Source organism: Pyrococcus yayanosii CH1, assembly GCF_000215995.1.
Taxonomy (GTDB): domain Archaea; phylum Methanobacteriota_B; class Thermococci; order Thermococcales; family Thermococcaceae; genus Pyrococcus; species Pyrococcus yayanosii.
The window spans coordinates 214,353-322,902 of record NC_015680.1 but is presented as its reverse complement, the minus strand read 5'-3'; the positions used below and the strand labels follow the sequence as shown (position 1 = coordinate 322,902).

General features: G+C 53.4%; 119 protein-coding genes, 9 tRNA genes, 2 other RNA genes and 3 pseudogenes (2 of these 133 only partly in view). 69 read left to right on the top strand and 64 right to left on the bottom strand.

All coding sequences use genetic code 11. The features are described from left to right. The 12 genes from PYCH_RS01905 to psmA form a co-directional block, all read right to left on the bottom strand. Nucleotides 1-681, bottom strand: partial view of a DNA-directed RNA polymerase subunit A' gene (locus PYCH_RS01905; RefSeq protein ID WP_013905137.1) — the 5' portion only. Its footprint begins 2,043 nt before the window's first position; only the first 681 of its 2,724 coding nucleotides appear in the window; it begins with the start codon at nucleotides 679-681; the stop codon falls past the left edge of the window. Nucleotides 682-686: 5 nt separating this feature from the next. Then, on the bottom strand, nucleotides 687-4,043 hold the full coding sequence (locus PYCH_RS01900) for a DNA-directed RNA polymerase subunit B (protein ID WP_013905136.1): 3,357 nt from the start codon (nucleotides 4,041-4,043) through the stop codon (nucleotides 687-689). A gap of 18 nt (nucleotides 4,044-4,061) precedes the next feature. Beyond that, nucleotides 4,062-4,310, bottom strand: a complete 249-nt coding sequence (locus PYCH_RS01895; protein WP_048058156.1) for a DNA-directed RNA polymerase subunit H — start codon at nucleotides 4,308-4,310, stop codon at nucleotides 4,062-4,064. Nucleotides 4,311-4,440: 130 nt separating this feature from the next. Continuing rightward, nucleotides 4,441-4,517: transfer RNA gene (locus tag PYCH_RS01890), tRNA-Thr, on the bottom strand. 42 nt (nucleotides 4,518-4,559) lie between these two features. Further along, entirely contained in the window at nucleotides 4,560-5,180 is a 621-nt protein-coding gene (locus tag PYCH_RS01885; RefSeq protein ID WP_013905135.1) for a hypothetical protein, read from the bottom strand. Nucleotides 5,181-5,199: 19 nt separating this feature from the next. Next, a tRNA-Pro gene (locus PYCH_RS01880) sits at nucleotides 5,200-5,277 on the bottom strand. Between the two features lies 1 nt (nucleotide 5,278). Beyond that, nucleotides 5,279-5,355 (bottom strand) — tRNA-Thr (locus PYCH_RS01875). A gap of 39 nt (nucleotides 5,356-5,394) precedes the next feature. After that, nucleotides 5,395-6,201 (bottom strand): exosome complex protein Rrp42, encoded by an 807-nt coding sequence (rrp42, locus tag PYCH_RS01870; protein ID WP_013905134.1) that lies wholly within the window; start codon nucleotides 6,199-6,201, stop codon nucleotides 5,395-5,397. A 1-nt stretch (nucleotide 6,202) separates the two neighbouring features. Continuing rightward, complete coding sequence (gene rrp41 / locus PYCH_RS01865) at nucleotides 6,203-6,952, bottom strand: exosome complex exonuclease Rrp41 (RefSeq protein WP_013905133.1); 750 nt, start codon at nucleotides 6,950-6,952, stop codon at nucleotides 6,203-6,205. Then, entirely contained in the window at nucleotides 6,949-7,722 is a 774-nt protein-coding gene (gene rrp4, locus PYCH_RS01860) for an exosome complex RNA-binding protein Rrp4 (protein WP_013905132.1), read from the bottom strand. Before rrp4 ends, rrp41 begins: the two co-directional genes overlap by 4 nt. Next, nucleotides 7,719-8,429, bottom strand: a complete 711-nt coding sequence (locus tag PYCH_RS01855) for a ribosome assembly factor SBDS (protein WP_013905131.1) — start codon at nucleotides 8,427-8,429, stop codon at nucleotides 7,719-7,721. The genes rrp4 and PYCH_RS01855 overlap by 4 nt, the downstream gene beginning before the upstream one ends. Before the next feature lie 10 nt (nucleotides 8,430-8,439). Next, nucleotides 8,440-9,222, bottom strand: coding sequence for an archaeal proteasome endopeptidase complex subunit alpha (gene psmA / locus PYCH_RS01850; RefSeq protein WP_048058154.1), 783 nt, complete (start codon nucleotides 9,220-9,222; stop codon nucleotides 8,440-8,442). A 167-nt stretch (nucleotides 9,223-9,389) separates the two neighbouring features. On the opposite strand from psmA, the gene PYCH_RS01845 reads away from it, so the two are divergent. Further along, nucleotides 9,390-9,890, top strand: a complete 501-nt coding sequence (locus PYCH_RS01845) for an ACT domain-containing protein (protein WP_013905129.1) — start codon at nucleotides 9,390-9,392, stop codon at nucleotides 9,888-9,890. 17 nt (nucleotides 9,891-9,907) lie between these two features. Here PYCH_RS01845 and PYCH_RS01840 read toward each other — a convergent pair whose 3' ends face one another. From PYCH_RS01840 to PYCH_RS01830, 3 genes are read right to left on the bottom strand one after another with little or no spacing between them, the layout of a single operon-like run. After that, a complete protein-coding gene (locus PYCH_RS01840) occupies nucleotides 9,908-10,255 on the bottom strand; it encodes a cupin domain-containing protein (RefSeq protein WP_013905128.1) in 348 nt (115 codons plus the stop codon). A gap of 25 nt (nucleotides 10,256-10,280) precedes the next feature. Continuing rightward, on the bottom strand, nucleotides 10,281-10,691 hold the full coding sequence (locus PYCH_RS01835; RefSeq protein ID WP_013905127.1) for a hypothetical protein: 411 nt from the start codon (nucleotides 10,689-10,691) through the stop codon (nucleotides 10,281-10,283). Nucleotides 10,692-10,701: 10 nt separating this feature from the next. Then, nucleotides 10,702-11,433, bottom strand: a complete 732-nt coding sequence (locus tag PYCH_RS01830; RefSeq protein ID WP_013905126.1) for a hypothetical protein — start codon at nucleotides 11,431-11,433, stop codon at nucleotides 10,702-10,704. Between the two features lie 272 nt (nucleotides 11,434-11,705). On the opposite strand from PYCH_RS01830, the gene PYCH_RS01825 reads away from it, so the two are divergent. Beyond that, the gene (locus tag PYCH_RS01825) at nucleotides 11,706-13,073 is read left to right on the top strand and encodes a TldD/PmbA family protein (protein WP_013905125.1); all 1,368 of its coding nucleotides are present in this window, start codon (nucleotides 11,706-11,708) and stop codon (nucleotides 13,071-13,073) included. Between the two features lie 10 nt (nucleotides 13,074-13,083). Continuing rightward, nucleotides 13,084-14,409, top strand: coding sequence for a TldD/PmbA family protein (locus PYCH_RS01820; protein ID WP_013905124.1), 1,326 nt, complete (start codon nucleotides 13,084-13,086; stop codon nucleotides 14,407-14,409). 44 nt (nucleotides 14,410-14,453) lie between these two features. Here PYCH_RS01820 and PYCH_RS01815 read toward each other — a convergent pair whose 3' ends face one another. The 3 genes from PYCH_RS01815 to PYCH_RS01805 are packed head-to-tail and all read right to left on the bottom strand — an operon-like array spanning nucleotide 14,454 to nucleotide 16,087. Continuing rightward, a complete protein-coding gene (locus PYCH_RS01815; RefSeq protein WP_013905123.1) occupies nucleotides 14,454-14,702 on the bottom strand; it encodes a hypothetical protein in 249 nt (82 codons plus the stop codon). Between the two features lie 5 nt (nucleotides 14,703-14,707). Beyond that, the gene (locus PYCH_RS01810) at nucleotides 14,708-15,649 is read right to left on the bottom strand and encodes a tRNA (cytosine(49)-C(5))-methyltransferase (RefSeq protein ID WP_013905122.1); all 942 of its coding nucleotides are present in this window, start codon (nucleotides 15,647-15,649) and stop codon (nucleotides 14,708-14,710) included. Nucleotides 15,650-15,658: 9 nt separating this feature from the next. Next, complete coding sequence (locus PYCH_RS01805; RefSeq protein WP_013905121.1) at nucleotides 15,659-16,087, bottom strand: archease; 429 nt, start codon at nucleotides 16,085-16,087, stop codon at nucleotides 15,659-15,661. Nucleotides 16,088-16,229: 142 nt separating this feature from the next. Here PYCH_RS01805 and panB point away from each other — a divergent pair, with 142 nt between their 5' ends. Further along, entirely contained in the window at nucleotides 16,230-17,087 is an 858-nt protein-coding gene (gene panB / locus PYCH_RS01800) for a 3-methyl-2-oxobutanoate hydroxymethyltransferase (RefSeq protein WP_013905120.1), read from the top strand. Here panB and PYCH_RS01795 read toward each other — a convergent pair. From PYCH_RS01795 to PYCH_RS01785, 3 genes are all read right to left on the bottom strand, one after another. Continuing rightward, nucleotides 17,071-17,880 carry a DMT family transporter gene (locus PYCH_RS01795; protein ID WP_013905119.1) on the bottom strand — a complete coding sequence of 270 codons (810 nt, stop codon included), beginning with the start codon at nucleotides 17,878-17,880 and terminating at the stop codon, nucleotides 17,071-17,073. The two genes, panB and PYCH_RS01795, sit on opposite strands and share 17 nt — an antisense overlap. Next, nucleotides 17,864-18,745 carry an Mrp/NBP35 family ATP-binding protein gene (locus tag PYCH_RS01790; RefSeq protein WP_013905118.1) on the bottom strand — a complete coding sequence of 294 codons (882 nt, stop codon included), beginning with the start codon at nucleotides 18,743-18,745 and terminating at the stop codon, nucleotides 17,864-17,866. Before PYCH_RS01790 ends, PYCH_RS01795 begins: the two co-directional genes overlap by 17 nt. A gap of 85 nt (nucleotides 18,746-18,830) precedes the next feature. Continuing rightward, nucleotides 18,831-19,358 (bottom strand): ASCH domain-containing protein, encoded by a 528-nt coding sequence (locus tag PYCH_RS01785; protein WP_048058341.1) that lies wholly within the window; start codon nucleotides 19,356-19,358, stop codon nucleotides 18,831-18,833. A gap of 79 nt (nucleotides 19,359-19,437) precedes the next feature. Here PYCH_RS01785 and PYCH_RS01780 point away from each other — a divergent pair, with 79 nt between their 5' ends. Next, on the top strand, nucleotides 19,438-21,123 hold the full coding sequence (locus tag PYCH_RS01780; protein ID WP_048058153.1) for an ATP-dependent DNA ligase: 1,686 nt from the start codon (nucleotides 19,438-19,440) through the stop codon (nucleotides 21,121-21,123). A 39-nt stretch (nucleotides 21,124-21,162) separates the two neighbouring features. On the opposite strand, the gene PYCH_RS01775 is transcribed toward PYCH_RS01780, so the two are convergent. Together PYCH_RS01775 and PYCH_RS01770 are read right to left on the bottom strand one after the other, a co-directional pair. Then, nucleotides 21,163-21,501: a DUF7132 family protein gene (locus PYCH_RS01775; protein WP_013905115.1), complete on the bottom strand. Its 339-nt coding sequence runs from the start codon at nucleotides 21,499-21,501 to the stop codon at nucleotides 21,163-21,165. Nucleotides 21,502-21,590: 89 nt separating this feature from the next. Then, a complete protein-coding gene (locus PYCH_RS01770; protein WP_013905114.1) occupies nucleotides 21,591-22,022 on the bottom strand; it encodes an OsmC family protein in 432 nt (143 codons plus the stop codon). A gap of 107 nt (nucleotides 22,023-22,129) precedes the next feature. On the opposite strand from PYCH_RS01770, the gene PYCH_RS01765 reads away from it, so the two are divergent. Continuing rightward, nucleotides 22,130-22,414, top strand: a complete 285-nt coding sequence (locus PYCH_RS01765) for a lipoate protein ligase C-terminal domain-containing protein (RefSeq protein WP_048058152.1) — start codon at nucleotides 22,130-22,132, stop codon at nucleotides 22,412-22,414. Next, the gene (locus PYCH_RS01760) at nucleotides 22,407-22,967 is read left to right on the top strand and encodes a stage II sporulation protein M (protein WP_048058151.1); all 561 of its coding nucleotides are present in this window, start codon (nucleotides 22,407-22,409) and stop codon (nucleotides 22,965-22,967) included. The genes PYCH_RS01765 and PYCH_RS01760 overlap by 8 nt, the downstream gene beginning before the upstream one ends. Here the strand turns inward: PYCH_RS01760 and PYCH_RS01755 are convergent. After that, nucleotides 22,896-23,990, bottom strand: a complete 1,095-nt coding sequence (locus PYCH_RS01755; RefSeq protein ID WP_013905113.1) for a DUF354 domain-containing protein — start codon at nucleotides 23,988-23,990, stop codon at nucleotides 22,896-22,898. The two genes, PYCH_RS01760 and PYCH_RS01755, sit on opposite strands and share 72 nt — an antisense overlap. Before the next feature lie 273 nt (nucleotides 23,991-24,263). On the opposite strand from PYCH_RS01755, the gene PYCH_RS01745 reads away from it, so the two are divergent. Both PYCH_RS01745 and wecB read left to right on the top strand, forming a co-directional pair. Continuing rightward, entirely contained in the window at nucleotides 24,264-25,520 is a 1,257-nt protein-coding gene (locus tag PYCH_RS01745) for a UDP-N-acetyl-D-mannosamine dehydrogenase (RefSeq protein WP_013905112.1), read from the top strand. Next, entirely contained in the window at nucleotides 25,517-26,650 is a 1,134-nt protein-coding gene (gene wecB / locus PYCH_RS01740) for a non-hydrolyzing UDP-N-acetylglucosamine 2-epimerase (RefSeq protein ID WP_013905111.1), read from the top strand. Before PYCH_RS01745 ends, wecB begins: the two co-directional genes overlap by 4 nt. Nucleotides 26,651-26,660: 10 nt before the next feature. On the opposite strand, the gene PYCH_RS01735 is transcribed toward wecB, so the two are convergent. Beyond that, nucleotides 26,661-27,353 (bottom strand): metallophosphoesterase family protein, encoded by a 693-nt coding sequence (locus PYCH_RS01735; RefSeq protein ID WP_013905110.1) that lies wholly within the window; start codon nucleotides 27,351-27,353, stop codon nucleotides 26,661-26,663. 166 nt (nucleotides 27,354-27,519) lie between these two features. After that, on the bottom strand, nucleotides 27,520-28,779 hold the full coding sequence (locus PYCH_RS01730; RefSeq protein ID WP_013905109.1) for a radical SAM protein: 1,260 nt from the start codon (nucleotides 28,777-28,779) through the stop codon (nucleotides 27,520-27,522). 81 nt (nucleotides 28,780-28,860) lie between these two features. Here PYCH_RS01730 and glyS point away from each other — a divergent pair, with 81 nt between their 5' ends. After that, a complete protein-coding gene (gene glyS, locus PYCH_RS01725; RefSeq protein WP_148236179.1) occupies nucleotides 28,861-30,570 on the top strand; it encodes a glycine--tRNA ligase in 1,710 nt (569 codons plus the stop codon). On the opposite strand, the pseudogene PYCH_RS01720 reads toward glyS, so the two are convergent. After that, nucleotides 30,557-31,185: pseudogene (locus PYCH_RS01720) on the bottom strand (damage-control phosphatase ARMT1 family protein). The gene glyS and the pseudogene PYCH_RS01720 overlap by 14 nt on opposite strands. A gap of 229 nt (nucleotides 31,186-31,414) precedes the next feature. Here PYCH_RS01720 and PYCH_RS01715 point away from each other — a divergent pair. After that, on the top strand, nucleotides 31,415-32,392 hold the full coding sequence (locus PYCH_RS01715; RefSeq protein WP_013905107.1) for an AIR synthase family protein: 978 nt from the start codon (nucleotides 31,415-31,417) through the stop codon (nucleotides 32,390-32,392). Here the strand turns inward: PYCH_RS01715 and PYCH_RS01710 are convergent. Genes PYCH_RS01710 through sppA form a run of 3 tightly spaced genes read right to left on the bottom strand, consistent with a single transcriptional unit; the run spans nucleotide 32,352 to nucleotide 34,886 of the window. Continuing rightward, complete coding sequence (locus tag PYCH_RS01710) at nucleotides 32,352-33,371, bottom strand: AI-2E family transporter (protein WP_013905106.1); 1,020 nt, start codon at nucleotides 33,369-33,371, stop codon at nucleotides 32,352-32,354. The two genes, PYCH_RS01715 and PYCH_RS01710, sit on opposite strands and share 41 nt — an antisense overlap. Before the next feature lies 1 nt (nucleotide 33,372). Continuing rightward, nucleotides 33,373-33,843: a PH1570 family protein gene (locus tag PYCH_RS01705; protein ID WP_013905105.1), complete on the bottom strand. Its 471-nt coding sequence runs from the start codon at nucleotides 33,841-33,843 to the stop codon at nucleotides 33,373-33,375. A 5-nt stretch (nucleotides 33,844-33,848) separates the two neighbouring features. Next, the gene (sppA, locus tag PYCH_RS01700; protein ID WP_013905104.1) at nucleotides 33,849-34,886 is read right to left on the bottom strand and encodes a signal peptide peptidase SppA; all 1,038 of its coding nucleotides are present in this window, start codon (nucleotides 34,884-34,886) and stop codon (nucleotides 33,849-33,851) included. Between the two features lie 93 nt (nucleotides 34,887-34,979). Between sppA and eif1A the strand changes: the two genes are divergently transcribed. The 8 genes from eif1A (at nucleotide 34,980) to PYCH_RS01660 (ending at nucleotide 42,006) form a co-directional block, all read left to right on the top strand. Beyond that, the gene (eif1A, locus tag PYCH_RS01695) at nucleotides 34,980-35,321 is read left to right on the top strand and encodes a translation initiation factor eIF-1A (protein ID WP_013905103.1); all 342 of its coding nucleotides are present in this window, start codon (nucleotides 34,980-34,982) and stop codon (nucleotides 35,319-35,321) included. Between the two features lie 6 nt (nucleotides 35,322-35,327). Further along, complete coding sequence (locus tag PYCH_RS01690; protein WP_013905102.1) at nucleotides 35,328-36,116, top strand: serine protein kinase RIO; 789 nt, start codon at nucleotides 35,328-35,330, stop codon at nucleotides 36,114-36,116. After that, a complete protein-coding gene (locus tag PYCH_RS01685) occupies nucleotides 36,100-36,762 on the top strand; it encodes a KH domain-containing protein (protein ID WP_013905101.1) in 663 nt (220 codons plus the stop codon). Before PYCH_RS01690 ends, PYCH_RS01685 begins: the two co-directional genes overlap by 17 nt. 10 nt (nucleotides 36,763-36,772) lie before the next feature. After that, on the top strand, nucleotides 36,773-38,464 hold the full coding sequence (top6B, locus tag PYCH_RS01680; RefSeq protein ID WP_013905100.1) for a DNA topoisomerase VI subunit B: 1,692 nt from the start codon (nucleotides 36,773-36,775) through the stop codon (nucleotides 38,462-38,464). Next, complete coding sequence (locus PYCH_RS01675; RefSeq protein ID WP_013905099.1) at nucleotides 38,454-39,602, top strand: DNA topoisomerase IV subunit A; 1,149 nt, start codon at nucleotides 38,454-38,456, stop codon at nucleotides 39,600-39,602. Before top6B ends, PYCH_RS01675 begins: the two co-directional genes overlap by 11 nt. A gap of 6 nt (nucleotides 39,603-39,608) precedes the next feature. Further along, nucleotides 39,609-40,856, top strand: coding sequence for a DUF530 family protein (locus tag PYCH_RS01670; RefSeq protein ID WP_013905098.1), 1,248 nt, complete (start codon nucleotides 39,609-39,611; stop codon nucleotides 40,854-40,856). Nucleotides 40,857-40,861: 5 nt separating this feature from the next. Beyond that, complete coding sequence (locus PYCH_RS01665; protein WP_013905097.1) at nucleotides 40,862-41,251, top strand: DUF1699 family protein; 390 nt, start codon at nucleotides 40,862-40,864, stop codon at nucleotides 41,249-41,251. Nucleotides 41,252-41,361: 110 nt separating this feature from the next. Then, nucleotides 41,362-42,006 carry a hypothetical protein gene (locus PYCH_RS01660; protein ID WP_013905096.1) on the top strand — a complete coding sequence of 215 codons (645 nt, stop codon included), beginning with the start codon at nucleotides 41,362-41,364 and terminating at the stop codon, nucleotides 42,004-42,006. On the opposite strand, the gene PYCH_RS01655 is transcribed toward PYCH_RS01660, so the two are convergent. From PYCH_RS01655 to PYCH_RS01645, 3 genes are all read right to left on the bottom strand, one after another. Next, entirely contained in the window at nucleotides 41,957-42,208 is a 252-nt protein-coding gene (locus tag PYCH_RS01655) for a transcriptional regulator (protein WP_013905095.1), read from the bottom strand. The two genes, PYCH_RS01660 and PYCH_RS01655, sit on opposite strands and share 50 nt — an antisense overlap. Nucleotides 42,209-42,212: 4 nt before the next feature. Continuing rightward, a complete protein-coding gene (locus tag PYCH_RS01650; RefSeq protein WP_013905094.1) occupies nucleotides 42,213-42,827 on the bottom strand; it encodes a hypothetical protein in 615 nt (204 codons plus the stop codon). 68 nt (nucleotides 42,828-42,895) lie between these two features. Continuing rightward, on the bottom strand, nucleotides 42,896-43,084 hold the full coding sequence (locus PYCH_RS01645) for a TIGR04140 family protein (protein ID WP_013905093.1): 189 nt from the start codon (nucleotides 43,082-43,084) through the stop codon (nucleotides 42,896-42,898). Between the two features lie 62 nt (nucleotides 43,085-43,146). Between PYCH_RS01645 and infB the strand changes: the two genes are divergently transcribed. Further along, complete coding sequence (gene infB / locus PYCH_RS09560; RefSeq protein WP_013905092.1) at nucleotides 43,147-46,308, top strand: intein-containing translation initiation factor aIF-2; 3,162 nt, start codon at nucleotides 43,147-43,149, stop codon at nucleotides 46,306-46,308. 59 nt (nucleotides 46,309-46,367) lie between these two features. Here infB and PYCH_RS01635 read toward each other — a convergent pair whose 3' ends face one another. The 4 genes from PYCH_RS01635 to PYCH_RS01620 form a co-directional block, all read right to left on the bottom strand. Then, a complete protein-coding gene (locus PYCH_RS01635; RefSeq protein ID WP_013905091.1) occupies nucleotides 46,368-47,135 on the bottom strand; it encodes an ABC transporter permease in 768 nt (255 codons plus the stop codon). 5 nt (nucleotides 47,136-47,140) lie between these two features. Then, nucleotides 47,141-48,127, bottom strand: a complete 987-nt coding sequence (locus PYCH_RS01630) for an ATP-binding cassette domain-containing protein (protein ID WP_013905090.1) — start codon at nucleotides 48,125-48,127, stop codon at nucleotides 47,141-47,143. Next, on the bottom strand, nucleotides 48,128-48,583 hold the full coding sequence (locus PYCH_RS01625) for a PadR family transcriptional regulator (RefSeq protein ID WP_013905089.1): 456 nt from the start codon (nucleotides 48,581-48,583) through the stop codon (nucleotides 48,128-48,130). 151 nt (nucleotides 48,584-48,734) lie between these two features. After that, complete coding sequence (locus tag PYCH_RS01620; protein WP_013905088.1) at nucleotides 48,735-50,066, bottom strand: leucine/methionine racemase; 1,332 nt, start codon at nucleotides 50,064-50,066, stop codon at nucleotides 48,735-48,737. A gap of 118 nt (nucleotides 50,067-50,184) precedes the next feature. On the opposite strand from PYCH_RS01620, the gene PYCH_RS01615 reads away from it, so the two are divergent. The 3 genes from PYCH_RS01615 to PYCH_RS01605 are packed head-to-tail and all read left to right on the top strand — an operon-like array spanning nucleotide 50,185 to nucleotide 51,733. After that, entirely contained in the window at nucleotides 50,185-50,631 is a 447-nt protein-coding gene (locus PYCH_RS01615; protein ID WP_013905087.1) for an Lrp/AsnC family transcriptional regulator, read from the top strand. Next, nucleotides 50,632-51,063, top strand: a complete 432-nt coding sequence (locus PYCH_RS01610) for a DUF6849 domain-containing protein (RefSeq protein ID WP_013905086.1) — start codon at nucleotides 50,632-50,634, stop codon at nucleotides 51,061-51,063. Then, complete coding sequence (locus PYCH_RS01605) at nucleotides 51,029-51,733, top strand: endonuclease III domain-containing protein (RefSeq protein WP_013905085.1); 705 nt, start codon at nucleotides 51,029-51,031, stop codon at nucleotides 51,731-51,733. The genes PYCH_RS01610 and PYCH_RS01605 overlap by 35 nt, the downstream gene beginning before the upstream one ends. On the opposite strand, the gene PYCH_RS01600 is transcribed toward PYCH_RS01605, so the two are convergent. After that, the gene (locus PYCH_RS01600) at nucleotides 51,734-52,330 is read right to left on the bottom strand and encodes a rhomboid family intramembrane serine protease (protein WP_013905084.1); all 597 of its coding nucleotides are present in this window, start codon (nucleotides 52,328-52,330) and stop codon (nucleotides 51,734-51,736) included. Between the two features lie 108 nt (nucleotides 52,331-52,438). Between PYCH_RS01600 and rpl7ae the strand changes: the two genes are divergently transcribed. The 4 genes from rpl7ae to PYCH_RS01580 all read left to right on the top strand — a co-directional run bounded on the left by rpl7ae (nucleotide 52,439) and on the right by PYCH_RS01580 (nucleotide 54,234). After that, a complete protein-coding gene (gene rpl7ae / locus PYCH_RS01595) occupies nucleotides 52,439-52,810 on the top strand; it encodes a 50S ribosomal protein L7Ae (RefSeq protein ID WP_013905083.1) in 372 nt (123 codons plus the stop codon). Between the two features lie 42 nt (nucleotides 52,811-52,852). Then, nucleotides 52,853-53,068 carry a 30S ribosomal protein S28e gene (locus PYCH_RS01590; protein WP_010867791.1) on the top strand — a complete coding sequence of 72 codons (216 nt, stop codon included), beginning with the start codon at nucleotides 52,853-52,855 and terminating at the stop codon, nucleotides 53,066-53,068. 5 nt (nucleotides 53,069-53,073) lie between these two features. Further along, complete coding sequence (locus PYCH_RS01585) at nucleotides 53,074-53,274, top strand: 50S ribosomal protein L24e (protein ID WP_013905082.1); 201 nt, start codon at nucleotides 53,074-53,076, stop codon at nucleotides 53,272-53,274. A 117-nt stretch (nucleotides 53,275-53,391) separates the two neighbouring features. Continuing rightward, nucleotides 53,392-54,234: a DMT family transporter gene (locus tag PYCH_RS01580; RefSeq protein ID WP_048058147.1), complete on the top strand. Its 843-nt coding sequence runs from the start codon at nucleotides 53,392-53,394 to the stop codon at nucleotides 54,232-54,234. Here PYCH_RS01580 and PYCH_RS01575 read toward each other — a convergent pair. Beyond that, a tRNA-Ile gene (locus PYCH_RS01575) sits at nucleotides 54,235-54,312 on the bottom strand. A 4-nt stretch (nucleotides 54,313-54,316) separates the two neighbouring features. Beyond that, a tRNA-Asn gene (locus tag PYCH_RS01570) sits at nucleotides 54,317-54,392 on the bottom strand. Between the two features lie 115 nt (nucleotides 54,393-54,507). Here PYCH_RS01570 and PYCH_RS01565 point away from each other — a divergent pair. After that, nucleotides 54,508-54,747, top strand: a complete 240-nt coding sequence (locus PYCH_RS01565; protein WP_013905079.1) for a hypothetical protein — start codon at nucleotides 54,508-54,510, stop codon at nucleotides 54,745-54,747. Here the strand turns inward: PYCH_RS01565 and PYCH_RS10305 are convergent. Next, entirely contained in the window at nucleotides 54,713-55,138 is a 426-nt protein-coding gene (locus PYCH_RS10305; RefSeq protein ID WP_013905078.1) for a M67 family metallopeptidase, read from the bottom strand. The two genes, PYCH_RS01565 and PYCH_RS10305, sit on opposite strands and share 35 nt — an antisense overlap. 125 nt (nucleotides 55,139-55,263) lie before the next feature. Between PYCH_RS10305 and PYCH_RS10300 the strand changes: the two genes are divergently transcribed. The 4 genes from PYCH_RS10300 (at nucleotide 55,264) to PYCH_RS01550 (ending at nucleotide 56,784) form a co-directional block, all read left to right on the top strand. Beyond that, a complete protein-coding gene (locus PYCH_RS10300) occupies nucleotides 55,264-55,389 on the top strand; it encodes a hypothetical protein (RefSeq protein WP_308700747.1) in 126 nt (41 codons plus the stop codon). A 16-nt stretch (nucleotides 55,390-55,405) separates the two neighbouring features. Next, nucleotides 55,406-55,777, top strand: coding sequence for a DNA/RNA nuclease SfsA (locus tag PYCH_RS10295; RefSeq protein WP_052296523.1), 372 nt, complete (start codon nucleotides 55,406-55,408; stop codon nucleotides 55,775-55,777). Nucleotides 55,778-55,857: 80 nt separating this feature from the next. After that, an RNA gene (locus PYCH_RS09550) (C/D box small nucleolar RNA) lies at nucleotides 55,858-55,913 on the top strand. A gap of 10 nt (nucleotides 55,914-55,923) precedes the next feature. Beyond that, entirely contained in the window at nucleotides 55,924-56,784 is an 861-nt protein-coding gene (locus tag PYCH_RS01550) for a cation diffusion facilitator family transporter (protein ID WP_013905077.1), read from the top strand. On the opposite strand, the gene PYCH_RS01545 is transcribed toward PYCH_RS01550, so the two are convergent. Further along, nucleotides 56,777-57,526 (bottom strand): lipoate--protein ligase family protein, encoded by a 750-nt coding sequence (locus PYCH_RS01545; protein ID WP_013905076.1) that lies wholly within the window; start codon nucleotides 57,524-57,526, stop codon nucleotides 56,777-56,779. The genes PYCH_RS01550 and PYCH_RS01545 overlap by 8 nt on opposite strands. A 274-nt stretch (nucleotides 57,527-57,800) precedes the next feature. Between PYCH_RS01545 and tuf the strand changes: the two genes are divergently transcribed. The 12 genes and pseudogenes from tuf to fen all read left to right on the top strand — a co-directional run bounded on the left by tuf (nucleotide 57,801) and on the right by fen (nucleotide 68,348). Then, nucleotides 57,801-59,087 carry a translation elongation factor EF-1 subunit alpha gene (tuf, locus tag PYCH_RS01540; RefSeq protein WP_013905075.1) on the top strand — a complete coding sequence of 429 codons (1,287 nt, stop codon included), beginning with the start codon at nucleotides 57,801-57,803 and terminating at the stop codon, nucleotides 59,085-59,087. 36 nt (nucleotides 59,088-59,123) lie between these two features. Next, nucleotides 59,124-59,432, top strand: a complete 309-nt coding sequence (gene rpsJ, locus PYCH_RS01535) for a 30S ribosomal protein S10 (protein ID WP_013905074.1) — start codon at nucleotides 59,124-59,126, stop codon at nucleotides 59,430-59,432. Nucleotides 59,433-59,444: 12 nt separating this feature from the next. Then, nucleotides 59,445-59,531, top strand: a tRNA-Ser gene (locus PYCH_RS01530). A 46-nt stretch (nucleotides 59,532-59,577) separates the two neighbouring features. Further along, nucleotides 59,578-60,288, top strand: a complete 711-nt coding sequence (gene pyrH, locus PYCH_RS01525) for a UMP kinase (protein WP_013905073.1) — start codon at nucleotides 59,578-59,580, stop codon at nucleotides 60,286-60,288. 222 nt (nucleotides 60,289-60,510) lie between these two features. Then, nucleotides 60,511-62,631 carry an ABC transporter substrate-binding protein gene (locus PYCH_RS01520; RefSeq protein WP_013905072.1) on the top strand — a complete coding sequence of 707 codons (2,121 nt, stop codon included), beginning with the start codon at nucleotides 60,511-60,513 and terminating at the stop codon, nucleotides 62,629-62,631. 75 nt (nucleotides 62,632-62,706) lie between these two features. Further along, nucleotides 62,707-63,708: an ABC transporter permease gene (locus PYCH_RS01515; RefSeq protein WP_013905071.1), complete on the top strand. Its 1,002-nt coding sequence runs from the start codon at nucleotides 62,707-62,709 to the stop codon at nucleotides 63,706-63,708. A gap of 10 nt (nucleotides 63,709-63,718) precedes the next feature. Further along, nucleotides 63,719-64,870, top strand: coding sequence for an ABC transporter permease (locus PYCH_RS01510; RefSeq protein WP_013905070.1), 1,152 nt, complete (start codon nucleotides 63,719-63,721; stop codon nucleotides 64,868-64,870). Further along, nucleotides 64,863-65,843 (top strand): ABC transporter ATP-binding protein, encoded by a 981-nt coding sequence (locus tag PYCH_RS01505; protein ID WP_048058146.1) that lies wholly within the window; start codon nucleotides 64,863-64,865, stop codon nucleotides 65,841-65,843. Before PYCH_RS01510 ends, PYCH_RS01505 begins: the two co-directional genes overlap by 8 nt. Before the next feature lie 11 nt (nucleotides 65,844-65,854). Continuing rightward, the gene (locus tag PYCH_RS01500; protein WP_013905068.1) at nucleotides 65,855-66,835 is read left to right on the top strand and encodes an ABC transporter ATP-binding protein; all 981 of its coding nucleotides are present in this window, start codon (nucleotides 65,855-65,857) and stop codon (nucleotides 66,833-66,835) included. A 50-nt stretch (nucleotides 66,836-66,885) separates the two neighbouring features. Continuing rightward, nucleotides 66,886-67,188, top strand: a pseudogene (locus tag PYCH_RS10290) (phosphate-starvation-inducible PsiE family protein); the annotation flags it as partial. Nucleotides 67,189-67,257: 69 nt separating this feature from the next. Next, an RNA gene (locus PYCH_RS09545) (C/D box small nucleolar RNA) lies at nucleotides 67,258-67,315 on the top strand. Nucleotides 67,316-67,322: 7 nt separating this feature from the next. Further along, entirely contained in the window at nucleotides 67,323-68,348 is a 1,026-nt protein-coding gene (fen, locus tag PYCH_RS01490) for a flap endonuclease-1 (RefSeq protein WP_013905066.1), read from the top strand. 4 nt (nucleotides 68,349-68,352) lie between these two features. Here the strand turns inward: fen and PYCH_RS01485 are convergent, their stop codons facing one another. After that, entirely contained in the window at nucleotides 68,353-69,255 is a 903-nt protein-coding gene (locus PYCH_RS01485; RefSeq protein WP_013905065.1) for a transcription initiation factor IIB, read from the bottom strand. 132 nt (nucleotides 69,256-69,387) lie between these two features. On the opposite strand from PYCH_RS01485, the gene PYCH_RS01480 reads away from it, so the two are divergent. The 3 genes from PYCH_RS01480 to PYCH_RS01470 are packed head-to-tail and all read left to right on the top strand — an operon-like array spanning nucleotide 69,388 to nucleotide 72,725. Beyond that, complete coding sequence (locus PYCH_RS01480) at nucleotides 69,388-69,750, top strand: ribonuclease P protein component 2 (RefSeq protein WP_013905064.1); 363 nt, start codon at nucleotides 69,388-69,390, stop codon at nucleotides 69,748-69,750. A gap of 4 nt (nucleotides 69,751-69,754) precedes the next feature. Further along, nucleotides 69,755-70,825: an mRNA surveillance protein pelota gene (locus PYCH_RS01475; RefSeq protein ID WP_013905063.1), complete on the top strand. Its 1,071-nt coding sequence runs from the start codon at nucleotides 69,755-69,757 to the stop codon at nucleotides 70,823-70,825. A 10-nt stretch (nucleotides 70,826-70,835) separates the two neighbouring features. Further along, nucleotides 70,836-72,725, top strand: coding sequence for an arginine--tRNA ligase (locus tag PYCH_RS01470; RefSeq protein ID WP_013905062.1), 1,890 nt, complete (start codon nucleotides 70,836-70,838; stop codon nucleotides 72,723-72,725). A gap of 1 nt (nucleotide 72,726) precedes the next feature. On the opposite strand, the gene PYCH_RS01465 is transcribed toward PYCH_RS01470, so the two are convergent. The 3 genes from PYCH_RS01465 to PYCH_RS01455 form a co-directional block, all read right to left on the bottom strand. Next, the gene (locus PYCH_RS01465) at nucleotides 72,727-73,152 is read right to left on the bottom strand and encodes a UPF0179 family protein (protein ID WP_013905061.1); all 426 of its coding nucleotides are present in this window, start codon (nucleotides 73,150-73,152) and stop codon (nucleotides 72,727-72,729) included. A 16-nt stretch (nucleotides 73,153-73,168) separates the two neighbouring features. Next, nucleotides 73,169-74,209, bottom strand: a complete 1,041-nt coding sequence (locus PYCH_RS01460; RefSeq protein WP_013905060.1) for an NAD(P)-dependent glycerol-1-phosphate dehydrogenase — start codon at nucleotides 74,207-74,209, stop codon at nucleotides 73,169-73,171. Between the two features lie 56 nt (nucleotides 74,210-74,265). Next, nucleotides 74,266-74,375: transfer RNA gene (locus PYCH_RS01455), tRNA-Met, on the bottom strand. Nucleotides 74,376-74,458: 83 nt separating this feature from the next. Between PYCH_RS01455 and PYCH_RS01450 the strand changes: the two genes are divergently transcribed. The 5 genes from PYCH_RS01450 (at nucleotide 74,459) to PYCH_RS01430 (ending at nucleotide 77,584) form a co-directional block, all read left to right on the top strand. Then, nucleotides 74,459-75,262, top strand: coding sequence for a sugar phosphate isomerase/epimerase family protein (locus PYCH_RS01450; protein ID WP_013905059.1), 804 nt, complete (start codon nucleotides 74,459-74,461; stop codon nucleotides 75,260-75,262). Nucleotides 75,263-75,272: 10 nt separating this feature from the next. After that, nucleotides 75,273-75,632 carry a hypothetical protein gene (locus PYCH_RS01445; protein ID WP_013905058.1) on the top strand — a complete coding sequence of 120 codons (360 nt, stop codon included), beginning with the start codon at nucleotides 75,273-75,275 and terminating at the stop codon, nucleotides 75,630-75,632. Nucleotides 75,633-75,658: 26 nt separating this feature from the next. Then, a complete protein-coding gene (gene udg, locus PYCH_RS01440; RefSeq protein ID WP_048058338.1) occupies nucleotides 75,659-76,225 on the top strand; it encodes a type-4 uracil-DNA glycosylase in 567 nt (188 codons plus the stop codon). 106 nt (nucleotides 76,226-76,331) lie between these two features. Continuing rightward, nucleotides 76,332-76,799, top strand: coding sequence for a hypothetical protein (locus tag PYCH_RS01435; RefSeq protein WP_013905056.1), 468 nt, complete (start codon nucleotides 76,332-76,334; stop codon nucleotides 76,797-76,799). Then, on the top strand, nucleotides 76,799-77,584 hold the full coding sequence (locus PYCH_RS01430) for a 4-phosphopantoate--beta-alanine ligase (RefSeq protein WP_013905055.1): 786 nt from the start codon (nucleotides 76,799-76,801) through the stop codon (nucleotides 77,582-77,584). Before PYCH_RS01435 ends, PYCH_RS01430 begins: the two co-directional genes overlap by 1 nt. Here the strand turns inward: PYCH_RS01430 and PYCH_RS01425 are convergent. Both PYCH_RS01425 and bpsA read right to left on the bottom strand, forming a co-directional pair. Next, nucleotides 77,577-78,314, bottom strand: a complete 738-nt coding sequence (locus PYCH_RS01425; protein WP_013905054.1) for a helix-turn-helix domain-containing protein — start codon at nucleotides 78,312-78,314, stop codon at nucleotides 77,577-77,579. The genes PYCH_RS01430 and PYCH_RS01425 overlap by 8 nt on opposite strands. Nucleotides 78,315-78,369: 55 nt before the next feature. Next, nucleotides 78,370-79,422 carry a N(4)-bis(aminopropyl)spermidine synthase gene (gene bpsA, locus PYCH_RS01420; protein ID WP_013905053.1) on the bottom strand — a complete coding sequence of 351 codons (1,053 nt, stop codon included), beginning with the start codon at nucleotides 79,420-79,422 and terminating at the stop codon, nucleotides 78,370-78,372. A 118-nt stretch (nucleotides 79,423-79,540) separates the two neighbouring features. Here bpsA and PYCH_RS01415 point away from each other — a divergent pair, with 118 nt between their 5' ends. The 4 genes from PYCH_RS01415 to PYCH_RS01400 are packed head-to-tail and all read left to right on the top strand — an operon-like array spanning nucleotide 79,541 to nucleotide 81,703. After that, the gene (locus tag PYCH_RS01415) at nucleotides 79,541-80,143 is read left to right on the top strand and encodes a DUF4443 domain-containing protein (RefSeq protein ID WP_013905052.1); all 603 of its coding nucleotides are present in this window, start codon (nucleotides 79,541-79,543) and stop codon (nucleotides 80,141-80,143) included. Beyond that, entirely contained in the window at nucleotides 80,140-80,775 is a 636-nt protein-coding gene (gene pyrF / locus PYCH_RS01410; protein WP_013905051.1) for an orotidine-5'-phosphate decarboxylase, read from the top strand. The genes PYCH_RS01415 and pyrF overlap by 4 nt, the downstream gene beginning before the upstream one ends. Further along, nucleotides 80,760-81,278 carry an RNA-binding protein gene (locus PYCH_RS01405; protein ID WP_013905050.1) on the top strand — a complete coding sequence of 173 codons (519 nt, stop codon included), beginning with the start codon at nucleotides 80,760-80,762 and terminating at the stop codon, nucleotides 81,276-81,278. The genes pyrF and PYCH_RS01405 overlap by 16 nt, the downstream gene beginning before the upstream one ends. After that, nucleotides 81,257-81,703, top strand: coding sequence for an adenylyltransferase/cytidyltransferase family protein (locus tag PYCH_RS01400; protein WP_048058145.1), 447 nt, complete (start codon nucleotides 81,257-81,259; stop codon nucleotides 81,701-81,703). The genes PYCH_RS01405 and PYCH_RS01400 overlap by 22 nt, the downstream gene beginning before the upstream one ends. Here the strand turns inward: PYCH_RS01400 and PYCH_RS01395 are convergent, their stop codons facing one another. From PYCH_RS01395 to PYCH_RS01380, 4 genes are read right to left on the bottom strand one after another with little or no spacing between them, the layout of a single operon-like run. Further along, on the bottom strand, nucleotides 81,704-82,036 hold the full coding sequence (locus tag PYCH_RS01395) for a hypothetical protein (protein WP_013905048.1): 333 nt from the start codon (nucleotides 82,034-82,036) through the stop codon (nucleotides 81,704-81,706). Then, entirely contained in the window at nucleotides 82,020-82,793 is a 774-nt protein-coding gene (locus PYCH_RS01390; RefSeq protein ID WP_013905047.1) for a ParA family protein, read from the bottom strand. Before PYCH_RS01390 ends, PYCH_RS01395 begins: the two co-directional genes overlap by 17 nt. A gap of 49 nt (nucleotides 82,794-82,842) precedes the next feature. After that, nucleotides 82,843-84,072 carry a cell division protein FtsZ gene (ftsZ, locus tag PYCH_RS01385; protein WP_048058144.1) on the bottom strand — a complete coding sequence of 410 codons (1,230 nt, stop codon included), beginning with the start codon at nucleotides 84,070-84,072 and terminating at the stop codon, nucleotides 82,843-82,845. 18 nt (nucleotides 84,073-84,090) lie between these two features. Then, entirely contained in the window at nucleotides 84,091-84,282 is a 192-nt protein-coding gene (locus PYCH_RS01380) for a ribbon-helix-helix domain-containing protein (protein WP_013905045.1), read from the bottom strand. Between the two features lie 186 nt (nucleotides 84,283-84,468). Between PYCH_RS01380 and cgi121 the strand changes: the two genes are divergently transcribed. From cgi121 to PYCH_RS01360, 4 genes are all read left to right on the top strand, one after another. Beyond that, a complete protein-coding gene (cgi121, locus tag PYCH_RS01375; protein WP_013905044.1) occupies nucleotides 84,469-84,897 on the top strand; it encodes a KEOPS complex subunit Cgi121 in 429 nt (142 codons plus the stop codon). A 71-nt stretch (nucleotides 84,898-84,968) separates the two neighbouring features. Further along, the gene (locus PYCH_RS01370) at nucleotides 84,969-86,141 is read left to right on the top strand and encodes an aminotransferase class I/II-fold pyridoxal phosphate-dependent enzyme (protein WP_013905043.1); all 1,173 of its coding nucleotides are present in this window, start codon (nucleotides 84,969-84,971) and stop codon (nucleotides 86,139-86,141) included. An 11-nt stretch (nucleotides 86,142-86,152) separates the two neighbouring features. Continuing rightward, nucleotides 86,153-86,416 carry a TMEM165/GDT1 family protein gene (locus tag PYCH_RS01365; protein WP_013905042.1) on the top strand — a complete coding sequence of 88 codons (264 nt, stop codon included), beginning with the start codon at nucleotides 86,153-86,155 and terminating at the stop codon, nucleotides 86,414-86,416. A gap of 12 nt (nucleotides 86,417-86,428) precedes the next feature. Then, complete coding sequence (locus tag PYCH_RS01360) at nucleotides 86,429-87,625, top strand: MFS transporter (RefSeq protein ID WP_013905041.1); 1,197 nt, start codon at nucleotides 86,429-86,431, stop codon at nucleotides 87,623-87,625. Between the two features lie 13 nt (nucleotides 87,626-87,638). Here the strand turns inward: PYCH_RS01360 and PYCH_RS01355 are convergent, their stop codons facing one another. The 5 genes from PYCH_RS01355 to PYCH_RS01335 are packed head-to-tail and all read right to left on the bottom strand — an operon-like array spanning nucleotide 87,639 to nucleotide 91,454. Then, complete coding sequence (locus tag PYCH_RS01355; protein WP_013905040.1) at nucleotides 87,639-88,052, bottom strand: hypothetical protein; 414 nt, start codon at nucleotides 88,050-88,052, stop codon at nucleotides 87,639-87,641. Continuing rightward, nucleotides 88,049-89,272 (bottom strand): DUF58 domain-containing protein, encoded by a 1,224-nt coding sequence (locus PYCH_RS01350; protein WP_013905039.1) that lies wholly within the window; start codon nucleotides 89,270-89,272, stop codon nucleotides 88,049-88,051. Before PYCH_RS01350 ends, PYCH_RS01355 begins: the two co-directional genes overlap by 4 nt. 5 nt (nucleotides 89,273-89,277) lie before the next feature. Continuing rightward, nucleotides 89,278-90,231 carry an AAA family ATPase gene (locus PYCH_RS01345; protein WP_013905038.1) on the bottom strand — a complete coding sequence of 318 codons (954 nt, stop codon included), beginning with the start codon at nucleotides 90,229-90,231 and terminating at the stop codon, nucleotides 89,278-89,280. Next, nucleotides 90,221-90,631, bottom strand: coding sequence for a hypothetical protein (locus PYCH_RS01340; RefSeq protein WP_013905037.1), 411 nt, complete (start codon nucleotides 90,629-90,631; stop codon nucleotides 90,221-90,223). The genes PYCH_RS01345 and PYCH_RS01340 overlap by 11 nt, the downstream gene beginning before the upstream one ends. Continuing rightward, nucleotides 90,618-91,454: a DUF4129 domain-containing protein gene (locus PYCH_RS01335; RefSeq protein ID WP_013905036.1), complete on the bottom strand. Its 837-nt coding sequence runs from the start codon at nucleotides 91,452-91,454 to the stop codon at nucleotides 90,618-90,620. The genes PYCH_RS01340 and PYCH_RS01335 overlap by 14 nt, the downstream gene beginning before the upstream one ends. Before the next feature lie 149 nt (nucleotides 91,455-91,603). On the opposite strand from PYCH_RS01335, the gene PYCH_RS01330 reads away from it, so the two are divergent. Continuing rightward, the gene (locus tag PYCH_RS01330; RefSeq protein WP_013905035.1) at nucleotides 91,604-93,157 is read left to right on the top strand and encodes an alanine/glycine:cation symporter family protein; all 1,554 of its coding nucleotides are present in this window, start codon (nucleotides 91,604-91,606) and stop codon (nucleotides 93,155-93,157) included. Nucleotides 93,158-93,204: 47 nt separating this feature from the next. Beyond that, entirely contained in the window at nucleotides 93,205-94,575 is a 1,371-nt protein-coding gene (locus tag PYCH_RS01325; RefSeq protein WP_013905034.1) for an acetyl ornithine aminotransferase family protein, read from the top strand. A gap of 33 nt (nucleotides 94,576-94,608) precedes the next feature. On the opposite strand, the gene PYCH_RS01320 is transcribed toward PYCH_RS01325, so the two are convergent. Both PYCH_RS01320 and PYCH_RS01315 read right to left on the bottom strand, forming a co-directional pair. Beyond that, a tRNA-Val gene (locus PYCH_RS01320) sits at nucleotides 94,609-94,686 on the bottom strand. A 14-nt stretch (nucleotides 94,687-94,700) separates the two neighbouring features. After that, a tRNA-Ala gene (locus PYCH_RS01315) sits at nucleotides 94,701-94,778 on the bottom strand. Between the two features lie 106 nt (nucleotides 94,779-94,884). Between PYCH_RS01315 and PYCH_RS01310 the strand changes: the two genes are divergently transcribed. From PYCH_RS01310 to ndk, 3 genes are read left to right on the top strand one after another with little or no spacing between them, the layout of a single operon-like run. After that, on the top strand, nucleotides 94,885-96,810 hold the full coding sequence (locus PYCH_RS01310) for a helicase C-terminal domain-containing protein (protein ID WP_013905033.1): 1,926 nt from the start codon (nucleotides 94,885-94,887) through the stop codon (nucleotides 96,808-96,810). After that, on the top strand, nucleotides 96,794-97,165 hold the full coding sequence (locus PYCH_RS10075; RefSeq protein WP_237698680.1) for a chloride channel protein: 372 nt from the start codon (nucleotides 96,794-96,796) through the stop codon (nucleotides 97,163-97,165). The genes PYCH_RS01310 and PYCH_RS10075 overlap by 17 nt, the downstream gene beginning before the upstream one ends. Next, on the top strand, nucleotides 97,056-97,529 hold the full coding sequence (ndk, locus tag PYCH_RS01305; RefSeq protein ID WP_237698699.1) for a nucleoside-diphosphate kinase: 474 nt from the start codon (nucleotides 97,056-97,058) through the stop codon (nucleotides 97,527-97,529). The genes PYCH_RS10075 and ndk overlap by 110 nt, the downstream gene beginning before the upstream one ends. Here the strand turns inward: ndk and PYCH_RS01300 are convergent, their stop codons facing one another. The 3 genes and pseudogenes from PYCH_RS01300 to PYCH_RS01290 all read right to left on the bottom strand — a co-directional run bounded on the left by PYCH_RS01300 (nucleotide 97,530) and on the right by PYCH_RS01290 (nucleotide 100,364). Then, nucleotides 97,530-98,114 (bottom strand): 50S ribosomal protein L15e, encoded by a 585-nt coding sequence (locus PYCH_RS01300; RefSeq protein WP_048058143.1) that lies wholly within the window; start codon nucleotides 98,112-98,114, stop codon nucleotides 97,530-97,532. It abuts the gene before it with no gap. Nucleotides 98,115-98,402: 288 nt separating this feature from the next. Further along, nucleotides 98,403-99,023: pseudogene (locus tag PYCH_RS01295) on the bottom strand (ATP-binding cassette domain-containing protein). Between the two features lie 321 nt (nucleotides 99,024-99,344). Further along, nucleotides 99,345-100,364, bottom strand: coding sequence for a DUF835 domain-containing protein (locus PYCH_RS01290; RefSeq protein WP_013905029.1), 1,020 nt, complete (start codon nucleotides 100,362-100,364; stop codon nucleotides 99,345-99,347). A 184-nt stretch (nucleotides 100,365-100,548) separates the two neighbouring features. Here PYCH_RS01290 and leuS point away from each other — a divergent pair, with 184 nt between their 5' ends. The 3 genes from leuS (at nucleotide 100,549) to PYCH_RS01275 (ending at nucleotide 106,171) form a co-directional block, all read left to right on the top strand. Continuing rightward, nucleotides 100,549-103,446 carry a leucine--tRNA ligase gene (gene leuS, locus PYCH_RS01285; RefSeq protein WP_013905028.1) on the top strand — a complete coding sequence of 966 codons (2,898 nt, stop codon included), beginning with the start codon at nucleotides 100,549-100,551 and terminating at the stop codon, nucleotides 103,444-103,446. A gap of 911 nt (nucleotides 103,447-104,357) precedes the next feature. Beyond that, nucleotides 104,358-105,611 (top strand): ATP-binding protein, encoded by a 1,254-nt coding sequence (locus PYCH_RS01280; RefSeq protein ID WP_048058142.1) that lies wholly within the window; start codon nucleotides 104,358-104,360, stop codon nucleotides 105,609-105,611. A 191-nt stretch (nucleotides 105,612-105,802) separates the two neighbouring features. Continuing rightward, complete coding sequence (locus tag PYCH_RS01275; protein ID WP_148236178.1) at nucleotides 105,803-106,171, top strand: hypothetical protein; 369 nt, start codon at nucleotides 105,803-105,805, stop codon at nucleotides 106,169-106,171. A gap of 49 nt (nucleotides 106,172-106,220) precedes the next feature. Here PYCH_RS01275 and PYCH_RS01270 read toward each other — a convergent pair whose 3' ends face one another. Continuing rightward, complete coding sequence (locus tag PYCH_RS01270; RefSeq protein ID WP_013905025.1) at nucleotides 106,221-106,772, bottom strand: DUF3267 domain-containing protein; 552 nt, start codon at nucleotides 106,770-106,772, stop codon at nucleotides 106,221-106,223. A gap of 53 nt (nucleotides 106,773-106,825) precedes the next feature. Between PYCH_RS01270 and PYCH_RS01265 the strand changes: the two genes are divergently transcribed. Next, nucleotides 106,826-107,788 (top strand): homoserine dehydrogenase, encoded by a 963-nt coding sequence (locus tag PYCH_RS01265; RefSeq protein ID WP_013905024.1) that lies wholly within the window; start codon nucleotides 106,826-106,828, stop codon nucleotides 107,786-107,788. On the opposite strand, the gene PYCH_RS01260 is transcribed toward PYCH_RS01265, so the two are convergent. Then, nucleotides 107,785-108,550, bottom strand: the 3' portion of a protein-coding gene (locus tag PYCH_RS01260; RefSeq protein WP_013905023.1) for an NAD(+) kinase. Its footprint extends 68 nt past the window's final position; 766 of the gene's 834 nt are visible here — the last part of the coding sequence; its start codon lies beyond the right edge, outside the window; the stop codon is at nucleotides 107,785-107,787. The genes PYCH_RS01265 and PYCH_RS01260 overlap by 4 nt on opposite strands.

Genomic DNA, 108,550 nt, shown 5'->3' with positions numbered 1-108,550 from the left:
GGGTCTTACGGTGACCGGGGGAACGGGCAGGACGGTGAGAACCATCCACTCAGGCCTAGACTTTTCGGGGTGGAGGCCTAGGAGCGGCAGGTCCTTGTCGGGTATCTTCTCAAGCCTGTCCCTGACCTCTGTGGGCATCATCCTGTGCCTATACTCGTTGCCCTGCTCGTCCTTCCTTATCTCCCAGTATATGGTGGGCTTCTCAAACTTGATGGGAAACTGCGGGGCACCACAGTGCGGACAGACCATTCTCTCCCTCGCCTTCTTATGTATCTCCTTGAGTATCTTGTTGACCTCGCTCCTCCTGTTGCCTGCGAGCTCTAACTTCTTCATATATTCCTCTATCTCCTCATCCGTGAGCTTTATCCTGCCGCACTCGCGACAAGTGCTCTCAAGGATACGGTGGATGGTTTTGGCGAAACCCACGTGAATTACCGGACGGGCCAGCTCTATGTGGCCAAAGTGACCCGGACATTCTCCGGCCCTTGCACCGCAAGTCTCGCACCTAAGGCCGGGATCTATGACGCCCATTCTTTTGTCCATCACGCCGCCCTCGATAGGATAGCCATCGTCATCGTAAGTGTCGGGAACTGTTACTTCGACAGCACTCATCTTCCTGATTTCTTGAGGGGAAAGAATACCAAACTCGATACTCCCGATAACCTTCTTAACCGACTGCATGGCCATCACACCCTCTCCGTAAGGTTGAGCTTAGGCCTAATAATCATAGCCTTGAGTTCGTCAAGGAGCAGCTTGAAGGCATAGCTCATCTCGACCTTGCTAATTCTCTCCTCCTCGCCACAGACGGGGCAGTATACCTTGCCACGCCGCTTGTCTTCGAGTGCTATATGACCGCAGTTCTCGCAGACCCAGACTTCTGTCTTATCGCTCTCCTCCAGGAGACGCTCGATGAGCAACATGGCCGCTCCATGTCCGACCAAGACGTCACGCTCCATCTCACCGAACCTGAGGCCGCCTTCCCTAGCCCTTCCCTCAGTGGGCTGCTTGGTTAGGACCTGGACAGGGCCGCGGGAGCGGGCGTGTATCTTATCTGCAACCATGTGGTGAAGCCTCTGGTAGTAGATGACACCGATGAAGATGTCGGCCACAAGCCTCTTTCCGGTTATGCCGTCGTACATGACTTCCCTACCGTTGTGCTTGAATCCAAGCTCCTCCAGCTCCTTCCTAAGCCTCTCCTCGGGCTCACCTATGAAGGCCGTGCCATCAACTCTTCTTCCCTTCAGCGAGGCGACCTTTCCACCTATTGCCTCTATGAGCTGTCCAACGGTCATTCTCGATGGTATACCGTGCGGGTTGACTATGAGATCCGGCACGATTCCGCTCTCGGTCCAAGGCATATCCTCCTGCGGGACGATCAGACCAATAACACCCTTCTGACCGTGCCTTGACGCGAACTTGTCTCCAAGCTCGGGAATCCTGAGGTCCCTGACGGTGACCTTGACGAGCTTGGTTCCGTCGCCGGTCTCGGTGATTATGACTTTATCAACGATACCCTTCTCGCTCGGCCTGACGGCGACGCTGGTTTCTCTCCTTTCTTGAAGTATCATGCCACCGAGGCCACCTCTCTCCTCGAGGAACCTGGGCGGAGATGTTCTACCAATGAGAACGTCCTTGCCATCGACCTTCGACTCTGGAAAGATAAGACCATCCTCATCGAGGTTGCGGTAATACTTCTCGCCCCTGTAACCCCTAACTGTCGGGTCAGGTATTTCGAAGCGGTCTGTCTGACCTCCGAGGTACTTCTTCTCCTCGGCCTCATAGGTTCTGAAGAACGTCGAGCGAGCAAGGCCACGCTCTATGGAGGCCTTGTTTATTATAATGGCGTCTTCCATGTTGTAACCCTGGTAGGCAAGGATGGCAACGACGAAGTTCTGGCCGGCGGGCCTGTCCTCGTAACCAACGGCCTTCATTATCCTCGAGTTAACGAGCGGAACCTGCGGGTAGTGGAGGAGATGACCCCTCGTGTCCACCCTTATGCGGAAGTTGGCCCACCCAAGCCCAAGGCTCTGCTTGGCCATGCCCGCACCGTAAGTGTTTCTTGGAGCCGCATTGTGCTCCGGATACGGAACGAGCGAAGCAGGAAGACCAAGTATGGCTGCCGGCATGAGCTCGAGATGGGTGTGCTCCTCAGTTACTTCCCACGGCCACATAGCGACGTAAGCGTTCTCCTCCTCTTCAGCGTCTAGGTACTCAATGATGCCCATCTTTATCAGGTCGCTCCACTTGAGCCTGCCCTGTTTCACGGCCTCCACGTGCTCCCTCGTGAGCTTTGGCTTCCCGTTCTCCACTATTATAAGCGGCCTCCTGACACGACCGTCATCGCTGTTCACGTAAACCTCTTTGATGTCCTCATAGTATGCAACATTGATGACGTCACTTATCTTTCCGCTCCTCCTATCCTTCTTTATCCTCTCGACAAGGGCTTTTCCATCCTCAATGGTTCCTATAAGGACGCCGTTGAGGTAGACACGCCAGAGCTCGGGGCTGGGCCTCCTGACCTCTATTGGGATAATGCCAAGCTTCATCAAGTATTCCCTGACCTCCTTCTCAGGAACCGCCGTCGTTATCTGAGCCATAAGGGCAAGGTTCTTGACGAGACCACAGTTCGGACCCTCTGGAGTCTCCGTTGGGCATATGCGGCCCCAATGAGTCCCGTGCAGGTCACGGGCCTCGAAGTGGGGCTGCTCCCTGTCGAGTGGAGAGGTCACGCGCCTTAGGTGGGAGAGCGTGGACATGTAGTTGGTCCTGTCAAGGAGTTGGCTGACACCCGTCCTCCCGCCGGGCCAAGCCCCAGTTGCCAGGGAATGTTCAATCCTCTCCGTCAGAACGTCAGGCCTTATGGAGTTCCTTATGAAGCGGTGAATGTTACCAAAGGTGTACTTCTCCCCCTTCCTCTGGTAGGTCTTGGTCATCTGGTACTGGATGTCCTTCACAAGCTGAGCAAAGGCAACGCGGAACAGGTCCTTGAGGAGATCTCCGGCGAGACGGAGCCTCTTATTGGCGTAGTGATCCTTGTCGTCCTCATCTCTTCTGCCGAGGGATAGCTCGATGACCTTGAGGGCCATCATACCGAGGTAGTAGGCCTTTCTTATTCTGTCCTCGGGGTTCACACCCATGTGCGGAAGGAGGTTGTTGTCTATGACGTATTCTGCTCTTTTCAGCCTGTACTCTCTCGCCTGTCCCGGCGCCACGAGCCTCCCTATGAGTTCAAGGGCCTCCATCTGCGTTTGTATGTCGCTGGCATCTTCAAGATTGTCAAAGAGAACCTGCTGAACCTCCGGGTCGTTGCCAACGGCATCGACGATGTCCTTATCCTTCTCAAGGCCTAGGGCTCTCATAACGTAGACGAACTTGACAGGCTTGGGAACGTTGGGTATGCTGACGTATAGTATGCCGTCCTTCCTCCTCTCCACCGTGATAAGGGCACGGTAACCATGCCTGTAGGAGAAGCACTTAGCTAGGTAGCGCTCCTGCCTCTCGTCCTTCTCGACCAGCGTCCTGTTAGGGGCTATGTCCTCGATAGAAACGATGACCCTCTCAGAGCCGTTTATGATGAAGTAACCTCCCGGATCCTTGGGGTCTTCACCGAGCTTGATGAGCTCCTCATCGCTAAGGCCGTAGAGGCGGCAGACCTTGGATTTGAGCATTATTGGGAGTTCACCAATGCGAACCTCAACGGGCTCCTGCTCGATACCCTTAACCACGGGTATCATTTCGAGGTACAGGGGTGCGGAATACGTAAGGTTCCTTATCCTCGCGTCCATAGGGTAGAGTGGCTTCCTCTGACCGTGGGCCTCCTGGAACTCGGGCTCACCGACCCTTATACGGCCGAACTTGACCTCAAAGTCAGGGATGTCGGGCTTGACGCCTCCGAACTCGTTAACGACCTCCTGAAGGCCGCGTTCGATGAAGGCGTTGTAAGAATCAAGGTGCTGCCTCACAAGGCCCTTCTCCTGCCAATAACTCTCCATAACAACCCAAAGATCGTCGGGAGTAACCTCTACAACCGTAGGTCCCCTCATGCTCTCACCCCAGAAGCTTTAATCCTCAACAACAACCCTGTAATAATAGTAAACACCCGCTGTTGGGCTCTTGCGCTTTATTTCTATTATATCCCCAGGCTTGGCACCTAAGGCCTTAACGGCCGGGTCGCTCGCCTTTATCTGCGGAAGCTGGGAGAGGCTTATACGGTACTTCTCAAGCAGAGCCTTCTTCTCCTCTTCACTGAGCACCCTGTGTTCGGGTACTAATACATGATCAAATATGTTAAACTCCTTCTTCCCCGCCACGGAGAATTGCCCCCCAGAAGTTTTTTCTACCGGGTTTCATCCACATCCCCGCTTCAGGTTCTGGTATATAAGCTTTACTGAGGACTCGGCCCCAGAAATATATATCGGTTGCGAAAAGCTTTAGAAGGGGTGGAGCCCCGGCCGGGGTTTGAACCCGGGACCTGCCGCTTACCAAGCGGCCGCTCCACCAGGCTGAGCCACCGGGGCACCGACGGGATGTCCTGAAAAGATAGTATATAAGGTTTTCGGTCAGCCGGGAGCTCCACCGATGTCCCACAGAAACATAGTGAACTCGAAGTCGTAGAATCTCGATAGCAGTGTTCCGGGGTTGTAAGGGTAGTAAACATAGAACTTCTTCAGACCCGTTATCTTATGGCTGTCCTTAGGGTCCACCTCATAGCTCCAGACCTCTGTAATCGGGAGAGGAAACATGCTCCTCGTTATCACAACGGCGTTCACTTGCTCATACCCGAACTTCATCTTATTGAACTTCTTGTCAACGAGCCTAAAGGCCCTCATGAGACCGAAGCGGGGCATTCCGAGCTTCTGAATGGCTGTCACGTTGAATTTGTAATATTCGTTTCTTTCCATCTCAGAAACTAGGCATGAGGCCGTTAGGCAGGTGTCCGTCCTCGTCAGGGAGTAAACGTAGAGGTAATCGTTGGTAAGCTTGAACTGGAGGAGTGATGTCAGGGAGCTCGCCAATAGCAGGCAAATTATGAAAGGCCTCATGACTTTTTTCCACATCTTCTTACCTATATAGTCCCACTCAGCCCTGAGGACGACGAGGAAAACAAGTGGAATTAGAGCGAAGTAGAGTATCATGCCGAAGATGTAGCCGCCGAAGGTGGGAAAGTGGTCATAATACATGGACACCACCAAATCTTTTTGGTGGGGCCGCCGGGATTTGAACCCGGGTCACGGGCTCCCAAAGCCCGCAGGATGGACCAAGCTACCCTACGGCCCCGTGGAGCCCCGGGCGGGATTTGAACCCGCGACCTGGGGATTACAAGTCCCCCGCCCCACCAGGCTAGGCTACCGGGGCCCGAAGCCGAAGAGAGGAAGGGGGAAGGGCTTATAAATATTACCCTTGGACAGCCTCAAGGATTAGTTTCCTTATTTCCTCAGCCTTCTTAAAGGCAACCTCAACGGCGTACATCACCTCTTCGAGCTTGAATGCACCTCCCTCACTCTTCTGAACCGCGGAGATGTGCCCCGTTTCGTCCGTCGTTATCGTCAGCTTGCCATCCATGACCTGCTCTTCCTCAAGGTTCGGATCAACGACGAGCGTCCCTCCTATCTTGGCGAAGGTCACGGGTATTGGTATTTTCTGAACCGGTAGGGGCTCCCACTCGTCCAGTATCGTTACTTCACCCTTCTCCTCGTCGTACTCGACCTTAGGCATCTTGGCGTTAAGGAGAGCGGCAATGGCAGCTATGCCTATGGCATCCATAAGGTTCCCATCGTGGTCTAGGACGTGAACGTCTATGAAGACCACGCGGACAAGTTTACCCGGAACTATTACAAGTTTTTCGAGGTCAAGGGCCTTGCTCTCCCTTATCCCCCTATCAACGACACGAGCCAGCTCTATGGCCCTTTCATCCGGCGGTCCGGGCTCGAAAGTAGGCGATGCGAGAGGAACAAGTTCAACGTTTGTCGTCATCACGCCCATATTGGGCGTGTCCGGAAAGGGTTCGCCAAGGTCAAGCTTTATGCCCACAAGCACTTGGGTATTGCCGAGCTTCACGAGGGCCGAACCCTCAGCCTTCTCTATTACGCCCACCTGAATCTCTATTGGCCTGTAGTCTTCAAAGCCCCTATCATCTATTCTCTTGCCTTCCTTGAGGATGCTGAGTATGTGATCTCTCATTATGCCGGCCATTACTTCCATTTCACTCACCCGCCTCTACCTCCTGGGCTATCTTGATGTATTTCTCTTTCAGAGCCTCGCGCTGCTTCTGATAAACAGCCTTGGCCCCCTTAATAGCCAGCTTGACAGCCTCTATGAACTCTTCCCTCGTGAGGTAGCCGTCCATCTGAAGGAGGGTTATGTCGTTCTTCATGGGCATTATGGCGACTGGAACGTCTGCCTCACCGTAGTTGTCCTCCTCCTTGTTGAGGTCGAGGACAATTTGTCCCTCTATCTTCCCGGCGGCACATGCAGCCACAAGATCCTTCATCGGTATCCCAGCGTCTGCCAATGCCAGCGAGGCGGCCGTGATCCCGGCCACCCTTGTCCCAGCATCGGCCTGAAGAACCTCTATGAAAATGTCTATGGCGGTTCTCGGGAAGAGCTCCAAAAGGAGAGCCGGCTCAAGGGCGCCCTTTATGACCTTGCTTATCTCTATGCTCCTCCTGTCAGGGCCGGGCTTCTTCCTTTCCTCGACGCTGAAGGGGGCCATGTTGTAGCGAACACGAAGTATTGCTCTATCGGGCCTCTGGAGGTGCTTAGGATGGATCTCCCTAGGACCATAAACCGCGGCCAAAATCTTATTTTTACCCCACTCCACGTAGGCAGAGCCGTCGGCGTTCTTGAGAACACCGACCTCCATCTTTATTGGTCTGAGCTCGTACTTCTTCCTGCCATCTATCCTTCGCCCGTTCTCATCAATAAGCTTCAATCCCTCGGGCTTGTCCATCATGCCTCTTCACCTTCTTCCCCATTTTGCTCCTCCTCAAGCTGGGGGATTTCTTCAATAACGCCCCGTTCCTTGAGCTCCTGGAGCCTATCCAGGAGAAGCTCTTTTATCCTGTCAGTGAGGCCCTTCGTGTGGCTCTCCCTGTCAACCTTCAGTATCGCTTCGATGGCGAGCTTCTCAAGCTCCTCCTTCTTTCCGCTGATCCATACCCAGCCGTTCTGGCCGACGATAATTCGCGTCATCGTGAGCCTCTTTATCATGTTTATCATTGAGCCTCCTTTGCCTATTAGCCTAGGGACCTTTGACGGGGTTATCTTGACTATCTGACCTCCCCTGAGCGGGCCACCGTTGAAAGGCATGCCCTTGGTCGTGAGGTCTATGTTATTCACCTCGTTAATTGCCTTAACCTTAGCGTATATTATGTCCCCTATGTCGAAGAACTTTTTTAGATCTGTCTTGATGAGGTCAATCTTCTCGTCCGTGTGGTCCTGAATCCTAAGGGTAGCCTGGTATGGGGCCCCTATGTCCACGGTCCAGCTCGAGAACTTGACATCTACAACTTTTCCGATGACGTTGTCCCCCACCTCGGGTATGTAGGGCCCCTCGAGAGGTATCACTCTTATGAGGTTCCCCTTTATGTCAACGAGCCCTATCACGGTCGAGTATATTCTGCTACCCTCCCTGAAAGTTCCCCTTCCGTTCTTGAAGGGTCCCTGAGCCAGCAGCGTCCCAGGAACAACAAGCTCCCTATTCTGAACGAAAACTCTCTTCATAGGCCCTTCCTCTCTACAAGCTTAGTCTGAACGTTGCCCTTCGTGAGGGCGTTAAGCTTCTCATAAAACTCCTCCTCGACACCGCCTGGAATCTCGATGAGGAACATCCAAGAGCCATCGCTTCCCCATTCCTCCCTCTTTATCTTTCCGAACTTTCTGACCTCACCGTAAGCCCTGCCAACGTACTCACTAGGTATCTTGACGGCTATTATCTTGACCTCTATCTTCAGCGGAAGAACTCGCCTGAGAGCCTTTATGACGTCCTGAACCTGTGCCTCGGCGTCCTTGAAAATGTCAACCCTTACCCCAACTTCTTCCATGGCCTTGAGTATTCTGTCAACAGGATGAGGATAGCCCGTCCTTGGGTCAACGGCGTGCCTGTGGATTATGGTTGCTATCTGCCTCTTCTTCTCCTCCATCATTTCCCTTCTCTGCTGCGCCGTGAGCTGAACCTCTCCCTTTCGCAGGATTATCTTGGCAACCTCGTAGGGATCGCTGGTTCCAAAGAGCTTTTCCATCTCGTGTTCGCTTGCCTTGTCACCCTTGTGAGCATCCTTAAAAACATAAGGGGTGGCGAGGATCTCCTCTATGGGAACGTCCTTACCCTCTTTAAAGTCCCTGGCGAGATATGGATCAACGAGTATCTCGAAGGTCTCCCCATGAATCTTTAACCTCGCTATTACGGCTTTGTCAACGCTAATCGGCATAGAAATCACCTCAGTAATTGCTGTCAAGCTCAGAGTAATCCTCCTCCTTTTCCTCCACCTGCTCCTGCTCTATCTCCTTCATAACCTCCTCGAGAAACTTGGATATCTCTTCCTTAGTGAGCTTTCTGAATCTTCTGTCCTTGACCGTTATCACGGCAACCTCTATGCTCTCGGCACTCGGGTTCTCCATAGTCTTTGCCAAGGCGAATATCGCCAACTTTATGGCATCTTCGAGCCTCATGTCGTCCCGGTACTTCTCCTCGAATATCGCCATTGCCGTGTTCCTGCCACTGCCTATAGCAACGGCCTTCCATGCGAAATAAGCTCCACTCGGGTCCGTCTCGTAGAGCTCAGGCTTTTCATTAACACCTGCGAGGAGCAGGGCAGCACCAAAAGGCCTGACACCGCCATACTGGGTGTGCATCTGCTTGAGGTCACATATTTTCTTCACGAGAACCGGAAGAGGAGCCGGCTCCCCATAGGTTAGCCTGTAAATTTGAGCCTCAAGACGGGCCCTATCTACGAGGACCCTCGCGTCGGCGATTATACCACTTGAAGCAGCCGCTATGTGGTCGTCTATCTGGAATATCTTCTCGTAACTTTCGGGTTCTATAAGCCTGCTCGTTATCCTCTTCTCGACCGCCAGAACAACACCCTCCTCGCACTTAACACCGGCGGCGGTGGCACCCCTCTTAACGGCCTCCCTGGCATAGTTGACCTGGAAAAGCCTACCATCGGGGCTGAAGACCGTTATTGCCCTGTCGTAACCTGCCTGAGGTGGCACGAACGCCATCTCCCATCCCCCCATCAGCTTATCCTGGGTTAGACTTATATATCTTCCCATCAAGCGTTCTAACTGGGGCTGGAATCGCTTCTGATGATATCATTGTTAGCATGGAAACATTTTAATACTGGTGATCCCTATAGTGGAATGCTGAACATTAATGGGGGGAGGGTTCCATGTGGGGTCGAATAGAGCATTATTTCGAAGAATATCCAGTTAGGAAGCTTATAGCAAAGACGCTCCTGAGGTACGGTCTCAAGGTCTCGGAAGACATGAAAATAAAGGCAGGCAACGTAGAGGTCCCATACACCAAGATAGCTAAGGCCCTCGACGTTGACAGGAGGGTCGTAAAGGAGACCGTCGCGATGATCCTCAAGACCCCCGAGCTCCGCGAAATATACATGAACCTCGAGCCTACGGTTCACATGAAGTACGTTGGAAGGCACGTGGGCTACGGGGTAATCGAGATAGAGCCCGAACCCAGGGCCGTTGGAATTCTTGCCAAGATAGCCCAGAAGATAGCCGATAGAGGGATAAACATAGTTCAAGTTGTTGCTGAGGATCCAGAACTATACCCCGAGGCCACATTGACGATAATAACGGAGAAGCCAGTGCCCGGGGATCTCATTAACGAGCTTTCGAAGCTCGAGGGTGTAAAGCGGATATCAATATATTAATAACTTTTTTCATTAACTTATTCAAGTTCAAGCCACACAGTGTCATCGCCGTAGTAGTCCAGCTTAACAATAAAGAGCCTGAAGGGCTCGTCGCTCTCGTTGATTACCCAGTGAACTGTTCTTGGCTTGACGAGGAAGATGTCTCCCGGCTTCGCGAGGTATTCAGTATCACCGATGCCAAGTCTCGCCTCGCCACCTATTATGTAGAACAGCTCGTACTGCCTTTCGTGATAGTGCTTTTTGACGGTCTGCCTTGGCTTGACCTCGACTATCTGGGCGTAGCTTCCTTCAGGGAGATCTCCTTCGAAGAGAGGGAGCTTCTGGTAGGTGCCCCTGTCGATAAGGTTCTTGATTTCGGCCTTCATGGTTTAATGGTGGAGATGCTTTATTTTAAGCTTCTCGGTTGATAATGGTCTCACTCTCCTTTTGTTTGGTTATTTTTGAATCTCCCCTTTCCTGGGCGACAACCCATGCCATCAGCAGACCAGCAGGAAGTCCGATCACCGTTGCCTCCACGAAAACTCTTGCGTATCCTGTGTATCCACTTAAAGCAAGGATTCCTGAAAGCAACAGTTCAGTTCCGGCGGCTATCACAACGGCCACATAGAGGGACGTCCGATTCATCAGGGTTAGGACAACGATTAAGGGAGGTAGCAATAAACCCAAACCTATGCCGAGACCAGTTAGTGTACCTCTCAGTGGATTCTCCCAAAAAGTTCCCCTCGATATGCCACTGTACGAGATGAAAAGCATAAGAAAAAGAATGAAAAGCATTCCAAATGAGAGTTTTCTATTCTCCATGGCCTGTCACCTAAGAGCCATGATATTCGCACCCAGTACCCCACTCCAGGCAACTTTCTTCAATGCAGAAATAACAGTTAGCAACCACACATGCTGTGCATATCACGCAACCTATTGGATTTATCAGACAGATCGTAGCCCCTATCCCACATACTGCACCACAGCGCCCCGCATTAAGGCAACAGTCAATTGCAGCACCTCTATCATATGAACAGCAATATTCAGTGCAATATTCTCTTGGTCCCGGGCAGTCAGCATTACTACTACACTCATGTCTACAACTGCCGAGTGTAGTAGTCTTTCCTCCATTTACACTTATTAACTCTGGCTTTAGTTTCCCTTCAGAGACATCGATACGGTACCCTCTAACTTTCACTCCCTGCACGGGCTTTGAAAACTCGTACAGCGCTATCACGTGCTTGCCGTCCTTCAGCGGGATTCCCATGGCGAGCATTGTTATTTTTTCGCCGTTGTACTCGATCGTGTGCTTCACAATCTTAACGTGCGAGTAGTCAACGTCCCAAGGTTTTGCCAGCTTCCAGAAGTCCCTGCTCGTTGCCAGCTTTAGGAAAACGTGAGCCTTCGACCAGTTTTCCTGAACCCTGCTTACGGGTGTTGTAACCCTGAAAGGATTCACGCAGCCGTTGACCTCCGGATACTTGGGGTAGCTCACCACGTACGCCCCATAAGCCCCAATCAACAGCAAAACCACAAACATGGCCAGCAGTGCACGCCTCAGCATCGATCCCCCCAACGGGGTTTTGCATACATATTATACTGCCAATGATATATAAGGGTTATTTCAACCAAAGGTTTAAAACTAAACTCGCGAAAGTATACTTATGCTTGCAAAATGTACACTATCGTTCGAAACCTCCTAACTGAGGAATGTCTGAAACTCCAGACTTAAGTCCATTCCGTTTAGATATTCCTTTCGACCTCCATCGAAAGGCTCAAAAGACTTTTATACCCAGCCAGCGATTCATCAGTGAACAGATAGAAACGGTGGTAACCATGGAAGCGCTGGAGAAAGCCCTCCGCTGGGCGGAGGATAACTTGAAGGCCGAATACATAGAACTCCGCTACGAGAACCTGAAGAAGACGGCCCTCAGCCTGAAGGACGGTGTCTTCGTGGGCTTCACGACGAAGTTCCAGAGGGGCGTCGCTATTAGAGTCCTTGCCGATGGTGCATGGGGCTTCTCTTCAACCAGCAGGTTGGAGAATCTTGAGAAGGCCATAGAAGAGGCATACAAGCTAGCTAAGGCAGCTGCTCAGACGAAGAAGGAGAAGATAACCTTAGCAGAGATTAAGCCGGTCGAGGACTTCGTGAAGAGCAAGATGAGAGTTAAGCCTGTGGAGGTTGACATAGAGGAGAAGGTTGCCCACCTCAGAGAACTCGAGAAGCTTCTGAAGGAAGACAAGGCTGTCAAGAGCGTCCAAATCCGCTACGAGGACGGGAGCGGCGAGAAAATACTCCTAACCAACGAAGGCACCAGAATAGAGTGGGACTACAACTACCTATGGCAGGGAACTTACATCACCGGCAAGAAGGAGGGGAGGCTCGCGATGGCAAGGGACAGCATTGGAGCGGTGGACTACGGCTGGGAGCTCATGACAGATATAGAACCAAACGAAAAGGTTACCGAAAGACTGCTCAGAAAGATGCACTCCCAGCTAAACGGCGTGGCGCCAAAGAGGGGCGAATGGCCCATCGTAGCGGGCCCCATAGTTGTTGGCCTAATCGCCCATGAGGCTCTTGGCCACTTGGCGGAGGCTGACCTAACGATAAACTCGCCCTTCAAGGACCTCATTGGAAAGCAGATAGCACCAGAGTTCGTCACCATGAGCGAGCGCTACGTTGAGGGCGGCTTTGGAAATGATAAGTACGACGACGAGGGCGTTCCGGTTAAGGATATCCACATCATCGAGAATGGCATTCTTAAGGAAATAATGCTCAACCGCGAGTACGCTGCCAAGTGGGGCATGGAACCCAACGGCCACGCTAGGGCCCAGGACTACACCTATCCACCGATAATCAGGATGAGGAACACGATTTTTGAACCCGGCGATTACTCCTTCGAGGAGCTCATCGAGGACATTAAGTTCGGCTATTACGTGGTCGATTTCAGGGGGGGCCAGGCCCAGCTCAACTCGGCATTCCAGGTTGGAATTCAGGAGGGCTACGTGATTAGAAACGGTGAAATTGCCGAGCCGATAAGGGACACCTCAATCACCGGCGTGGCAATAGAGGCTCTCAAGAAGATAAGTGCTGTAGGCAAGGACTTCGGCCTTGAAGTAGGATTCTGCGGGAAGGGACAGACTGCTTTCGTCAGCTCAGGCGGACCGCACATGAGGTTCGACGGAGGAATACTGATTGGCTGAGGTGGTGAGGATGGAGAATCTAATCCGCTTCGGGGAGAAGTTCTTCGACGAGCTTGAGATTGCCACCTACAGGGAAAGGGAGGTCGGCGTTGGAGTCGAGCTTAATGAGGTCTCTATAGCGGGCGTCAAGAGCAGGGCCATAACGATAATCCGCGGAGTAAAAGACAAGCGCTTAGGTTTGGCTGTGATAGACGGCGAGGAGCCTGCCAAGATAAGGGAGGCCATTGAGACAGCCGCCAAGATGGCCAAACTCAACAGCCCAGACGAGAAGTGGGTTTCGCTTCCGGAGCCGGGCAAGTACCGTGAGAGACCAAAGCCCAACGAGGAGCTGAAGGAAGTTTCCCCAGACATCCTCGTTGAGATGACCGTCAGGAGCATAAAGCTCGCCCGCGAAAAGGACCCGCATATCACGGTGGCGGGCGGTTCCACTACCGTCTCGTGGCTTGAGAGCTCCATAATCAATTCGCACGGAATAGACGTCCACCAGGCCTTCGGAAACGCCTTCATGTTCCTTGAACTGGTCGGACGGAAGGAGGGCGTAGTAACACCTGGAATCTTCGAGTTCGACGCCCGCACGGACCTTAACCTCGACGTCGAGGGGGTAGTTGAAAGAGCCTTGAAGAAGGTCAAGTGGGCCTACAACGTCAAGGCCAGCAAAAACGAAGAAGTTCCGATAATCCTCAGCCCGTGGGCTATTGCTGGCCTCTTCAGCTTCGCTCTCTTCCCAGCATTCAGCGGTGAGCGCCTCGTAAAGGGGACGACCCCCCTCGCGGAGAAGATCGGGGAGCAGGTGGCAAACGACGTCCTAACGATGTACGACGATCCCTTCCACGAGCTCAGCCTTGCCAAGATGGTGGCGGACGGCGAGGGCGTCCCGACGAGGAGGAACGTCCTCATCGAGAAAGGAATCTTCAAGGGCTTCGTCTGGGACAACTACTGGGCCAAGGTTTACGGAACCGAGAGCACTGGAAACGGAAAGAGGGATTTGAGAAGTGGTGGGATAAGCATTGGACTCAACACCGTTGTCATAGAGCCCGGAAAGAGGAGCCTCGAGGACATGATTTCCGAAATTGAGCGCGGGTACCTCGTGGATGGCCTCCAAGGCGCCCACTCCAGCAACCCGGACAACGGAAACTTCGCCGTCACCGCGAACCCAGCCTATCTCATCGAGGACGGAGAAGTCAAGGGAGCGAGCGTATTCCTGATAGCCGGCAACGTTTACGAGCTCCTCAAGCAGGCTAGAGAGGTTAGCAAGGAACTCACAGTCATGCCAGCCATGTACACCGTCATAACGCCCCACATCCTCTTCGAGAACGTCAAGATTGCCGGAAAGTGAAATTTTTCATTTCACGTTTCGCTCCCCTTTTTGCCATGTAAAAACTAGAGCTCTATCCCTTTCACCCTGTCACTGACATAGCCCTCAAGGATCTCAACGCGAACGCTTCTCTCTTCCCCAATCAGGTCGGCCATCAGCATGACGCCCTTCTGGTAGTCCCAGAGGCGCCTCTTCGCTTCCTCCGTAACTTTCTCTGCCATCACGATGATTTCCGAGGCGTTTTCCCTACTCGCAATCTCTATGACCTTGAGGGCATCTTCAACCGTGAAGACGCCCTTCTTTTTGAACAACACCTCCCTCACCTCGGCTTCCTTATCTTCGCCACGAAGAAGGCTTCCGTATCGTTGTCCTGCGGGTGTATGCGGAGGGTCTTCTTGACCTCGGGGGAAAACTCCCTACCCTCCCACTCAAGGATGGGCTCCCTTCCCTTGACGGGGAGCTTAATCTTCTCAAGCTTGGCGTCCGTCCTCTGCAGGAGGAAATCCACTACAGCCTCGTTCTCGAGGGGGTCAACGGTACACGTGGAATAAACAAGAACTCCCCCTGGCTTAAGAGCCCTGTAGGCGGCCAGTATGAGCTTTCTCTGGATGCGGGTATGATAAAGAACCTTGTGAATGCTCCAGGTATAGGCGAACTTGAAGTTCTTCCTCACCATTCCAACGCTAGAGCAAGGGGCATCGAGGAGGACGCGGTCAAATGTGTTCTCGTAGCGGCCGAAGTAAGCGCCATCCCTCACAGTGACCTTCGCTATCAGAACGCCGGCCCTGTTGAGGTTCGCTATGAGGATATTGGCCCTGTCCCTCTTGGCGTCGTTCGCTATTATGCACCCTTCGTTCTCCATGTACTGTGCTATCTGGGTCGTCTTGCTGCCGGGGGCGGCGGCCATGTCGAGGATAAGCTCGCCGGGCTTCGGCTCGAGGACCACCGGCGGAATCATCGAGCTCGCCTCCTGGGGAATGACGAGGCCCAGCGAATACTCGGGCATCTCTCCAAAGTTCACGGTGCCGCCGCCGGGCGGCCTTATAAAGAACCCCTCCCTCACCCAAGGGACTGGTTCGAGCTCATACCTCTCACTTAACCTCTCAAGGACGAGCTCAAGGGGCGCCTTGAGGGTGTTTATCCTGATGCTCTGCCTTACCGGCTTGAAGAGATAGGCCCAGAAGTCGTCGCTGTCATCCAGCCTCGAATATCGCTCGTAGAAGGCCCTGTTCATCTTCTTGAACTCCTCCTTGGCGTTCATGGGACCACCTCATATGTCGGGCACGAGCTGAGCCATCCAGCGACCGTCCGGGAGCCTCTCAATCTTCATATCATGGTAAGTTATCGCCTTAACCTCCTCCTTCGGCTCGTGTTTCTCCGGGTCGAGGAGCTCCCCATAAGCTTCTGCCATGAGCTTATAACCGTTCTCGGTCTTCTCTATTTTCACCCTGAAGTCGCCGAAGACAAGGCCCTCCATGTCGTGAAGGACGAGGAGTTCCTCGAGGAAGGAGTACAGCAGGGCCTCTAAATCTTCACCCTCAACTTCAACTTCCCTCACTTCCTTTGACTCCACCTTCCTCACGTCGACCATGACGTCGAAGAGGGCCAAGGCAACCGCCTCAAAGGCCTCCTCCAAAGTGTCACCATAGCCACGAATCCCTATGTCGGCCGTATGCTCGTAATGCTCCCATGTCCTCATAGGCTCACCCCCAAATGGTTTCCCGCCCGCGTTCATGTATTTGACCGTTACTATCTGGAACGCGTCAGCCTGATAAATGTGATGCCTCCCGAGGGGCATCGTTTATTAAGTTCAGCGCTTAGCGTTAGGAGGGTGCGAAGGTATGCGTGAGGTAACGCCTCGAAGAATCATCGAGATGAAGGGGAAGGAGAAGATAACGATGATAACCGCCTACGATTATCCCTCAGCCCTAATAGCTGACAAGGCGGGCATTGACATAATCTTCGTCGGTGACTCCCTCGGAATGGTGGTATATGGGGAGAAAAACACCCTCAACGTCTCTATGGAGCAAATGGTCCTCCACACGGGGGCCGTTGCTAAGGCCGTCAAGAGGGCCCTCGTTTTAGCCGACATGCCCTTCGCCAGCTATGAGATAGATGTAGAGGAAGGCGTCAGAAACGCCGTGAGGCTCATCCGAGCTGGGGCAGATGCCGTCAAAATCGAAGGTGGCTACGACCATAGAAAGCTCGTGAGAAAGCTCGTCCGCATGGGAATTCCTGTTATGGGTCACACTGGCTTAACACCCCAGCGCTACCTCCAGCTCGGTGGCTACCGCCTGATGGGCGAGACGGAGGAAGAGATTGAAGAAATCCTGCGCGATGCCAAGTCCTTAGAAAAGTCTGGAGCCTTTGCCATCGTCATAGAGTTCACGCTCGCCGACGTCGCCCGTCTGGTAACGGAAGAAGTCTCGATACCGACCATAGGGATTGGAGCAGGTCCCTATGTAGATGGGCAAGTCCTGGTGTGGCACGACGTCCTTGGCCTTTACGAAAACCAGCCCCCCTTCGCCAAGCGCTACGCCAACCTTAGAGAGGTTATCCTTGAGGCCCTCGTCAAATTCAGGGAGGACGTCAAGGCGGGCAGGTTCCCGGGAAGGGATCACTACTGGGAGTTCCTCGACAAGGAGGACTTCGAGGGCAAAAAGAGGAGGGTCCTGGAAAGGCTTAAGAACTACGAATGAGCCCGAGGGTTCCGAGGGTTATGAGAACGAAGCCTGCCAAGTGCCAAAATGTAACTGACTCCCCTAAGAGCAAGGACATTCCTATGGCAACCACCGGGGCCGGCGTTATAATTGCGGTCGCTAGGGAGAGCTCTATCCTCCTTATGGAGGCGTACCAGACTACTTGGCCGAGCGCTATTATGAGGCCCTCAAGGACGGCATAGGGCGTGAACTCAAGACCCGTGAGAAGGGCGGCTGGGAATAGGAGGAGTGCTCCAAAGGAGTTCCTCAAGAGTGCTATCGACTGCGGGGAGATATCCATGGTCTTCGCGATTACATGGCCGAGCTGCCAGAACAGGGGAACGAGAAGGAGCAGAACGTCTCCCACCCCGGGTTTCACGGCCGCACCATGGGTTAGGACGAGTACCACTCCCGTCAGGACTATTAGGGCATTGATGAGCCTGGCTCCAGTAATCCTCTCGCGGAGGAGCATACCTGCCAGGAGAAAGGAGAAAAGCACCTCTGCCCTTGTTATCAGGGCGGCGTTGGTCGCCGTTGAGAGCTTGGCCCCATAGGAATAGCTTATATATGCTAGAGCCGTTCCGAAGAGGCCAACGAAAAACCCCTTTCTGATACCATTCGCCGCCTCCCGAACTGCTCCCGGGTAGAATGCCAAGAAAATTGCCGCGAAGAGGGCGGAGAAAAAGGCGAAGCTAACTGGGTTGGAGGGATTGGCCTTTATGACGATGGGCTCTAATCCGTAGATGAACATACCAAAGAGGGCAAGAGCAACGCCCTTATTCCTCTCCTCCATCCTTCAGCCCCTTGAGCTTCTCCACGAGCTTTTCCGCTATTGTCATGAAGGCCTTTGCGGCGGGGGTGTCCCCGTAAAGAACTATGGGTATGCCGAGGTCACTCGCCTCCCTCGCCTTCAGGTCTATAGGCACCTTTCCAAGGAACTCGACACCCTCCTTCTGAGCGAGCCTCTCGCCACCGCCCTCCCCGAAGATATCTATCTTGTTGCCGCAGTGAGGGCAGATAAGGTAGCTCATGTTCTCGATTACAGCTATGTAGGGAACCTCCATCTGCTTCATCATGTTTACAGCCTTACCCGTGTCGAGAAGGGCTACCTCCTGCGGCGTGGTTACAATTATTGCGGCGTCGAGGCTTATGTTCTGGATGACTGTGAGTATCTCGTCACCCGTGCCGGGCGGGAAGTCTATTATCATGAAGTCCAGCTCGCCCCACTTCACATCGCCAAGAAGCTGCTTTATGGCCTTCGTCACTAGGGGACCACGCCAGATTATGGGCTGATCCTCTCCCACAAGCATGCCCATGCTCATGACCTTTATGGGCGTGACCTGTCCCATGAAGTCTGCCGTGGGGGGTATCATCTCAAACCTCTCGTCCACCTTCTCAGCGAGGACCTCAGTCTTCTCAACCCCCAACATCTTGGCAATGTTGGGACCATGTACATCAGCATCGAGCACCCCAACGAAGTAGCCCATCTTGGCGAGGGCCGCCGCGAGATTAACAGCCACAGTGCTCTTTCCAACGCCGCCCTTTCCGCTTAGAACGGCCACCTTATACTTCCATTTCTTCTCCTTCTCCTTTATCCTCTGGACGAGCGGATCAACGCCGAGCCCGGGGACGTTTATCGTCGGAGCCTTAATCGTCATACCGATCACCGACAGTTAGGTGGACCGAAGGAGCTTAAAAGTTTTGTCTTAAAATGTAGCATTCCGTAACAGATTTGGGTAATTCTTACAGGTACATGACCTCCCTGCACATGAGGTCCTCAAGCAGGCTCTTGACCCAAGGTCTCCTCGTCCTAGTTGAGATGTGGATTATCCCCTCGACGTGCACACCGTACCTGGCCTTTAGCTCCACCCTCGTAACAGGCTCCTTGAAGAGGAACGGCCTCTCTATGACGAAGGCATAGCCGTAGTCGTTTATGTAGCTCTTCAGCCACCTCCTACCCTCGCTCTCTCCGTGAACGAACGTCAGGCCACTAGTGTCCTTTGTGAGTTCCCAGAGTGTTTCGAAGTCCGCCTTTATCACCTCGCCAACCTCAAAGCCCCCAGCTATCGTGCCCCTCCGGGTTAGGGTTTGCTCCTCCGTTAGTCCAAGTCGCCTCATGGTCCTCTTCAGCGTGTAGAGATCTCCTCTCGCTATGTAAAGAAAGACCATGTCCCCTTCATCGAACACGCGACTCCTCCGAATCTCGTGCCACTTGAGCCCCCTGAATATCAACTCCCCGTAGACCTGGTGCAAGGCGATGACGTGCTGCATGGAGGGAGATGGTTGGAGGGATATAAAAGTTGTGCGCAACCCTTATTTCTCTCTCCGAATAGTTCCTACGGTGGTGCCCATGAGGTATCTTGAACTCGCTCAACTCTACCAGAGGCTCGAGAAAACCACGCTCAAAACTCTCAAAACGAGGCTCGTCGCGGATTTCCTGAAGAAGGTGCCCAATGACCTGCTTGAGATAATTCCCTATCTCATCCTCGGCGATGTCTTCCCTGAGTGGGACGAGAGGGAGCTCGGGGTCGGTGAGAAGCTCCTTATAAGGGCTGTTTCCATGGCCACCGGGGTCGATGCTAAGGAAATTGAGAATTCCGTGAAAGAGACGGGCGATCTTGGTGAGAGCGTCGCCCTCGCCATCAAGAAGAGGAAACAGAGGAGCTTCTTCTCCCAGCCGCTCACGATAAAGCGGGTTTACGACACGCTCGTAAAGGTAGCCGAGATTTCCGGTGAGGGTAGCCAAGATAAGAAGCTGAAGTACCTAGCTAATCTTTTCATGGACGCGGAGCCAATTGAGGCCAAATACTTAGCCCGCACGATCCTTGGGATTATGAGAACAGGTGTAGCGGAGGGAATCCTCAGGGATGCCATAGCGGAGGCCTTCCACGTCAAGGTGGAGCTCGTGGAGAGGGCCTACATGCTCACAAGCGATTTTGGGTTCGTTACGAAGGTTGCAAAGCTCGAGGGCAACGAGGGCCTGGCGAAGGTGACCATTCAGGTTGGGAAGCCCATAAAGCCGATGCTTGCCCAGCAGGCCGCGAGCATCAAGGATGCCCTACTCGAGATGGGCGGCGAGGCGGAGTTCGAGATAAAGTACGACGGAGCCAGAGTTCAGGTGCACAAGGATGGGGACAGGATAATAGTCTATTCCCGCAGGCTGGAGAACGTCACCCGTTCCATCCCGGAGGTCGTCGAGAGGCTTAAGAGAGCTATAAAGGCTGAGAAGGCCATAGTTGAGGGAGAGCTCGTGGCAGTGGGTGAGGACGGCAGACCGCTACCCTTCCAGTACGTCCTCAGGCGCTTTAGAAGGAAGTACAACATCGAGGAGATGATTGAAAAGATTCCACTGGAGCTCAACCTCTTCGACGTCCTATACGTGGGCGGAAAGGCCCTAATAGACGAGCCCTTCATAGAGAGGAGAAAGACGCTGGAGGGGATAATTGAGGCCGATGGATGGATAAAGGTCGCCGAGAATTTGATAACGAAGAGCGTCGAGGAGGCGGAGAGCTTTTACAGAAAGGCCCTCGGCATGGGCCATGAGGGCCTGATGGCCAAGCGTCTTGACTCCGTCTACGAGCCCGGCAACAGGGGCAAGAAATGGCTTAAGATAAAGCCGACAATGGAGAACCTCGATTTGGTCATCATTGGCGCGGAATGGGGCGAGGGAAGGAGGGCCCACGTCTTCGGCTCCTTCATCCTCGGTGCCTATGACCCGCATACGGGAGAGTTCGTGGAGGTCGGCAAGGTTGGGAGCGGCTTTACCGATGAAGACCTCATCGAGTTCACCAAGATGCTGAAGCGCCTAATAACTAAGGAGGAGGGCAAGAGGGTATGGTTCGAGCCAAAGGTCGTCATTGAGGTTACCTACCAGGAGATACAGAAGAGCCCCAAGTACAGAAGTGGCTTCGCCCTTCGTTTCCCTCGCTACGTAGCTCTCAGAGACGACAAGGGGCCGGAGGATGCCGACACGATAGAGCGCATCGCCCAGCTCTACGAGCTCCAGGAGAGGATGAAGGGGAAGAAGATCGCCTAAGCCTATTCCAGATGAACGGACAAGAGCCAAAGGGTAGCCTCACTCTCCCACTTCTTCGATTTCTTCGAGAATTTCCTCGAACTTCTTGAAGTCCTCGGTCTTGGCTAAAAGCGTGATGAACTCGTCAATCTCAGGCTTCTCGAGGAAGGCCCCGGCAAGGAGCTTGCCCGTGTAACGGTTGTCCTTTATCTCCCAGAACATATAGAACTCGGGGAAGTTTTCCTTAATCTTCCTGTAGGCCACCCCATACTTGGAGTCCTTCAGAGGGTTCTGCTCGAGGTAGAAGTGCCCCGGTTCAAGCTCTATCATGTGAAGAATCGCCCCACGCTTTGTTTTGACCAACTTAACTTTGATGTTCCATTCCTTCAGAACCTTCACGGGCGTCACCAAAAAGAGTAAGAATCTTGGAAATACTTAAAGCTGTCGATGGCCGCTCGTAGTCAACAAGCCTTCCTTCGGGCCGATGTTCAAATTTTCTCGACGACTACCTCCGTCGGCGTCGGATTGACGAGATTGTCGCTGACAGGGCAGCGCTCCTCCACTCTCTTAAGCCACTCCCCCAAAGTTTCTTCGTCAACATCTGCCCTGACCTTCACGACGACCTTCACATCCTTATAGCCAGCCCTATCCCCGTTCTTCCCCATGAACTTGGCCGGGTTAAACGTTCCTTCAACTTCAATCTCTAAGCCCTCTATCTCGAAACCCATATCCTTCGCAACCATGTGGCCCACTATGTTTATGCATCCCGCCAGAGCAGCGAGGATATACTCTATTGGAGACGGTGCCTCTCCACCAAGCTTATCGGTAATCACCTCATAATCACCGCAGCGAACGAGAGTCTTAGTAGGGCTCAAAGCCTTGGCTGAAACCTTTATAGGTAGGTCCTTGAACTCGACCATCGGAATCACCGAAAGTATATTTGACCTCGAACCTTAAAAACGGTTCCGAAACTTTTCCTAGCAAAACACTAATAAGGCCCATCAGAATACCACGAGTGGGGATAAGGATGAGGTACCTTGGAGAGCACAAGGCAAGAAAGGGCCTCATAAGGGTGGAGATAGAGGAAAGAGATGGTATAGTCGAGGACGTCAAGATAACGGGTGATTTCTTCATATATCCGGAGAGCGTCGTGGACGAGCTTGAGAATGCTCTAAAGGGCCGAAAGTTGAAGGAGCTCGAAGCAGTTGTAGATGACTTCTTCTCGATGAGGCACGACATTGAAATGCCTTATCTAAACGTGGAAGATTTCAAGCTGGCCATAAAGAAGGCGCTGGGGGAATGGAATGAGTAGAAGTGCGAAGCTCTTACTGGCCCTCCTTGGAACATTCATGGTTGGCGCAGTAGTTGGTGTCATGGTAGCACGGGCCAACCCCGAATTCGCCGATAGTGTTGTAGAAGGAATAAGAAGGTTGCTCGGGGGAGGTAGTAAGCTACCCGATGGCTTCGAGCTGTTCCTGATGATATTTCTCAACAACGCTAGGGTAGCAGCCATAATGGCCTTTGGAGGCATAGCCTTTGGAATAGTGCCATTTGCGGTGCTCCTCTTCAACGGCATGATCGTCGGGATAGTGGTTCAACACGTTATCGGAACGGGAGAGCCCCTTGGGAAGGTTCTCCTCACGATAGTTCCCCACGGAGTCATTGAGATACCCGCTTTCGCTATCGCGGGCCTCGGCGGGCTGGAATGGTTTCTGGAGGTAGTAGAAGGGAAAGGAAAGATGGAAAAAAGGATGAAAAGGGGTCTAAAGAAGATGCTCAGGCGCCTAGCCCTATCAATAGCCCTCCTGTTTGTGGCGGCCCTCGTAGAGGCCTTCGTAACTCCTGAGCTGGCCGGTGTAGGATAGGGCCTCAACTTCTTCTACAATGGCATCAACGGGATTCTCCATGGAGCTCGTAACTTCTCTTATCTGCCTTCTATAGGCGCCGTTCTTCCTGAGAATCTCCCAGGCCTTTGCCGCAACCTCTATCGGATTCGTGGAGTGGAAGTTAACGCCGAGCTCTATGAGCCACCTCGTTACGGCCAGTAACTTTCCTGGATACGTCGAGATGGCCGGTGTTCCGAGGACAAGAGCCTCCCTGTTCATCGTGCCCCCCGCACCTATCATCAGCTTGGCGTAGTAAAGAAGGCTAAGGCTGTCAAGGGGCCTCTCCGGTATTATAACGTTCTCAAACCTGCTGAAGATTCTTGCCTGCTCTTCTGTCCTCGGAAAGAGAACTATTGGGAGGTCAGGGAGGAGGGGTATAACGTCCTCAAGGACACTCCTCTCAGGGTCTCCGGTGAAGTAGTTGGCCTTCACCGGCTCAGGCCTCATGACTATGTAGGAGTACCTCTTCAACCCGAGCTCCTTCAAGGGCTCCTCGCTTGGCATGAACCCGTAAACGTTCGCTATTTCGGCTATTCCATTGATGGGCCTCAGGGAATTGGGATCAGCCCCACACTTCAAGAGCTCGTAGGCATCTATTGCCCGGGGATAGATGAGACGGGAGGTAAAGGGAAACATCAGCTTGTTCTGGGGAATCGCCGTTTCGTTGTCAACGAACCCTATAGAGGGTATCTTGAGGCCAAAGGCTATCCTCGGAGCCTCAGGATTGTTCTTGTAGAGGGCGACGTTGGGCCTTTCCTTTACTATGAGCCTGGCGAGGAGGTGAACTCTCTCCGTGCTCGCAAGGAGCTTACCCTCAAGGCTAGCCCCGCCGTGCTTCCCCACAACCACGTACTCTATCCCAAGCATATCAAGGATTCCCGTGAGCCCGTCAAACTCCCTCGTGGTAACAAGAACCTCATGACCCCTCTTCTCAAGTTCCCTTATTACCCCCTTGAAGAAATGAGCGTGAGGTGAGTTGGTAATATCGACCCAGACCTTCATGGGATCACCGCCTACTATGACCGACTTTGTCCATTATAAGGGTTTTTCCAGCATCGCTTTCTTCCGTGTGTTCTTAAGCTTTCCCATCCTTTCTCTCGCGGTCCCTGACGTCGACACTCTTTAGCCATCCAAAAGACCTATCCCCATTCGCCATTTTAGACATAGAACGTTTATCGCTACTCCCCACTTTTAAGCTCGATTTCCTAGCCTCTGAAATCGAGCCGTCCAGGAAATCCTTAAAACCGGCTAGCTGCACTCCACCTGGGGGTCGTCATGAGGATAGCAGTAATAGGCCTTGGATACATTGGCCTTCCAACCGCGATAATGTTCGCGAGCGCAGGCCACGAGGTAGTGGGGCTGGAGATAAGGGAGGACATCGTCAAGAAGCTCAATTCGGGAAGGGCTCACATAGCGGAGCCCGAAGTGGAAGAGAGGCTTAGGAGGGCCGTTGAGGAGGGTAAGCTCAGGGCCACCACGAATCCCGAGGACATCAAGGGGGCCGACGCCTTCATAATATGCGTGCAGACCCCCCTAAAGGATGGAAAGGTCGACCTCAGCTACTTGGAGAACGCCGTGAGAACGGTGGCAGGGGTAATCGAAAGGGGAGCCCTCGTCATAATAGAAAGCACAGTTCCACCGGGCACAACCCTCAGGATGGCCCGGCTTATAGAGGAGCTGACCGGCTTGAAGGTCGGGCAGGATTTCCACATGGCCCACGCGCCCGAGAGGGTTATGCCAGGCAGAATATTCCACGAGCTTGTTTACAACTCAAGAATAATCGGCGGCGTAACCCCCGAGTCGGCCAAGAGGGCCGAGATTCTATACCACTCATTTGTCAGGGGTGAAATCCTCCTAACGGATGCTACAACCGCGGAGATGGTCAAGCTTATGGAGAACACCTTCCGAGATGTGAACATAGCCCTCGCGAACGAGTTCGCCCTTCTGGCACACCAATACGGCGTGAACGTAATCGAGGCCATAAGACTCGCCAACACACATCCCCGCGTGAGCATACATTGGCCCGGCATTGGCGTCGGTGGCCACTGTCTGCCAAAGGATCCTTACCTCCTGCTTAGCGGCGCGAGGGAGGACTTCGGGCTCATCAGGAAGGCGAGAGAGATAAACGAGGACATGCCCCTCTTCGCAAAGGATCTTCTCTTTGACGCCTTCAAAGAGGCGGGTGTACCTCGGGAGGATGCGATAGTGGTGGTTCTCGGCTTGGCCTACAAGGGGGACAGCGACGACACGAGAAACTCTCCGGCCCTTGCATTCATCGAGGCCATAGAGGGAGATGTAGCCGATGTTAGAACCTACGATCCCTTCGTCGGAGGAACGCACGAGAGCGTTGAGAAGGCCGTGAAGGGAGCTGACGCAATCGTCATTGCAACTGACCACTCAATCTTCAGGTCGTTGAACTGGGAACAGCTTGGAAGGCTCATGAGAACCCGCATCCTTGTGGACGGAAGGCACGTCGTGAAGGATCCCCCAAAGGGTTTCGTCTTCAGGGGGATAGGGAGGGGAGACGTTTGAGGCCCGCAATAATCTTCGGCACGAGGCCCGAGATAATAAAGCTCTCCCCCGTCGTCCGTGCCTTACTCGAGAGAAGCGTTGAACCCCTCATAGTCCACACCGGCCAGCACTACGATTATGAGATGAGCGAGGTCTTTCTGGAGGAGCTTGAGCTCCCCCCAATAGATTATCACCTCGAGGTTGGCTCAGGGACCCAGGGGGAGCAGACCGGAAAGGCCATGATTGAAATCGAGAATGTTCTAATGAAGGAAAAGCCGGACGTAACCATCGTGCAAGGCGACACGAACACCGTCCTTGCTGGTGCGCTCGCGAGCGTCAAGCTTCTCATCCCGGTGGCCCACGTTGAGGCAGGTTTAAGAAGCTTCGACAGAACGATGCCCGAAGAGATAAACAGGATCCTCACGGACCACGCCAGTGAGGTTCTGTTCGCCCCGACTGAGGAAGCAAAGAGGAACCTCGAGCGAGAGGGCATAACGGAGAACGTCTACGTCGTCGGCAACACGATAGTGGATGCTGTCCTCCAGAACTCCGAAATAGCGGAAAAAAAGAGCAACATACTTGAGAGACTTGGCTTGAAGGAGAAGGAGTACATCCTCGTAACGGCCCACAGGAAGGAGAACGTTGACAACCCGAACATGCTGAAAAAGCTCGTCGAGATACTCGAGGCCCTCCCCATTACCCTAGTCTATCCCGTCCACCCAAGGACCGAGAAGAGGCTTAAGGCCTTCGGGCTCTGGGAGAGGCTGGAAAAGGCGGAACACGTAATCCTGACGAAGCCTCTTGCCTACCTTGATTTTCTGAAGCTGGAGAGAAACGCGAAGATAATCATGACGGACTCCGGTGGCATCCAAGAGGAGGCAATAATCCTCAACGTCCCATGCCTGACGCTCCGCTACAACACGGAGAGGCCGGAGACCTTGAAGGCCGGGGGAAACGTTCTCGTGGGCCTCGAGAAGGAGAGGGCCCTTGCTTACGTGGAGCGGCTACTAAGCGATTCAGAGTTCTACGAGAAGATGGCGAGCGCCTCCAACCCCTTCGGCGACGGGAAGGCAGGAGAAAGAATAGCTGAAATCCTCCTCGACCTGTACACAAAAGGGGCCCTCAAAGTGAAGAGTTCTCGGTTTATTTGAGCGATGCCATTTAAAAGCCCTCAAACAGCCTCTCCGCAAGGAACCTGGGAAGACCTGCCTCCAATATCTTCCTCGCCGCCTCTTCAACGTCATACTCGACCCTATAAAAGCTCACCTCCCCAGTCTCCTCATCTAGAAGGGCATAGCTCGCCCTCCAGTCGCCATCCCTCGGCTGACCGACGGAGCCTGGGTTTATTATCCTCCTATCCCCTACCTTTACGAGCATTGGCACGTGGGTGTGACCGACGAGAAGGTCATCTTCCCTTATGAAGCCCAGCACCGCCCTAAACTCACTATCTGGAAGCCAGGGAAACAGATACTCATCAAGGGGGGCCCTAGGAGATCCGTGAATGACGTAATAGACCCTGTTTCCGGCAGTGAAGGAGGCCCTCACGGGAAGCCCTCTCAGGAACTCGAGGTTCTCAACGCTCATCACGCGCTGATGCCATCTGACGGCCTGGCGGGCGTATGGATTGAAGCCCCAGTCTGTGCCAAAGGCTACCGCGTTGTCGTGATTGCCACGAACGCATATGACATTTTTTCTCTCCCTCAGCCTTCTGAAAAACTCCACGACCTCGTTGGGGCTCGCGCCGTAGCCTACGAGGTCGCCAAGGCAGACTATCATGTCGGCATCTCTTATCTCCTTCCACACGGCCCTGAGGGCCTCCCAGTTGGAGTGGATGTCAGAGATTAGGGCTATCATGGGACATCACCTAGCTCGCCAATCGCCTCGATGGATAGAATAGAAGGAGAAGGTCCGCCTCATGGTCATCAGCCCTGGCTGTACTCCTCATTGCACGTGCTCGGGCCGTAGGGAAAGCTCATCACGAGCCCGCCAGAAAATTATTGAATGGGAAGATTTAAAGGCGTTACGCCCTCGTCCCAACGTATATCCCGTGCCTTGTCCTCACTATCTTGACCTTAATTTTCTCGCCCACCCGGGCGTTCGCATCTATGACCTGAATGAGCCTGTTCCTTGCCTTGGCAATCATCTCACCCTCCATCCTGCCCGGAAGGACGACCTCAGCCTTGACTACCTCCCCCCTCTGGAACGCGAGGGGAATGAAGGGCCTTCTGTGCATGCCGAAGTGCTCCGGTCTGAGCACGAGAGGTTTCATGCCCGTCTTCTCTTCAAGCCTCCTGAGCCACGCATAGAATTCCTTGAATGGGATAGGCCTCGCTATGGCAGGGTTTCTCCCAAACTTGTAGGGTATGTAGTTCTGGAAGCCAATTGCCGGCCAGCGTTTTCCTGCCCCAATCCTACGGGCGAACTCTATGAAGGCCTCAGCCTCGTCGTCGTTCACCCCGAATATTATGACGGGGGCTATCAGGACGTCTATCCCCGCGTTAACCAACGCCTCCGCCATCTCGAGGACATGCTCAAGGTCGTAGTCCTTCCGGCCCATGAGTATCTTAGCCTTTTCTGGATTGAGGGAGTGAATGGAGAGGTTCACCCTGTCCAGGCCAGCCTCAGCGAGCTCTTCAACTAACCTATCATCCAAGAGGGTGCCGTTGCTCTGCATAGATATTACTGAGACGTGAGGATGATCCCTAAGGGCCTGAACGAGCTCCACAATAAAGGGGTAAAGGAGCGGCTCTCCTTGGGCGTCCAGATGAGCTTCAAGGCCCTTCCCCTTCTCTCTTGCTACCCAGTCGAACCATTTCATGAGGTATTCGACGTCAACAACGAAGTCTAACGCCCTCGTCCTCGAATATGGCCCCTCATCCACGGAGCAAAAGATGCAGCTCATGTTACAGCCGCTCACACCCCTTACCTGTATGAGATTCGTCCCCCTGTCTATGAGGCCAAAGGCGTTGTAGCCGAGAAGGGGAACGTCCATGCCCTCGTGAATGTAGATGACCCTCCGCCCGGTGTACCTGTTCCGCAACATTGCCCCGAGATTGCTCTGGATGTAGAAGGCTATGAATCTCTCGACATCTGGATTGTCCGTTGTTACCGTGAGGGCCCCATCCTCGGCACCCACGCTAACCTCGACTCTGAACTTCCTTCGGACGGCCCTTTCTAGCTCCCCCTTCTTAAAGTCGGCTATGAGGGTTTTCCTCCACACGAGCCGGACGAAATCTCCGAGGTCCTCGAAGCGGGAGTTCGGTAGCCTAAGCCTTATCATCGAAGGGGCCCACCTCCGTGGGGTTATAAAGGTTTACACCGGGTAAAGCTTTTTAGACCTTTGGCATTCAGGGGTAGGGGGTTGCCCATGGACAAGTACGAGTACCTCCAAGATCTCATGAGGAGGAGAGGCTTCGCCTGGGGGAGCTTTGAAATCTACGGGGGCGCGAGGGGCTTTTACGATTATGGGCCGCTGGGCGCGACGATAAAGAGGAAGATAGAGGAGAAGATAAGAAGGGCCTTCATAAGGGAGGGCTTCTTTGAAATCGAGACGCCGGACATAACGCCCGAAAGGGTTTTCATCGCGAGCGGCCACGTCGAGAAGTTCGTCGACCCGTTGGTAGAGTGCAAGAAGTGCGGTGCCCGCTTCAGGGCTGACCATCTAATAGAGGAGGCCCTTAACATTGAGACGGAAGGTCTTTCGGCCGAGGAGCTTACGAGGATAATAAGGGAGCATGAGCTGAAGTGTCCCGAGTGTGGCGGCGAGCTCTCCGACGTCTGGTACTTCAACCTTATGTTCGAGACCTACATAGGGCCCTATAAGGATAAGAAGGCCTATCTGAGGCCCGAGACGGCCCAGGGTATCTTTGTGAACTTCAAACGCTTGAACGCCTTTGCCCGCAACAGGCTTCCCTTTGGCGTTTTTCAGATAGGTAAAGCCTACAGAAACGAGATCTCGCCAAGGCAGGGGATGATAAGGCTGAGAGAGTTCACGCAGGCGGAGGCCGAGATATTCTTCGACCCGAGGAACCCAGAGCACCCGCACTTCGATGAGGTCAAGGACGAGGTTCTAAGGCTCTACCCCACAGAGCACCAACTCAAGGGGCTCGGCGAGATAGAGATTACGGCCGAGGAGGCGGTCAAGAAGGGCTACGTCCTCAACACCCTCTTTGCCTACTACATGGTCATGGTCAAGCGCATCCTTCTTGACATCGGCATCCCCGAGAAGGCCATAAGGTTCAGACAACAACTTCCTGAAGAGAGAGCCCACTACTCCACCGACACTTGGGACGCGGAGATACACAGCGAGCGCTTCGGCTGGGTTGAATGCGTGGGTATAGCTTACAGGACCGACTACGACCTGAAGAGGCACATAAAGGAGAGCGGAGCCGACTTGACGGTTATGATACACTACGATGAGCCCAAGGTTGTCAAGAGACTCCAAGTGAGCCTAAACATGAAGCGTGTCGGCCCGAGGCTCAAGGGGGACGCAAAGAAGGTGAACGAGAGGCTCAAGGCGATGTCTCAGGAGGAGCTCGAGAGGCTCGTCAAGGAGGTTGAAGAGAAGGGCAAAGTTACGGTAGAGGGCTACGAGCTCGAAAAGGAGGACTTCGTGATCAAGGAAATTGAGGAGAAGGTGACTGGGGAGAAAATAATCCCGCACGTGCTCGAGCCGAGCTTTGGCATAGACAGGCCCTTCTATCTGCTCCTCGAGAACTCCCTCGTCGAAGAGGACGGCAGAATTTACCTGAAGATAAAGAAGGACATGGCCCCGATTGAGGTTGCCGTCCTCCCGCTGGTGGCCAAAGAGCCCCTTACAAGCATAGCCTACGAAATATTCAGGACGCTCCAGAAGGAAGGCTTTATAGTAGTCTACGACGAGAAAGACAGCATAGGAAAGCGATACCTACGCTACGATGAGATAGGGACGCCCTACTGCATCACCATCGATAATCAAACGCCCGAGGACGGCACCGTCACGATAAGGGACCGCGACACGAGAGAGCAGGAGAGGGTTAAGATAGAGGAGCTCCCGAAGAGGTTGAGGGAGCTCCTCTTCAGCTCTTCTTAATCATTCTGTTCCTCATGCACACGAGCGATCCCCTAGGAACTCTTAGCTCCCTTGCCATCGGCGGACATTTGGCCTTAAGGAGGAAGAACAACCTGCTGTCCTTTATCTCGCTCAGAGTCTCAAAGTTGCCCTGTCCCTTCGCTATTATCACGTCGGCCGCCTCAAAGACCCTTCTGACTCCTCGCTGACTTCCCCAAGTGGAACTCCCACTATGCGTGTCCCTGTGGAGATTATCATGCCTAGCTCACCGAGACCCGCCCTTCTGAGGTCCTCAACGGTGGCGTCGTTTATTATGGGCCCTTCTTTGCCAGCGATATATATTTCAACGGCGAACTCCTCCCTTACCCTCCTCAGGAATATGGCGTCGAAGTGAATTTCACCAACATTGTCCGTTAAGTAAAGGAGGGTCTTCGCCTTCTTGAGCTCTTGGAAGAGCTCTTCGCTCTCGTCGATGTAAAGGGGAAGCTTCAGCATTTCCTCGACGTCCCTCTCAAGTCTCGCTGGATCATAGCCAACGGAGAAGTCAATGACGTTCCCAATTATGGCGAGCTTCAGGGTCGTCTTCAGATCTGGCCTTAACTTCTCTTCAACGAGCTTGACAATCCTTCGAGCCATTTCATCTGAAACCCTTTTGTATTCCTCGAATGGGCCATCCTTACGAAGGAACCCTAGAGGTCGAGGAAAATCTTACTTCCAGTTATGGCCGGAAGTGGCCATTTCGGTTATCCTCTGGCACTGAGAGACCAGGCAAGGGAGACATTCGTAGTGAACCTTCACGTCATCACCCCTTTGAAAGCCTTAACAATATTTATAGCCTTTGCTCGACACATCATCGGGTGATGAAATGCTCCCTGGAAAAGTTCCACCGGAAGTTCTTGAAAGCATAGTCTTCAAGGGCTTGAAGAAGAACGGCAGGGTTCTGGTGGGGCCTGGCGTTGGCATAGATGCGGCCGCCTTAGACTTCGGAGAAACGATCCTTGTGGCCTCGACTGACCCCATAACCGGGGCCGAAGAGAGGATAGGTTTCTACGCGGTCCATGTGAACGCCAACGATGTTGCAACTTTGGGCGCCAAACCAAAGTGGTTCCTCGTCACGATACTCTTGCCCGAGGGGGCTGATGAAATCATGCTCGCCAAGATAATGGAGGAAATCAGAGAGAACGCCGAAAGGCTCGGTGTAACTATAGTAGGGGGCCACACGGAGGTAACGCTTGGCCTAAAGAAGCCGATAGTAATCGGGACGATGCTTGGGGAGGTTGAGAGGGAGAAGCTAGTAATCCCGAGACCAAGGGCAGGCGATGCCATAGTCCTAACCAAGGGGGTAGGGATTGAGGGAACGGCCATAATAGCCTATGAAAGGGAGGAGGAACTCGCCGGAGTCTTCGGGAGAAGCTTCGTAGAGAGAGCGAAGGCATTCATCGAGGAGATAAGCGTCGTCGAGGAGGCCATGATAGCCAGGGAGTGGGCGACGGCAATGCACGACCCGACTGAAGGCGGCGTCGCTAACGGTCTTCACGAGATGGCAGACGTTGCCAACTTGGGCTTCCGGGTGTTCGCCGAGAAGATTCCAATCAGGAATGAGACAAGAAAGATATGTCGCTTCTACGACCTCGACCCCTTGGCCCTCATAAGCTCGGGAACGCTTTTGATATCCGTTCCGAGAGACCACGCGAGGATTCTCGTCGAGAAGCTTGAGGCGAGGGGAATAAGGGCTGGCATAATAGGAGAGTTCCTGGCGGAGAAAAAGAGGGTCATAATAGAGGGGGGCGTCGAAAGGCCACTCAGGCGGCCCGAGAGCGATGAGCTCTGGAAGGTTGTTTAGCCGTCTCCTTTTCCTTCCATGCATCGAGAAGTGCCGAGAGAAGGCCAAGAGCTATCGGGCCAATTACAATCCCCACGGCTCCGAAGGCGATTATGCCCCCAAATATTCCCACCAGGGCAACCACAGAGCTCACCCTTGCCCTCCTGGCAACGAGCTTGGGCTTGACGATTATGTCTGGAACTGGAGATATGAATATCGCCCCGTAGAGGGCAAAGAGTATTGCGAGGAGCAGGGAGCGGTGGACGAGGAGAAATGCCCCAACGGCCCACATAATCCATCCTCCAACCACCGGAAGGAGCTCGAGCACAACACACAGTATTCCTGCCGCTATAGACCCTGTGATGTTACTTATACCAAAGATATAAAAGCCGAGCGCCAGAAGAAACCCCTTGGTGACGCTGAGGAATAGCCAGGTCTTCAGGATGGCATCAAGGGTTTCTTTTGCCTTTTCTATCAGCTTCTCACCGAGCTCCCTGTTTGTGGAGGGAAGGAGCCTGTATACTTCGGTGGAGAGGAAGTCTGCGTTCAAAAGAGCTCCATAGAAGACCGCCAAGAAGACCACTATCTGGAGGACGAGCTTGGGAAGGGATAATGTGTATCCGAGGAGAATATGGCTTAGCCTTTCCGGAAAGCTCTCCGATAGGGCGTCAAAAACGGCGTTAAGGGCGGGCGGAACGTTCAGACCCTTGAGCCATATGAAGAACTTATCGAGATAAACGTAAATGTTTCGGAGGACATCGGTAACCCAGAGGGCAGCTCCTATTAGAAAGCCGATGGAGGCCACGAGCATCAAGCTGGTTATGATAAGAGAGGATGCCCTATTTCCAACCTTTTCCGAGAGCCTGACGTGAAAGGGGTGCAGGATATAGGCGGCCGCAAACCCAAAGACTATGGGGGTGAATAGAGGCGCTATGGTCTTCCACACGAGGAAGATGACTATAAGGGCAACGGCCGTCCAGACTATCGTCTCCCTCTCCATCTTACCATCTCCCGATGTACTTCAGGAGCATCTCGGCCACGCTCGGCTTGTTGAAGATGAAGAGCCTGTCCCTGTGATCGAGGAGGAAGTTCTTGCCGACGGCCAGGTAGCCCTCCTTGACCTTGTATATCTTCGCTCTCTCAAGGTCGACAAGAGCTTTGACTTCCTGGGGGGCGTCTAACCCCTTCAAGACCTTATCAAGCTTATCAATCACGCTCCTCGAAACGAACTTCGGCTCGCTGAGCTTCATTTCCTCCGGCTCGACCTCGCTTCCGTCCATGTATATTCCCCAGAACTCTTTGGCGCACTCGAAGGGATAGATGTAGTCGGAGCCATAGTCGGGCAAGTAAAGCTCGTAGATCAGGGCGAGGAGCACCTTCCTAGCATCCCCGCCGTAAACCTCCACCCTTATATTGAACTTACCATCCTCAAAGCCGTTCTCAAAGACCTCAAGTTTCTCTTCGCACTGCACGGCCCTCACCTCCCGATGTAGGAGTAAACATAGCGGGCCGGCATGTAAAGGGCGGAGCTTTGTGCTATGCCAAAGTCAGACGTTGGGGAATCATAAACGATTACCCTAGCTCCCTCAACCCCCATCATATCCACCAGCACCTTTAAGGCGTAGTCCATGTCTCCCGTGTCGTCCACGAGCGTGCCTTTGACTTGATAGGCGAACCAAACCCTCCCGTCAGCGAACTCTTTAGTCTTGTTGAGCGTCATGTTGCGGCTCTCACTGACAACTCTGAGGAACTCCTGAAAGTAGGCGTCTATCTGTTCCGTTATAATTTTCTTCTCCTCCTCTGTTAGTCCCCTCCAGTCGGCTCCCATGTCCTTGTGGGGGCCCGTCTTGAAGACATCCACCTTTATGCCGTTCATGGCATAATATTGCTCCGCGTTGAAGTGGACGTAAATGACGCCTATGCTTCCAACTTCAGCGAGGGGGTCGGCTATTATCTTTTCGGCGGCACAGGCTATGTAATAGGCTCCAGAATCCGCGTAACCGGCCGTGTAGGCTACCACCGGCTTCTCGTAGGCAAGTTTTTTGACCTCCTCGTATATCGCCCTCACGGGCCCTATATATCCCCCCGGGCTCTCTATCCAAAGAAGCACTCCCCCAACGCTCGAGTTGTCCCTAAGTTCCCTGAGAATCCTAACAACGTGAAGGGCGAGGTAATCGTCTATTGGGCCAAATATCGGGACCACGGCAATTGTGGCGTTTCCAAAAGTTCCTCTGGATGCCCTCAACTGAGCCCTCAAGTACTCGATTTCCCTCCGCATCTCCTCGATTTGAACCTTTAGAAGACTAACGTTCTCGAAGGTTGAGCTGGTCGCGTTCTCCCTAATCACTATGGTTCTCGTGACATTGTCGAAGGATGTCTTTTGAAGGGTTCCGACCTGAACGTAAAGGAGCACATTGGCAACGAGGGAGAAGCCGAGGATGAGGGCGAGGATGAACGTGAGATACTTCCATACCCCTCTCTCCACGTTGTCCACCAGCCCTCTCTCGCTCCTCATCCTTTAGAGATTTGCGGTGGTGCAAAAATTTTTAAAGGTTAAGAGGAAGGTAGGGGTAGAAAAATTTTGCAAAAATCAAGAGGGGTGATGCTCATGCCGAAGAAGGAGAGAAAGGTAGAGGGAGAAGAGGTAATTAGGGTGCCCCTCCCAGAGGGAAACCAGCTCTTCGGGGTAGTGGAACAGGCACTCGGGGCGGGCTGGATGGACGTTCGTTGCGAGGACGGCAAGGTGAGGCGATGCAGAATACCGGGCAAGCTCAGAAGGAGGGTATGGATCAGGGTCGGCGACCTCGTCATAGTCCAGCCATGGCCAGTTCAGAGCGACAAGAGGGGAGACATAGTCTACCGCTACACCCAGACCCAGGTCGACTGGCTCCTGAGGAAGGGCAAGATAAGCCAAGAGTTCCTCACAGGCGGTGGCCTCACTTTCGAGTGATGAACTATGGAGAGACTTGACAGGGAGATAGCGGAAGTCCTTGGTCTGAGGGAGAGGAGAGAGAAAGACAGCGAGCTGTTCAAGGTCTTCAGCGAGGTTTTCGACCGGACCACCGTTGAGACGATAAGCTACTTTTACAGGCGTGGGAAGATAGATCTACTCTATGGTGTCCTCAGCACGGGCAAAGAAGCCAATGTCTTCGCGGGCTTCGACGCACAGGGCAACAGGATAGCCGTAAAGATATACCGCACCTACACCACGGAGTTCCGCAGGATATGGGAGTACCTCGCGGCCGACCCTCGTGTGGGATATCTGCCAAAGGACATAAGGAAGCTCGTCTTCGTATGGACGAGGAGAGAGTTCAAGAACCTCCAGAGGGCCATGAAATATGCAGTTAGAGCCCCAGAACCTATAGCCTTCCGCAACAACGTCCTGATAATGGAGTTCATAGGAGACGAGACCCCAGCTCCAAGGCTAAAGGACGTGGAGAAGTCCCTAGAGAAGAAGGACTTCGAGGAGCTCTACGACTTCGCAATGGGCTCGATAGAGAGGCTCTGGAAGAGGGGCGACATGGTTCATGGGGATTTGAGCGAGTACAACATCCTCATCTGGGAGGAGCCCGTCATAATCGACTGGTCCCAGGCGACGGTAAAGAGGAACAGGATGAGCCTGACCTTGCTCTATCGTGACATAAAGAACATAACGAGCTACTTCGCGAGAAAGGGCGTGAGCGTTGACGACCCGGAAGAGAAGTTCCGGGAGCTCGCGGGTGATGAGTATGGAGGAAGAATTTGAGAAGCTCCTGAAGAAGTTTGAGAAGGTAAGTAAGGACGGCGAGCCTATTGAGGAAGAAGAGGATGAGTGGGAAGAGGAGTTCAGGCAAGAGGAGTACGTTAAGATTCCAAAGGAGAGAATAGCCGTCCTCATAGGGAAGAAGGGCAGCACGAAGAGAGAGATAGAGAGAAGGACGAAGACGAGAATTGAAGTTGACAGCGAGACTGGGGAGGTCTGGATAACATCGACAAAGGAAACTAACGACCCGCTGGCCGTCTGGAAGGCCAGGGATATAGTCCTCGCGATAGGGCGCGGTTTCTCGCCCGAGAGAGCCTTTAGACTACTTAACGAGGGCGAATACCTCGAGATAATAAACTTAACCGATATGATCATCGGAAACGAGAAGAACGCCCTCCCCCGTGTCAGGGGCAGGATAATCGGGAGGAAGGGAAGGACAAGGGAGATAATCGAGGAGATGAGCGGAGCTAGTGTGAGCGTCTACGGAAAGACCGTCGCAATAATAGGGAACCCCATCCAGATTGAGATAGCCAAGACCGCCATCGAGAAGCTCGCGAGAGGGGCCCCCCACGGAACCGTTTACAGATACTTAGAGAGGCGCAAGAAGGACCTCGAGCTCGAGGGGGCCATGTATTATGAGAACCTGTGAGGTGTGGTGAATGGCCGAGGCAAAGGACATCTTCAAGGAGTTTAAGGTTCAGAGCGTCAGTGAGTTCTTTAGGAGAAACGCCGCAATGCTTGGCTATACCGGTAAAGTTCGCTCCCTGACGACGATAGTGCACGAGGCAGTTACGAACTCCCTGGATGCATGCGAAGAAGCGGGTATACTCCCATACATTAGGGTTGAGATCGAGGAGCTCGGGAAGGAGCACTACAAGATCATCGTCGAGGACAACGGGCCCGGAATACCAGAGAAGTTCATCCCCCACGTCTTCGGTAAGATGCTCGCGGGAACAAAGGCCCACAGGAACATCCAGAGCAGGGGGCAGCAGGGCATAGGAATTTCCGGTGCAGTAATGTTCGCCCAGATAACGAGCGGCAAAGCGACGCGTGTCATTACATCCACGGGCGGGGACATAGTCGAAGCTTGGGTGAAGATAGACGTTCAGAAGAATGAGGGCAAGATAGTGAAGAAGGTCAGGCACCCCAACCCGAAAGGCTGGAGAGGAACGAGGATAGAGCTTGAGGTTAAGGACGTGAGGTACGTTCGCTCCAAGCAGGGTGTTTACTGGTATCTCAAGCTCACCGCCATAGCGAACCCACACGCCCACATCGAGCTCATAGAGCCCGACGGGAAGCTCATTATCTTCCCGAGGTCGAGCGAAGAAATTCCAAAACCACCGGTCGAGATGAAACCGCATCCCAAGGGGGTCATGACCGACGACGTCTATACGATGGCCCACAAAACGGGTAGGAGCACCGTAAGGAGGTTCCTCGTTAGTGAGTTCTCAAGGATAAGCGACAAGAAGGTCGATGAGCTCGTCAAATACATAGCCGCCCTCAGGCTCATAAAGGAAGAGGATGACAAGGCGGTTAGAGATCAGATCTACGAGAGGCTCGCCAATGGCGATGTCGATGGAGTCCTCAAGTCCTTCGGGAGAAAGTGGAGGAAGGTTGTTAGGGAAGTTGAGAAGATAATGGAGAAGCCCCCCGAGAAGCTCACGTGGCATGAGGCCGAAGAAATCGTCGAGGCGTTCAAACTCATGAAATTCCTGGCACCGCCGACGCACGGCTTGAGACCGATAGGGGAGGAGAACATAGAAAAGGGCCTAATGGGTATCCTGAAGCCCGAGTTCGTCACGGCCGTTACGAGGGCACCAAGGGTCTACGCGGGCGGAATCCCCTTTCAGGTCGAGGTTGGCTTAGCCTACGGAGGACAGATAACCGGTCCAGAGATCCTCCGCTACGCCAACCGCGTTCCCTTGCTCTTCGACGCTGGGAGCTGTGTGATAACTTCCGCGGTAAGAAGCATCGACTGGAAGCGCTACCGGATAGATAGCTTCGAGAACGCTCCCCTCGTCGTCATGGTAAACGTCGTTAGCGTTCACGTTCCATACACGAGCACGGGCAAGCAGAGCATAGCCGACGTCGAGGAGATATACAACGAGATCCGTCTTGCGATAATGGACGCCGCCAGGAAGCTTGCCACCTACTTGGGTGGTAAGTACAGAAGGCTCTACCAAGTCAAGAGGAGGAAGACCTTCGAAAAATACCTGCCAGAGATAACGAGGTCCCTACACATCATAACGGGCGAGCCCGAGGAGAAGATCAAGGAGTACTTCTTGAACCTGATAGAGAGCAGGTTCCAGAGCATTGAGGGAATCGAGGAGGTGGCAGAGAATGAGGCTTAAACGGGGGAAGCCCAAGGAGAAGTTCAGCTACGATCCCCAGAAAGTTCTGAGAAAGATAGAGGAGCTCGGCCGGAGAATCCTCGAGGACGTGAAGGCCGGAAAGAACCCCTACTTCGACGTTCCGACGAGGGGTCTGACCAACGTTTACTTTGACGAGGAGGCCAAGCTCATCAGGATGGGAGACAAGCTCTCCCGCAGATATTTCCTCAACGTGGCCCATGCAAGAAAGTTCATGCAGACCCTGCTGCTGATGGCATATATCAAGAGGCTCGTGAGCGAGGGCAAGCACGCGAGCTTGAGAGAAGCATATTACGCCAACAAGCACACGATACCGGGGACTAGAGAGAACACTTTCGAGGATCAGAGTGAAAGCGACCCGATTATCGAGGACCTCGAGAGGATGCTCGGTATCCTCAGGGAGGAGATGCACATAACCGCCGACAGGAGAGGATACGTCTACGGAGACATCGTAATCAAGGACGGAGAGGACGAGTTCAACGCCAGCAAGCTCGGTATGGGGGGTTGGGCCGTTCCCGGAACCGTTGAGCACATCCAGTTCCCAGAGATAAACGTGGACTACGTCCTTGTCGTCGAGACCGCCGCCATGGCCGACCGTCTAATAGAGGAGAAGTATCCGAAGAGGGAGAGAGCCCTCATAATAGCCACGCAGGGGCAGGCGTCGAGAGGTGTTCGGCGTCTAATCCACAGGCTCCACTACGAGGAGGGCCTTCCAATAATTGTCTTCACTGATGGCGACCCCTACGGTTGGTACATCTACTCCACCATAAAGCAGGGCTCCATAAACCTCGCATACCTTAGCGAAAAGTTGGCAACGCCGGGGGCCAAGTTCGTGGGCATGACGATGGACGATATAAAGGAGTACGGCCTCGAGAACGTTACCGAGAAGCTCAAGGGGATACCGCCCGACAAGAAGGGAGGGCCTACCGGAGATTACAAGAGGCTCATAGAGGAGCTTAACTACCCCTGGTTCCAGAACAAGGAGTGGCAGAGGCAACTAAAATTGGCCCTCAAGTGGGGCGTCAGGATCGAGCAGCAGGCCCTGGCAAACAAGTCACTGGAGTTCGTGGCGAAGGAGTATTTGCCCGAGAAGATTAGAGAAGGCAAGCTGTTGCCGTGATGACCCATGCCGACGACGGAAGAACTAGTGGCAAGAATAAACAAAATCCTTGACGACATCGCTATCGACACGCCCGGGTTATTTGAGGATCCCGACGTCCCTCACATCTTCTTCACCCTCAGATCAAGACTCGAAGTTCTGAAGGAGCTGGAAGAAGAGCTTGAGAGAAGGGTGGGAGATTTCGGACCAATCCCAGTGTTTAAGGACAAGAAGTCAAAGGACCCGCACCTCTCATGGCTCTACAGGAAGAGGCATTATCGCGTCCTGACCCTTGAGAGGCTGAGATCTGCAATTACAGCCCACAAGATAGCCCTAGCAATCCTCGAGACTTCCTATTCCTTTAGGAAGGGAAGGTCGGAGGTAGAGCCGGAGTCCCTCAAAGGGAAAGATCTCGGCAAGATAAAGGTAGTGGAGAAGAGCCCAAGGCTCGCCCGCGTTGACATCCTACCATATCTCGCCTATTCGGGCGACGTCCTAAAGCTACTCGGCCAGAGAGGACTGGATGTTAGGGAGCACTTCAAATTCATAAAAGGGAAACTAAGGGAGGAGGGCACCCTTAGGAAGGAGAGCTTCCGCATAGAGGTCGAGTACTGGGAAGGAGGAAAGCTCAAGAAAGAGAGAGTGGAGCTGCCAGTTGATGCGGACATAGAGGGAGAGCTTAGGAAAAGGTTCGGAAAGAGGTTCAGGTGGCGCGTGCTCAGCTATGTGAAGACCGTGGGCGTGTTGATAAACAACCACTACACCGTCGATAACCTCGCCCTCGCCTACTCCTCGCTTGACCCCTCCCGGGGAGCCGAGCTCCTGGCGATGGATCTCTTCCGCTACTACTTCCTGACGTCGGAGAAGGAGAGGGAAACCTTGACGATCTACCCCGGGATAAGAGGGTGCGTTGACTGTCACTACTCCCTTTTCGACCTTCCATTCAGGGGGAGAAAGGACTTCAAGGTCGGCTTTGGGAGCATGCTCCTCATAAGGAAGTGTGAGATTGAAAGGCTTCTGACGAGGAGGAGGAGCGAGATAGCGGGCATCCCTAACTATCTGCTTGGAGGGGTGATACTCTACGCCATCTCTCCCTTCAACGAGACCGAGGTCTCCGAGCTACTCGGGATTGAGGAAGGAGAGCTAAAGGAAGCTATAAGGAAGTTCGTGGTTTCCGGCCTCCACGAATCCCTGTTTACGAACATTGAAAAGTTTGAGAAGTTCATGCCAAAGAGTGAGCGGGCCAAGAAGTTCTTGGAGCTGCTTCAGGGGTGAGGCGTGTGAGGGTGGTGGTAACTGCGAGAAACACGCGCGAGCTCCTGAGAAAGCTCGATGAGATGCTGGGAGAGGACGTTACCGAGGTTTACATAAACATGAGGCCAACGAAGGAGATAATCGTCCGAATACTGGAAAACGCCCCCAACGTTCGGCTGATAGGGTGCCCTCCCAGCCTCTATCCTAAGGTTTCGAAGAAAGTTATAAGGGCCCTTGAGCAGATGGGCATCAAGCTCGTGCCCGTCGAGAGGCGCAGGGGGAGGCCGAGAAAGTACGATGAGGAAACCGTGCGCAGGATTCAGGAGCTCATAAGGAGCGGTAAGACTGCCCGGGAAATTAGCGAGACCCTAGGAATACCCCTCAGAACCCTCTACTACATGATAAGCGGAAGGTGAGCGTCTCGGCCAGCCATCCTCTCATCACCGCTCGGCTAACAGCTTACTCCTCATCGACCTCTTAAAGTCTTAGGCGAAGCCCTTTTAATATCTTTTCCCTACCCTATGCGGTGGTTGAGACGAGAGAAGAGACAGTTATCAAGGCCTCAATTTTCGTCGTCCTTCTCGGCCTAATCACGGGTATCGTTTATGGCCGAACGGACCATATCTACAGGAGCACAACAGCTTTAATCGGCCTTTCCCTCCCGCTTCTCCTTCCGAGGTTCTGGAAGCCACCCGAGAAGCTTGAGCCGTTCGTTAGGCCCCTCTATAACAGAGGAACCATAGCCGTTCTCGCGGTCTTCATAGCGGTCCATGTTTCTCTCGTGAACGTTCCCTTCACCACGATAGACCTCTTCCACAAGGAATGGCGCGATGCCGACATGATAAGCCACTTCCTAGGTGGCTTGACTACGTGGCTAATAACTGCCGAAATCCTCACTGGGCTGAACGACACATGGTTCCGCCTAGAGAGGAAGAAGCTTATCCTTTACTCCTTCATCGTATTCTTCGCTCTCTCAGTGGCATGGGAGGTTGCGGAAAAGCTCAGCGAGAGCCAGATAAGCTTCATTCGGGAGACTCCCGCCAACAAGGGAAGGGACCTCGTGATGAACACGCTTGGCGCTTTGTTCGGCCTCTGGATGGTTGAGAAGAGGGAATATCCCTTCAGCCTTCGAGCCTTTCAACTACGCTCCTCAGAACCCTCAGATACCTGAGGGTCTCCTCCGTTCCCTTCCCCGTTATTCTCACTGCCGTTCTTGGTCTATCGGCGAAGACCTTGTAGAGCTTCACGTAGCCGGCTCTTTCGAGAGCCTTTAAATGGGAGTCAAGGTTACCCGGCGTCACCTCTAAGACATCGAGGAGCTCCTTGAAGAGGGCCTTCTCCCTTAGAAGGAGGTAGAGCATTAGAGCCTCCATGCTATCACCGCTCTATTGCTCTGAAGGCCGAGTAGAGGTACAAAAGCACCGTTGCAGTAAAGCCCACCGTAACGACGAACCCAGCCCAGACTATGGCACCGTTCTCCATCTTCCACGCTATGGGCACCGCAAGGAGCGGCAGGAGGAACGACGGTATCATCTCCCTCTCCCTCCAGTGGCCCCCAGTGAGCACCAGCCACTGCCCGAGCAGGGAAATTCCGATGAAGGTCAGAAAACCAACTGCGAGCCTTGCCGTCTCATTTACCGCCATGGAGGTCCTTGGAATTATTCCCCAGCCGATTACCGAACCGATCATCCACGAGGCAACTATCGGGAGTATCCAGGCCCTTCCAATTTCGCCACCTTTTTCAACCGCACGGTAAAGCTTCACGAACCTCCCCCAGACCTTCCCTATGAAGAAAATCGCCACAACTACCGCACTTCCCCAGTACAGCCCATTTGCCCACCCCGGAAGCTCAGTGAGCCCAATGACCACGTAGTAGATGGCCATTACCAGCAGCCAGAAGGCGAAGTTTATAGCTGCATATATCTTCCCAGCGGCGATGAGCTTACCCTCGACCCGCTCAAGAACCTCCTTGAGCTCCCTAACTTCTTCCATAGCCCACACCTCGATTAAAATTCAGCTTCCAGAATATTTATAACCCGGCGAAACTCTGAAGCTCAGAATCAGCCGCCAGCTCTTGCGAGCCTGAGCTTCTCCATGAACTTCTGAAGCTCACCGGAGCTCCCGAGCACTTCCACGACCCAGAGGCGTCCGTCCTTCCCCAAGACCCTCAGCTCAACATTGGCCCCGGCCCTCTTCTTTATCTCCCCCAGCTCCTCCGGAGGAACAGCCGTCTGAAGCTTCAAGGCCATATTCAATGGATAATCGGAACCCTTTAAAAGCGTGCCCCCAAGCTAAGCCCAAGGTGGTTGTGATGAAGAGGATAAGGCAGCCCATAATAGCGGTGCTCGGTCACGTGGATCACGGCAAGTGTCTCCTTCCGGAGGAGCGTGTCGTTGTTCCCGGGCTCGGAAGCCTAACTCTTGAGGAGCTCTTCGAGATCGCCGATGAAATCGTTGAGAGAGACGATGAGAAGGAGATTAGGAAGCTCAGAATCCCCCTGACGGCAGTAGACGGGAATGGGGCAATAGCTATGGTAGAAGGCTCCTACGTCTGGAGGCTCAGGCACAGGGGCAAGATAGTGAGGGTAAAGTTGAAGAACTGGCACTCGGTAAGCGTGACTCCGGAACACCCGTTCTTGACGACGAGAGGCTGGAAGAGGGCCGACCAGCTTAAGCCGGGCGACTACGTTGCCGTCCCCAGGTACATCCATGGCAACGAGAGCAGGGAGCGCTTCATGGCCTTCGTTTACTCGAAGCTTTCAAAGAGGGATGGGAGGTATGCAAGACTTCCGAGGAGTGATGACGAGTGGAGGGCTTTCTTCTACTTTGCCGGAGTCATGTTCGGCGACGGTAGCCAGAAGGTAACCAACGATTATGCCGAGGTCTTCGAAAGGCTGGAGAGTATTGAAAAGCTAGGCGTGGAGCTCAAGCTCCTCAGGGTTCTCTTTGACTATTCCGATGGGATTCCCGACGTGTTATTCTTGGCACCGAAGGATTACGTTGCGGAATTCCTTAGGGGCTACTTTGATGTCCATGGAAGCCTCGAAGACGATAGGGTAGAGGTCACGGGCGCGTCCAGAGAGTTCATTGAAGGGCTCTCGCTCGTTCTACTTCGCTTCGGCATAGTGTCTAAGATATACCGCTCCGGCTACACCACGCTGGTGATCTCAGGAAGGCGGAACCTCGACGCCTTCAGGAGGCACATAGGTTTTACGGTGAGGGAGAAGGCCGAGATGCTCAAGAGGGCTATTGATAAAAGCAGGGGGAGCGAGGCCTACCCAATCTTCGAGGAGCTCAAGAGGCTCAGGCTTCTCTTCGGATTCACGAGAGCCGAACTGGACTCCGAGGTTCCATTCTACAGCAAATATGAGGAGAGCGAGGCGCCCAGTTATGAGACCCTGATGCAGATTCTCGATGCGATTGAGAGAGGCTCTCCAACGCTGGCAAAGAAGATAGCCGTCCTCGAGGGCAGAGCTAAAGACGTCAATTACCTGAAGGCCCTTGAGCGCGATGGTCTAATCAAAGATGGCCACCTGACCGAGCTAGGCAGGGAACTGCTGGAGGTGTGGCGCAACAGGGAGTTCGACAGTCGTGACGTTGAGTACGTGAGGAACATCGCTGAAAGCCTCGTCTTCATTCCCGTTGAGGCCGTTGAGGAGCTCGACTACGACGGCTACGTCTACGACCTCACCACTGAGACCCACAACTTCATAGCCAACGGCGTGCTTGTCCACAATACAACCCTGCTTGACCGCATCCGCAAAACCAACGTAGCGGCGAAGGAAGCCGGCGGGATAACTCAGCACATAGGCGCGACCGAGGTTCCGATTGAGGTTGTGAAGAAAATCGCCGGCCCGCTCATCAAGCTTTGGAAGGCTGAGATAAAGCTTCCCGGCCTTCTGTTCATAGACACACCCGGCCACGAGGCCTTCACGAGCCTGCGCGCCAGAGGCGGTAGCCTCGCCGATCTTGCCGTCCTCGTCGTGGATATAAACGAGGGCTTCCAACCCCAGACAATAGAGAGCATAGAAATACTTAGGAGGTACAAGACTCCCTTTGTCGTTGCGGCAAACAAGATTGACCGTATAAGGGGCTGGGTCATCGAGGAGGACGAGCCCTTCCTCGTGAACATCAAGAAGCAGGATCAGAGGGTCGTCCAAGAGCTGGAGACTAAGCTCTGGGAGCTGATAGGAAAGTTCTACGAGATGGGCTTCCAGGCCAACCGCTTCGACCGCGTCCAGAACTTCACCCGCGAGCTGGCCATAGTTCCCATCTCGGCCAAGTACGGCATAGGCATACCTGAACTCCTAGTCCTCATCGCGGGCCTCAGCCAGAAGTACCTGGAGGAGAAGCTCAGGATTGAGGTTGAGGGGCCAGGTAGAGGCACGATACTGGAGGTCAGGGAGGAGCCAGGCCTCGGGACAACGATAGACGTCATAATCTACGACGGAACGCTCAGAAAGGACGACATCATAGTCGTCGGTGGTAAAGACAAGGCGATAGTGACAAAAATCCGTGCCCTGCTCAAGCCGAAACCCCTCGACGAGATTAGAGACCCACGCTTCCGCTTCGACCAAGTGGAGGAAGTCACAGCCGCCGCAGGTGTCAAGATAGCGGCGCCCGACCTCGAGGAGGCCCTTGCAGGCTCGCCGGTAATAGCGGCTCGCACTGAGGAGGAGATTGAGAGGGCCAAACAGGAGATACTCAGCCAGATTCAGAGCGTGGTCATCAGCACGGGAAAGGTTGGCGTGATAGTTAAGGCCGACACCCTCGGCAGTTTGGAGGCCCTCAGCAAGGAGCTACAAGAGAAGAACATCCCGATAAGGAAGGCCGACGTTGGGAACATCAGCAAGACCGACGTCATGGAGGCCTTGAGCGTTAAGGAAGAGGAAGAGAAGTACGGCGTTGTCCTCGGCTTCAACGTCAAGGTCAATGAGGATGCGGAAGAAGTTGCAAAGGCTAAAGGCGTGCCAATATTCGTTGGCAACGTCATCTACAAGCTCATCGAGGATTACGAGGCGTGGATGAAGGCAGAGGAAGAGAAAAAGAAGCGTGAATTGCTGAGCAGGGTGACGTTCCCCGGCGTCATCAGGCTATACCCTGACGAGCGCTACGTCTTCAGAAGGAGTAATCCGGCCATAGTGGGCATAGAGGTGCTGGAGGGCAGGATAAAGCCCGGAGTCACGCTCATCAAGCAGAACGGACAGAAGGTCGGCGTTATAAAGTCGATAAAGAGCAGAGACGAGTTCCTGCAGGAGGCTAGGAAGGGTCAGGCCGTCGCGATAGCCATCGAAGGGGCCATAGTGGGCAGGCACATACATCCAGGCGAAATCTTATACGTGGACATAGGCAGGGACGACGCGATAATCCTCCTAAAACAGCTAAGGTCCGAGCTTGAAGATACGGACATAAAGGCGCTAAAGATGACGGCTGAGGTAAAAGCAAAGGAGGACCCGTTCTGGAGGGCCATCTAACGATACCGGCCGCCTTCAACTTCCCATTATTCCCCACAAAACAAAAATTAAAAAAACTCTCAGTCTATCGTTGCCTTCCTGAACTCGAGGGCCGCTATTCCCACGAAGACCACCGCAAGCGTACTCAAGACCGCCCAGTCGGTTGCTATACCGAAGGTCGGCTCAATCCCAGCTAAGTAATAACGGGCACCGTCAACGGCGTAGGTGAGCGGGTTGAGCTTAGCCAAGAACTGCATCCAGTCGGGCATGGTACTTACCGGATAGAAGGCCCCGCTGAGGAAGGTCATCGGGAGCATCAGCATGGTGATAATTATCTGGAAGCCCTCCATGGTGGTCATTCTCATTCCTATCGCCATGCCAAGGCCCGAAACGGCCACACCGACAAGGAATGCTAGAGCCAACGTTGGGAACACCCCAGAGAGCTTGAGTCCGTCGACGATGAGGAAGCTCAGGGCTAGGATTATCGTGCCCTGAATTATCGCCATCAGGGCCCCGCCAACGCTCCTCCCTATTATAGCCTCTACCCTCGAGGCAGGGGCAACTAAAAGCTCCTTGAGGAAGCCGAACTGCCTGTCCCAGATGAGTGTTATCCCCTGCATGAAGCCCATGTTGAAGACGGTCATCGCCACTATACCGGGCACCATGAACGTCATGTAGTCAACGCCACCGAAGAGCATATTTGCCCCAGGGAATTTGAATGCCCCTGCCCAGCCCTTTCCGAAGAATATCAGCCAGATGAGTGGGTTGAGAAGGGAACCTACTACCCTCGCCCTCGAATGGAGGAAGCGCTTCAGCTCCCTATATATCATCGTTGTAAGCACCCTCACCGCTCTCACCTCCTCATCCTCGCGCGCATTATCATCCTCGCCACGTTACCATCGCTGCCTTCGTCGCGGATTTCCCTTCCAGTTAAGTGCAGGAAGACGTCGTTTAGGGTGGGTCTGTGGTAGGTGACCTCGAGTATCTTGACCCCGCTCCGCTGGGCGAGCTCGAAGAGCTTCGGCAGGGCCTCAGCCGCGTTCTCGACGTCGAGTCTCACCCTGCCGTCGGGCAGGAGCTTGCAACCTCTTATGAACTCCGCCTTTAGGCGCTTCAGCTCCTCCTCTGGGCTTTCAAGCCTTAGATATATTATGTCGTTGCCCACGAGCTTCTTCAGTTCCTCGGCGGCCCCCTCGGCTATGATTTTGCCATGGTCCATTATAGCTATCCTATCGGCCAGCTGCTCTGCTTCATCCATGTAGTGCGTGGTAAGGAAAATCGTCATGTCATGCTCCTCCTTCATGGTTCTGATGTACTCCCATATCTTTGCCCTCGTCTGGGGATCTAGGCCTATGGTCGGCTCGTCGAGGAAGAGAACTTCCGGCTCATGGAGGAGTGCCCTTGCTATTTCAAGTCTTCTCTGCATCCCTCCCGAGAAGAACTTTACAGGTCTGTCCCTGAATTCCCATAGCTCGACGAACTTCAGAAGCCTCTCGATTCTCTCCCTGAGCTCCCTTCCACCGAGACCGTAAATCCTTCCGTGTATGTACATGTTTTCCCACGCCGTGAGCTCCCTGTCAACGCTCGGGTCCTGAAAAACTATGCCTATCTTCCTCCTCACTTCCATAGGCTCCTCAACGACATCATGACCAGCGACTATCGCCCTGCCTGAAGTCGGCCTCAGAAGGGTAGTGAGGACGTGGACGGTTGTTGTCTTTCCGGCACCGTTCGGTCCTAAAAAGGCGAATATCTCCCCGCGCTTGATTTTGAAGGAAATTCCCCTCACGGCTTCGAAGTCGCCGTACTTCTTGACGAGGTTCTCAACTTCAATCGCGTACATTCAATCACCTCCCAAAAGGATGAGCCTGATCTTCCTCGTGAACTCCAGGATTTCCTCTCTAATCTTCTCCTTCTCTTCCTCGCTCATCTCAGGAAGCTTCTCAAGGAGTTCCTTCATGGTTTTCGCTAACTCCCTCCCGCCCAGCTTCGAAAATTCCTTGTAAGCCTCAACCTTCCTTAGAATTTCCTCTAACTTCCCCTTATTTTCCTCAAGAAACTCAAAGCCTTCCTGGGTTATACTGTAAACTTTCTTCTCCCTCTTTCCCTGCCCTGTAACTTCGATGAGGCCTAGTCTTTTAAGCTCAGACAAGACCGGATAAACTGCCCCAGCGCTCGGCCCTGGGATTCCATACCTTTTCTCCAACTCACTCATTATCGCGTAGCCGTGCATTGGGTTTTCCCTTAGCATGTGCAGGATCAGCAACTTGAGGTAGCCCCTTAGTCTTGGCCTCTCCATATAACCACCGACATATCGTTCGATATATCGTTTAAAAACCTTGTGCACAAAACGTGCCCGACTCCAAGTATGGCCCCCCAAGAAAAAGAAAGGAGTGCACAGGCCCGCTCTTTCGGCTCTTCCAGGCCTGCCCTCCCTCAGACGCAGGGGATTACCATCCTCTGACTTTTTTCACCACATCATCCGGAACCTTTCCGGCCTCAACGTCTTCTATCGCCTCCTCCAGCCTTTCAAGACCCTCTTCCAGAAGCTCCTCCTCTATAGTTAGGGGAGGCTGTATCCTCAGGACGTTTCCCTGGAGAAAGGCAACGATTAGACCCAGCTCGAATGCCCTCCAGACGACCTTCTTCGTTTCATCGAGAGCCCTCTCCTTGGTCTCTCTATCTTTCACGAGCTCCACTCCCAGCATGAGGCCCAGACCACGAACGTCCCCTATCAGCTCGTGCCTTGCCTTCATACGTTCAAGCCGCCTTTTAGCTTTCTCTCCCAGCCTCTCAGCCCGCTTCACTAGGTCTTTTTCCTCAATCTCCTCTATCACGGCGAGAGCCGCCCTCGCGGCCGTCGGGTTGCCCGACAGGGTGAAGGCGTGGCTGAGGGGTGGTAGGGCATCCATTATCTCGGCCCTTCCAATAGTGGCACTTATGGGAAGGCCACCGCCGAGAGGCTTGGCCACGGTTATTATGTCAGGCTCGACCCCGAAGTGTTCTATGGCAAACCATTTTCCTGTCCTTCCGAGGCCACTTTGGATTTCATCCACCACGAGAAGTATGCCGTGCTCATCCAGAATCCGCTCAATCCTCTTAAAGTAATTCTCGGGCGGCACAACCATTCCAGCGTCGCCCTGGATGGCCTCCGCGAAGAGCGCGGCCACGCCCTCGGCGTACACCTCTCCCTCGAACTTTTCCTTGAGGTACTCCACACACTCAAACCTGCACTTCCCGGACTCCTTTCCGAAGGGGCAACGATAACAGTTGGGGAAGGGTATATAGTGGACCCCGCTTAGCTCCCCGACGAGGGCCCTCACGTGGAAATCGAGACCCGTTATGCTCATGGCCCCATACGTGGAACCGTAGAAGCTTCTCATGTAGCTAAGGATTGTCAAACGGCCCGTATAAGCACGGGCGAACTTTATGGCGCCGTCGTTGGCGTCGGCTCCGCTCAGCCCGAAGGAGACCTTGGCATTCCTGATTGGAACGAGCTGAACGAGCTTCTCGGCGAGAAGGAGGGGCTCTATGGGGAAGGCATAGATAAAGCTCGCGTGAAGGAGCCTCTCGGCTTGCTCCTTGATTGCCATGACGATGCGAGGGTTATTGTGGCCGACGTTCTGGACGGCGGCGTCGCTAAGGAAGTCTATGTATTCCCTTCCCTTTACATCCCAGATTCTCGCGTTCTCAGCTCTTACAGGAACGAGGGGAAAGTACGTCGTCCTGTTGGCCGGGGCTATGACCCTCTCATACCCAGCCACAACCTCTTCAGGATCCACAGCCCTCACCCCTAAGATCATTGCTCTTGGAACCGATAACTTTTTCGCTTAAATTCTGATGAATTAGCAAAAGACTTAATAAGTAATCTGCCGAAAAAGGAAATTGGTGATGGCCAAAATGCTCGATGAGCTAGACAGAGGGATACTCCAAATCCTTCAAGAGGACGGGAGGGTGAGCTATGCCGAGATAGCGAGGAAGCTGGGGGTGCCCGAGTCGACCGTCCGCCTCCGCGTGAGGAAGCTCGTCGAGAGAGGTGTCATTAGAAAGTTCGCGGCTTTGATAAACCCCTTCAAGGCAGGTTACGAGGTTGTAGCGGTGATAGCCGTTGACACCGAGCCCAGCAAAGTCAAAAAGGTAGCCGAGGAACTGGCAAAGCTACCGGAGGTAGATGTCCTTGGGATAGCTACCGGGGCCCATGACATATTCATGCAGGTCACCGTCAGAAGTCTGAGAGAGCTCGAAGAGTTCCTAATTGAGAAGCTCGGAAAAATAGATGGCGTCAAGAGCACGGAGACATCGATACTGACGAGCGTCAAGAAGTGGGGGTACGCGAGGGTGTTCTAAATGAGGCTCGTCCTGAAGCCCCTTTTCGATGTAGAGCTTCCGGTCGGCTTCGAGGACATCCTTAGGGCAAAGCTAAAGGGAAGAGTAGTCAAGACCGGGCAAGAAATCGAAGTCGACCTCCTCGGAAAGCCCCTACGATTCCAAGTTCTCTATGCGGAGCCAGAGCCTCTTATCGTAAACGATAGAACGAGAGTAGAGATTACCGGGGGAGATACCTTCATCCTTGACATTGAGTTCGACGAACCCGTCAAGGGTGTGATTCCGTTCGAAAAAGGCTTTGTCATAGTGTTTCCCAAGAAGGTTCTAATTTTAAACCAAAATGGGCAAAAGATTTATAGTGATGAGTTTGAGGAGCTCAACGAAGTGAGCGTTTCGGGTGACGTGGTGGTGATAGTGCATGGGGAAAAGAGGGTCAGGCTCATTAAGCCCTGAGGGCTTCGCCTTCGAGGAAAGCTGGGCCGAAAAGAAGAGGCGAGCCGAGGAAATAGTTAGAATCCTCAAGGAAGTATACCCAAGGGAGAGGCACGTTTCGGGAGAACCTTACAGGACACTGATCAAGTGCATAATCTCTCAGAGAAACAGGGATGAAGTTACCGACAGGGTAGCTGAAGAGCTGTTTAGGAAGTACCCTACCATAAATGACATAGCCAATGCGAGCGTGGAGAAGATGCAAGAATTCCTTAGGAGCCTCAAGGTTGGACTCTGGAGGAGCAAGGGAAGGTGGATAGTTGAGGTGTCTCGGATCATACTTGAGAGGTACGATGGCCGCGTCCCTGACACACTCGAAGAGCTCATGAAATTGCCTGGAATCGGGAGAAAGTGCGCCAATATAGTCCTAGCCTACGGCTTTGGAAAGCCGGCCATACCCGTCGATACCCACGTAAACCGGGTAAGCAAGCGCCTCGGTCTCGCTCCTCTAGAGGCCTCACCCGAAAAGGTCGAGGAATATCTGAAGGTCCTTATACCAAAGGAGGAGTGGCTGTACGTCAACCACGCCATGGTGGATCACGGGAAGAAGGTGTGCAGGCCGATTAAGCCGAAATGCAATGAGTGTCCCGTAAGGAACCTCTGCCCAAAGGTTGGTATCAAATTCGGGACCTAGCTACTCAAACCAGTAGCTCATGTCCATCAGCTTTCTCCTCAACCATCTGCCGTATATATAACCCAACGCCAAACCCGCGGCCAACCCACCGAAGTGTGCAACTATGTTCACTCCCGGGAATATGCTATTAATCAAAAACAGGATTATTGCGTTCATTAAGGCCTTCTGCATGTTCCTCTTCAAAACCCCCTCTATGGCGAGAGAAGCCCCAACTATTCCAAACAAACCCCCGCTCGCCCCTCCTGAGGCCACATCTAAAGGCAGGGTAAACAGGCTTAGTACATTGCCAACTATCGCGGATAGAAAGAAAACGAGCAGAAACCTTTTACTCCCAACGATCCCCTCGAGATCCATTCCTAAGTAGAAGAGCCAGAACGTGTTCAAGGCAAAGTGTATGAAGCCCATGTGCACGAATATTGCCGTTACTAATCTCCACCACTGGCCAGCGTAAAAAACGAGGAGGTTTATCTGGGCGAGCTGGACTATCGCAGTGTCAAATCCCACGATCAGCTCGTAGATAAAAACTAGGGCTATTATAGTGAGCAACCCTGCCGTTGCAGGAAAGTATTTAACTAGATTCCTCAAGTTAGCCCCCATCGCCTGAGTGCCTTCAACTTTAAAAACGTTTCCAGGACCACAAGCCTTTTAAATTCACATCCTCAACCAAGCTCGACAGATGAACGATGACGTAAGGAGGGATAGAAGATGGCGAAGCCGAGCTATGTGAAGTTTGAGGTTCCCAAGGAGCTCGCCGAGAAGGCCCTCGAGGCTGTCGAGATTGCCAGGGACACCGGAAGGATAAGGAAGGGTACCAACGAGACCACCAAGGCCGTCGAGAGGGGCCAGGCCAAGCTCGTTATAATAGCTGAAGACGTTGACCCTGAGGAGATAGTCGCCCACCTCCCGCCGCTCTGTGAGGAGAAGGAGATACCCTACATCTACGTTCCGAGCAAGAAGGAGCTCGGTGCCGCGGCCGGTATCGAGGTCGCGGCCGCGAGCGTGGCTATAATCGAGCCCGGCAAGGCTAAGGAGCTCGTTGAGGAAATCGCCATGAAGGTTAGGGAGCTCATGAAGTGAGCTCCCTCCCTTTCCCTTTACGCTCACCGCGGGGTGTGAGGTATGGCTGAGGATGAGGGGTACCCAGCAGAGGTTATCGAGATAATAGGGAGAACTGGAACCACGGGAGATGTTACGCAGGTCAAGGTTAGGATACTCGAGGGAAGGGATAAAGGAAGGGTCATAAGGAGGAACGTCAGGGGTCCCGTCCGCGTCGGCGACATACTCATACTCAGGGAAACGGAGAGGGAAGCCAGGGAGATTAAGAGCAGGAGGTGAAGGAGTTGGCCAGGTGGAACATCTGCTCCTACTGCGGCAAGCCCTTTGAGCCCGGAACAGGCAAGATGTTCGTGAGGAACGACGGCAGGGTGTTCTTCTTCTGCTCAAGGAAGTGTGAGAGGTACTTCTTCATGGGCAGGAACCCGAGGAAGCTCAAGTGGACTAAAGCTTACCAGGAAGCAAGGCTCCAGAGAGGCAAGAAGTAGTCTCCCTTCTTTCCTCTTAACGTGCACTTGCCATTTGTTTAGCATGAAAGCCTCACTTCTCGGGAGTTGTTGCTTCCCGGAAGAAACCGTTAAAAGCTCCTCTCCCTATTCTCCCCCATGAACCACAATGCCCTACTCGCGATTCTCCTCTGGTCTACTGTCGCCTCCGCGTTCAAGCTCACCCTTTCAAGAATGAGCCCGGCCAGCATGCTTCTCTACGCTTCCCTAACTTCCTTGACAGTTTTCACGTTCGCGGTGCTTGTGAAAAAGCCAAAAGGCTGGAACTCCCTTAGGAAAAATCTCCAGTCCGCCATCCTCGGCTTCCTGAACCCTTTCCTGTACTACCTAGTCTTATTCAACGCATACTCCATACTTCCGGCCCAAGAAGCTCAGGCCTTGAACTACACCTGGCCCCTCATTCTGACGGTCTTCGCGTGGCTTTTTCTGAGCCAGCCTCTGAGAGTAAGGGGAATTTTCGGCGTCTTCATGGGGTTCCTTGGAGCACTGATTGTATCTTCAAAAGGTAGCATAGGTTCTTTAAGCTTATCAAACATCCTCGGAGATCTGCTGGCCCTTTCCAGCGCCCTTATCTGGGCCTCATACTGGGTTTTGAACCTGAGAGACGGGAGAAAGGCAGAAGTTAAGATGTTCTGGAACTTCCTTTTCGGCTCCCTTTACATCCTCACATACGTCGCGTGGAGAGGTAAGCTAGTCCTTGACGCCCTGGGGATCATTGGATCCGTGTACGTGGGCCTCTTCGAGATGGGTGTTACATTCCTCCTTTGGTTAAGAGCCCTTGAGAAGGAGGAAGCCTCAAAGGTCGCGGGCCTTGTTTACCTGACGCCCGTTCTCTCCCTTTTCTTCATAACCACAATCGTCAGGGAGCCGCTTAGAGCATCCACAATTGTGGGGCTTGCCCTGATTCTCATGGGTGCAAGAATAGCTAGGGGTAGGGGATGATGGTGGGCCCGCGGGGATTTGAACCCCGGACCACGCGGTTATGAGCCGCGCGCTCTGACCAGGCTGAGCTACGGGCCCCCTCTGGCGCCGCCGCCCGGATTCGAACCGGGGACCGCCGGATTAACAGTCCGGCGCTCCACCAGCTAAGCTACGGCGGCTCGCCCAACAGAATGGGTGGGAGAGGAGTTTATAAAAGTTACGGTTGGGGGCTCTTTAACAGCCACCTGGAAAAGTTTATTAGCAGAGGTAGCTAAATTTTACATGGTGAATGCCATGACAGAGATCCGTCACTACAAGATAGGGGAGGACAGGTTCAAGATAAGCGAAGATGAAGTTGCCAGGAGAGAACTTAAGGTTACCAAGGTTGCCGATGACGTCATTCAGATCCAGGAGGAAATTCACGGGATAATCGCGCTCGTTGGGGCTACCAGTACCGTCAACATTAAGAAGGATGAGCTCAAGGAGCTCATCAAGATCGTCAGGGAAGAGTTCGGCTGGACTGACATCTGCTGATTATCTTCAATTCTATTTCCTTTGGCTTTCCTTTCTCCAACATAAAGGCAGCCACTTTATGGCCTGTGACGATGAGCCAAGGCACCGGCCAGAGTGTCATACCTTTGACGTCTTTTGAGCTTGGTCTCGGCGGACAGCTAACGTGGGAATGAAAGATTCCAACGACTTCAAGGTTTTCTTTTTCAGCATCATCCAGCGCCTTCACCATATCCTCAGGTTCCATCTCGAAGGCCGTGGGAGAGTTCAGCCTGTTTTTGACGAACGTAACCTTCCTAACGACCCACTCATCACCTCTCCTTTCGCCGAATAGGAAGCCGCAGACCTCGACATTACTCTCTGAGGCCGCACTGACAATTTCCTCTAAGAGCTCCGCTGGTATCCGCAGGCGCATGGAGGATGTTGGGCGGGAGATTTATTAACTCTCGCTTGAAGGCACAAGCATGAAGCTCCTTGAACTTCCCCTTGTTGAGTGCCGCTTCCTCGAAAGGGTGAACCGCTTCGTGGCCCTTGTAGAGTTTGAAGGAGGCCCCTCTGGCCAACGCCGGCAGGTTGGAAGGGCTCCTCATTCCGGGAAGGAAAGCCCTCTGCATTCCAAAGAAGGGAGGTAAGACTGACTTCGTTTTGGTAGCCTTTAGCAGATGAAGGAGGATACGCAATAGTGGACACGAGAACACAGGCAAGGGCCTTCGAGAAGGCCCTCGAGCTGGGCCTCGTCTTTAGGGGACGCTCCCTGGTAAGGAGAGAGGTGAGTGCCGTGTTGAGGCTTGACGGCTACGCCTCTTACCCGGACCGCCCTTCCGCGAGAGGGAGGAAGCACGTAAAGGAGTTGATAGCTCTCAAGAGAGCTGGAAAGAACGCCGCCATAGTCTTCATCGCGGCCCTGCCCAACGTTAGAGCTTTCAAGCCCAACTCCTCCGCCGACCCTGAGATGGCGAGACTTTTAAAGGATGCCTCCGAAGCGGGCGTTGAGATTATGGCATTCGGCATGCACATCGATCGATGGCGAGCTCGAAATGATATTGGGCGATGATGAATGATGGGCGACCCGATTGATGAGGACAGAGGTGATCTCTGAGCCAAAACCTTTTAATGGGTACGGGGCAGGAAGAACGGGATGATGAGTTCAGCCTTAACTGAGGTGTGATGAGGGAGTGACGGACTGACCGGGGTGATAGGATGGAGGAAGCCTACAAGCCAATTGCCGTGAGCATAGTTGGTAACCTCCTGCTCGCGGCCCTGAAAATAGCCGTTGGCATTATAAGCTCGAGCATAGCCCTCATATCCGATGGAATCCACTCCCTCAGCGATCTTGTTACCAGCGTTATAGGGTTCGTCGGCATAAGGATATCGAAGAAGCCCCCCGACAGCACCCATCCCTTTGGCCATTCTAGGTTTGAACCACTCTTCGCTTTCTTTATGGGAGAACTGCTCCTCCTCGCGGCCTACGAGATAGGCAGAGACTCTCTTGAAAGGATTATAAGAGGCGTCCCCATAGAGGTTACGCCCGTGATGATAGGAGTGGCCCTGATATCAATACTCCTCAAGGAGGCCATGACCCAGTACACTCTGGCCGTTGGCAAAAGGCTCAACAACAGCATCCTCATAGCCGATGCCTACCACCACAGGAGCGACGTCCTGAGCACCGTGGCAGTTCTCATTGGCCTTATCCTCGAAAAGGGTGGTATGGCATGGGGTGACGGAGTTGCAGGTGTAATAGTTAGTCTTTTCATAGCCAAGGTCGCCATCGAGATCATCCTTGAAAACGTCCACTACCTGACCGGAAAGGCTCCTCCCTTAGAAGTGTGCAAGAAGATTGAGGAGGCAGCACTCAGCGTTCCCAACGTTCTCGGCGTCCACGATTTGAGAGCCCACTACGTGGGAAGCAGACTTCATGTCGAGCTCCACATAGAGGTTCCGCCCATGATGACCCTCAAGGAAGCCCACGACATAAGCGAAGAGGTTAAAAAGAAAATTGAGAGGCTGCCCGAGGTTGAAGTTGCATTTGTTCACGTAGACATCAAAGGTGTTACTACTTAGAGAGGTTCCAATTCGGGTTCCCATATCTCTCCTCCACGAGCCTTTCGGCGAGTTCGAGCTCGTAGTCCGTCAGGGGAGCCTCTTCAAGGGGGAACGCCCTGAAGAAGCTTTCCTTTAGCAACTCGTAGGCCTCGCTTCTCGATAACCTCACCCCTTCCCTTTCAAGGGTTGTCACCCTCTCGTATATGCTGGAGACACCCTTGTCCTTCAGCTTCTCCCTCGATACTTTTAGAACCGATGCGAGAACATCAAGCCTCGTCGCGTACATGAAGGTGCCGTGCTGAAGGATAACTCCCTTGGCCCTCGTTTGAGCCGAGCCACTTATCTTCTTACCCCTAACTACTACATCGTTAAGACCCGAAAACTCAGCGTTTAGGCCTAGCTCCTTGAGTGCATCGATTAGGGGGCCTGCCAAATACCTGTAACTCTCTTGAACGTTTCTCAAGGACGGGTGATAGTCCTCTCCGATGATGACAGAATACGTTATCTCGCCATATTCGTCGTGAAAGACGCTTCCACCGCCAGTTATTCTTCTGACCACCGGGATTCCCAGATCCCGGGCCCTCTCGATGTCAACATCATGCCTAATACTCTGGAACCGGCCAATTGTCACGGAGCTCGGCTTAAAAACGTAGAGCCTCACCGTGTCGGGCACCTTCCCCTCAATTCTAGCCCTAAATATCGCCTCATCTATCGCCATCTGGACCTCAGGTCGGGCGACTATGAGGGGGACAAACCTCATAACATCACCCCCAACTTTCCCGACCTTATCTTTATAATCCTAATCCCCAACTCCAAAGCGGTCCTCGCGATGAGGAAATCGGTCTTGACTGAATTATGATGAAAGTGGTCACCGCCGAGCTTCAGTTAATTTTTTAAACCCACACCTGAACTTTCCCCGAGGCTAATGAGGCCCTCTCGTTACGGCGGGTTTCCCGCCGAGGGGGCCGAGGTGCGAAACCTTTAAAAAGCCCGCTCAAAAGTAGGGTTAGGCAGAAGTTTGGGGGTGATTAAAGATGCCGAAGGAGAAGCCGCACGTTAACATAGTCTTTATTGGCCACGTCGACCACGGAAAGAGCACCACCATCGGAAGGCTGCTCTACGACACCGGCAACATACCAGAGACCATCATCAAGAAGTTCGAGGAGATGGGTGAGAAGGGTAAGTCCTTCAAGTTCGCCTGGGTCATGGACAGGCTCAAGGAGGAGAGGGAGAGGGGTATCACCATCGACGTCGCCCACACCAAGTTCGAGACCCCGCACAGGTACATCACCATCATCGACGCTCCCGGACATAGAGACTTCGTTAAGAACATGATCACCGGTGCCAGCCAGGCTGACGCGGCAGTTCTCGTAGTTGCTGCCACCGACGGTGTCATGCCCCAGACCAAGGAGCACGCCTTCCTTGCGAGAACCCTCGGTATCAACCACATCATCGTCGCCATCAACAAGATGGACATGGTCAACTACGACCAGAAGGTCTACGAGAAGGTCAAGGCCCAGGTCGAGAAGCTCCTTAAGATGCTCGGCTACAAGGACTTCCCGATCATTCCGATAAGCGCTTGGAACGGTGACAACGTCGTCAAGAGGAGCGACAAGATGCCCTGGTACAATGGCCCAATCCTCATCGAGGCCCTCGACCAGATACCAGAGCCGCCAAAGCCGGTCGACAAGCCTCTCAGGATACCAATCCAGGACGTCTACTCCATCAAGGGCGTCGGTACCGTTCCCGTTGGTAGGGTCGAGACCGGTAAGCTGAAGGTCGGTGATGTAGTTATCTTCGAGCCGGCCAGCACCATCTTCCACAAGCCGATCCAGGGTGAAGTCAAGAGCATTGAGATGCACCACGAGCCCCTCCAGGAGGCCCTTCCTGGTGACAACATCGGATTCAACGTCCGTGGTGTCAGCAAGAACGACATCAAGAGAGGTGACGTTGCTGGCCACACCGACAAGCCTCCATCCGTCGTCAGGACCAAGGACACCTTCAAGGCCCAGATCATAGTCCTCAACCACCCAACAGCTATCACCGTCGGCTACAGCCCAGTCCTCCACGCCCACACCGCCCAGGTTCCCGTCAGGTTCGAGCAACTCCTGGCTAAGCTCGACCCGAGGACTGGAAACATCGTTGAGGAGAACCCGCAGTTCATCAAGACCGGTGACTCCGCCATCGTCATCCTTAGGCCCATGAAGCCCATCGTCCTCGAGCCCGTCAAGGAGATACCGCAGCTCGGTAGGTTCGCCATCCGTGACATGGGCATGACCGTCGCCGCCGGTATGGTCATGTCCATCCAGAAGGCCGAGTGAGGCCCTTTCTTCCTTAACTTTTTAGGAGGGGCTGAAATGCAGAAGGCAAGGATCAAGCTTGCCAGCACTAATGTTCGCTCCCTCGACGAGGTCGCCAACCAGATCAGGCAGATAGCCGAGAGGACAGGTGTTAGGATGAGCGGCCCCATACCGCTCCCGACGAAGAGGATTAGGATCACCACCAGGAAGAGCCCTGACGGAGAAGGAAGTGCCACGTTCGACCGCTGGGAGCTCCGCATCCACAAGAGGCTTATTGACATCGAGGCCGATGAGAGGGCTATGCGCCAGATTATGCGCATCCGCGTTCCTGAAGATGTCACAATCGAAATTGAGCTTATCTCCTGAACACTTTTATGCGCCGGGGTAGCCTAGCCAGGGAAGGCGCGGGCCTGGAGAGCCCGTGGGCGTTCGCCCACCGGGGTTCAAATCCCCGCCCCGGCGCCACCTCAATCCTTAATAATCCTCTTCTTGACTCCTTCTCGGTGGTTCGATGAGGGTGGTGTTCGATATTGGGGGGTCAGTTCTCGTTCCAGATGAGCCGGACGTGGACTTCATAAGCAGAGTGGCTTATGAGCTCACGAAGGTAAGTGAGGAGCACGAGGTAGCCGTCGTCGTCGGAGGCGGAAGAACGGCCCGGAAGTACATTATGGCCGCTGGCAAGCTCGGCGCGAACGAGACCTTCAAGGACTATCTAGGAATTCTCGTTACCAGAGCAAACGCCCTTCTGCTGATAGCAGCCCTAAGGGAGAGGGCCTATCCCAAGGTCGTTGAGGACTTCAGGGAGGCTTGGAGAATAATTCAGCTCAAGAAGATACCCGTCATGGGAGGTACGCATCCCGGTCACACCACGGACGCCGTCGCGGCTCTCCTGGCCGAGTTCTTAAACGCGGACCTTTTTGTCATAGTGACAAACGTTGAAGGAGTTTACGACAGCGACCCCAAAAAGAACCCAGAAGCCAAAAAGATACCCAAAATGAGGGCTTCAGAGCTAGTTGAGATTGTCGCAAGGGCGGAAGGAAAGGCAGGGGAGAGCACCGTGGTCGACCTTTTGGCCGCCAAGGTCATCCAGAGGAGCGGAATAAGGACGTACATCGTGGGTAGGGAAGATGCTCTGAGGCTCTTCGACGTCATCAAGGGCAAGCACTCTGGAACGGTCATCGAGCCAGACCCTGCACCATTCGTAGATAATCACAGACAGTGATGTACCAGTTTGGTCAGAGAAGGCCTCGGATAGGATGTAAAATCGTACACTGTCCATCTTTGTCGGAACTTTTTGTTATATTTTTCCATATTGGCATTACACATGCTCAGATGAATGATCGACAATTCTCTCAATCTGGTGTAAGGGCATGCCTAAGGTCGAAAAATTTATTAGCTCAGGCATTTCAACATACTTCTGCAGGAATCCCGAGGTGATGGCGGTATGAAAAGGACCATCTTTTCCCTTCTGCTAGTAAGCGTTTTGATTTTCGGAACAATTGCCAGCGGTTGTATTGGAGGCGGTGAAACTGGTACCACCACAACAGCACCACGCCCCACCCAGACGGGGCCCACCGAGACTCAGCCTCAAGGCGTAACTCAGGCCATCCTTGAGCTTGATAAAGTTGCCGTGATTGACACGGGTACCGCTATAGTGGTAGTAGGTCCGAAGGGAGAGGAGCCAACTGTCTCAATACCGAGCGGTAAGAAGGTCATAAGGGTCACATATGTTGTAGACGAAGCCAACACGCCCGACGTCAAGACCCTGATGGAGCAGGGCCAGGGATTCGGTGCTATTAATCCCGCCTTCTTCAGGGAAACTCACGTGGACGCTCTCGTTATAGCCGCTAGGAGAGAGACCCAGCCCGAGATAAGGACCGAGCTGTTCAAGGCACTCTACATTCTCGGCAACTACTACGTGCCCGAGGTCATCCTCGGCCAGAACAGGCAGCTCCGTGTCTATTGGGACTGGGTCAAGGGGCGCTACTACCACCCAACCCTACCCGAGCGCTACGACCTCCTCTGGGAGGATCCAAACGCCCCTTCGGTTGACACTGGTATTGGGAGCTACAAGAACGATGCCGAAACCCTCGTCATAGGCACCATCGGATGGCCCGAGAGCTTTGACCCGGCATGGACCTATGAGACCTTCGGATGGGAGATATGGCACGAGATAGGCGACACCCTTGTTACCTACTGGAAGGAGGAAACTGAGCACGTCACCCCCGACCTAGCGGTAGCGTGGGCTCACAACAAGGAGGGCACCGAATGGTACTTCGTCATCAGGGGAGGCGTCGTCGCCTACGACCCATGGAACGAGAAGACTTACCCGATCGACGCTGTTGACGTGCTCTTCACCTTCTGGCGCGTCCAGAGGCTCGGCCACTCCGTCAGCTGGATGGTAGCCGAGTTCATGGATGTCTCCGCTTCTCAGGCCCTCACCGAAGAGGAGTTCAACAACTACCTCAAGGACCACCCGCTCATTGCCGAGTACAATGGCAAGACCAAGGAGATAAGGTCCCTTGACGAGCTCCTCCAGTTCTTCGGATACAGCGGCAAAACAGCTGGAGTCTTCAAGCTCGTCCTGCCGCACCCGTACGCCGCCATACTGAACATAGTGGCCGATCCGTTCCTCAGCGTCGTGCCGATGGAGTACCTCCTTGGCGACAAGTACGAGGAAGCCCTCAAGGCCAGTAACTACGGTAAGAACCCCGATGCCTGGGCTGACTACGTCAAGGAGGGAGCCGACGACGCCACTCACCAGCTCATGCACAGGCAGCCCGTTGGCACTGGGCCGTTCTACGTCAAGGACTACCAGGAGAACAGCTACATCGTGCTTGAATACAACCCGTACTACTGGAACGCCACCGCAAATCCCGGTCACAAGAGGGTCATCTACATCATCAACGACGACGCTGTCTCGAGGGTTAACCTCTTCCTGACTGGCACCGTTGACATCGTCGCCCTGCCAACGGAAAAGATTGAGGATGTCAAGGGCAAGACCCTTGGCAACTATAAGGTCGTCGTCCAGACGGAGCTCCTCCAGCCCATCCTGACGTTCATAGTCTTCAACACCCAGAGGGAGCCCTTCAACAACGTCAAGGTCAGGCAAGCCCTCGCCTACGCAATCCCGTATGACCAGATAGCCAACGTCGTATACAATGGCCTCCTCGAGAGGAACTGGGGTCCAATACCCAAGCCTTGGCCCGGCTATACCGAGTACGGCATAATCAAGTACGACTACAACCTCGCGAAGGCCAAGCAGCTTCTCCAGGAGGCTGGCATTGACCCGAGCAAGTACTCCATCAAGCTCTACTACAACGCCGGCAACTCCCAGCGTGAGAAAATAATGACACTACTCCAGAACATCTGGAGCCAGCTCGGATTCCAGGTTACTGTGGAGAGCTACGAGTGGCCAGTGTACCTCCAGAAGACTTCGCACGGTGACTATGACGTATATGTCGTGGGATGGGTGCCCGACTACCTCGACTCCGACAACTGGGTTGGACCATTCCTCTACGGAGCCACAAAGTTCAAGGAGGTCAACATCGAAGTTTCCGGATGATGTTTCTTTTCTTTTTGATTTTGCCCCTAAATTCGATGTCAGTTTACGTGTAACAATCTTCATGGAGGGTCAGGGATGGCGAACCTGAAAAAGTTCCTGATAAGGAGGATGCTGACTTTCATACCGACGATAATTGGAGTAACGCTCATAGTGTTTCTAATAGCCTACAAGATACCAGCAGACCCGGCCAGAGCATGGGCTGGCGGTGAGAAGGCCTCCCAGGAGGCCATCGAAAGAATAATCAGAGAGTACCACCTCGACAAGCCTTGGTACGACCAGTACATCTTCCTCATGAAGGGCCTGCTGACGAACTCGATAATTGACCCCAGAACATCTAACCCCGTTATGACGGACATCTCCCGCAGGTTCCCCGTAACGTTGCAACTGGCTATAATAGCGTTCACCTTCATGCTCATAATAGGAATCCCGCTCGGCCTTATATCCGCCCTAAAGAGGAACTCCTGGGTTGATACCCTTGTTAGAATATTCGCCCTCCTTGGCGTCTCGACCCCAGCTTTTTGGCTCGGATACTTGATGATATACGTATTCTTCGTGAAGCTTAGGGTCACTACCCTGGCGGGCGTCCCACCCACTCCCGCAACTCAAATAACCCACGTTCCCATGATAGACGCCCTCCTGACCGGAGACTTCGCACTCTTCAAGCAACACCTCGCAAGGTTCTGGCTGCCAGGCTTTACCCTTGGCTTCCTTGGCATGGGTGTCGTTGCAAGGTTTGTCAGAAACAGCTTCCTCGAAGCCCTTAGCTCTGACTTCGTACAGTTCCTAAAAGCCAAAGGAGTTCCAAAGATGAGGGTATACAGGCATGCCCTCAAGAACGCCCTCGTTCCCATAGTCACGGTTCTTGGTCTTCAGTTCGGAGGCCTGCTCGGCGGAACTCCCATCACCGAGACCGTCTTTTCATTACCGGGAATGGGTAGATATGCGGTCCAGGCAATTCAGAACCTTGACTTTCCAGTGGTCATCGCCGTGACATTCATCTACGCGATAATCTACGTAACGACCAACCTGATAGTGGACATCCTCTACGCGATAATCGACCCGAGAGTTAGGTACTGAGGTGATTCCCATGCAGGAGGAATACAAGAAGACGATACTTGACAAGCTTGCGGATAAACTTGTCTATGGTCTCGGAAAGTTCATAAGCCTTTTCAAGAAAGGGTGGATAGAGAAGAATCGCTCAAAGTTGGAAGAATGGCGCCTAATGCTCTACGCCCTCAATCGCTCCCCTCCCGCCCTGATAGGCCTATTCCTCGTATTGATATTCATCTTCCTCGGTATCTTTGGCCCCTACCTCGCCCCCTGGAAGTACAACTTCTTTCCGACCCTCTATACTGCCAATTACGACCAGGTATATCTCGTCCCGCCCGGTAGCAGGGCCACACTGGAGTTTTATAACAATACAGTGGTCTACTACCCGCTCGGTTCTGACCACTACGGCAGGGACCTGCTCAGCCTAATACTGCAGGGTGCGAGGACGAGCTTCGTGATATCGATAATCGTCATAGCCCTCGGTGTTCCTCTCGGCATAATCCTTGGTCTGATAGCCGGGTACTATGGAGGAAAGATAGACGAGCTGATAATGCGTATCACGGACATGTTCCTCGCGTTCCCAGCACTCATCTTGGCCATAGCCTTCTCGGCGGTGCTTCCTGACAGGATACAGGGATTCATATCGGCCCACCCGGCCCTACAGGACTTTATACTGGCACTCTTCGCTCTCGACCAGAGAGAGGCCGGCAACATTGGAAGGTTACTGGCAGTTATAGTTGCCATGATAATAGTCTGGTGGCCAGGCTACGCCAGAATAACAAGAGGTTCAACTCTCACGGAGAGGGAGAAGCTTTACGTTGAGGCGGCAAGGGCCATAGGGCTCCCATCGAGGACCATAATGCTGAGACACATCCTTCCCAACATCATCGGACCCATCTTGGTGTACATAACCCTCGACTTCGGCGGCGTCGTCCTCATGGAAGCCGGCCTGAGTTTTCTCGGTCTCGGTGCAACTCCACCGATAGCCGACTGGGGAAGGATAGTGTACGACGGTGCTCAGTACTTCCCAAGGTGCTGGTGGCTCGTGTTCTACCCTGGCCTTGTGGTTCTCCTGACGGCCCTCGGCTGGAACCTCCTTGGTGACGGCCTTAGGGACATCCTTGATCCTAAGACGAGAAGGAGCATAGAGTTCAAGGTTAAGAAGAAGGAGGGTGAGGAGGGTGCCTGAGCCAATACTCCAAGTTCGTGACCTTACCGTTCACTTCTATACCTACGCGGGCATTGTTAAAGCGATAGAGAAGGTATCCTTCGACGTTTACAGGGGAGAAACGTTTGCCCTCGTCGGGGAGACTGGTTGCGGTAAGAGCGTAACGTCGAGGGCCCTAACCCAGCTCATAGAGAGCCCCGGCAGGATAGTTAGTGGTCAGGTCCTCTACCACAAGGAAGATGGAAGCGTAGTCGACCTCCTCAAGCTCAAAGAGGAAGAGATCAGGCAGATAAGGGGCAACGAGATAGCCTACATCTTCCAGGACCCGCACGCCTCTCTTGACCCCCTCTATACCGTCGGCTATCAAATAGCCGAGGCCATGGGGGTTCACGGCAAGGTTAAGGACATAAAGGAAGGAATAAAGAGGGCAATTGAAATCCTCAGGTCTGTCCTCATACCCGATCCGGAGAGGAGAGTGAAGAACTATCCCCACGAGCTCTCCGGTGGAATGAAGCAGCGTGTCGTCATAGGAATTGGTGTTGCCAATAACCCCCGCATACTCATAGCTGACGAGCCCACCACTGCCCTAGACGTTACCGTCCAGGCCCAGATACTCGACCTGCTGGAGAGGATGAAGGAGATGTACAAGGCGACCGTCATCCTTATAACCCACAACCTCGGCGTCGTCGCCGAAATTGCTGACAGGGTCGCAGTTATGTACGCCGGTAAAATCGTAGAGATTGGTTCAGTGGATCAGATATTCAAGAATCCACTTCACCCCTACACACAGGGCCTCCTCAGGGCCGTCCCCAACCCAATGACGAAGATAGAGAAACTGGAAGCAATACCAGGAACCGTGCCAAACCTCATCAATCCACCCAGCGGATGCCGCTTCCACCCCAGGTGTCCCCGGGTCATGTCCATATGCAAGGAAAAGGTTCCCGAGCTGAAGGAGATGGAGCCCGGACACTTTGTGGCCTGCCATCTCTACTGAGGTGATTAACCATGGGAGAACCCGTGCTCAAGGTTGAGAACCTCAAGAAGTACTTCCCTGTCAGGGGCCTCATCAGGACGATCGGCTGGGTGAAGGCCGTTGACGGCGTGAGCTTCGAGATAGATAGGGGCGAAACCTTTGGTTTAGTCGGGGAGAGCGGATGTGGCAAGACAACGACGGGGAGGACCATACTCAGGCTCATAGAGCCCACGGATGGTAAGATAATCTTCATGGGAAAGGAGGTTACCAAGCTCAAGGGCGAGGAAATGAAATGGTTCCGCAGAAAGGCCCAGATTATGTTCCAAGACCCGTACTCATCGCTCAACCCGAGGCAGACGGTTTTCCAGATAATCATGGAGCCAGTCCGGTTCCACGGCATAGAGGTGGATGACCCCGAGGAATTCGTGGTAGGGTTGTTGAAGAGTGTCGGCCTGAACGAAATGCATCTTTACCGCTACCCTCACGAGTTCTCAGGTGGGCAGAGGCAGAGAATAGCCCTTGCAAGGATTCTGGCACTCAAGCCTGAGTTCATAGTACTCGATGAGCCCACCTCCGCTCTCGACGTATCCGTACAAGCTAATATCCTCAACACCCTCAAGGAGCTTCAGGAAAAGCACGGCTTCACTTACCTCTTCATATCCCACGACCTCGGTGTCGTCAAATACATGAGCGACCGCATAGGCGTCATGTATCTTGGCAAGCTCGTCGAGGTTGGACCCTCAGACAGGATATTCGAGAATCCATTGCACCCATACACGCAGATGCTCCTGTCCGCCATACCAGTCCCCGATCCGGACATAGCGAGGGAAATGAAGGCAAAGAGACAACCGATAAAAGGTGAGCCTCCAAGCCCCATTAATCCGCCGAAAGGATGCCGCTTCCATCCCCGCTGTCCTTTCGCCAAGGCTGGCCTATGCGATGGAAAGGAGCCAACGATTGTTGAGGCCGAGAAGGACCATTACGTTGCCTGCTGGCTCTACGCTAAGGCATAACCTTCTTTTCTTTTCCAAAAGCTTATTAACGGAACCTTTCCAAACATCGGATGATGAAGAGAGGATCTCTGTTCCGGCTCCTAGACCCGGCTTTCGATGTAATTGTTGTTATGCTCGAGCTGGCTACAATGGCCTTGATAGGCATGGCTATATACAGGATGTTCTTCGCCATAATCTCGGGAGAAAATCTTAACGCCATCCTTGACGACTTTATGCTCGTCATAATATTCGTCGAGGTCTACGAACTCCTGTCCCTTTACCTTAAGGAGCACCACGTCAGCATGAGAAGGGTTGCCGAGCTGGGTATGATGGCCATCGTTCGAAAGCTCGTTATAACGACGGACTTCAGGGAGCTCGGACCCTATCTGCTCTTCGGACTCGCCGCCCTCGTGTTCGCCCTGGGATGGGTCTATGGAAAGGTAGGGGATGATGAGCCTTCCCCTCATCTGATAAGTGATGAGCACACCGGTAGGCTGAGGTGATTGAGATGGGAGTTCCCATAGGTGAGCTCCTGCCGAGGAAGGAGATAGAGCTTGAGAACCTATATGGGAAGAAGGTCGCGATTGACGCTCTCAACGCCATCTATCAGTTTCTCTCCACCATAAGGCAAAGGGACGGAACGCCCCTCATGGACTCTAAGGGGCGGATAACATCCCATCTGAGCGGGCTCTTCTACAGGACGATAAACCTCATGGAGGCGGGAATAAAGCCTGCCTACGTCTTCGATGGGAAGCCGCCTGCCTTCAAGAAAAAGGAGCTTGAAAAGAGAAGAGAGGCAAGGGAGGAAGCTGAGGAAAGGTGGCGTGAAGCCCTAGAGCGGGGGAACATTGAAGAGGCTAGGAAGTACGCCCAGAGGGCTACTAGGGTTAACGAGGCTCTTGTGGAGGATGCCAAGAAGCTCCTCGAGCTCATGGGAATACCTGTTATCCAAGCTCCAAGCGAGGGAGAGGCCCAAGCTGCCTACATAGCTGCCAAGGGAGCTGTTTATGCTTCCGCCAGCCAAGACTACGACTCCCTTCTCTTCGGTGCCCCGAGGCTCGTAAGAAACCTAACGATTACGGGGAAAAGGAAGCTTCCCGGGAAGGACGTTTACGTGGACGTAAAGCCGGAGCTCATAGTGCTTGAGGAGGTCCTCAAAGCCCTGAAGATAGACAGGGAGAAGCTCATAGAGCTGGCTATCCTCGTGGGTACCGATTACAATCCCGGCGGCGTTAAGGGGATTGGCCCAAAAAAGGCCCTTGAGATAGTCAGGCACTCCAAGGATCCGTTGGCGAAGTGGCAGAAGGTCAGCGACGTCGACCTTTACGCCATAAAGGAGTTCTTCCTGAACCCGCCCGTCACGGACAACTATGAGCTCAAATGGAAGGAGCCTGACGAGGAGGGCATACTGAAATTCCTCTGCGACGAGCACGACTTCAGTGAAGAGCGCGTCAAGAACGGCATCGAGAGACTGAAGACAGCAGTAAAGGCCGGAAAACAGGTCACCTTGGAAAGCTGGTTTGGGAAAAAGTGAAGAGTTAGGCTATCGGAACCTTTATTCCCAGCTTTTCCACAAGCTCCTTGTAGCGGTTCCTAACGGTTACCTCGGTAACGCGAGCGACCTCAGCAACCTCTCTTTGGGTTCTTTTTTCTCCTTCGAGGAGGGAGGCGATGTAGAGGGCTGCTGCTACTAAACCAGCGGGGCTTTTCCCGCTTGTCAATCCCTTCCTATAAGCTTCTTCCAAAATTTCCACGGCTTTTCTTCTAACCTTTTCACTCAAGCCTAGTTCATCGGCAAACTTGTTCACGTAATCCGTGGGTTTCACGAATAATTTCTTGGGTGTGAGGTTTAAATTGCGGGCTATGAAGCGATAACTTCTCCCAATTTCCTTCTTATCAACTCTTGAGATGTCGCTGATTTCGTCGAGGGTTCTTGGGACTTTTAGGAGCCTGCAGGCGGCGTAAACGCAAGCTGCAATAACACTCTCAATTGAGCGGCCCCTAATAAGCCCCCTCCTAACAGCCTCCCTATAAAGCCTAGCCGCCTCCTCCTCAACATGCTTCGGAAGCTTAAGCTGGGCCGTAATCCTATCAAGCTCACTAAGAGCAAAAGCAAGATTACGCTCCGCAGCATCACTAACCCTCAAACGAGACTGCCACCTCCTAAGCCTATACATCTTCTCCCTCATCAAACCCGTGAGAGAGCGATCTATGCCTATGTCCGTGGAGAGACCCTTATCATGAAGAAGAATACTCTCAGGAGCTCCTGTCCTAGACCTTCTCTCCCTCTGAGAAGCGTCAAAGGCCCTCCATTCAGGTCCCATGTCGATTATGTTCTCCTCGACAACGTAGCCGCACTTTGCACAGACGATTTCCCCCCTCTCGGGATCATATATGAATTCCGTCCAACCACAAACGGGACAAACCCTCTGCTTATTCACCCCAACACCCCCGCCGGCGGATGCAAGTCAATATAACTACGGATACCGAAAGGTATATAAAGATTTGGGCCAGTGGGATGGAACTTCTGGATTGACCCAAACCCTTTAATACGCCCCCTCCAAGGGACTACCATGAGGGAAAAGCCAAAGACGCTCCCGCCGACCCTCAGGGACAAGCACCGCTACATAGCCTTCCAGATAATAGGAGAGAGGCCCCTGAAAAGGAATGATGTGAAGAGGCTCATCTGGGAGGCATCCCTCAGGGTTCTCGGCGAGCTGGGAACTGCGGAGGCAAAGCCCTGGTTCATAGACTTCGACGAAGAGAGCCAGACAGGAATAGTGAGGTGCGATAGAAACCATGTTGAGAGGATTCGCTTCGCCCTCGCCCTGATCACGGAGTTCAACGGGACGAGGCTTATCGTGAGGACGCTCGGCGTATCGGGGACCATAAGAAGACTGAAGAGGAAGTTCCTCTCGGAATTCGGATGGAGGTGAGGCCATGGAAATCCTCGAGGAGAACCCGAAGGAGGGCAAGGTCAAGCTCAAGGTCGAGACCCTTGACGACCTCTGGCACCTCTACCACATCATAGACGAGGGCGATGTAGTTTACGCAAAGACGCTCAGGAAGCAGAGCCAGCGAAGTGACTCCCTAAGACCCGAGAAAGTAGAGGCCGTGCCCGTATTCCTCGGGGTTAGGGCTGAGAAGATAAACCTTCACCGCTTCGTAAACCAGCTCCGCGTAACGGGTCCGATAGTTTATGCGAGCCGCGATGACGTCCCCCTTGGCCGCTACCATACAATAGCCATAGAGCCCGGCACCGTGATAACGGTTCAGAAGGAGATGTGGAAGGCCCATCACATCGAGAGACTCAGGGAGGCCGTGGAGGCCTCGAAGAGGGCGAGGATGATGATAGTGGCCCTCGAGGACGGGGAGGCAGAAATAGCGGTCATGAGGGAGTACGGCCTTGACTTTATGGCCACCGTTAGGCATAACCTCAGCGGGAAAAGGTATAACTCGAAGAGGGAGGACGAGGAGATGAAGTTCTTCCACGACCTGGCAAAGACAATGCTGGAGATAATGGAAAGGGAGAACGTCGAAAGGGCCATAGTGGCCGGGCCCGGCTTCACAAAGGAGAACTTCGCGGCCTTCTTGAGGGAGAACTACTCGGAGCTCGCCAAGAGGATAGTACTTGATGACGTGAGCACCGGCGGGAGGACCGGGGTTTACGAGGTCATAAAGAGAGGAACCGTGGACAAGGTTTATAGAGAGAACCGTGTTGCGAAGGAGGTAAGGCTCGTCGAGAGAGTCATAGAGGAGATAGCGAAGAACGGTCCCGTCGCCTATGGATTGAGGGAGGTTGAGGAGGCCGTCAACTACGGTGCGGTCGAGACGCTCCTTGTCCTCGACGAGCTACTTAAGGGTGATATGAGGGCCAAGGTTGAAGAGCTCATGGAGACCGCGAGAAACCTCAGAGCGAACGTCGTCGTCGTTAGCGGCGAGCACGAGGGTGGAGATAAGCTGAGGGCCCTCGGAGGGATAGCGGCGCTGCTCAGGTTCAAGATAAGGTGAGGTGAGAAGCATGCTCGAGAGGTTAAAGGGGGAAGTCGGAAAGGCCGTTGCGGACGTCGTTAGGGAGCTCGCCCCAGGATGGGAGGGAAGAATCGAGTTCGCGGACACGCCGAGCCCTGAGATGGGCGACTTCGGAACCGCGGTGGCCTTCCAGCTCGCGAGGGTTCTCAGAAAGGCCCCGAAGCTCATAGCTGAAGAGCTCGCCGAAAGGCTTCGTGACAGGCTTCCGGAGGGCATAAGGGAGGTAAGAGCTGTCAACGGCTACATCAACTTCTTCATAGACTACGGAGCCTTCGCGAGGGCCCTAATACGTGAAATCCTAACGAAGGGCGACCGCTACGGCGAAGGAATAGTCGGGAGAGGAAGGAAGGTCATCGTCGAACACACGTCCGTGAACCCGACGAAGCCCCTCCATATGGGGCACGCGAGGAATGCAGTCCTCGGCGACACGATGGCTAGGATAATGCGCTTCCTCGGCTACGAGGTCGAGGTGCAAAACTACATAGATGACCTCGGCGTTCAGTTCGCCCAAGTTTACTGGGGCTACCTCAACCTCAGGGAGGAGTTCGAGCGTATAATGGCTGAGCTTAAGGAGAAAGGGCTCAAGAAAAACCCGATAGACCATGCCCTGGGCCTCCTTTACGTCGAGGTGAACAGGAGACTTGAGGAGAACCCTGAGCTTGAGGGGCAGATAAGGGCCCTAATGAAGCAGCTTGAGGAGGGGAATGAGGAGGGCAGAAAGCTCGCCGAGGAGGTCGTCAGGGCCCAACTGGAGACCACGAGGAGGCTTGGCATCGAGTATGACCTCCTCAGCTGGGAGAGCGACATAATGAGGAGTGGCATATTCGAAGAGGCCATGGAAATGCTCCAGGGGAACGAGAACTTCTACACGCCCGAGGAGGGGAAGTATAAAGGGGCCTTCGTCATGGACCTGAGGAAGCTCTTCCCGGACATGAAGAACCCCTTCCTCGTCCTCGTCAGGAGCGATGGAACGGCGACGTATACTGGCAAGGACATAGCCTACCACCTCTGGAAGTTTGGCAAGGTTAAGGCGGATATGCTCTACAAGCCTTGGGACGGGAAGACTTGGACAACTGCTCCAGATGGAAAGGAGATGCCCGGCAGATTCGGAAGGGCCGACGTGGTCATAAACGTCATCGGAGCAGAGCAAAGGCACCCTCAGATGGCAATAAAGTACGCCCTCCAGCTCCTTGGATTTGAGGAGAGTGCGGAGAACTTCCATCACCTCGCTTACGAGCACGTTGTCAGGCCGGAGGGCAAGTTCAGCGGTAGGAAGGGAACCTGGGTTGGCTTCACCGTTGACGAGGTGCTCGATGAAGCCGTGAAAAGGGCGAGGGAGCTCGTCGAGGAAAAGAACCCGAACCTGAGTGAGGAGGAGAAGTGGGAGATAGCTGAGAAGGTCGGTGTCGGTGCGATAAGGTTCAACCTCCTCAAGTACAGCCCTGACAAGGTGATAACCTTCCGGTGGGAAGATGCTCTCAACTTCGAGGGAGAGAGCGCGCCCTACGTCCAGTACGCCCACGCACGCTGCGCCTCAATACTGAGGAAAGCCGAGGAGGGTGGCTTGAACATCGAGTGGGAATCTCTTCTTCAGAGGGCCGACTTCTCGAAGCTAACTGAGAAGGAAAGGGAGCTACTGATGCTTCTCGCGAAGTTCCCAGAGGTCGTTGAGACGGCGGGAAAAGACGTCAGGCCACACCTGCTGGCCTGGTATGCAAACGAGCTGGCGTCGCTGTTCAACAAATTCTACATGGATCATCCGGTGCTCAGGGCTGAGAAAGGAGTTAGGGAAGCCAGGCTGCTGCTCGTGATGGCCGTGAAGCAGGTCCTCAGGAACGTCCTCTGGTTGATGGGCATCGAGGCCCCGGAGAGAATGTGATTCAGCCTTCTCGCATCACCTTCACTATTTTGTAAGTCCTCCCCCTGCACTCGAACTCGCCGACAATGTCCAGTATCTTCACGGTATCGCCCTCGAAGAGACCCTCTGGCCTTACCAGCTCGGCCTTCTCGGGGTCATCACAGTCCACGAAGCTGAGCTTGATCTTACTACCAACTATAGCGAGCCTCGGCTCCACTGCAACCTCTATGGCGGGCTCAACAACTTCCACAACTCTAACCTTCCCCTCGTGGAGCGGACAGGGATGCTCTATGTTCCTGACCCTAACTATCTTGTACCTCCTTCCCGGCTCCAAATTGCCTGTGCAGACCCTTGCCAGCCTGCAAGTCTTACAGGGCTCGGCCGGTCCATAATATATGAACTCGAGACCAGGTTTGGCGAGCTTTTCCCCAACCAGCGTGATTACCATCTCCAACACCTCCCCCTCATATTACCCCGGTTATTTCAGCGGCCCTCCTCGCGGCCTCCTTCGTGAGCCCGTCCCTGCCAAGGATTGTGTAGCGCTCTGGCCTTATGGTGTGAGCAATCGTCAGGGCCTCTACGATTATCTCTGGGTCTATACCAAGCTCGTAAGCATTCGTCGGCGCGCCAACCCGTTTAAGGGCCTCCCTTATCTTTCTCCAGTTGATGCCATGGAGGTATGCCATGATTATCGTCCCGACGCCCGTCTGCTCACCATGAAGAGCAGGCTTCGATGCAAGCATGTCGAGGGCATGACTAAAAAGGTGCTCGGCACCGCTAGCCGGCCTGGACGAGCCCGCTATGCTCATGGCAACCCCGCTCGATATCAGGGCCTTAACGACCTTCCTCACGGCGTCCTCATTGCCCAACCTAATCACGTCGGCGTTTTTCATGACCATCTTTGCGCTCATGAGACTGAGGGCAGCCGCGTACTCGCTGAAGTATTCCCCCTTTATCTTGTGGGCCAGTTTCCAGTCCCTAACCGCGGTTATGTTGCTTATCACGTCCCCAACCCCGGCCGCGAGGTAGCGGTGGGGGGCCGTCTTTATGACCCTAACGTCGGCTATGACCGCTATGGGGGGCCTAGCCTTGACCGATGTTTTAGCCCCCAGATCCTTTATAGAGGCGTTGGCACTCGCTATACCGTCATGGGAGGCGGTGGTTGGGAAGCTTACGAAGGGAACGTTCGCCCTGAATGACGCGAGCTTCGCAACATCTATTATGCTCCCGCCGCCAACCGCCACAACCCATTCGATTGCAAGGTCTAAGATTTTCTTCTCGACCTTCTCGACTTCTTTCATGTAGGGCCCCCAGACCGTGAGGGAATGAACGTCAAATGCATCCTTAAGGTCCAGCTCAACTTCCTTCCCCGCTATCTCCTTCGTCTTGGGTCCATAAAGAACGAGAACACGTTCCCCGAGATTCAATCGTCTCGCAACGTTCTTAACCTCGCTTTTCAAGTTCTCACCTAGAAGAACTTCTCGCGGGAACTCTATTAGGTGCATCGTCATCCCCTCTTCCTTTAGACGTTCCAACTTAAAAACTCGTTGGTGAGAATAGATGGTGCCGGGGCGGGGCTTCGAACCCCGGATCTCCCGGTTTCTCAGGCTCCCCCTCCCGGGGGAGTAGCCCTATGAGCCGGGCGCTTTGACCAGGCTAAGCTACCCCGGCACTGCCCGGAATACCTCACCCGCGGAAGACTTTTAAATCTTTCGCCCGAGGGAAGTTCAAGGCAAACCCGGAGGTATCCGACTATGAAGGTTGGAGTCAGTATTTATCCTCACTTCATAAGCGGAACGAAGAGCTTGCCCTCAATCCTAGCCGAAGTCAAGATAAAGGATTACGACTTCGTCCAGATATTCCCCCATGCGCTCGGTCTCATAAAGAACGGAACCGTCGTCGAGAACCATTTAGGGGACATAGAGACGGCCCTGAGAGGGGTTGGAATTGACTATATCGTGAGGATGCCCGTCTCGGTGAACCTCAGGGACAGCGTGTACTATTCGAGGCACTTTAAGGTCGCAAAGGCCACCCTTGACGTCGCCATAAAGCTTGGGGCCAAGATAATAGTCATGCAAAGTGGAAAGACGGGCAGGCTTGATTTGGAAATAGAGGCCATCCAGAGCCTCGCCGACATAGCCTCCAAGTTTGACATAAGGATAGCCCTCGAGAACACCTTTAGCGTCAAGGACACCCTCTATGTTATTGACAACGTGAACAGAGAGAACGTCGGCTTTGCCCTCGATGTAGCCCACGCCTTTCTCAGTGCCCAAGGGGACGAGAACAAGCTCCTCGAGGACGTGAAGCTCGGGGTTGAGAAGACAATACTCCTCATGGTGCACGACAACTTCGGAAAGATGTTCCCCCAGGTCGAACCCGAGGACGCCCTCGCCTACGGCGTCGGAGATCTTCACCTCCTGCCCGGCGAAGGCAAAATACCCTTCGGAAAGGTCCTAAGGCTCTTCGACGACGTGCCCATCCTTCTCAAGGTCAAGGACCGAAAGACTTTCGAAAGTCTCCCGATGAAGGCGGAGCTCGTTGAGAAGCTCAAGAAGTAGGGGGAGAAGCATGCCGGCCAGAGAGATGAGGATGGAGATGTTTCTCAGGGCTCTCTTGAGGAGGGACTTTGACAAGGCAAAGGCACATTTGGATAAGCTCCAGAAGGTAGTAGGGGACGACGAGTGGGGCAGAGGCTATTCAAAGGCCATAAATGGCTTCATGAGCGCCCTCAAAGACGGTGATTCCGATGCTCTCATCGTGAAGCTGATTAACGAGCCTAATCCTGACGAAATCAGAAAGCTACTAAAGCGCTTTGAGGATATAAAGACCCAGGAGTTCAGGGACGACTACGAGAGGGGATACTATACAGCGTGGGTCGAGCTCTTACAGGCATACCTGAGCCAGAAGACGCTAACAGGGAGTAGGTGAGCCCCTTGTCCTCCAAGGAGGAGCTAATGAAGAGGTTAGAGGAAAGGATCCAGACTTGCAAGAAGTGCCTTCTTGGCAACCTGCGGACGAACGCTGTTCCCGGCTCTGGAAGCTACGATGCCAAGGTGATGTTCGTTGGAGAAGCGCCGGGCTACTGGGAGGACCAGAAAGGCTTGCCCTTCGTGGGAAAGGCTGGAAAGGTCCTCGACGAGCTCCTATCCATGATTGGGCTGAGGAGGGAGGACGTTTACATTACAAACATCGTCAAGTGCAGGCCGCCCAACAACCGCGACCCCAGAGAGGAGGAAATAAGGGCCTGCTCCCCCTACCTTGACATGCAGATAGACATCATACGCCCCCGTGTCATAGTTCCCCTGGGGAGGTACTCCATGAGCTACATCCTCAGAAAGTTCGGCTTCGAGCCGGAGCCGATAAGCCGCGTTCACGGTAAAGTTTATGAAGCCAGCACGCTCTTCGGCCGGGTTTACATAATGCCCGTCTACCATCCTGCAGTCGCCCTTTACAAGCCCCAGCTCAGGGAGGAGCTCAAAAGGGACTTCCTGAAGCTTAAGGAGCTTTTATCCCGGGCATGACAACCCTTTTAAATCGTTGACCCTAACCTTCCTTGGCCGATGATGAGTGTCATCCCAGCCGATGCGGGGTCGATGAGGAAGTTAATTCCCCACCTGAGGTGGTCGCATGTTCAAGTTCCTCCGACGCAAGCAGCGGAGAAAAGGCCCTCTTGTCTATTTAAGTGAGCCCACAATTCTCTACCATACGAAAACTGAAAAGGCCATCTTGGAGATAATCGAGGAAAAGCTCGGCTCGACCAACGTCATAGTCCCCTCCGACTACGGCCTCCGCGACGTCAGCCACAGGATTAGGGAGGCAGAGTACCTTGTGGCAGTCGCCCCGCTGGGGAAGTTCACGACCCTCGTCTGCAGGGAGGTGAAGAAGGCAAGGGGATTGGGTGTGAAGGTTTACACCCTCACCGTCGCGAGGAAGGATAATGAGCTTCTATACCTCTTCGAGGAGGGAGTTCCCGACCATATTGAGTGGCTCGATGAGAAGGAGACAAGGGAATTCCTGAACGAGTTTCTCGGAAGCGAGTTCATGGACACCGCCTTCCGAGGCTTTTTCCTTGGAAGCAGAAGGAGGGAGTGGTAATGGTAAGGATACCTAAGAGCCATCCCCGATACTGGAGCCTGCTCTACAGGGAAAAAATAATCGAGAGCATGGAGGAGGGAATAACTGCAAAGGCCGGTCTCATAGCCCATGGACGCGGTGAGGCTTTCGATTACCTCATCGGCGAGAGAACCATCGAACCGGCAGAGAGGGCGATGAAAGTTGCGGTAGCCAAGCTCCTCCTCGCGGAGTATCCCGTTATCTCTGTTAATGGCAACGTGGCTGCCTTAGTCCCCCGGGAAACCGTCGAGCTTGCCAAGGCCGTGAACGCAAAGCTGGAGGTAAACCTCTTCTACAGGACGGAGGAGAGGGTTAGGAAGATAGCGGCACTCCTTAAGGAGCACGGGGCGGGGGAGGTGCTTGGCCTGAACCCAACAAAGAAGATCCCCGGTCTCGAGAGCGAGCGTGGAAAGGTGGATGAAAACGGAATCTGGAAGGCCGACGTGGTCCTCGTCCCGCTCGAGGACGGCGACAGGACGGAAGCCCTCGTAAGAATGGGCAAGTTCGTGATAACCGTCGATTTAAACCCTCTCTCGCGCTCCGCGAGGATGGCTCACGTAACAATAGTGGACAATATCGTGAGAGCATATCCACGGATGATTGAGCTGGCGAGGGAGATGAGAGACTATGACAGGAAGGAGCTTGAGAAAATCGTGAAGGAGTACGACAACGAAAGAACGCTGAGCGATGTCCTTAGGCACATAAGGGACAGACTCACCCGCCTTGCGGAGGAAGGAATCTGGAGGCGGGAGAGGCTGGTTACCTAATCACCCGCTCCTCAACGCTACCCGCCAGCCTCCTGAGCCTCGCTATAAGCTCCCCCTCATTCTCCGCCCTAGAAACGACGAGGGGGACCCTCTCCTTCTCAGCTATCTTGACGGCGAGCCCGTCGAGGTTCTTAACACCGTGGAGAACAACCATAGCGGGCTTCAATCCCTGAACTCTCACGGCTATCATAGGGCTTCTCCCCGTCGTCACCTTCGTGAAGACGAGAGCCCTCTCAGTCGTCCATCCGTAAAGCTTCAGGAACTCGTCCGCGGACATCTCCAGGATAGCCTGGATGCTGTCCACGACTGTGTAGCCATATATCCTCCTATCCACTAGATCGGCGTTGGCCACTATTTCCCCCTTAACGGCTTCTACAACGTCTCTAACCGTGACGGGTATAGCAAACTCCCTTATGTCTAGTATTGCGCTCGTGGGGAAGTCGCTTCCGAGGGTCCGGCTGAAGGCCTTTATGACGTTTCCTCCACGCCTCTCGTCTATCTCGAGAAGGGCTTCCACGAACTTCCTTATGGTGGAGGCGCCGGGGCTTTTTCTACGACCACCTTCGTAATCGCTAATGACGGAAGAGGAGACACCGAGGTATTCAGCGAGCTCCGTCTGGCTAATGCCGAATATTTCTCTCCACTTCCGCATCGTCTTGCCAGGATCGGACGATAGGACTATCTCCCCAGCTATCCTCTTCGCTAGGGTCTCCTTCTCCTTTTCCAGCATGTTCCCAAATCCGCAAAGAAAGATATAAACATTTCGGCGATTGCCTAAAAATGTGTCAGGTGGTGGAAGCCTCCTCGTCGTTGTAGAGCTCGCTCCCGACCGTTATCTCATCCTCGAAGCCTCTGGAACCCTCAAGGGTCTCTATTCTGAACATATAACTCTTATACCAGTTGTGCTTCGGCAGACTCTTTATCGGGATGAGCCTCCAGGCCCTCGTCTCTTCGGCGTAGCCCCAATTGACGTACTCGTTGAAGTTCCTGATTACATCGGTTATCACGACATTGAACTCGTTGATGAGGAGCCTCTGTATCTCGCGCCACTTGTCAAGGGAGCTCTCCCTCCTGGTTATCCCAAAGTATCCGGCGCACCTTGGCCCCTTGAGCGTGGCGATTCCCCTGCCGACGAATGCCCTGATAGCTTCTATGGTCTCCGGCGGGTCGGTGATGAAGGTGTCGAACTTATGGAGCGCGTAGTCTGGGAGAGGCTTCCTGAGGTCAAAGGTGAATATATCGATGTCGTTGTAGCCTATCTCGTCGGCGACTCTCTCTATGAACTTCGTGAGCCTCTCGTCAATGTCGAGGACGGCTATCCTCTTCGGGAGACCGCTCAGCATCAGGGCGATGCTCGTTAAATCGTCGTCGCCAAGGACGAACACCTCCTTGTTCTCGAGGTCGCCACGGATGTGCATTAACACAACCCTCGCAATAGTAGTCTCGGGAGTGACGTAGGCCTGGTCAAATTCGTGCTTTGGCTGGGGCCTGTCCTTGGTTATCTCCTTGAACTGCTCGAGCAGGTCGGAGAATGGGTTTAGGTCAACGGTCTTACCTGCACAGTGGGTGCAGGTGTAGTCAACCCTCTTTCCTATCCCCATCTCCTCCAAGAAGGATAATCCTCTCTCCGTCAGCTTGACGCCATCCTCAAAGCTTACGTAGCCAAGCTCGTTGAGGGTCTCGAGAATGGCCACGACGAGTGGAAGCGGCTCCTCACTGAGATCGACGATGCGCCATATGTCGTCGCTCGCGAGAACCGCCGAGAGAACGTTTTCAACGCTCCTCTCGTAGACTGGAATCCTCGTCTTAGTCTTCACCTTCTCAACTATCTCCCTCATTCCCAAACACCCCCCAGAAAGGTTTCTTTCCCTTTCTCCTTGACTCCCCTTTTTAAAAGTTTCTGAGGGCGGGCAAAGTTTATTTATCCACGGGGAGAAATCTTCCCGGTGAGTTGGAGTGGGCTGGAAGAGAGGGGCTTATCCCGAATACACACTCGAGGATGCCGTTGGAACGATATTCTTACTCAAAGAGCTACTCGGAAGAAAGCAGATATCCGAACTTCTTGATCTCGGGGAAGGTAGCGTGAGGACGCTACTCAGGAAGCTGACTAGCAACGGCCTTATAGGGTCTAAGCAGAGAGGGCATTTCCTCACAAAAAAGGGCGAGGCTCTTAGAGAAGAGCTCCTCAAGGAGTTCTCCGAACCGGTACCGCTCCCATCCGTGGATGGATATCCCGCCTGCGGCATCGTGATTAGGAGACCCGGGCCCTTTAAGAGCCTCGAGCTGAGAGACGAGGCCATAAGGTTTCGGGCAAGAGGAGCTCTGATACTCCTTATGAAGGACGGGAAGATAGTCTTTCCTGAGGACGAGAGGCCCCTCGCCGACACTTATCCAGAGCTTGACGCCGAGATAATGAGGAGGCTCTCCCCGGAGGGGGGGGACCTCGTAGTTGTCACGTGGGCCGATGAGCCACCTTGGGCGTTCAAGAGCGCCATCCACGTCGCCCTGTTCTTAAAGGGGGGCAAAATACCAGGCGAACTAAAGGAGGTGATCAGGTGATAGTGCTGGCCCTTGACGTCTACGAAAGGGAGAGAGCCCTCAGGATAGCTGAGGATGTAAGGGAGTACATATCCATGATAAAGGTCAACTGGCCGCTCATACTAGGCTCCGGAATAGGAATAATCAGGGAGCTCAAGGAGAGAACGGGCCTTCCTATGATAGCCGACCTTAAGCTGGCCGACATACCAAACACCAACAGGCTTGTGGCGAAAAAGGTCTTCGAGGCCGGAGCCGACTACATTATAGTGCACGGGTTCGTCGGGAGAGACAGCGTCAGAGCCATTATGGAGCTCGGCGAGATAATAATGGTCGTCGAGATGAGCCACCCGGGGGCAGAGGAGTTCATTCAACCGGTTGCCGACAAGCTCATCGAAATTGCTAACGAGATTGAGCCCTTTGGCGTCATAGCCCCCGGAACAAGGCCTGAGAGGGTAAGATACATACGGAAGATGTTGAAGAAAGGAATAAAGATATTTACACCCGGAATAGGAGCTCAGGGAGGAAGCGCCCGCAAGGCCCTCGAGGCTGGGGCCGATTACATAATCGTGGGGAGAAGGATATACGGGGCTGAGGACCCAAGGAGAGCTGCCGAGGAGCTCTACAAGGAGGTGAGAGCATGGAGCTCAGGGTGAAGCACCCTCTAAGCAAGAAGGAAATTAAAAACATATTGAGGGAGCTCTCGAGGATGTTCGGCGAGGATATCGCAGGGAAGCTGTTGAAGAAGAAGGACGATGTTGTGGTTGCAGAGTTTGACAAGATGACCCAGATACTCCTCGTAAACGGAAAGCCGAGATTCATAAAGAGGGGAGAACTTATATTCCCGCTCGTCATCGCTCTGTACGAGCTCTCGGATGAGGAGGATCTCAGGAGGTGGCCCAGAAGGGTCGTCGTCGACGGGGGAGCCGTCCCCCACATCCTCAACGGCGCGGACGTTATGGCTCCAGGAATAGTGGACGCCGATGAGGATATAGGGGAGGGAGACCTCGTCTTCGTCGTCGAGGAGGAATACGGACGGCCGCTCGCCATAGGGATAGCCCTCATGGACGGAAAGGACATGAAGGAGAGGAGAAAGGGCAAGGCCGTAAAGGTAATCCACCATGCGAGGGACAGGATATGGGAGCTGACCGCAAGGTAAGGGTGGTCGTGGGTGGCGTCTTCGATATACTTCATGTAGGCCACGTCCACTTCCTCAAAATGGCGAAGGAGCTCGGAGATGAGCTGGTGGTGATAGTAGCCCATGACGAGACCGTCAAGAGAAGGAAAGGTCGACCACCCATAAATCCAGCGGAAGATAGAGCAGAGCTCCTTAGGGCCATACGTTACGTGGACGACGTCGTCATAGGAGAGCCGGGGGAGATCAGCCCCGACCTAATAAAAAAGCTTGATCCTGACATAATAGCCCTTGGGCCCGACCAAGAGTTCAGCTGTGAGGAGTTAAAGAAGAGACTCAGGGAGCACGGGATAAAGGCTGAGGTCGTGAGGCTACCCTATCTGTATAAACACGATAGGGCGAAGACGAGCAAGATAATCGAGCGGATAATCGAGACTTTCTGCGAGTGATCATACTTTGAGCTTTCTCAGATACTCCCTCAGGAACTCCGGGTCCTCCCTTCTGACGGCCTCCACGAGCTCTCCGAACTTCCTTTCTCCTAAGGCCATCCGCAAGTAGTAGTAAAGATTAACGGCATCCTCTATTATCCTGCTCTGCCTCCTTCCCTCCTCCGCGTAAAGCTCGATGAGTTTCCTGTTTGTGTCTAGAGTTATGTAGAGGGTCTTTTGCATCTTCTCTCTCTTCAGGTCTTTCCCCTTCTCTGCTCTCTTTCCGGGCTTCTTCAGCTCGTCTATGGAGCCGGAAAAGAGCTTCGGTATCTTGGCATCATCCTTCCTCGACAATCTCTACCACCTCTTTGGCAAGCTTTTCAAAGGCCCTAGCGGCCCTCCCGTCCGGCTCGTAGTCAAAGATACTCAGGCCCTCAGCCTGAGCCTTTTCCAGAGATATTGCCTTAGGTATGGTCGTCAGGAGGGGAGCGTCGGGGTACGTCTCCCTGAGCTCCCTCAGCCTCATCTGGGGGACCTTCGTCTGGCGGGTGAACTTGTTGGGAACTATGCCGAGAAGAGTCAGGGACTCGTTGGTTTCTTCCCTTATCATCTTCATGAGGTTAAACATGAGCTGCATTCCTATGACGCCGAAGTAGCTAAGCTCCAGCGGGATTAGAACGTAGTCGGAGGCCGTGAGAGAGTTCACGAGGAATATGCCCATACTGGGTGGGTTGTCTATGATGACATAATCGTAGTCGGGCAGAACGGGACGTAAAGCCCTTTCAAGTCTCCTCTCCCTATTGTAGGCATTTATTATCTCAATCTCCTTGGCGGAGAGGTTCAAATGACTTGGTAGTAAGTGAAGGTTCTCGTTGACTTCTACGATCGTTTCACGAACGTCGCTCTCCCTAGTCATCAGGGTTCCCACGTTGTTCTCCTCATACTTCAGAACATCCATCCCTATCAGGGCAAACGTTAGGTTAAACTGAGGATCTATGTCCACCAAGAGGACCTTCTTCCCGATGCGGGCAAGGGCATGGCCAAGGTTCAAGGCGATCGTTGTTTTACCTACGCCCCCTTTCTGATTAGCAATGCTGATGATAATTGCCATAGCATCACCTGGGGATATTGGTCAGAATAATTAAAAAGTGTTTAGGAGGTTAGAGCTCGTAGAAGTCCGCGAAGATGTAATCGAGTTCCTTAGGAGTGGACCTAAGCTGACGCTCCCTTCTTGGATCGGGTATTGAACCGAATATCTTATCGACTTTGGAGTCCTTCAGGAACTCCCTCCTGCTCGGCATAACTATTGAAGTCGAGTCCACCAGGGCGTTGACGTTTCCTAGTATCTGCGGGCTCCTAACACCCGTCATTATTACCATGGCCCTCACAGTCTTGCCCATATCCTCGTCCACCATCGCACCCCACTTTATCTCGCTCTTCTCGCCGAGCCGCTCGTAAACGACGTTCATGGCAGCGTTTATCTCGCCAAGGCTGACGTCTGGGCCAACCGTAAAGTGAACAAGTGCCTTATCACCACTGCCAAACTCCACGTCTAGCATTTTGTTGTTAAGGGCGTTCATAACGGCATCCACGGCTCTGTTATTGGAGTCACTCTCCCCGATGCCTATGAGTGCTGGACCGCCACCTTTCATGACACTGTAAACGTCAGCAAAGTCTATGTTGACCATGGAGGGAAGCTTTATAGTCTCGGTTATCCCCTTAACCATCCTTGCTATTATCTCATCGGCGAAGCGGAATGCGGCGTTTATTGGAAGCTTTGGGACTAACTCGAGGAGCTTGTCGTTCTGTATAATTATTACTGTGTCGGAGTACTCGAGAAGAAGCTTTATACCCGCCTTGGCCTTCTCCGTCCTAATAGTACCTTCGTTCTTGAAGGGGAACGTTACGACGCTCACGACTAGGGGTTCTTGAAAGCGGCCGTTATTCCTCGCGGTCTCTTTGACTATCCTCGCCACCACGGGAGCCGCACCTGTTCCGGTTCCATTGCCCATTCCAGCCGTTATGAAGACTAGGTCAACGTCCTTTACGGCCTCGGCAATGTCCTGGGCGCTGGCTTCGGCGGCCATGTAACCAATCCTCGGGTCGCCACCCGAACCTTTCCCGTGTGTTATGTTCTTTCCGAGCAGTATCTTCTTATGGGCCTTAGTCTGGGCTAGATGCTGGGCATCCGTATTCATGGCTATGAGCTCGGCCCCTTGGACACCGAGGTCGTAGAGCCTCGATATTGTGTTGTTACCAGAACCACCGACGCCTATTATTGCTATCTTTATCAGATCATCAAGTCCCCCAAGGTATTCACCAGCTTTTGTTTTTTCTCCGTCGTCAAAGTCCAAGTTTATTCCTGCCTGCTCCAACAACTTAAACACCATACTCTCCTCCCCCGGGGGTTATCTAACAATGTATTCGGGAAGGGATTCCCTCTCAATTTCTTCTTTGTAGAGCTCTCTCTTAAGGAGCTCCCGAATGGCATTCCGAATAGCTTCGCTCCTGTTGGGATATAGCCCCCTTTTAACGAGGGCATCAAGCCCATGTATAAGGCTCGGAGGCAGCTGCACGCTGATTATCTTCATTCTGCTCATCAGTGCAACACCCGGTGCAGCCGTTCACTGCTTTGAGCCTTGCTTTAATTAGTTAAATACTTTTTGCCTCTGGATAATGCCGATATAATATGGATCTTAAAAAATTTTAAAACAATATCTGAAAATTCAAAAAATTTTAACAAGATGCTACGAAAATGTATTAAGTTCACCTGCCGAGCGTGAATCATGAAAATCGTGAGAATTGAACGAAATGAGGAAGAAATCTGTATCGCAAAGATCCATATATCAGACCCAGAGTCCCTCTTAGAAATCCTGGACGAGACCATGCAGGCGGTATCGGTGGAGTGCTGGGAGGAGGTGGCATTCGCAACCCTTCTCGCCCTTAGGGCATTCAAGAATGGAAGGGCCAAGGCCAAGACCGTGAAAGGGGAAATACTCATAAGGCTCGCAGGAACACCACAGATAAGAGACGCTATAGCCAAGGTAGGAGCCAGGAGGGGGAAGAATTATCTTGTGGCTTTCGGGAAAGGAGCCTGTGAAAAACTGAAGGATGTGATTCAAAAACTTAAGCTCGATACCGTTCCTATAAGCAACTGTGCAGAGGAGGAGCTGAAGAAGAGGTTCGAAGAGATGGCACTCGTCGAGGCAAAGTAACAGCGGGCATTTTATCTGAGAAAAATTTTTATAAATAGCAAAAAGAGTTCCCGGATGCAGGGGGGTCAGATATGCGCTACAGGAAGAAGTACTTTATCGCTGGCAGAATGGGTTTGATACAGCGTTCAAAGATTAGAGAGCTCTTTGAAAAGGCTGCGAAGATTGAAAACGTAATATCCCTAGGGATTGGCGAGCCGGATTTCGATACTCCCAAGAACATAAAGGAGGCCGCCAAGAAGGCCCTCGATGAGGGCTGGACTCATTACACTCCCAACGCGGGCATCCCCGAGCTCAGGGAGGCCATCGGCGAGTACTACAAGAAGTTCTACGACATTGAAGTGCCCCCCGAGAACGTGATAGTGACTGCGGGAGCCTATGAGGCCACATATATCGCCTTCGAGACCCTCCTCGAGCAGGGGGACGAGGTTATCATCCCCGACCCAGCCTTTGTGAGCTACATTGAGGATGCCAAGCTTGCGGAGGCTAAGCCTGTAAGGCTCCCCCTAAGAGAGGAAAACGGCTTCCAGCCGGATCCCGATGAGCTTCTTGAGCTGGTTACGAAGAGGACAAGAATGATAGTCCTAAACTATCCCAACAATCCAACAGGTGCCGTCCTCGATAAGGAGGTTGCTAAGGCCATAGCCGACATAGCAGTTGACTACAACCTCTACATCCTCAGTGACGAGCCCTACGAACACTTCCTATATGATGGGGCTAAGCATCACCCAATGCTCAAGTTCGCCCCCGAGAACACAATACTCGTTAATAGCTTCTCCAAGACCTTCGCCATGACAGGCTGGCGTCTCGGCTTTGCAATAGCTCCCGAGCAGATCATAAGGGATATGATAAAGCTCCACGCTTATGTAATAGGGAACGTGGCATCCTTTGTTCAGGTGGCCGGTATCGCCGCCCTCAGGGAGGAAGAGAGCTGGAAAGCCGTTGAGGTCATGAGGAATGAATACAACGAGAGGAGAAAGCTAGTACTCAAGCGGCTCAAAGAGATGCCGCACATCGAGGTTCCGGAGCCCAAGGGAGCGTTCTATATCTTCGCGAACATTTCGAAGACCGGTATGGGCAGCGAGGAGTTTAGTGAGTGGCTTCTTGAGAAGGCGAGGGTGGTCGTAATCCCAGGCACGGCCTTCGGAAAGCAGGGCGAAGGCTACGTGAGGATAAGCTACGCTACAAGCAGGGAGAAGCTCATCGAGGCCATGGACAGGATGGAGAAGGCCCTGGAGGAGCTCTAGGGGGGAAACCCTTGAAGGAAATTCTCTACGTTTTTATTGCTATTTTCCTAGCTGAGCTTGGAGACAAGACACAACTTGCCACAATTGCCTTTGCGTCAAAATACGGCTGGTGGAAGGCGTTTCTGGGAGCCATTTCAGGTCTTACTCTCGTTAACCTGATAGGGGCATTGATCGGCGAAAAACTTGGCGATACTCTCCCAACAGAGCTAGTTCATAAGGCGGCTGGTATCCTCTTCATAATCTTCGGAATCCTCATGCTAATAGGAAAGCTGTGAGGGGGTGCTTAGATGGGTAGATGGCGTCTTGTAATCCTTGATACGCTTCTCATGACGGCCGGATTCGGAACGCTCACCATGATGGGGGTCGCCAAGAACGAGGTGATAACGCACTTCGGTATATCCGGGGACCTGTACGAGTGGCAACACATAGCTTACGTCTTTGGCCTATTCATAGCCTTCCTCCTTGGCCACACGAGGATTTATGAAGGCTCCTTTAAGAGGAGCGTGGCCATAGCCCTCAGCTGGGCCGCAATTCCCCAGATAATTATACCGTTTATCGGCAACTGGTACGTTGTCGTATTTCTGCGCTTCGTTCAGGGATTCGTGGTAACCCTCGTCCCCCTCTTCAGCACCCAGATAGCCCGCTACTTTGTGGCCGAAAGGCCCTTTGCCAAAGGCATAATCCTGTCGGGAATATTCTGGGGCGGCGTCTTCGGAAGCATGAGCGCCCGCTACCTCCTTGGATACGTTGAATGGAAGGTGGGCTTCATCATAACGGGCATTATAATGTACACCATCCTTCTCCTCTGGTGGATTCTCACCGAGGACTTCGAGATTCGCCATGCCCCCTCAGAAGAGGTCAGGGTGAGCGTCTGGAAGATGCCCTTCACATGGCTCCTCGGCTTCACCTTCTTCCCGGCTCTCTGGGTCATATTCACCATAATAGGCTTCTCCACGAGCCTTGGCTACGAGATGGGATGGACAAAGGAGCACGTTGCCACGTTGAGCACGAGCCTTAATGTTTCCAAGGCCCTCTGGAGTATAGCGATGGGCTTCGTCGGATACCAGCTGTCGCGGAAGAATACCAATCCCCGAGGCCTCTTCAATGCCGTAGTGAAGGTTATGATAGCTTCATACTTTATAGCCTTCCTGGGCCTCCTCGTATACTCCAAGGCCATGCTCTCGGGCAACTACTCCCTCGCCCTCGCCAGCCTAGTGCTCGTTGGGGCCCTTCAGGGAACCGGACCTGCCTTCTGGACTAGCGCTCCGGCAACGTATCCCAAGGACATCGTACCGAGGGCAAACTTCGCCCTTGGCCTGATATCCAACTCAGCCAACGCGGTTGCCCCGACGGTTACGGAGCTCCTCGCCCGGCACGGTGAAGCTATAGCACTCGCGGAGCTCACCTTCATGCCTCTCCTTGGCATAGCCGCCCTCATAGCCGTTAGCAGGATGAAGCTTCCGGTGGAGGAGCTCGGTGAGTAACCTCTCTTCTCTTTTATTTCAACATTACTTCCCTACTGAAGACGTAGAGAACGAGGAGGAAGAGGGTTGCCAAGGCCGTTACCTCCAATGATGGGGCAAAGTAGGAAAGGAGACGGATGAGGAGATACAAGGGGAGGGACAAAAAGACCGAGAAAATCACCCAAGCGTAGTGGATGGGAATTGCCCTTGCCCTATCAAGGTGGGCCACTTCCACCGTCAGGAGAGCCATGGAGACTAAGAAAACCCCGGGAGCTCCTCCTACACCCTCGAATATCAGGAAAGCTAGCAGAAAGCCGAGGAACACCACTCCAAGGAGGTATGAAAATAAGGACAGAACCGCCAACGGTACGAGGAGTGCCCCATAAGGCATGGACGAAAGGAGTAATGTAAGGATTATCAGCGGGATTATTGAGGCTCTAATCCTCATCTTAGCACCTCCGCTATGGCCGTCTTAAGGGGCTTCCTCACGTCCCAATCGATTATCGGGCCATAGGCCGAGAGCTTCCTGATTACGGCTTTCCTCTCGAGCATCAGAAGCTTCAGAGCCAGCTCCTCCTCCCTACTTCTCGGCTCTATGAGGGAGCAAGGGTTGGGGCTTATCACAACAACCCTGTAGCCGTAGAGGTAGAGAATTCTGAGGGCCTCCCTACCCTCCTCCGTTATAAGGGGAGAGAAGTAAAGGATTTGGGCCCTCGGCGGGAACCTCGTCCTCGCGAGATGGTCAACTTGGTAGGCTATCATGTTGTTCTTATCGGGCTTCGCGGCGCTCAGAGCGTCTATGCACCTGAAAAAGTGCCTCTTGCCGTAGTCAACCCCTATCCAGAGGGGAACACTCTCGGACAGTAGAAGGCCGAAGCTTGTGCCATTGTTCAGGGAGTCGAGCATGAGTGAAGCGGCGGCCCGTATAAGGTAATCGAAGACGGCTTCGCCCTTGTAGGTCGCGTCGACCACAAATATTACATCCACCTTCCTCTCGCTCTCAAACTCATTGGCCATTATCTTGCCAGTTCTCGCCGTGGCCTTCCAGTTGATTATCTTGAAGGGATCGCCGGGCTGATACTCCCTAACAGCGTGAAACTCGACGCCTTCACCAACGCGAGGTGAGGGCAAGGGGCCGACCGTGACCTTGGTTCCCCTCGTGGAATAGGGAGTTATCACCTCCTCGAGCCTCGGAACACCCACAATCTCTCCGTAAACATCCACGAACCTTTCCTCCTCGAAGAGACCAAAGGGGTCCCGGTATGCCACGTAAAAGCCCCTGAACTCGTGGATGCCTCTCCTAACCCTCACCCTATACCTCAAGACCTTCTCCTCACCCTCCGCCAGCGAGAGGACCCATGAGTTGCTCCCCTCAACGAGCTCGACTCCCTCGGGCAGCTCGTCCCTTATGAAGAGGAAGGGGATGCGGGCAAGGGCCCTCACCCTGACGGTTATCTCAACCTCTTCTCCTTCAAGGACCCTCTCCCTTAGGAGAACCCTCTCGACCTTGACGTCTATGATGGGCTTGAAGAAGAGCACGGCGACGAAGAAGAGAGTGAGTATCGGGAGGGTAAGGTAGATCATATCCCATCTCAGGAGAAGGAAAGAAAGCAGGACTGAGAGCCAGGTGACCGAGAGCAGCTGGAGGGCCTTTCCCGTGGGCCTCATAGGCATCACTCAAACTTGGGGACTGGGACCTTTTCGAGGAGCTTCTCTATTATGCTCTCCTGGCTGACCCTCGTGTACCAGAGCTCCCTCTTCAGGATTATCCTATGGCTCAGCGCTGGCACGGCAACGGCCTTTACATCGTCGGGAATGACATAGTCCCTGCCGTCGAGGATGGCATAGGCCCTAGAGAGCTTGAGCAGGGCGAGGCTTCCCCTCGGCGAGGCTCCGACCTCTATCTCCCGCTTGTCCTCCCTCGTGGCCCACACGAGTGACGTTATGTATTCGAGAACGGGGTCGCTAACGTAAACGTCTTCGATTGCCTTCTGCATCTCTACGACATCCTTAGCAGTCAGGATCGGCCTTATTTCAACTTCCTCCCGCTCCCTCTCAATTCTTCTCCGGAGTATCTCCTTCTCTTCATCCTTTGTTGGATAACCCACCCGAAGCCTAACTAGGAAGCGGTCAAGCTGGGCTTCCGGTAGCGGGTACGTTCCCTCCTGCTCTATCGGGTTCTGAGTGGCTATGACTATGAAAGGTCTGGGAAGCTCGTAGGTTCTGCCCTCTATCGTCACCTGCCTCTCCTGCATAGCCTCCAGCAAAGCACTCTGCGTCTTCGGTGGCGCCCTATTTATCTCGTCCGCGAGGAGAAGGTTCGTGAACACGGGGCCCTTTCTGAACTCAAACTCAAGCGTTTTCTGGTTGAAGACGCTCACGCCGAGAATGTCGCTCGGTAGGAGGTCGGGCGTGAACTGGACGCGCTTGAACTCAAGGCCGAGAGCCCTCGCGAAGCTCTTTGCCATTAACGTTTTGGCAAGGCCGGGCAGATCCTCTATGAGTATGTGGCCGTCAGCGAGTATGGCCGCAAGGATTAGCCTGAGGACATTATCCTTTCCTACTATCGCCCTCTTTACCTCCTTAAGCACGGCCTGCCCCTTCTCATAAACCTCCTCAACCTTCATTCAAATCAGCCCCCACGAGCTCTAAGGCCTTCTCAAGGCCAGCGAGAAAATCATCATAGGAGCGAAGGACCCGGAGGGCTTCGGGAGGGTTCTCTCTAATATCCTCATGTGATCTTCCGAGGTTGGCGTATATCTCGGCTATCCTGTCCTCGATAAGCTTCCTCGCGACGGTACCCTTGGAGGGGCGGGCCCTCCTCACGATATCCGTGAGCCTCTTGAAGTCGTCCCTCCTCCGGACCCGCCCCGCTGGCACTCTCACGGCTTTCCCCTCATAGCTTCCGAGCAGCATCACGAAGAGCATGATGCCCGTCAGGAGGACGCATATCCACCTCAGCGGGTAAGAGCCGAAGAGGAAGGCCCCAAGGAAGAGTATGGCAACTAGTGTCCTAGTGAATCTCATTCTCCTCCCCCCTTATAGCCATGTAAAGCTCATAGGCCCTTTTGGCGTCCTCCCTGGTGATTCTCTCCGGCGCGTACTTCGCTTTCTCGAAGAGCTTAGCTAAGGTCACATAAGCCTGCCTACGGTAGCTCACCCTAGCGGCGTGCTCCCAGTGAGTCCAGCTCTCCTTGTAGGGGTTGCCGAGAACCTCCAGCCAGAGGACCGCCTTTTTGTAGAGCTCTATCACGGCATCCCTTGGGTTTGAGAAAAGATCGAGGCCCTCCTCTTCGAGTCTCGAGTCGAAGGCCTGGAGGGATCTCTTGACAGCCCTCTTCCTGCCGATCTTTACCAGCTCCCTCACCAGCGTGAGCAGAGCTAAACCCATGGCAAGTATCCCAAGGGCCGCGAGGCCGTAGGCATAGTAGCTACCGGCCTCTCCACCCGCCCTTGTCTCCACAGGCCGAAGGGGGACGATAGAAGGAGCCTCAACAGGGCCCAGAATGGTCTCCTGACTGGCTGAGGTGTTTGAAAGGGGAGCTGGAAGGCGCGGAAGCACGAAGAAGTATAAGATTACAGACGCCACAAGAGGGGCAAGCATGGTCAGGAATCTTCTGAGGAACCCGTCATAGGCTTCTTCCTTTGCCGAGATGTCCCGCCAAGACAGAAGCAGGATTACCAGAAAGACTGTTAAGAAGACGTAGAGGGCGAGCAGAAGAACCGCGAGGGCAGTCATTAGATCCTCAATCCTCGTCGTGCCTATCCTGGCGGTACCCGAGGGCAGGAAGGCCATGAGGAGTATGAGACAAAAGAAAGTGGCCGTGAGCCTTGCCTTTCCCTGGTGCATCAAACCTTACGGGATAGTGGCGCTTAAAAGGGTTACGCCAGGCTCCTTAATGAACATTTTTTTACATTACAGAACTAAGAAGGTTAGATAAGCCTTAAATAGCACTATGAAGTATAGATGTTTGCGATATCTCTGCTGGAGGTGCACCGATGGGCGGTATAGTTGACTTCATTAACTGGCTTGATGGAGAGGTCTGGGGTCCTCCTATAATAGTGCTACTGATAGGCACCGGACTATTGCTAACAATCGTCCTCGGTGGTATCCAGTTCCGCAGGCTAGGCTGGGCCATAAAGTTCACCCTCTCCGAGGGAAGGAAAAAGACCGGCGAGGGAGACATCACACCTTTTCAGGCTCTTATGGCCACGATATCGGGAACCGTAGGTATCGGTAACATAGCCGGTGTCGCCACGGCCATACACTACGGCGGCCCAGGTGCCTTGTTCTGGATGTGGGTTACAGCCCTCGTCGGTATGGCCACAAGGTATTCGGAGGGTCTGCTGGGCGTCGCCTTCAGGGGCAAGCTACCCGATGGGACCATGATAGGAGGAACCTTCAACTTCCTCGAGAAGGGCTTCGCCGAGGTCAAGGGGACAGGCATCAGCAGGGCAATCGCGGCCATACTTATGCTCCTCTTTGCGGCGTTCATAGCCAGGGATGGCCTCGGCCTGGCAGGTGGTCTTAAGGTTCTTGCCTTCATAATAGCGATCCTCTTCGCGATACTCGGCCTTGCCCTGCTACAGGAGAGCAAGCTACCCGTGATCGGTAAGATACTGGCAGTGCTCTTCGCCCTGTTCGCCGCCATAGCGGCCTTCGGTATAGGCAACATGACCCAGTCCAACTCGGTGGCGGATGCCATAGAGACAGCCTTTGGCATACCTGCTTGGGTCACAGGGCTCGCGCTGGCAATCCTGACCTTCATAGTTGTCATCGGTGGTATCAAGAGAATAGGCGAAGTCGCGGAGGCCTTAGTTCCGTTCATGGCCATAGTGTACTTCCTCTTTGCGATCGGTGTCTGGATAAAGTTTGCCGGCCAGATACCGAGCGCCATAGCCATGATAATCAAGGATGCCTTTACAGGCAGGGCCGTTGCCGGTGGTGCAATAGGTCAGGTGATAATCTGGGGCGTCAAGAGAGGGCTGTTCTCCAACGAGGCAGGTCTCGGTACCGCTACGCTGGCCCACGCCGCGGCCAAGACCGACCACCCGGCCAGACAGGCTCACGTGGCCATGCTCGGGCCCTTCATCGACACCCTGATAATATGCTCCCTCACGGGTATAAGCATCGTCGTCACGGGCGCCTACACCAAGTACCCCGACCTCAACGGTGCTCCGCTGACCCAGGCCGCCTTCGCCGAGGCCTTTGGGCACCTTGGTGAGATAATGGTCGCCATAGGCATAATACTCTTCGCCTATTCGACGATTCTGGCATGGTCCTTCTACGGCAGGCAGAATATCATGTACCTGGCCAAGTGGATAACCCGGGACCCCGAGAAGTTCGCTAGGCTCTACCCGAAGCTTCACTTAGTCTATAACCTCCTCTTCGTGGTCTTCATATACATCGGAGCCGTCACCAAGCTCGAGACTGTCTGGAACTTCTCGGACATGATGAACGGCCTCATGGCAATCCCGAACCTCGTGGGCCTCATAGTGCTCTACCCCATAATTAAGCAGTACACCAAGGACTTCCTCGCCAAGAACCCGTAAGCCCCCCTTATTTCCTTTTTAATCACCTACAATTTGAGGTGACTCATATGGACTATCCCAAGATTGTCGTTAAACCCCCGGGACCGAAGGTCAGGGAGCTCGTTGAGAGGGAGAGTCGTGTTCTTTCGCCCGGCATCGGCGTGAAGCTCTTCCCCCTCGTCCCTAGAAGGGGCTTCGGCCCCTTCATAGAGGACGTAGACGGCAACGTCTTCATAGACTTCCTAGCCGGGGCGGCCGCCGCTTCGACAGGATACTCCCATCCGAAGCTCGTGGAGGCCGTAAGGGAGCAGGTCGCCCTCATCCAGCACTCCATGATAGGATACACCCACAACGAGAGGGCGATAGAGGTGGCTGAGAGGCTCACCACCATAGCACCCGTGAACGAGCCAAGGATAATTTTCGGAATGAGCGGTAGCGACGCCGTTGACATGGCAGTCAAGGTAGCCAAGTTCTCAACAGGAAGGCCCTGGCTCTTGGCTTTCATCGGGGCCTATCACGGCCAAACGCTCGGAGCCACGTCGGTAGCGGCGTTCCAGAGTTCCCAGAAGAGAGGCTTCTCGCCTCTCATGCCCAACGTCTTCTGGATTCCCTATCCGAACCCATACAGGAATCCCTGGGGAATAAACGGCTATGAAAATCCAGATGAGCTTATCAACCGCGTCCTCGACTACCTCGAGCACTACGTCTTCGCTCACATAACACCTCCGGATGAGGTGGCGGCCCTCTTCGCGGAGCCAATTCAGGGGGACGCCGGCATAGTGGTTCCGCCAGAAGACTTCTTCGTCCAGCTGAAGGGCCTCCTCGAGGAGCACGGGATATTGCTCGTTATGGATGAGGTCCAGACCGGCATAGCGAGGACCGGGAAGTGGTTCGCCAGCGAATGGTTCCGCATCGAGCCCGACCTCCTCATCTTCGGAAAGGGCGTGGCAAGCGGCATGGGGCTGAGTGGCGTTATAGGGAGGGCAGAGCTGATGGAGCTCACGAGCGGCTCATCCCTGCTGACGCCAGCCGCGAACCCCGTAATATCAGCGGCGGCCAAGGCGACGTTGGAGATAATAGAGAAGGAGAACCTCCTCGAGAACGCCCTTCGCGTCGGAGCATTCATTATGAAGAGGCTAAGGGAGATGCAGGAGGAGTTCGAGATTATAGGGGACGTTCGCGGCAAAGGTTTGATGATCGGTGTCGAAATAGTCAGGGATGAGAGGCCAGATCCTGAGCTCACGGGTAAGATATGCTGGCGCGCCTTTGAGCTCGGCCTAATACTGCCGAGCTACGGAATGTTCGGGAACGTCATAAGGATCACTCCACCACTCGTCATAACCGAGGAAGTAGCAGAAAGGGGGCTAGAGATAATGGAGACCGCGATTAGGGATGCACTCGCCGGAAGGGTTTATAAGAAGGTCGTTACATGGCACTAAACAGTTATTCCCCTCTCTTTTAATCGTGAGACTTGGTGGGCCCGCGGGGATTCGAACCCCGGACCTCCACCTTGTCAGGGTGGCGTCATAACCAGTCTAGACCACGGGCCCGCCCATAAAATTTGTGGTGGACCGGCCGGGATTTGAACCCGGGGCCTCCGCCTTGCCAAGGCGGCGCTCATCCCAGGCTGAGCTACCGGCCCACCGGTGCTCGGGCCATCATCCACTACGTAAGACCGAGTTTATAAAGTTTACGGTTGACGACGCCGGTATCTTTTTAGATGGGAGCGAGAAGATTGGGCGAGGATTATGCTCGAATACTTTCCCTACGAGAGCCTCAGACCCAATCAGGAGGAGTTCATTCGACTGGTCAGCGATGCGGTTAGGAAAGGGAAGAACCTAATAGTTGAGGCCCCGACTGGATTCGGAAAGACGATAAGTGTCCTCGCAGGCATCCTTCCCCACGCCATCGCTATGGGATACAAGGTTGTCTACCTTGCCAGGACCCACAAGCAGATGGATAGGGTCATAGAGGAGTTGAAGGCCATAGGGAGGAAGGCAAAGGTCAGTGGCGTCGAATTCAGGAGTAGGAAGGAGCTCTGCCTCCATCCTTACATCCAGACATTTTCCCCCGACGCCTACAATGCCATGGTGGTCTGCAAGAACCTGAAAAAGCTCGGGAAATGCCCCTTCTACGAGAACTTCAAGGAGAAGAGGGAGGGAGTCTCGGAGCTGGTCGAGTTCTTCCTCACAACTCCAGGTCACCCCTCCGAGATAGTCCACTACTGCCGGCTCCTCGAGCTCTGCCCCTACGAGGTGACGCGAAGGGTTGGCGAGAAGGCTACCGTGATAGTGGCCAGCTACCTCTACATGGTGAGTCCCCCGATAAGGGAGGCCTTCCTCGAGGGGCTGGGCCTCGAGTATTCTGACCTGATACTGGTGTTCGACGAGGCTCATAATCTACCGGACCAGGCCGTATCAGCCTTGAGCGATAGGCTATCCCTGAGGAGCCTCGAGAGGGCCGTCAAGGAGGCCCAAGAATACGGGGAGGGGGACATAGAGAGCTTCCTTTTAATCCTTCTGAGAGGGTTGGAACTTCTCTACGAGGAGAGGCTAAAGAACTACGAGGCATATGAGGTTCCGATAAGGCCGGAGGACATCTTCAGGCACGTCATTGAGGTGACCGGCTACTTGGGGAGGGCCATAGTGAGGATGCTCAACGATATGGTGGAGGTAGGGGACGCCATAAGGGAAGACAGGATAGAGCGGAACCTTCCACCAAGGAGTTACATTGGCAGGGTGGGAGAGTTCCTCCTCACGTGGCTCTCCCTCGCGAACAGCGAGGACTATCTGCATCTCATGAGCAGGGAGAAGGGACTCAGCCTCGAGATCGTTGCCCTCGACCCCTCTAGAGCCCTCGACTTCGTGGAGGAGGTTCACTCGGCCATATTCATGTCCGGGACCCTCAGCCCCTTAGAGGCCTTCAGAGACATAATAGGCGTGGAAGCCGAGCTCAAGAAGTTCCCCAGGATTGTGAAGAGGGAAAATGCCCTTGTGCTTGTCGCGAGAGACGTCTCGACGAGGGGCGAGGAGAGGAGTCCGGGTCTCTACAGAAGGCTTGCTGAGTATATCTTTGAGGCCGTCAGGCTGACGCCAAAGAACGTAGGCGTCTTCACTGCCTCCTATGAGGTCCTCGATGGGCTCATAAGCACTAACATACACGTCAAGATCGAAGAAGAGCTCGGCAAGAAGGTCTTCATCGAGAAGAAAGGGGCCAGCTCGAGGGAGAATGATGCCCTCGTGGCCCAGTTCAAGGCCGAGGCGAAGGGGAACGGGGCCGTCCTCTTCGGTGTCATGGGAGGAAGGAACAGCGAGGGGCAGGATTACAGTGGTGATGAAATGAACGGCGTTGTATTGGTCGGCATCCCATACGCCCGCCCGACGCCGAGGGTCCAAGCTCAGATAAGGTACTTCGAGAAGAAGTTCCCGGGGAAGGGCCGCTACTACGGCTACGTCCTGCCCGCCCACAGAAAGCTAGCCCAGGCGGCGGGAAGAGTGCACCGCTCGGCCGAGGAGAGGGGGAGCATAGTGATCCTCGACTACCGTGTTCTCTGGAAGAATGTTAAAAAGGACTTACCCGACTGGATGGTGGAGACGATGAGGGCTGTAACATTGCCCACGATGAGGCTCTACCTCAGGAAGTTCTGGAGGGGGAAAGATGAAGGAGGAAACTAAGGAGTTCGCCATGATTCTCGTTGAGGCCATCCTGATAGCGTGGCTTGGCTATCTCTTCCTATATCAGAACTACCTTCTCTACAGATGGCACAGGAACCTGCCCCTGCCCAGCCGGGTACCCTTCCTGCTCGCTGGGATAGTCATGGGCCTGATTTTTCTCTGGTGGCAGCTCAGGAAGAAAAACATAATTAAGACCATGCCCCCATTAGCCTTTGGTGTTTCCCATGGCGGAAGTCGAGAGAACGCTGGTAATAATAAAGCCGGACGCGGTTGTCAGGGGTCTGATTGGGGAGATAATCAGCAGATTCGAGAAACGCGGTCTCAAAATAGTCGGAATGAAAATGATATGGATTGACAGGGAGCTCGCAGAGAAGCACTATGCGGAGCACAAGGGAAAGCCCTTCTTCGAAGCCCTAATAGAGTATATAACGAAGGCACCTAGCGTTGTGATGGTCGTTGAAGGGAGATATGCGATAAGCGTTGTAAGAAAGATGGCCGGGGCCACCGACCCGAAGGACGCAGAGCCTGGGACTATAAGGGGAGACTACGGACTCGACATAGGGGACGCGATATACAACGTCGTCCACGCCAGCGACAGTCCAGAGAGTGCAGAGAGGGAGATAAATCTCTACTTCAAGCCAGAAGAGCTCTTCGAATACTGCAAAGCCGCAGACTGGTTCTATAGAACAAAGAAGAAGGCGAAGTGCGAAGAGCTTTAATCACTTACCCTTGCCCTCATTTGCCCTTATGCTGGGCCTAACCTTTTCGGCTCCCTTACCCTTGTTCCTCAGGCCACGGCCCTTCTTGCCAGCTGAGGTAAGCCCGCGGAAGACCCTGCGCTTGTGAACCTTAAGGGCTATCCAGGCTATCTTCGGATCGGACTTAATTACGGGGTGGTGCGGGTCGACCATTATGACCTCAAACCACTTGTACATTCCGTCCTCGCCGACCCAGTATGAGTTGAGAACCTCAAGGTTCGGGAACTTTCTCGCCGCCTTCTCCTCGGCTATCCATTGAAGGCTCTTCTTGGGTGAGTACTTGACCATACCCATCTTGGAGGGCTTCCTTCCAGCCCTCCACCTGGGCCTCTTCCTTCCTCCCCGCCTAACCCTAACACGAACGATGACGTAGCCCTGCTTGGCCTGATAACCCAAAGCCCTAGCCCTATCGAGCCTGGTCGGCCTCTCAATCCTAACGACTACCGGCTCCCTTCTCCACTTTATCATCCTCTGCTTGAGCAACTGACCCACGTAGCTCTTCTTGGGGCTCTTCCAAGCTTCCCTAATGTACTTGTACATGCCCATTCCTTTCACCCCTTCCTCGTTTGTGGTTCTCCCGTCCGGGAACATCCCGCGGGTTGACCCCGCCTAGTCGGGCGAAGTTGGATGAAGAGTTTTTAAGGATTGCGGGTGTTGAATTAGAATGGCTTCTCGAGTATGTAAGAGGTTCCCATGCTCTTATGAATGTATCCGTTCTGGTTAGCCGTAATTTGTGTAAAGCCTTGTAAGGCTCATTAACTCCCCATATCTTCAAAACTTTCGGCAGTCCCCATTCGGGCTTACAAACCTCACATATCGGAGATTGCCACCCCCCTAATATGTTTCGATATCCATCCTCGGCCTGAAAAGGACCTCAACTTCCTCCCGCACGTCATCCACATACCCTTCAAGCACAAGCTTGCCATCCGCTATAACCAGAACCCTGTCGGCGAGTGGGAGCAGAGGTTCCCAGATATGACTGATCACGACGAAGCTCGCTTCTCCACTCGTTTTCAGCTTCCTGAGCCTCGGTTCCCCTATGAAGGCCTGGGCTACGCTCAGCTTCTTCACAATTCCAGAAGAGTACCCTCCTTGTCGAGAAAGTCAATGTTAAACAGCTTGGCTACTCTTTCCACCTCTTCCTCTCCATATCCCTTAGCTGACGCAAAGAGCGTCAGCCATTCCCTGCCTGTGATGAGCTTGGGAAAGGAGGGCGGGTCATAGGAAACGCCAATCCTCTCCTTTATCCTCTCGCTCTTCCAGGGATCTTCTCCAAAAACCAGTATCTTTTCCCCTGGTCGGCCTGTAGATTCCAGTGGCGAGCTTTAAGAAGGTTGATTTGCCTCCCCCGTTGGGGCCGAGAATGAGGGTCATTCCCTCTGTAATTTCCGTAGTTATTCCCTTCAGAGCGCATATGCTTCCAAAGCGCTTTACAAGGTTTTCGGCGATTATCACTTCCCCACCTCCTCCAGAGAAGAGCCGCAAGGACGAATGCGGATACTGTTCCGGTAGCGTAGACTGCGTTCTGGACGCTCTCCGTTGGAGTGTTCTTCTTGAGCCTTAGAATGCAGGAAAGAGAGCCGTTGCCAAAATAGGCCACATAATAGGAACCCTCGTGAGGAATAACAAGTTCTTCTGAGAGCTCTCCGTAGATGGGGTGGAGAAAACCTGCTCACCACTAAAGAGATCAACGATTTCGAGGGTTCCAGAACCCCCAGTGCACTCCACCTCGGCCAACAAGTAGGAACGATCACTTCGGCGCTTAATTAAACCGCCCTAGCTAACCCCCATAAGCAGGGCCCTTTCCCTTTCATCCCAAGCCTCCGGGACGAAGGACACCAGCGCCGTTCCCACCTCCACAATAGCGTAGTCCCTCAGATTGTGGAGGAACTTTAGGAGCGATGAGAAGTCGTTGTACATCCGGAGATATTCCAAGCAGTCCAGAGCAACAATACCCCTCGTTCCCATTTCCCTGGCCTCCCTCAGGTAGCGAACCGCCAGATGTGTCATCTTCTCCAGGGAGGTGGGGCGAACGGAGTTAGCAGTTGGAGCGTTGGTAACGTAGAACACCGTCCAGGATTCCGGGTAGTCCCTCACCTCCCGCGTGAACAGAAGAAGAGAATTATCCTCAAGATCCTTGAGCATCACCCTGAACTCCCTCTCGGGAAGCATGAGAAGTCCCTTGGGGAGGTCAGCCGAGCCCTCACTACCAGGCCTGAATAACACCCTCGAAGACGTCCTCACGGTCACCCAAGAGAGCATGACGGCACCAATGGCCACCAGAACCAGCTCCACGTACGTGCTGTGGCAGATTTTGTAGAGGAGGAGGGCTACGGAAAGGGGAACCGCCGAGAGGGCCATGAGCCTACCCTCCCTTCCAAGGACTCTCCACACGACATAGGCTGAGATTAAGAGTATCGTCCCCGAATCCCCCGCTATTCCTCCGACACCCGGGTATTTTATCCCCATGATCACCCACAGGAGGCGGTAGACGATGTGAACCAGTGGGATTAGCAGGAACAGCTTAAAGAGGCGGATAGCGGTGGGAGAGAGCTCCTCCACGATTGACAGTATGTAGAGGGATGTCCCGAGGGAGAAGCCGTAGAGCAGGCCTTCTTGGAGAAATTCAAGCCCGTTAAACAGTCTCATGGCCTCATGGAAGGCCAACATTGCCCATCCAAAGGCCCCAAAGAGCGTGTATTCCTTAGATGCTTTAAGATAGGCAGTGAAGAGATAGGCAGACGTGAGAAGGGATACGATGAGCATCAAGAGGTCAACGTACTCGGCGAGTGGCATCGGGGAATGTCGTCCAGGAGGGCTTTAAAATTTTCCAAAAACCTTAAATACCCGGGAGCCGGAACCCATGGCGATGCCCATGAGGGGGGATCGAGTTCTCCGTCTCGGCACCGATGCCTGATTCCCCCAATAATCCGCCTATTCTAGAGTCTGGCTCTTTTGAAAAGCTTCGGGGGGTATGAACATGGCTGAACTTAACTTCAAGGCCATCGAGGAGAAGTGGCAGAAAAGATGGCTGGAGGAGAAGGTCTTCGAGCCTCAGAGGGACCCAAGGAAGCCCAAGTTCTACATAACGGTGGCCTTCCCATACCTTTCCGGACATTTGCACGTCGGCCACGCCAGAACCTACACTATTCCCGACGTCATAGCACGCTTCAAGAGAATGCAGGGCTACAACGTGCTGTTCCCGATGGGCTGGCACATCACCGGGGCCCCGATAGTTGGAATAGCCGAGAGAATAAAGAACCGCGACCCCAAGACCATCTGGATTTACAGGGACGTTTACAAGGTGCCCGAAGAGATACTCTGGACCTTCGAGGACCCCGTGAACATCGTGAAGTACTTCATGAGAGCAGCAAAAGAGACCTTCATCAGGGCAGGATTCAGCGTTGATTGGAGCAGGGAGTTCCACACCACGAGCCTGTTCCCGCCCTTCAGCAAGTTCATCGAGTGGCAGTTCATCAGGCTGAAAGAGATGGGCTACATAGTCAAGGGGGCTCACCGCGTCAGGTGGGACCCGGTCGTGGGCACGCCGCTGGGCGACCACGACCTCATGGAGGGCGAGGACGTCCCAATACTCGAATATGTCCTGATAAAGTTCGAGCTGCGCGAGGACGGAGAGGTAATTTATCTCCCGGCGGCAACCCTGAGGCCAGAAACCGTTTACGGCGTCACCAACATGTGGGTGAATCCAGAAGCGATCTACGTCAAAGCAAAGATCAGGCGCGGCGATAGGGAAGAAACTTGGATAATCAGCAGGGAAGCAGCTTACAAGCTCTCCTTCCAGGACAGGGAGATTGAAATTTTAGAGGAGTTCAAGGGCGAGAAGCTGATAGGAAAATACGTGAGAAATCTGGTGACTGGCGACGAGGTCATAATACTGCCGGCCGAGTTCGTCGATCCTGACAACGCGACCGGAGTTGTCATGAGCGTTCCAGCGCATGCACCCTTCGACCACGTGGCTTTGGAGGATTTGAAGAGGGAGACGGAGATTTTGCTCAAGTACGACATAGACCCAAGGGTCGTCGAGGAGATAAGCTACATCTCGCTGATAAAGCTCGAGGGTTATGGCGAGTTCCCGGCCGTCGAAGAGGTAGAGAAACTGGGCATAAAGAGCCAGAAGGATAGGGAGAAGCTGGAGCAAGCCACGAAGACGATATACAAGGCCGAGTACCACAAGGGAATCTTCAAGGTCGAGCCCTACGCTGGCAAACCGGTGCAGGAGGTAAAGGAGCTCATCGCAAAGGAGCTCCAGGAGAAGGGTATCGCCGAGATAATGTACGAGTTCGCGGAGAAGAACGTGATAAGCCGCTTTGGAAATCGGGCCGTCATCAAGATAATCCACGACCAGTGGTTTATCGATTACGGGAACCCTGAGTGGAAGGCTAAGGCAAAGGAGGCACTCGACCAGATGACCATCTATCCCGAGAGCCGCAGAGCCCAGTTCGAGGCCGTCATCGAATGGCTCGACAAGAAGGCCTGCGCCAGAAAAGTGGGGCTGGGAACTCCTCTACCCTGGGACCCCGAGTGGGTCATTGAGAGTCTGAGTGATTCAACGATTTACATGGCTTACTACACGATTAGCAGGCACATAAACAAGCTCCGCGAGGAGGATAAACTCGACCCCGAGAAGCTCACGCCTGAGTTCTTCGACTACATATTCAGGGAGGGCTTCAGCGAGGCCAAGGAGAAAGAGCTAGCCGAGAAGACCGGAATTCCGGCTGAGATTATCCACGAGATGAAGGAGGAGTTCGAGTACTGGTATCCATTAGACTGGCGCTGTTCCGCCAAAGACCTGATACCAAACCACCTGACGTTCTTCATCTTCAATCACGTAGCCCTCTTCAGAAGGGAGCACTGGCCAAGGGGCATAGCGGTGAATGGCTTCGGAACGCTCGAGGGTCAGAAGATGAGCAAGAGCAAGGGCAACGTGCTGAACTTCATCGACGCCATCGAGGAGAACGGAGCAGATGTCGTCAGGCTATACATAATGAGCCTTGCCGAGCACGATAGTGATTTTGATTGGCGCAGGAAGGAAGTCGGAAAGCTCAGGAAACAGGTCGAGAGGTTCTACGAACTCGTGAGCGAGTTTGCAAGCTATGAGGCCAAGGAAGGTATTGAGCTGAAGAGCATTGACCGCTGGATGCTCCACAGGCTGAACAAATCCATTGAGGGAACCACCAAGGCTCTGGAGGAGTTCAGGACCAGAACCGCTGTCCAGTGGGCCTTCTACACTATCATGAACGACCTGCGCTGGTACCTGAGGAGGACAGAGGGACGAGATGATGCCGCCAAGCGCTACGTCCTGAGAACACTTGCAGACGTTTGGGTTAGGCTGATGGCACCGTTCACGCCCCACATATGCGAGGAGCTCTGGGAGAAGCTCGGCGGAGAGGGATTCGTCAGCCTAGCGAAGTGGCCTGAACCCAGGAAGGAATGGTGGAACGAGGCCCTTGAGATTGGCGAGGAATTCATTAAGTCTCTCATAGAGGACATAAAAGAGATCGTCGAGGTGGCAAAGATAGAGAACCCGAAGAGGGCTTACATCTACACTGCCCCAGAATGGAAGTGGCGTGTTGTTGAAGTTGTTGCAGAGAAGAGGGACTTCAAGGCCGCAATGGCAGAGCTCATGAAAGATGAAGAGATAAGGAAGCACGGCAAGGAGGTTGCGAAGATAGTTCAGAGGCTAATTAAGGAGAGAGCTTTCGATGTCAAGAGGATAGACGAGGAGAAGGTCCTGAGAGAGGCGAAGGAGTTCATAGAGAAGGAGCTTGGCTTGGAGATAGTCATTAACCCGAAGGAGGACAAGGGCGGAAAGAAAAAACAGGCGATGCCTCTGAAGCCTGCAGTTTACGTGGAGTGATGGCTTTTCTTTCTTTTAAAAGTCATTGCAACCCATGCAATGATAGGATAAACAGGCACAAGGATAACTAGAGACGCCACCCTCAGCCATAATTAGCCAGGATAATCCATGTATAAAAGTCCAAACTGGATAAAACCACGAACGGAGCAAACATCAGAGCTGAAATTACCAGTGCCTCCAAAGGCCTCCTTGATAGTCTGAGCAGTGAACCGAGATAATAGGCAGGCAATGCCATGAGAATCGTAACCCAGTACCATGCTTTTCCCAGCGTTAAAACGACAATGGGCAGGGAGATTCCTAATAAAGATACGAGTTCTAAAAGGTACACTTTATCTAACCATGAAAAAACCACAAAGCTAAAAAGAAAATTAAAAGGATGCTCTTTAAGAGTTTTTCACGCATTAGAGTCACCTCAATTAATAATCGTTTTCGGCATCCTCTCTTGTTCCCTCCTTTGTGGGATAATCTCCAGGTTTCCATAGCTTTTTTCTGTAAGTCTGGATTCGAATCCTCATAGCGTGGTTCCAAGTGTTAACATATATAGCTTTATACGGCTCTCCGTATTTATCATTGTGGGGTCCCCCTCACTTACCTCGTCGGCGAAACCGGTCGCGTCGTTGCTGTTGATCGTTCTTGCTGGAGCTTCTTCGGGGAAATGACATCCTAGACGGGTTTAAAACACAGAATAATCCAGCTTAAAACTGACGAGAGAAAGTAACCTTCGAGCCAGACCTCCTGCACTACCTCGCCTACATCCCGCGCGAGGCGCGTTGTTGAAGTTGTTGCAGAGAAGAGGGACTTCAAGGCCGCAATGGCAGAGCTTATGAAAGAGGCTAATTAAGGATTTGATCCTAACATCTATTGCCTCCCCATATCGCAATATTTATATAAGGCTAACCAAAATTAGCATAATGGTGATTAGCATAGTGAAAATTATTGAACGTCGCGAGCTTAGAGATGTCCTGAACGTAAGATGGTTGCTAATTTACGGAAGAAGGAAAACTGGGAAGACCTTCTACATCAGAGAGAGGGCAAAATATTCCCATTACTTCATTGTAACGAGCGGTAGGGAGATATTTGAAATAAAAAAAGGAGAGATATATTCTTTCTCCGAGTTCATGCGAGTGCTCCCCCTTCTCCTGGACCAAGGGAGAATCGTCATTGACGAGTTCCACCGGCTCGGCGAGTCATTTTTCTCAATTCTCCAGGGATTGTCAGGAAGGGGTGGGCTCATCCTTATAACTTCAACGAGGCACTATTTCAAAAAGCTTATAGGGAACAATAGTCCTCTGCTGGGGCTTTTCTATGTAAGGGAGCTGAGCTTAGTTGATCCGAGGGATGCGATTAACTTTGTTAATGAGTTGGGATATAAAGGAAAAGCCATGGTAGAGCTTGCTGTTCTCGTTCAGGAACCCTGGTTAGCTCCAGCCGTTGAAAGTTTGGGTGAGAGAGTTTTCTCAACCCTTGGATCAACCCTGAAGGGAAACGTTCCCAGCTTAATTGGTGAGATATTCACAGAAGAAGAGCGAGAATTAACGAGAAGATATTCGGCAATACTCGAGACTGTTGCGGATGGCAAGTCAAGTTCAGGAGAGATAGCCAAGGAGCTGTATTCGCGAGGACTCATAGAAAAGGAAACCCACAGTGCAGTCGCTCCATACCTTGAGACCCTTGTCAACATGGGAATCCTCGAGAGAATTTCGCTCTTCGGGAAGAGAAAGAAAATATTCAAGTACCGACATCTGTCCCCTGTAGTGGATTTCGCATATTACCTAAACGCCAAATATGGATTCTTCGAAACTGAGCTTCCAGATGAAACCGTTGAGAGGATTTTTAGGGAAAAAATGCCGCACTACGTTGAGAGATTCTTTGAGAGGTTGTTGGTAAAACACTATTCTTTGCAACCAATCAGGATTGAAATGCCTGATCTGGAAGTAGATGTTGCCCTGTTGAAAAATAGAAAGCTCCATTTGGTTGCCGAGGTTAAATGGAAGGAGAAAATTAAAGAAAAGGATATCAGGAAGGTTGAAGAAAAATTTGAAGAAATTAACGCCAAGAAAAAACTCCTCATAGTTCCGGATAGAAATGACTTGCCAAGAGCTCCAGAAAATGCCGAAATTCTCGACTGGAGAGATGCAGTAGAGCTCAGCAGGGCTCTAATTTAAATTCCCTCTTCTTGTATTTGGGGTGATCATCCTCCTCACTGCTTTTCCTCGGGAGACCGAGAGAAAAATTAGTCAAGAGAGGTGTTAGCTGTTTTGATCCTAGAGATTTTTGACCTGCCATTAATTCTCCCCCATCTTATACAACATTTTCTCCGAAAACGCCTTAAAGACAGCCGTTTTAGCACTTTTGGGTGTTTTCCATGTCCGTTGACGAGGAGACGTTTAGGAGAGATGTCCTATCAAGGATTCCGCTCCGGAACGAGCCGCCTCTACCTCCGGATTGCTTGCCTATTGCGAAGAACGAGAGACAGAGGGCTCATCTTGAGCTGTACAACCTGCGTGAAGAAATTTTTGAAGCCCTTTTCGGGAGAAAGGACGACCTGCATTACCTTCCTCTGGAACGGCTGAAGGAGCTTGTGGAGAAAGCCAGTGGAGAGGTAATAGAAAGCGGAACCTTTGAGCCAGCTTTACCCCAATTATCTCGCCTATATCCCGCGGGAGTACCTCAAGGGGATAAAGGACGAACAAAAGCGTGCCGAACTTTTAAAGCGGTGGGATGAAGCGTACGAAAAGTGGAGGAAAGGGGCAGAGCATCCACCGGTCGGCTAGCTACTTGCCGAGCCTTAACAGTTCTGGCCAAGGTTCCGGGAACGGAATTTCCGAGACCATCTCAATCCCTTCGTCCACTACAAGAGCATCTTTTGGCATTCTAATGAGTACGAGGAGCACCACGATATCTCCAGCGAGACCGGATGTGTTTATTAAAAACGCCATCACCCAGATCGGAGAGCCTGTAGCCGAGCCAAGGATGTAGAAAAGCGGAGAAAGACTGAAGGGTGCTAGAAGCACCGGAATCCACATCTTTACCGGGAGTGGAGTTCTGACGGCCGTATACGGGGCCATCGCAACCCAGCTCTTGCCGAGCTTAGTTATTCCGAACTCCACCCTTGCTCCCTGAAGCCTTGCGACGACTGCATGGAGCCCTTCATGAAGGGCTATGACTAGCAGAACAGGAGCTATGGAGCAGTAGATCACGTATTCGAGGAGCGAGTAGGGTGGCCATCTTACTGGAGGCGAAAGAGAAAGGGAAAGTAGGAACAGGAGCACCGCAAGGATCATTACTCCCTTTTCATGCTTCCGGAGGTCAAAGCGATACTTCATCAACATTCCAGTTTGAGGGAAACTTTATTACCATTATCCCCTAGGTATCCACCATGAAAGTTGTTAGGGTCTCAATTTTCGGGTTTGGAACTGTTGGAAGAGCACTGGCCGAAATAATGGCGGAGAGGGGAAGGAGGTTTGGGGTTGAATTGAGAATCGTCTCGATAACAGACAGGAGCGGCACAATATGGGGCGACATCGACCCCCTAGAAGCCAAAGAGGTCAAGGAAACGATGGGAAGGCTGAGCGCATGGGACGAATACGAGGTTTTCGACTTCTCACCCGAGGAGCTCGTTCAGGAGGTCAGACCGGACATACTTGTTGACGTCAGCAGCCACGACGAGGCCTTTTCCATGTACGAGACGGCACTGAAGGAAGGGATAGGCGTCGTGACCAGCAACAAGCCTCCCATCGCGAATCACTATCGCGAGCTCATGAAAGCCGCTGAGGAGGGCGGTGCAGGCCTATTCTTTGAGGCCACCGTGATGGCAGGAACGCCCGTAATCGGACTGCTCAGGGAGAACCTGCTTGGCGATGACGTACTCTCAATCGAGGCCGTCCTCAACGCCAGCACGACCTTCATACTTACGGAGATGGAACGCGGCTCTTCCTTTGAGAAGGCTGTGGAGAAGGCTAAAGAGCAGGGGATACTTGAAGAGGACCCCTCGAAGGATATAGACGGGATAGATGCTATGCACAAGGCCAAAATACTGCACTGGGTGGCCTTTGGTCAGGAGGCTGAGGAGGTCGAGGTGAAGGGGATAAGGGAGGTCACGGACGCAAGAAGGGTAAGGCTCATTGCAGAGGTGTCCAAGGGAAGGATTAGGGTTCAACCAAAAAGACTCTCCGAGGGCAGCCCCCTGCTAACGGAAGGCGTTCTCAACGCCGCGGTCATAAGGACAGACCTTCTAGGAGAGCTCGTTATTAAGGGGCCCGGCGGAGGAGGGAAGGTTACGGCAAGCGGCGTCTTCAGCGATATCCTGAAGGCGGCCAGCTACATGAAGCCTCTCCGCTAGTGTCTCTCCTTTATCTTCATCGTATACTTGGGGTATATCTCCCGGCTGAAGCGAACGAACTTGGCCTTTCTTGGGCTCTTCTTAACGGTGATCCAGACATTTGACGGAAGGTGCTCATAGTACTGCCCGTCCACAACCAAGATTATCTCTCTCTCCGTGATCAGCTCGATTTCTACCGTTGATGTTCCCGGAATGACTATGGGAACTGAAGTTTTCGGCATCGGGAGGAGGGGAACTATTACCATCGTGTCAAGCCTTGGGTCAAGGAAAGGGCCGCCCGCGGACATAGCGTAGCCTGTGGAGCCCGTGGGAGTCGAGACGACGAGACCGTCAGCTCTGACTTCGTCCGCCAGTCCCCCATCCACGTAGTACTTAAGGTGGATTATCTTTCCGGGGACGCCCGTTAGGATTGCGACCTCGTTGAGAGCGTCGGGAATGTTCCCCTTGCCGTCTATGAACGTCCTTAGCTTTATCCTCTCGTCGATGTAGTAATCACCTTCGAGGAGCCTATTTATTGCGAAGAATGTCTCGCTAGGCTCCACTTCCGTGAGGAAGCCAAGGGTTCCCATGTTTACGCTTAGTATCGGGATGTCCCTCTTTGTGTGGTGCTCAACCCTTAGTATCGTCCCGTCCCCGCCTATCGCGATTATGAAGTCCACATCGAACTCCTCGAGGGGCAGGACATCTCCCTCATCAAAGTGGGGAAAGTGCTTATATGTATCCATATCAACCACGACATCATAACCGCTGACCTTGAGAAAA

What these genes read in the sequence shown, in the direction of transcription:
- PYCH_RS01900 (WP_013905136.1), bottom strand. Translation starts at nt 4,043, where the DNA reads ATGAGGGGACCTACGGTTGTAGAGGTTACTCCCGACGATCTTTGGGTT.
- PYCH_RS01885 (WP_013905135.1), bottom strand. Translation starts at nt 5,180, where the DNA reads ATGTATTATGACCACTTTCCCACCTTCGGCGGCTACATCTTCGGCATG.
- rrp42 (WP_013905134.1), bottom strand. Translation starts at nt 6,201, where the DNA reads ATGGAAGTAATGGCCGGCATAATGAGAGATCACATACTCAGCATCCTC.
- rrp41 (WP_013905133.1), bottom strand. Translation starts at nt 6,952, where the DNA reads ATGATGGACAAGCCCGAGGGATTGAAGCTTATTGATGAGAACGGGCGA.
- rrp4 (WP_013905132.1), bottom strand. Translation starts at nt 7,722, where the DNA reads ATGAAGAGAGTTTTCGTTCAGAATAGGGAGCTTGTTGTTCCTGGGACG.
- PYCH_RS01855 (WP_013905131.1), bottom strand. Translation starts at nt 8,429, where the DNA reads ATGCCGATTAGCGTTGACAAAGCCGTAATAGCGAGGTTAAAGATTCAT.
- psmA (WP_048058154.1), bottom strand. Translation starts at nt 9,222, where the DNA reads ATGGCGTTCGTGCCACCTCAGGCAGGTTACGACAGGGCAATAACGGTC.
- PYCH_RS01845 (WP_013905129.1), top strand. Translation starts at nt 9,390, where the DNA reads ATGTGGGGTCGAATAGAGCATTATTTCGAAGAATATCCAGTTAGGAAG.
- PYCH_RS01840 (WP_013905128.1), bottom strand. Translation starts at nt 10,255, where the DNA reads ATGAAGGCCGAAATCAAGAACCTTATCGACAGGGGCACCTACCAGAAG.
- PYCH_RS01835 (WP_013905127.1), bottom strand. Translation starts at nt 10,691, where the DNA reads ATGGAGAATAGAAAACTCTCATTTGGAATGCTTTTCATTCTTTTTCTT.
- PYCH_RS01830 (WP_013905126.1), bottom strand. Translation starts at nt 11,433, where the DNA reads ATGCTGAGGCGTGCACTGCTGGCCATGTTTGTGGTTTTGCTGTTGATT.
- PYCH_RS01825 (WP_013905125.1), top strand. Translation starts at nt 11,706, where the DNA reads ATGGAAGCGCTGGAGAAAGCCCTCCGCTGGGCGGAGGATAACTTGAAG.
- PYCH_RS01820 (WP_013905124.1), top strand. Translation starts at nt 13,084, where the DNA reads ATGGAGAATCTAATCCGCTTCGGGGAGAAGTTCTTCGACGAGCTTGAG.
- PYCH_RS01810 (WP_013905122.1), bottom strand. Translation starts at nt 15,649, where the DNA reads ATGAACGCCAAGGAGGAGTTCAAGAAGATGAACAGGGCCTTCTACGAG.
- PYCH_RS01805 (WP_013905121.1), bottom strand. Translation starts at nt 16,087, where the DNA reads ATGAGGACATGGGAGCATTACGAGCATACGGCCGACATAGGGATTCGT.
- panB (WP_013905120.1), top strand. Translation starts at nt 16,230, where the DNA reads ATGCGTGAGGTAACGCCTCGAAGAATCATCGAGATGAAGGGGAAGGAG.
- PYCH_RS01795 (WP_013905119.1), bottom strand. Translation starts at nt 17,880, where the DNA reads ATGGAGGAGAGGAATAAGGGCGTTGCTCTTGCCCTCTTTGGTATGTTC.
- PYCH_RS01790 (WP_013905118.1), bottom strand. Translation starts at nt 18,745, where the DNA reads ATGACGATTAAGGCTCCGACGATAAACGTCCCCGGGCTCGGCGTTGAT.
- PYCH_RS01785 (WP_048058341.1), bottom strand. Translation starts at nt 19,358, where the DNA reads ATGCAGCACGTCATCGCCTTGCACCAGGTCTACGGGGAGTTGATATTC.
- PYCH_RS01780 (WP_048058153.1), top strand. Translation starts at nt 19,438, where the DNA reads ATGAGGTATCTTGAACTCGCTCAACTCTACCAGAGGCTCGAGAAAACC.
- PYCH_RS01770 (WP_013905114.1), bottom strand. Translation starts at nt 22,022, where the DNA reads ATGGTCGAGTTCAAGGACCTACCTATAAAGGTTTCAGCCAAGGCTTTG.
- PYCH_RS01765 (WP_048058152.1), top strand. Translation starts at nt 22,130, where the DNA reads ATGAGGTACCTTGGAGAGCACAAGGCAAGAAAGGGCCTCATAAGGGTG.
- PYCH_RS01760 (WP_048058151.1), top strand. Translation starts at nt 22,407, where the DNA reads ATGAGTAGAAGTGCGAAGCTCTTACTGGCCCTCCTTGGAACATTCATG.
- PYCH_RS01755 (WP_013905113.1), bottom strand. Translation starts at nt 23,990, where the DNA reads ATGAAGGTCTGGGTCGATATTACCAACTCACCTCACGCTCATTTCTTC.
- PYCH_RS01745 (WP_013905112.1), top strand. Translation starts at nt 24,264, where the DNA reads ATGAGGATAGCAGTAATAGGCCTTGGATACATTGGCCTTCCAACCGCG.
- PYCH_RS01735 (WP_013905110.1), bottom strand. Translation starts at nt 27,353, where the DNA reads ATGATAGCCCTAATCTCTGACATCCACTCCAACTGGGAGGCCCTCAGG.
- PYCH_RS01730 (WP_013905109.1), bottom strand. Translation starts at nt 28,779, where the DNA reads ATGATAAGGCTTAGGCTACCGAACTCCCGCTTCGAGGACCTCGGAGAT.
- PYCH_RS01715 (WP_013905107.1), top strand. Translation starts at nt 31,415, where the DNA reads ATGCTCCCTGGAAAAGTTCCACCGGAAGTTCTTGAAAGCATAGTCTTC.
- PYCH_RS01710 (WP_013905106.1), bottom strand. Translation starts at nt 33,371, where the DNA reads ATGGAGAGGGAGACGATAGTCTGGACGGCCGTTGCCCTTATAGTCATC.
- sppA (WP_013905104.1), bottom strand. Translation starts at nt 34,886, where the DNA reads ATGAGGAGCGAGAGAGGGCTGGTGGACAACGTGGAGAGAGGGGTATGG.
- eif1A (WP_013905103.1), top strand. Translation starts at nt 34,980, where the DNA reads ATGCCGAAGAAGGAGAGAAAGGTAGAGGGAGAAGAGGTAATTAGGGTG.
- PYCH_RS01690 (WP_013905102.1), top strand. Translation starts at nt 35,328, where the DNA reads ATGGAGAGACTTGACAGGGAGATAGCGGAAGTCCTTGGTCTGAGGGAG.
- PYCH_RS01685 (WP_013905101.1), top strand. Translation starts at nt 36,100, where the DNA reads ATGGAGGAAGAATTTGAGAAGCTCCTGAAGAAGTTTGAGAAGGTAAGT.
- top6B (WP_013905100.1), top strand. Translation starts at nt 36,773, where the DNA reads ATGGCCGAGGCAAAGGACATCTTCAAGGAGTTTAAGGTTCAGAGCGTC.
- PYCH_RS01675 (WP_013905099.1), top strand. Translation starts at nt 38,454, where the DNA reads ATGAGGCTTAAACGGGGGAAGCCCAAGGAGAAGTTCAGCTACGATCCC.
- PYCH_RS01670 (WP_013905098.1), top strand. Translation starts at nt 39,609, where the DNA reads ATGCCGACGACGGAAGAACTAGTGGCAAGAATAAACAAAATCCTTGAC.
- PYCH_RS01655 (WP_013905095.1), bottom strand. Translation starts at nt 42,208, where the DNA reads ATGGAGGCTCTAATGCTCTACCTCCTTCTAAGGGAGAAGGCCCTCTTC.
- PYCH_RS01650 (WP_013905094.1), bottom strand. Translation starts at nt 42,827, where the DNA reads ATGGAAGAAGTTAGGGAGCTCAAGGAGGTTCTTGAGCGGGTCGAGGGT.
- PYCH_RS01645 (WP_013905093.1), bottom strand. Translation starts at nt 43,084, where the DNA reads ATGGCCTTGAAGCTTCAGACGGCTGTTCCTCCGGAGGAGCTGGGGGAG.
- infB (WP_013905092.1), top strand. Translation starts at nt 43,147, where the DNA reads ATGAAGAGGATAAGGCAGCCCATAATAGCGGTGCTCGGTCACGTGGAT.
- PYCH_RS01630 (WP_013905090.1), bottom strand. Translation starts at nt 48,127, where the DNA reads ATGTACGCGATTGAAGTTGAGAACCTCGTCAAGAAGTACGGCGACTTC.
- PYCH_RS01625 (WP_013905089.1), bottom strand. Translation starts at nt 48,583, where the DNA reads ATGGAGAGGCCAAGACTAAGGGGCTACCTCAAGTTGCTGATCCTGCAC.
- PYCH_RS01615 (WP_013905087.1), top strand. Translation starts at nt 50,185, where the DNA reads ATGCTCGATGAGCTAGACAGAGGGATACTCCAAATCCTTCAAGAGGAC.
- PYCH_RS01610 (WP_013905086.1), top strand. Translation starts at nt 50,632, where the DNA reads ATGAGGCTCGTCCTGAAGCCCCTTTTCGATGTAGAGCTTCCGGTCGGC.
- PYCH_RS01605 (WP_013905085.1), top strand. Translation starts at nt 51,029, where the DNA reads ATGGGGAAAAGAGGGTCAGGCTCATTAAGCCCTGAGGGCTTCGCCTTC.
- PYCH_RS01600 (WP_013905084.1), bottom strand. Translation starts at nt 52,330, where the DNA reads ATGGGGGCTAACTTGAGGAATCTAGTTAAATACTTTCCTGCAACGGCA.
- rpl7ae (WP_013905083.1), top strand. Translation starts at nt 52,439, where the DNA reads ATGGCGAAGCCGAGCTATGTGAAGTTTGAGGTTCCCAAGGAGCTCGCC.
- PYCH_RS01590 (WP_010867791.1), top strand. Translation starts at nt 52,853, where the DNA reads ATGGCTGAGGATGAGGGGTACCCAGCAGAGGTTATCGAGATAATAGGG.
- PYCH_RS01580 (WP_048058147.1), top strand. Translation starts at nt 53,392, where the DNA reads ATGAACCACAATGCCCTACTCGCGATTCTCCTCTGGTCTACTGTCGCC.
- PYCH_RS01565 (WP_013905079.1), top strand. Translation starts at nt 54,508, where the DNA reads ATGACAGAGATCCGTCACTACAAGATAGGGGAGGACAGGTTCAAGATA.
- PYCH_RS10305 (WP_013905078.1), bottom strand. Translation starts at nt 55,138, where the DNA reads ATGCGCCTGCGGATACCAGCGGAGCTCTTAGAGGAAATTGTCAGTGCG.
- PYCH_RS01550 (WP_013905077.1), top strand. Translation starts at nt 55,924, where the DNA reads ATGGAGGAAGCCTACAAGCCAATTGCCGTGAGCATAGTTGGTAACCTC.
- PYCH_RS01545 (WP_013905076.1), bottom strand. Translation starts at nt 57,526, where the DNA reads ATGAGGTTTGTCCCCCTCATAGTCGCCCGACCTGAGGTCCAGATGGCG.
- tuf (WP_013905075.1), top strand. Translation starts at nt 57,801, where the DNA reads ATGCCGAAGGAGAAGCCGCACGTTAACATAGTCTTTATTGGCCACGTC.
- rpsJ (WP_013905074.1), top strand. Translation starts at nt 59,124, where the DNA reads ATGCAGAAGGCAAGGATCAAGCTTGCCAGCACTAATGTTCGCTCCCTC.
- pyrH (WP_013905073.1), top strand. Translation starts at nt 59,578, where the DNA reads ATGAGGGTGGTGTTCGATATTGGGGGGTCAGTTCTCGTTCCAGATGAG.
- PYCH_RS01520 (WP_013905072.1), top strand. Translation starts at nt 60,511, where the DNA reads ATGAAAAGGACCATCTTTTCCCTTCTGCTAGTAAGCGTTTTGATTTTC.
- PYCH_RS01515 (WP_013905071.1), top strand. Translation starts at nt 62,707, where the DNA reads ATGGCGAACCTGAAAAAGTTCCTGATAAGGAGGATGCTGACTTTCATA.
- PYCH_RS01510 (WP_013905070.1), top strand. Translation starts at nt 63,719, where the DNA reads ATGCAGGAGGAATACAAGAAGACGATACTTGACAAGCTTGCGGATAAA.
- PYCH_RS01500 (WP_013905068.1), top strand. Translation starts at nt 65,855, where the DNA reads ATGGGAGAACCCGTGCTCAAGGTTGAGAACCTCAAGAAGTACTTCCCT.
- fen (WP_013905066.1), top strand. Translation starts at nt 67,323, where the DNA reads ATGGGAGTTCCCATAGGTGAGCTCCTGCCGAGGAAGGAGATAGAGCTT.
- PYCH_RS01480 (WP_013905064.1), top strand. Translation starts at nt 69,388, where the DNA reads ATGAGGGAAAAGCCAAAGACGCTCCCGCCGACCCTCAGGGACAAGCAC.
- PYCH_RS01475 (WP_013905063.1), top strand. Translation starts at nt 69,755, where the DNA reads ATGGAAATCCTCGAGGAGAACCCGAAGGAGGGCAAGGTCAAGCTCAAG.
- PYCH_RS01470 (WP_013905062.1), top strand. Translation starts at nt 70,836, where the DNA reads ATGCTCGAGAGGTTAAAGGGGGAAGTCGGAAAGGCCGTTGCGGACGTC.
- PYCH_RS01465 (WP_013905061.1), bottom strand. Translation starts at nt 73,152, where the DNA reads ATGGTAATCACGCTGGTTGGGGAAAAGCTCGCCAAACCTGGTCTCGAG.
- PYCH_RS01460 (WP_013905060.1), bottom strand. Translation starts at nt 74,209, where the DNA reads ATGCACCTAATAGAGTTCCCGCGAGAAGTTCTTCTAGGTGAGAACTTG.
- PYCH_RS01450 (WP_013905059.1), top strand. Translation starts at nt 74,459, where the DNA reads ATGAAGGTTGGAGTCAGTATTTATCCTCACTTCATAAGCGGAACGAAG.
- PYCH_RS01445 (WP_013905058.1), top strand. Translation starts at nt 75,273, where the DNA reads ATGCCGGCCAGAGAGATGAGGATGGAGATGTTTCTCAGGGCTCTCTTG.
- udg (WP_048058338.1), top strand. Translation starts at nt 75,659, where the DNA reads ATGAAGAGGTTAGAGGAAAGGATCCAGACTTGCAAGAAGTGCCTTCTT.
- PYCH_RS01435 (WP_013905056.1), top strand. Translation starts at nt 76,332, where the DNA reads ATGTTCAAGTTCCTCCGACGCAAGCAGCGGAGAAAAGGCCCTCTTGTC.
- PYCH_RS01430 (WP_013905055.1), top strand. Translation starts at nt 76,799, where the DNA reads ATGGTAAGGATACCTAAGAGCCATCCCCGATACTGGAGCCTGCTCTAC.
- PYCH_RS01425 (WP_013905054.1), bottom strand. Translation starts at nt 78,314, where the DNA reads ATGCTGGAAAAGGAGAAGGAGACCCTAGCGAAGAGGATAGCTGGGGAG.
- bpsA (WP_013905053.1), bottom strand. Translation starts at nt 79,422, where the DNA reads ATGAGGGAGATAGTTGAGAAGGTGAAGACTAAGACGAGGATTCCAGTC.
- PYCH_RS01405 (WP_013905050.1), top strand. Translation starts at nt 80,760, where the DNA reads ATGGAGCTCAGGGTGAAGCACCCTCTAAGCAAGAAGGAAATTAAAAAC.
- PYCH_RS01400 (WP_048058145.1), top strand. Translation starts at nt 81,257, where the DNA reads ATGGGAGCTGACCGCAAGGTAAGGGTGGTCGTGGGTGGCGTCTTCGAT.
- PYCH_RS01390 (WP_013905047.1), bottom strand. Translation starts at nt 82,793, where the DNA reads ATGGCAATTATCATCAGCATTGCTAATCAGAAAGGGGGCGTAGGTAAA.
- ftsZ (WP_048058144.1), bottom strand. Translation starts at nt 84,072, where the DNA reads ATGGTGTTTAAGTTGTTGGAGCAGGCAGGAATAAACTTGGACTTTGAC.
- PYCH_RS01380 (WP_013905045.1), bottom strand. Translation starts at nt 84,282, where the DNA reads ATGAGCAGAATGAAGATAATCAGCGTGCAGCTGCCTCCGAGCCTTATA.
- cgi121 (WP_013905044.1), top strand. Translation starts at nt 84,469, where the DNA reads ATGAAAATCGTGAGAATTGAACGAAATGAGGAAGAAATCTGTATCGCA.
- PYCH_RS01370 (WP_013905043.1), top strand. Translation starts at nt 84,969, where the DNA reads ATGCGCTACAGGAAGAAGTACTTTATCGCTGGCAGAATGGGTTTGATA.
- PYCH_RS01360 (WP_013905041.1), top strand. Translation starts at nt 86,429, where the DNA reads ATGGGTAGATGGCGTCTTGTAATCCTTGATACGCTTCTCATGACGGCC.
- PYCH_RS01355 (WP_013905040.1), bottom strand. Translation starts at nt 88,052, where the DNA reads ATGAGGATTAGAGCCTCAATAATCCCGCTGATAATCCTTACATTACTC.
- PYCH_RS01350 (WP_013905039.1), bottom strand. Translation starts at nt 89,272, where the DNA reads ATGAGGCCCACGGGAAAGGCCCTCCAGCTGCTCTCGGTCACCTGGCTC.
- PYCH_RS01345 (WP_013905038.1), bottom strand. Translation starts at nt 90,231, where the DNA reads ATGAAGGTTGAGGAGGTTTATGAGAAGGGGCAGGCCGTGCTTAAGGAG.
- PYCH_RS01340 (WP_013905037.1), bottom strand. Translation starts at nt 90,631, where the DNA reads ATGAGATTCACTAGGACACTAGTTGCCATACTCTTCCTTGGGGCCTTC.
- PYCH_RS01335 (WP_013905036.1), bottom strand. Translation starts at nt 91,454, where the DNA reads ATGCACCAGGGAAAGGCAAGGCTCACGGCCACTTTCTTTTGTCTCATA.
- PYCH_RS01330 (WP_013905035.1), top strand. Translation starts at nt 91,604, where the DNA reads ATGGGCGGTATAGTTGACTTCATTAACTGGCTTGATGGAGAGGTCTGG.
- PYCH_RS01325 (WP_013905034.1), top strand. Translation starts at nt 93,205, where the DNA reads ATGGACTATCCCAAGATTGTCGTTAAACCCCCGGGACCGAAGGTCAGG.
- PYCH_RS01310 (WP_013905033.1), top strand. Translation starts at nt 94,885, where the DNA reads ATGCTCGAATACTTTCCCTACGAGAGCCTCAGACCCAATCAGGAGGAG.
- PYCH_RS10075 (WP_237698680.1), top strand. Translation starts at nt 96,794, where the DNA reads ATGAAGGAGGAAACTAAGGAGTTCGCCATGATTCTCGTTGAGGCCATC.
- PYCH_RS01300 (WP_048058143.1), bottom strand. Translation starts at nt 98,114, where the DNA reads ATGGGCATGTACAAGTACATTAGGGAAGCTTGGAAGAGCCCCAAGAAG.
- PYCH_RS01290 (WP_013905029.1), bottom strand. Translation starts at nt 100,364, where the DNA reads ATGCCACTCGCCGAGTACGTTGACCTCTTGATGCTCATCGTATCCCTT.
- leuS (WP_013905028.1), top strand. Translation starts at nt 100,549, where the DNA reads ATGGCTGAACTTAACTTCAAGGCCATCGAGGAGAAGTGGCAGAAAAGA.
- PYCH_RS01280 (WP_048058142.1), top strand. Translation starts at nt 104,358, where the DNA reads ATGGTGATTAGCATAGTGAAAATTATTGAACGTCGCGAGCTTAGAGAT.
- PYCH_RS01270 (WP_013905025.1), bottom strand. Translation starts at nt 106,772, where the DNA reads ATGAAGTATCGCTTTGACCTCCGGAAGCATGAAAAGGGAGTAATGATC.
- PYCH_RS01265 (WP_013905024.1), top strand. Translation starts at nt 106,826, where the DNA reads ATGAAAGTTGTTAGGGTCTCAATTTTCGGGTTTGGAACTGTTGGAAGA.